The 115,343-nt window shown below is 70.9% G+C and carries 99 protein-coding genes and 1 tRNA gene (2 of these 100 running past the window's edge); 62 read left to right on the top strand and 38 right to left on the bottom strand.

The window, feature by feature from the left end; all coding sequences use genetic code 11:
* Both CGL27_RS14275 and CGL27_RS14270 read left to right on the top strand, forming a co-directional pair.
* On the top strand, positions 1–9 hold the end of the coding sequence (locus CGL27_RS14275) for an SDR family oxidoreductase (RefSeq protein ID WP_119987064.1). Its footprint begins 735 nt before the window's first position; the window shows 9 of its 744 coding nt (coding positions 736–744); the start codon falls outside the window, past its left edge; its stop codon occupies positions 7–9.
* A 278-nt stretch (positions 10–287) separates the two neighbouring features.
* Positions 288–1,118, top strand: coding sequence for an endo alpha-1,4 polygalactosaminidase (locus CGL27_RS14270; RefSeq protein ID WP_107439047.1), 831 nt, complete (start codon positions 288–290; stop codon positions 1,116–1,118).
* Between the two features lie 54 nt (positions 1,119–1,172).
* Here CGL27_RS14270 and CGL27_RS14265 read toward each other — a convergent pair whose 3' ends face one another.
* Both CGL27_RS14265 and CGL27_RS50020 read right to left on the bottom strand, forming a co-directional pair.
* On the bottom strand, positions 1,173–1,805 hold the full coding sequence (locus tag CGL27_RS14265; RefSeq protein WP_119987061.1) for a TIGR03085 family metal-binding protein: 633 nt from the start codon (positions 1,803–1,805) through the stop codon (positions 1,173–1,175).
* Between the two features lie 83 nt (positions 1,806–1,888).
* Positions 1,889–2,917, bottom strand: a complete 1,029-nt coding sequence (locus tag CGL27_RS50020; RefSeq protein ID WP_162952979.1) for a hypothetical protein — start codon at positions 2,915–2,917, stop codon at positions 1,889–1,891.
* A gap of 107 nt (positions 2,918–3,024) precedes the next feature.
* Between CGL27_RS50020 and hisI the strand changes: the two genes are divergently transcribed.
* The 18 genes from hisI to CGL27_RS14170 all read left to right on the top strand — a co-directional run bounded on the left by hisI (position 3,025) and on the right by CGL27_RS14170 (position 24,738).
* Positions 3,025–3,390 (top strand): phosphoribosyl-AMP cyclohydrolase, encoded by a 366-nt coding sequence (gene hisI, locus CGL27_RS14255; RefSeq protein ID WP_078640886.1) that lies wholly within the window; start codon positions 3,025–3,027, stop codon positions 3,388–3,390.
* Positions 3,391–3,495: 105 nt separating this feature from the next.
* Positions 3,496–4,986 carry an anthranilate synthase component I gene (locus tag CGL27_RS14250; protein ID WP_078640885.1) on the top strand — a complete coding sequence of 497 codons (1,491 nt, stop codon included), beginning with the start codon at positions 3,496–3,498 and terminating at the stop codon, positions 4,984–4,986.
* 67 nt (positions 4,987–5,053) lie between these two features.
* A complete protein-coding gene (locus CGL27_RS14245) occupies positions 5,054–5,749 on the top strand; it encodes a TIGR02234 family membrane protein (RefSeq protein WP_078640884.1) in 696 nt (231 codons plus the stop codon).
* 297 nt (positions 5,750–6,046) lie between these two features.
* Complete coding sequence (locus tag CGL27_RS14240) at positions 6,047–6,301, top strand: HGxxPAAW family protein (protein ID WP_119987055.1); 255 nt, start codon at positions 6,047–6,049, stop codon at positions 6,299–6,301.
* 117 nt (positions 6,302–6,418) lie between these two features.
* A complete protein-coding gene (locus CGL27_RS14235) occupies positions 6,419–6,829 on the top strand; it encodes a DUF2752 domain-containing protein (protein WP_119987052.1) in 411 nt (136 codons plus the stop codon).
* A 160-nt stretch (positions 6,830–6,989) separates the two neighbouring features.
* Positions 6,990–7,799, top strand: a complete 810-nt coding sequence (trpC, locus tag CGL27_RS14230) for an indole-3-glycerol phosphate synthase TrpC (protein ID WP_014059953.1) — start codon at positions 6,990–6,992, stop codon at positions 7,797–7,799.
* Positions 7,800–8,089: 290 nt separating this feature from the next.
* Positions 8,090–9,337, top strand: coding sequence for a tryptophan synthase subunit beta (trpB, locus tag CGL27_RS14225; RefSeq protein ID WP_119987049.1), 1,248 nt, complete (start codon positions 8,090–8,092; stop codon positions 9,335–9,337).
* Positions 9,337–10,155 (top strand): tryptophan synthase subunit alpha, encoded by an 819-nt coding sequence (gene trpA, locus CGL27_RS14220; protein WP_078640880.1) that lies wholly within the window; start codon positions 9,337–9,339, stop codon positions 10,153–10,155. The genes trpB and trpA overlap by 1 nt, the downstream gene beginning before the upstream one ends.
* A 103-nt stretch (positions 10,156–10,258) precedes the next feature.
* The gene (locus CGL27_RS14215; RefSeq protein ID WP_162952978.1) at positions 10,259–11,086 is read left to right on the top strand and encodes a thioredoxin domain-containing protein; all 828 of its coding nucleotides are present in this window, start codon (positions 10,259–10,261) and stop codon (positions 11,084–11,086) included.
* 70 nt (positions 11,087–11,156) lie between these two features.
* Complete coding sequence (gene lgt, locus CGL27_RS14210) at positions 11,157–12,155, top strand: prolipoprotein diacylglyceryl transferase (RefSeq protein ID WP_119987043.1); 999 nt, start codon at positions 11,157–11,159, stop codon at positions 12,153–12,155.
* Between the two features lie 187 nt (positions 12,156–12,342).
* The gene (locus CGL27_RS14205; RefSeq protein WP_078640878.1) at positions 12,343–13,074 is read left to right on the top strand and encodes a VIT1/CCC1 transporter family protein; all 732 of its coding nucleotides are present in this window, start codon (positions 12,343–12,345) and stop codon (positions 13,072–13,074) included.
* Positions 13,075–13,375: 301 nt separating this feature from the next.
* Positions 13,376–17,926: a glutamate synthase large subunit gene (gltB, locus tag CGL27_RS14200; protein ID WP_119987040.1), complete on the top strand. Its 4,551-nt coding sequence runs from the start codon at positions 13,376–13,378 to the stop codon at positions 17,924–17,926.
* Entirely contained in the window at positions 17,919–19,379 is a 1,461-nt protein-coding gene (locus tag CGL27_RS14195) for a glutamate synthase subunit beta (protein WP_119987037.1), read from the top strand. Before gltB ends, CGL27_RS14195 begins: the two co-directional genes overlap by 8 nt.
* Before the next feature lie 292 nt (positions 19,380–19,671).
* Positions 19,672–20,103, top strand: a complete 432-nt coding sequence (locus CGL27_RS14190; protein ID WP_014059945.1) for a GntR family transcriptional regulator — start codon at positions 19,672–19,674, stop codon at positions 20,101–20,103.
* On the top strand, positions 20,100–21,032 hold the full coding sequence (locus CGL27_RS14185) for an ABC transporter ATP-binding protein (protein ID WP_119987035.1): 933 nt from the start codon (positions 20,100–20,102) through the stop codon (positions 21,030–21,032). Before CGL27_RS14190 ends, CGL27_RS14185 begins: the two co-directional genes overlap by 4 nt.
* Positions 21,029–22,105, top strand: coding sequence for a translation initiation factor IF-2 (locus CGL27_RS14180; RefSeq protein ID WP_119987032.1), 1,077 nt, complete (start codon positions 21,029–21,031; stop codon positions 22,103–22,105). Before CGL27_RS14185 ends, CGL27_RS14180 begins: the two co-directional genes overlap by 4 nt.
* Positions 22,102–23,163, top strand: a complete 1,062-nt coding sequence (locus tag CGL27_RS14175) for a transporter (protein ID WP_119987029.1) — start codon at positions 22,102–22,104, stop codon at positions 23,161–23,163. The genes CGL27_RS14180 and CGL27_RS14175 overlap by 4 nt, the downstream gene beginning before the upstream one ends.
* Positions 23,164–23,256: 93 nt before the next feature.
* Positions 23,257–24,738 (top strand): glycosyltransferase family 39 protein, encoded by a 1,482-nt coding sequence (locus tag CGL27_RS14170; RefSeq protein ID WP_119987026.1) that lies wholly within the window; start codon positions 23,257–23,259, stop codon positions 24,736–24,738.
* A 24-nt stretch (positions 24,739–24,762) separates the two neighbouring features.
* Here CGL27_RS14170 and CGL27_RS14165 read toward each other — a convergent pair whose 3' ends face one another.
* Complete coding sequence (locus CGL27_RS14165) at positions 24,763–25,236, bottom strand: PPOX class F420-dependent oxidoreductase (RefSeq protein ID WP_078640871.1); 474 nt, start codon at positions 25,234–25,236, stop codon at positions 24,763–24,765.
* Between the two features lie 149 nt (positions 25,237–25,385).
* A complete protein-coding gene (locus tag CGL27_RS14160; RefSeq protein WP_119987023.1) occupies positions 25,386–26,273 on the bottom strand; it encodes a hypothetical protein in 888 nt (295 codons plus the stop codon).
* Between the two features lie 241 nt (positions 26,274–26,514).
* Between CGL27_RS14160 and CGL27_RS14155 the strand changes: the two genes are divergently transcribed.
* On the top strand, positions 26,515–27,312 hold the full coding sequence (locus CGL27_RS14155) for a serine protease (RefSeq protein ID WP_119987020.1): 798 nt from the start codon (positions 26,515–26,517) through the stop codon (positions 27,310–27,312).
* 89 nt (positions 27,313–27,401) lie between these two features.
* Here CGL27_RS14155 and CGL27_RS14150 read toward each other — a convergent pair whose 3' ends face one another.
* Positions 27,402–27,788 (bottom strand): VOC family protein, encoded by a 387-nt coding sequence (locus CGL27_RS14150; protein ID WP_078640868.1) that lies wholly within the window; start codon positions 27,786–27,788, stop codon positions 27,402–27,404.
* Positions 27,789–28,232: 444 nt separating this feature from the next.
* On the opposite strand from CGL27_RS14150, the gene CGL27_RS14145 reads away from it, so the two are divergent.
* Positions 28,233–28,574: a chorismate mutase gene (locus tag CGL27_RS14145; protein ID WP_078647343.1), complete on the top strand. Its 342-nt coding sequence runs from the start codon at positions 28,233–28,235 to the stop codon at positions 28,572–28,574.
* Positions 28,575–28,680: 106 nt separating this feature from the next.
* Complete coding sequence (gene pepN / locus CGL27_RS14140) at positions 28,681–31,257, top strand: aminopeptidase N (protein ID WP_119987017.1); 2,577 nt, start codon at positions 28,681–28,683, stop codon at positions 31,255–31,257.
* Positions 31,258–31,416: 159 nt separating this feature from the next.
* On the opposite strand, the gene CGL27_RS14135 is transcribed toward pepN, so the two are convergent.
* On the bottom strand, positions 31,417–32,037 hold the full coding sequence (locus CGL27_RS14135; RefSeq protein ID WP_107439045.1) for a dihydrofolate reductase family protein: 621 nt from the start codon (positions 32,035–32,037) through the stop codon (positions 31,417–31,419).
* 102 nt (positions 32,038–32,139) lie between these two features.
* On the opposite strand from CGL27_RS14135, the gene CGL27_RS14130 reads away from it, so the two are divergent.
* From CGL27_RS14130 to CGL27_RS14120, 3 genes are all read left to right on the top strand, one after another.
* A complete protein-coding gene (locus CGL27_RS14130) occupies positions 32,140–32,373 on the top strand; it encodes a hypothetical protein (protein ID WP_119987014.1) in 234 nt (77 codons plus the stop codon).
* A 165-nt stretch (positions 32,374–32,538) separates the two neighbouring features.
* Positions 32,539–33,951 carry an aminotransferase class V-fold PLP-dependent enzyme gene (locus CGL27_RS14125; protein WP_119987011.1) on the top strand — a complete coding sequence of 471 codons (1,413 nt, stop codon included), beginning with the start codon at positions 32,539–32,541 and terminating at the stop codon, positions 33,949–33,951.
* Entirely contained in the window at positions 33,948–35,516 is a 1,569-nt protein-coding gene (locus CGL27_RS14120) for a SidA/IucD/PvdA family monooxygenase (RefSeq protein ID WP_119987008.1), read from the top strand. The genes CGL27_RS14125 and CGL27_RS14120 overlap by 4 nt, the downstream gene beginning before the upstream one ends.
* A gap of 168 nt (positions 35,517–35,684) precedes the next feature.
* Here CGL27_RS14120 and CGL27_RS14115 read toward each other — a convergent pair whose 3' ends face one another.
* The gene (locus CGL27_RS14115) at positions 35,685–37,493 is read right to left on the bottom strand and encodes a 5'-nucleotidase C-terminal domain-containing protein (protein ID WP_119987005.1); all 1,809 of its coding nucleotides are present in this window, start codon (positions 37,491–37,493) and stop codon (positions 35,685–35,687) included.
* Between the two features lie 225 nt (positions 37,494–37,718).
* Between CGL27_RS14115 and CGL27_RS14110 the strand changes: the two genes are divergently transcribed.
* Together CGL27_RS14110 and pyk are read left to right on the top strand one after the other, a co-directional pair.
* A complete protein-coding gene (locus CGL27_RS14110) occupies positions 37,719–38,459 on the top strand; it encodes an SIMPL domain-containing protein (RefSeq protein WP_119987002.1) in 741 nt (246 codons plus the stop codon).
* Positions 38,460–38,616: 157 nt separating this feature from the next.
* A complete protein-coding gene (pyk, locus tag CGL27_RS14105) occupies positions 38,617–40,047 on the top strand; it encodes a pyruvate kinase (protein WP_078640861.1) in 1,431 nt (476 codons plus the stop codon).
* Positions 40,048–40,082: 35 nt separating this feature from the next.
* On the opposite strand, the gene CGL27_RS14100 is transcribed toward pyk, so the two are convergent.
* Both CGL27_RS14100 and CGL27_RS14095 read right to left on the bottom strand, forming a co-directional pair.
* A complete protein-coding gene (locus CGL27_RS14100) occupies positions 40,083–40,841 on the bottom strand; it encodes a transcriptional regulator (RefSeq protein ID WP_119986999.1) in 759 nt (252 codons plus the stop codon).
* 109 nt (positions 40,842–40,950) lie between these two features.
* A tRNA-Leu gene (locus CGL27_RS14095) sits at positions 40,951–41,025 on the bottom strand.
* 97 nt (positions 41,026–41,122) lie between these two features.
* On the opposite strand from CGL27_RS14095, the gene CGL27_RS14090 reads away from it, so the two are divergent.
* A complete protein-coding gene (locus CGL27_RS14090; RefSeq protein ID WP_119986996.1) occupies positions 41,123–41,758 on the top strand; it encodes a response regulator in 636 nt (211 codons plus the stop codon).
* Positions 41,759–41,831: 73 nt separating this feature from the next.
* Here CGL27_RS14090 and CGL27_RS14085 read toward each other — a convergent pair whose 3' ends face one another.
* The 8 genes from CGL27_RS14085 to CGL27_RS14050 all read right to left on the bottom strand — a co-directional run bounded on the left by CGL27_RS14085 (position 41,832) and on the right by CGL27_RS14050 (position 51,467).
* A complete protein-coding gene (locus CGL27_RS14085; RefSeq protein WP_119986994.1) occupies positions 41,832–42,548 on the bottom strand; it encodes an ABC transporter ATP-binding protein in 717 nt (238 codons plus the stop codon).
* Positions 42,545–43,462 carry an ABC transporter ATP-binding protein gene (locus CGL27_RS14080; protein ID WP_078640858.1) on the bottom strand — a complete coding sequence of 306 codons (918 nt, stop codon included), beginning with the start codon at positions 43,460–43,462 and terminating at the stop codon, positions 42,545–42,547. Before CGL27_RS14080 ends, CGL27_RS14085 begins: the two co-directional genes overlap by 4 nt.
* Positions 43,459–45,213: a branched-chain amino acid ABC transporter permease gene (locus CGL27_RS14075; RefSeq protein WP_119986991.1), complete on the bottom strand. Its 1,755-nt coding sequence runs from the start codon at positions 45,211–45,213 to the stop codon at positions 43,459–43,461. The genes CGL27_RS14080 and CGL27_RS14075 overlap by 4 nt, the downstream gene beginning before the upstream one ends.
* Positions 45,214–45,225: 12 nt before the next feature.
* On the bottom strand, positions 45,226–46,158 hold the full coding sequence (locus CGL27_RS14070; protein WP_014059924.1) for a branched-chain amino acid ABC transporter permease: 933 nt from the start codon (positions 46,156–46,158) through the stop codon (positions 45,226–45,228).
* Positions 46,159–46,263: 105 nt separating this feature from the next.
* On the bottom strand, positions 46,264–47,496 hold the full coding sequence (locus tag CGL27_RS14065; protein WP_078640856.1) for a branched-chain amino acid ABC transporter substrate-binding protein: 1,233 nt from the start codon (positions 47,494–47,496) through the stop codon (positions 46,264–46,266).
* Positions 47,497–47,960: 464 nt separating this feature from the next.
* Positions 47,961–48,416, bottom strand: a complete 456-nt coding sequence (locus CGL27_RS14060; RefSeq protein ID WP_162952977.1) for a hypothetical protein — start codon at positions 48,414–48,416, stop codon at positions 47,961–47,963.
* Between the two features lie 190 nt (positions 48,417–48,606).
* Positions 48,607–49,122 (bottom strand): hotdog fold thioesterase, encoded by a 516-nt coding sequence (locus tag CGL27_RS14055; protein WP_119986987.1) that lies wholly within the window; start codon positions 49,120–49,122, stop codon positions 48,607–48,609.
* A 62-nt stretch (positions 49,123–49,184) separates the two neighbouring features.
* Positions 49,185–51,467 carry an FdhF/YdeP family oxidoreductase gene (locus tag CGL27_RS14050; protein WP_119986985.1) on the bottom strand — a complete coding sequence of 761 codons (2,283 nt, stop codon included), beginning with the start codon at positions 51,465–51,467 and terminating at the stop codon, positions 49,185–49,187.
* Positions 51,468–51,701: 234 nt separating this feature from the next.
* Between CGL27_RS14050 and polA the strand changes: the two genes are divergently transcribed.
* The 7 genes from polA to CGL27_RS14015 all read left to right on the top strand — a co-directional run bounded on the left by polA (position 51,702) and on the right by CGL27_RS14015 (position 58,991).
* Positions 51,702–54,440 carry a DNA polymerase I gene (gene polA / locus CGL27_RS14045; protein ID WP_119986983.1) on the top strand — a complete coding sequence of 913 codons (2,739 nt, stop codon included), beginning with the start codon at positions 51,702–51,704 and terminating at the stop codon, positions 54,438–54,440.
* Positions 54,441–54,553: 113 nt separating this feature from the next.
* Entirely contained in the window at positions 54,554–56,314 is a 1,761-nt protein-coding gene (locus CGL27_RS14040; RefSeq protein WP_119986981.1) for a lytic murein transglycosylase, read from the top strand.
* 188 nt (positions 56,315–56,502) lie between these two features.
* The gene (locus CGL27_RS14035; RefSeq protein ID WP_014059917.1) at positions 56,503–56,637 is read left to right on the top strand and encodes an SPW_0924 family protein; all 135 of its coding nucleotides are present in this window, start codon (positions 56,503–56,505) and stop codon (positions 56,635–56,637) included.
* 16 nt (positions 56,638–56,653) lie between these two features.
* Positions 56,654–57,655, top strand: coding sequence for a DUF3068 domain-containing protein (locus tag CGL27_RS14030; RefSeq protein WP_078640850.1), 1,002 nt, complete (start codon positions 56,654–56,656; stop codon positions 57,653–57,655).
* Between the two features lie 2 nt (positions 57,656–57,657).
* The gene (locus CGL27_RS14025; protein WP_240450495.1) at positions 57,658–58,278 is read left to right on the top strand and encodes a hypothetical protein; all 621 of its coding nucleotides are present in this window, start codon (positions 57,658–57,660) and stop codon (positions 58,276–58,278) included.
* 120 nt (positions 58,279–58,398) lie between these two features.
* On the top strand, positions 58,399–58,617 hold the full coding sequence (locus CGL27_RS14020; protein WP_043240610.1) for a hypothetical protein: 219 nt from the start codon (positions 58,399–58,401) through the stop codon (positions 58,615–58,617).
* A gap of 23 nt (positions 58,618–58,640) precedes the next feature.
* Positions 58,641–58,991 (top strand): hypothetical protein, encoded by a 351-nt coding sequence (locus tag CGL27_RS14015; protein ID WP_237298834.1) that lies wholly within the window; start codon positions 58,641–58,643, stop codon positions 58,989–58,991.
* Positions 58,992–59,100: 109 nt separating this feature from the next.
* Here the strand turns inward: CGL27_RS14015 and hrpB are convergent, their stop codons facing one another.
* Complete coding sequence (gene hrpB / locus CGL27_RS14010) at positions 59,101–61,731, bottom strand: ATP-dependent helicase HrpB (RefSeq protein WP_240450494.1); 2,631 nt, start codon at positions 61,729–61,731, stop codon at positions 59,101–59,103.
* The gene (locus CGL27_RS14005; protein ID WP_119986976.1) at positions 61,716–62,588 is read right to left on the bottom strand and encodes a class I SAM-dependent methyltransferase; all 873 of its coding nucleotides are present in this window, start codon (positions 62,586–62,588) and stop codon (positions 61,716–61,718) included. The genes hrpB and CGL27_RS14005 overlap by 16 nt, the downstream gene beginning before the upstream one ends.
* Before the next feature lie 368 nt (positions 62,589–62,956).
* Here CGL27_RS14005 and rpsA point away from each other — a divergent pair, with 368 nt between their 5' ends.
* Positions 62,957–64,468, top strand: coding sequence for a 30S ribosomal protein S1 (gene rpsA / locus CGL27_RS13995; protein WP_078640844.1), 1,512 nt, complete (start codon positions 62,957–62,959; stop codon positions 64,466–64,468).
* Between the two features lie 61 nt (positions 64,469–64,529).
* Here rpsA and CGL27_RS13990 read toward each other — a convergent pair whose 3' ends face one another.
* Positions 64,530–65,009: a hypothetical protein gene (locus CGL27_RS13990; RefSeq protein WP_119986974.1), complete on the bottom strand. Its 480-nt coding sequence runs from the start codon at positions 65,007–65,009 to the stop codon at positions 64,530–64,532.
* Positions 65,010–65,296: 287 nt separating this feature from the next.
* On the opposite strand from CGL27_RS13990, the gene CGL27_RS13985 reads away from it, so the two are divergent.
* From CGL27_RS13985 to CGL27_RS13975, 3 genes are all read left to right on the top strand, one after another.
* Positions 65,297–66,241, top strand: coding sequence for a PAC2 family protein (locus tag CGL27_RS13985; protein WP_078640842.1), 945 nt, complete (start codon positions 65,297–65,299; stop codon positions 66,239–66,241).
* Positions 66,242–66,279: 38 nt separating this feature from the next.
* Positions 66,280–66,888, top strand: coding sequence for a dephospho-CoA kinase (coaE, locus tag CGL27_RS13980; protein ID WP_078640841.1), 609 nt, complete (start codon positions 66,280–66,282; stop codon positions 66,886–66,888).
* A 198-nt stretch (positions 66,889–67,086) separates the two neighbouring features.
* A complete protein-coding gene (locus tag CGL27_RS13975) occupies positions 67,087–67,455 on the top strand; it encodes a tetratricopeptide repeat protein (RefSeq protein ID WP_078640840.1) in 369 nt (122 codons plus the stop codon).
* 120 nt (positions 67,456–67,575) lie between these two features.
* On the opposite strand, the gene CGL27_RS13970 is transcribed toward CGL27_RS13975, so the two are convergent.
* Both CGL27_RS13970 and CGL27_RS13965 read right to left on the bottom strand, forming a co-directional pair.
* Positions 67,576–67,782, bottom strand: a complete 207-nt coding sequence (locus CGL27_RS13970) for a hypothetical protein (RefSeq protein ID WP_078640839.1) — start codon at positions 67,780–67,782, stop codon at positions 67,576–67,578.
* A 149-nt stretch (positions 67,783–67,931) separates the two neighbouring features.
* The gene (locus CGL27_RS13965) at positions 67,932–68,237 is read right to left on the bottom strand and encodes a DUF6343 family protein (protein ID WP_162952976.1); all 306 of its coding nucleotides are present in this window, start codon (positions 68,235–68,237) and stop codon (positions 67,932–67,934) included.
* Between the two features lie 155 nt (positions 68,238–68,392).
* Here CGL27_RS13965 and CGL27_RS13960 point away from each other — a divergent pair, with 155 nt between their 5' ends.
* Positions 68,393–69,601 carry an ADP-ribosylglycohydrolase family protein gene (locus CGL27_RS13960; protein WP_078640837.1) on the top strand — a complete coding sequence of 403 codons (1,209 nt, stop codon included), beginning with the start codon at positions 68,393–68,395 and terminating at the stop codon, positions 69,599–69,601.
* 67 nt (positions 69,602–69,668) lie between these two features.
* Here the strand turns inward: CGL27_RS13960 and CGL27_RS13955 are convergent, their stop codons facing one another.
* A complete protein-coding gene (locus CGL27_RS13955; protein WP_237298832.1) occupies positions 69,669–70,898 on the bottom strand; it encodes an FUSC family protein in 1,230 nt (409 codons plus the stop codon).
* Positions 70,899–70,962: 64 nt separating this feature from the next.
* Here CGL27_RS13955 and CGL27_RS13950 point away from each other — a divergent pair, with 64 nt between their 5' ends.
* On the top strand, positions 70,963–71,433 hold the full coding sequence (locus tag CGL27_RS13950) for a type II toxin-antitoxin system PemK/MazF family toxin (RefSeq protein ID WP_240450493.1): 471 nt from the start codon (positions 70,963–70,965) through the stop codon (positions 71,431–71,433).
* Positions 71,434–71,542: 109 nt separating this feature from the next.
* On the opposite strand, the gene CGL27_RS13945 is transcribed toward CGL27_RS13950, so the two are convergent.
* On the bottom strand, positions 71,543–72,085 hold the full coding sequence (locus tag CGL27_RS13945) for a DUF1697 domain-containing protein (RefSeq protein WP_119986970.1): 543 nt from the start codon (positions 72,083–72,085) through the stop codon (positions 71,543–71,545).
* Positions 72,086–72,163: 78 nt separating this feature from the next.
* On the opposite strand from CGL27_RS13945, the gene CGL27_RS13940 reads away from it, so the two are divergent.
* On the top strand, positions 72,164–72,811 hold the full coding sequence (locus CGL27_RS13940) for a uridine kinase (RefSeq protein WP_119986968.1): 648 nt from the start codon (positions 72,164–72,166) through the stop codon (positions 72,809–72,811).
* 57 nt (positions 72,812–72,868) lie between these two features.
* On the opposite strand, the gene CGL27_RS13935 is transcribed toward CGL27_RS13940, so the two are convergent.
* The 4 genes from CGL27_RS13935 to CGL27_RS13920 all read right to left on the bottom strand — a co-directional run bounded on the left by CGL27_RS13935 (position 72,869) and on the right by CGL27_RS13920 (position 76,162).
* Positions 72,869–73,531 (bottom strand): DUF4360 domain-containing protein, encoded by a 663-nt coding sequence (locus tag CGL27_RS13935; protein ID WP_078640833.1) that lies wholly within the window; start codon positions 73,529–73,531, stop codon positions 72,869–72,871.
* 30 nt (positions 73,532–73,561) lie between these two features.
* Positions 73,562–74,215, bottom strand: coding sequence for a DUF4360 domain-containing protein (locus tag CGL27_RS13930; protein WP_078640832.1), 654 nt, complete (start codon positions 74,213–74,215; stop codon positions 73,562–73,564).
* A 336-nt stretch (positions 74,216–74,551) separates the two neighbouring features.
* Positions 74,552–75,106, bottom strand: a complete 555-nt coding sequence (locus CGL27_RS13925; RefSeq protein WP_162953289.1) for a methylated-DNA--[protein]-cysteine S-methyltransferase — start codon at positions 75,104–75,106, stop codon at positions 74,552–74,554.
* Between the two features lie 171 nt (positions 75,107–75,277).
* Positions 75,278–76,162, bottom strand: coding sequence for a glycerophosphodiester phosphodiesterase family protein (locus tag CGL27_RS13920; protein WP_119986964.1), 885 nt, complete (start codon positions 76,160–76,162; stop codon positions 75,278–75,280).
* A 214-nt stretch (positions 76,163–76,376) separates the two neighbouring features.
* Between CGL27_RS13920 and uvrB the strand changes: the two genes are divergently transcribed.
* From uvrB to CGL27_RS13900, 4 genes are all read left to right on the top strand, one after another.
* Entirely contained in the window at positions 76,377–78,515 is a 2,139-nt protein-coding gene (uvrB, locus tag CGL27_RS13915) for an excinuclease ABC subunit UvrB (protein ID WP_078640829.1), read from the top strand.
* A gap of 195 nt (positions 78,516–78,710) precedes the next feature.
* Positions 78,711–79,289 (top strand): TerD family protein, encoded by a 579-nt coding sequence (locus CGL27_RS13910; RefSeq protein ID WP_078640828.1) that lies wholly within the window; start codon positions 78,711–78,713, stop codon positions 79,287–79,289.
* Between the two features lie 170 nt (positions 79,290–79,459).
* Entirely contained in the window at positions 79,460–81,469 is a 2,010-nt protein-coding gene (locus tag CGL27_RS13905) for a TerD family protein (protein WP_119986962.1), read from the top strand.
* Positions 81,470–81,691: 222 nt separating this feature from the next.
* Entirely contained in the window at positions 81,692–82,696 is a 1,005-nt protein-coding gene (locus CGL27_RS13900; RefSeq protein WP_119986960.1) for a TerC family protein, read from the top strand.
* 90 nt (positions 82,697–82,786) lie between these two features.
* Here CGL27_RS13900 and CGL27_RS13895 read toward each other — a convergent pair whose 3' ends face one another.
* The 3 genes from CGL27_RS13895 to CGL27_RS13885 form a co-directional block, all read right to left on the bottom strand.
* On the bottom strand, positions 82,787–84,097 hold the full coding sequence (locus tag CGL27_RS13895) for an MFS transporter (protein ID WP_119986958.1): 1,311 nt from the start codon (positions 84,095–84,097) through the stop codon (positions 82,787–82,789).
* 131 nt (positions 84,098–84,228) lie between these two features.
* Positions 84,229–84,885 (bottom strand): MBL fold metallo-hydrolase, encoded by a 657-nt coding sequence (locus CGL27_RS13890; RefSeq protein ID WP_119986957.1) that lies wholly within the window; start codon positions 84,883–84,885, stop codon positions 84,229–84,231.
* 4 nt (positions 84,886–84,889) lie between these two features.
* Positions 84,890–85,621 (bottom strand): maleylpyruvate isomerase family mycothiol-dependent enzyme, encoded by a 732-nt coding sequence (locus CGL27_RS13885; RefSeq protein ID WP_162952975.1) that lies wholly within the window; start codon positions 85,619–85,621, stop codon positions 84,890–84,892.
* Positions 85,622–85,851: 230 nt separating this feature from the next.
* Between CGL27_RS13885 and uvrA the strand changes: the two genes are divergently transcribed.
* Positions 85,852–88,884, top strand: coding sequence for an excinuclease ABC subunit UvrA (uvrA, locus tag CGL27_RS13880; RefSeq protein ID WP_119986953.1), 3,033 nt, complete (start codon positions 85,852–85,854; stop codon positions 88,882–88,884).
* Positions 88,885–88,960: 76 nt separating this feature from the next.
* Here the strand turns inward: uvrA and CGL27_RS13875 are convergent, their stop codons facing one another.
* Both CGL27_RS13875 and CGL27_RS13870 read right to left on the bottom strand, forming a co-directional pair.
* Positions 88,961–89,911: a carbohydrate kinase gene (locus CGL27_RS13875; protein ID WP_119986951.1), complete on the bottom strand. Its 951-nt coding sequence runs from the start codon at positions 89,909–89,911 to the stop codon at positions 88,961–88,963.
* On the bottom strand, positions 89,908–90,978 hold the full coding sequence (locus CGL27_RS13870) for a LacI family DNA-binding transcriptional regulator (RefSeq protein WP_119986950.1): 1,071 nt from the start codon (positions 90,976–90,978) through the stop codon (positions 89,908–89,910). The genes CGL27_RS13875 and CGL27_RS13870 overlap by 4 nt, the downstream gene beginning before the upstream one ends.
* A 262-nt stretch (positions 90,979–91,240) precedes the next feature.
* Between CGL27_RS13870 and CGL27_RS13865 the strand changes: the two genes are divergently transcribed.
* From CGL27_RS13865 to pgi, 13 genes are all read left to right on the top strand, one after another.
* Entirely contained in the window at positions 91,241–91,666 is a 426-nt protein-coding gene (locus CGL27_RS13865) for a Rieske (2Fe-2S) protein (protein ID WP_119986948.1), read from the top strand.
* Positions 91,667–91,816: 150 nt separating this feature from the next.
* The gene (uvrC, locus tag CGL27_RS13860; protein ID WP_119986946.1) at positions 91,817–93,898 is read left to right on the top strand and encodes an excinuclease ABC subunit UvrC; all 2,082 of its coding nucleotides are present in this window, start codon (positions 91,817–91,819) and stop codon (positions 93,896–93,898) included.
* On the top strand, positions 93,895–94,830 hold the full coding sequence (rapZ, locus tag CGL27_RS13855) for an RNase adapter RapZ (protein ID WP_078640819.1): 936 nt from the start codon (positions 93,895–93,897) through the stop codon (positions 94,828–94,830). The genes uvrC and rapZ overlap by 4 nt, the downstream gene beginning before the upstream one ends.
* The gene (gene yvcK / locus CGL27_RS13850; RefSeq protein ID WP_078640818.1) at positions 94,827–95,846 is read left to right on the top strand and encodes a uridine diphosphate-N-acetylglucosamine-binding protein YvcK; all 1,020 of its coding nucleotides are present in this window, start codon (positions 94,827–94,829) and stop codon (positions 95,844–95,846) included. Before rapZ ends, yvcK begins: the two co-directional genes overlap by 4 nt.
* Positions 95,837–96,826 carry a DNA-binding protein WhiA gene (gene whiA / locus CGL27_RS13845; RefSeq protein WP_059144929.1) on the top strand — a complete coding sequence of 330 codons (990 nt, stop codon included), beginning with the start codon at positions 95,837–95,839 and terminating at the stop codon, positions 96,824–96,826. Before yvcK ends, whiA begins: the two co-directional genes overlap by 10 nt.
* Before the next feature lie 230 nt (positions 96,827–97,056).
* Positions 97,057–100,026: a M14 family metallopeptidase gene (locus tag CGL27_RS13840; protein ID WP_119986944.1), complete on the top strand. Its 2,970-nt coding sequence runs from the start codon at positions 97,057–97,059 to the stop codon at positions 100,024–100,026.
* Positions 100,027–100,202: 176 nt separating this feature from the next.
* Positions 100,203–101,207: a type I glyceraldehyde-3-phosphate dehydrogenase gene (gene gap, locus CGL27_RS13835; RefSeq protein WP_059144928.1), complete on the top strand. Its 1,005-nt coding sequence runs from the start codon at positions 100,203–100,205 to the stop codon at positions 101,205–101,207.
* Positions 101,208–101,289: 82 nt separating this feature from the next.
* Positions 101,290–102,492 carry a phosphoglycerate kinase gene (locus tag CGL27_RS13830; RefSeq protein ID WP_078640816.1) on the top strand — a complete coding sequence of 401 codons (1,203 nt, stop codon included), beginning with the start codon at positions 101,290–101,292 and terminating at the stop codon, positions 102,490–102,492.
* Between the two features lie 5 nt (positions 102,493–102,497).
* Positions 102,498–103,274, top strand: coding sequence for a triose-phosphate isomerase (gene tpiA / locus CGL27_RS13825; protein WP_119986942.1), 777 nt, complete (start codon positions 102,498–102,500; stop codon positions 103,272–103,274).
* A gap of 113 nt (positions 103,275–103,387) precedes the next feature.
* Complete coding sequence (secG, locus tag CGL27_RS13820) at positions 103,388–103,615, top strand: preprotein translocase subunit SecG (RefSeq protein WP_046085731.1); 228 nt, start codon at positions 103,388–103,390, stop codon at positions 103,613–103,615.
* Positions 103,616–103,831: 216 nt separating this feature from the next.
* The gene (locus CGL27_RS13815; protein WP_009718803.1) at positions 103,832–104,167 is read left to right on the top strand and encodes an RNA polymerase-binding protein RbpA; all 336 of its coding nucleotides are present in this window, start codon (positions 103,832–103,834) and stop codon (positions 104,165–104,167) included.
* A gap of 152 nt (positions 104,168–104,319) precedes the next feature.
* Complete coding sequence (locus tag CGL27_RS13810) at positions 104,320–105,558, top strand: MFS transporter (RefSeq protein WP_119986941.1); 1,239 nt, start codon at positions 104,320–104,322, stop codon at positions 105,556–105,558.
* Between the two features lie 51 nt (positions 105,559–105,609).
* Positions 105,610–107,262: a glucose-6-phosphate isomerase gene (pgi, locus tag CGL27_RS13805; RefSeq protein WP_078647337.1), complete on the top strand. Its 1,653-nt coding sequence runs from the start codon at positions 105,610–105,612 to the stop codon at positions 107,260–107,262.
* A 104-nt stretch (positions 107,263–107,366) separates the two neighbouring features.
* On the opposite strand, the gene pgl is transcribed toward pgi, so the two are convergent.
* Genes pgl through tkt form a run of 5 tightly spaced genes read right to left on the bottom strand, consistent with a single transcriptional unit; the run spans position 107,367 to position 114,062 of the window.
* Entirely contained in the window at positions 107,367–108,149 is a 783-nt protein-coding gene (gene pgl, locus CGL27_RS13800) for a 6-phosphogluconolactonase (RefSeq protein ID WP_078640813.1), read from the bottom strand.
* Complete coding sequence (gene opcA, locus CGL27_RS13795) at positions 108,146–109,297, bottom strand: glucose-6-phosphate dehydrogenase assembly protein OpcA (RefSeq protein ID WP_078640812.1); 1,152 nt, start codon at positions 109,295–109,297, stop codon at positions 108,146–108,148. The genes pgl and opcA overlap by 4 nt, the downstream gene beginning before the upstream one ends.
* Positions 109,294–110,817, bottom strand: coding sequence for a glucose-6-phosphate dehydrogenase (zwf, locus tag CGL27_RS13790; RefSeq protein WP_119986939.1), 1,524 nt, complete (start codon positions 110,815–110,817; stop codon positions 109,294–109,296). Before zwf ends, opcA begins: the two co-directional genes overlap by 4 nt.
* A gap of 4 nt (positions 110,818–110,821) precedes the next feature.
* Positions 110,822–111,940 carry a transaldolase gene (gene tal, locus CGL27_RS13785; protein ID WP_119986937.1) on the bottom strand — a complete coding sequence of 373 codons (1,119 nt, stop codon included), beginning with the start codon at positions 111,938–111,940 and terminating at the stop codon, positions 110,822–110,824.
* 43 nt (positions 111,941–111,983) lie between these two features.
* Entirely contained in the window at positions 111,984–114,062 is a 2,079-nt protein-coding gene (gene tkt / locus CGL27_RS13780; protein WP_119986935.1) for a transketolase, read from the bottom strand.
* Positions 114,063–114,456: 394 nt separating this feature from the next.
* Here tkt and CGL27_RS13775 point away from each other — a divergent pair, with 394 nt between their 5' ends.
* Positions 114,457–115,343, top strand: partial view of a heme o synthase gene (locus CGL27_RS13775; protein WP_119986934.1) — the 5' portion only. The gene runs 64 nt beyond the window's last position; 887 of the gene's 951 nt are visible here — the first part of the coding sequence; the start codon lies at positions 114,457–114,459; its stop codon lies beyond the right edge, outside the window.

Genomic DNA, 115,343 nt, shown 5'->3' with positions numbered 1-115,343 from the left:
GCCCAGTAGGGGCCCGGGCGGGGGCGCGAACTGCCGCGCGGGAGGAGGGCGTCGTGGCGGTCGGGTGCGGGTCGGTCCGGCGGGTCGGTCCCGGGGGCTGCCGACTTGACGCCGTTGCCGGGGGCCGCTTTGATCACAACAGCCGCACGGGTGTACCGCCCCCGTGCCGCCCAAGAGGTACGCCCAGCCGGTAGGGGGTCCGGTTCCGGTCCCGAGCCCGGACTCAGTCGCCAGGACGGCGGATGCCATCCGAGGCGGGGCCGTTACCCGCGAGTGTTGGAGCTTTCATGCCAGCCAGCCATGCCGCCCGCCTTCGTCGCCGCTGGGTCCTCGCGTCGGTGGCGACGGCGGCGGCCGCCGCGGCCGCCGTCGTGGCCGTGTCCATGTCCTCGGGGGCCAGCGCGTCCGAAGTGGCGCTGCCGCCCGTCCATGGCGGCTTCGACTACCAGATCGGCGGGGAGTACACCCCGCCGAAGGGCGTCGACATCGTCAGCCGCGACCGCGCGGACTCCCCGGCAGACGGGCTGTACAACATCTGCTACGTCAACGCCTTCCAGGTTCAGCCGGGCGAGCGCGACCAGTGGCCCGACGACCTGCTGCTGCGGGACCGCGACGGCGATCTCGTCATCGACACCCAGTGGAAGGAACCGCTGCTCGACATCAGTACCGCCAAGAAGCGGGAGCGCGTGGCGGAGAAGGTCAACGGCTGGATCGACGGCTGCGCCGAGGACGGCTTCGACGCCGTCGAGCCCGACAACTACGACAGCTACGAGCGCTCCCAGAAGCTGCTGACCACCGCTCACGCCAAGGAGTTCATGGCCCTGCTGTCGGAGCACGCGCACGCCCAGGGGCTGGCCATCGCGCAGAAGAACACCGCGGAGCTGCTCTCCGACCGTAAGGCGGCCGGGCTGGACTTCGCGGTGGTCGAGGAGTGCGGCGAGTACGACGAGTGCGGTGAGTTCGCCAAGGCTTACGACGACCATGTCGTGGTGGTCGAGTACGGCGAGGAGGGCTTCGCCAAGGCGTGCGAGGGCTGGGGCGACCGGCTCAGCATCGTCCTGCGGGACGAGGACGTCTCGACCGACGACGGTGAGGACTACGTCCGCGAGACCTGTTAGGGAATCCCGGCGCGTCCCCGCTTGCCCGCATGGCGGCGGGGATGCGCCGCGGTCTCAGACGCCCAGCTTGGCCTCACGCGCCGCGGCCACGGCCTCCTTGTCGCCCTCCAGCTCGACCCGGGCGGCATCCTGGCGGCCGCTGAGGAAGAGCGCCAGCTCGCCCGGCTCACCGGTGACCGTGACGACCGGGACGCCGCGGTGGGCCACCGCCGTACGACCGTCCGGACGCCGCAGCACCAGGCCGACGGGGGAGCGGCGGCCGAAGATCCGGGCGCCGCGCTCGATACGGGACCACAGCGTGTCGGCGAAGACCGGGTCCAGCTCGCGCGGCGTCCACTCCGGGCGGGCGCGGCGCACATCCTCGGCGTGGACGTAGAACTCGAAGCCGTTGGCCGCCTCGTCCACCTGCTTCAGCGCGAACGGCGACATCCGCGGCGGACCGGTGCGGAAGAGCCGGAGCAGCTCCTCGTACGGCTTCGCCGCGAACTCCTCCTGCACCCGGGCCAGCCGCGCGGCCAGCGGCTTGACCAGCACCCCGGCGGCCGCGTCGGGGCGGCGCTCACGGACCACCAGATGGGCCGCCAGATCGCGGGTGTTCCAGCCCTCGCACAGCGTCGGGGCCCCGGGGCCCGCGCCGTCCAAGAGGTCGGCGAGGAGCAGGCGTTCGCGCTTCGCGTGAGTGGACATACGTCCACCCTACGACCGGGGCCCGCCCGCTGCCATGAGAAGCGCCGCCGCGCGCGCCCCGCGCGGGGGCGTCCTGCCCGGGCCTACCCCGGCAGGGGCTTGCTCAGCTTCTTGCCGTCGCGTGCGGCGCTCAGTGTGAGCGCGCAGGAGACCCGGTCCTCGCCCTGGATGGAGTAGGTGCCCAGCGCTGGATACAGCGCGTAGTAGTAATACATCCGGCCGTCGTTGGGGATGGTCTTGAGCCGCTTCTTGGCGTCCGTCCCGCACAGCGACAGTGCCTTGGTCTGAATCGCCTTCTCGGAGGAGAAGTCGCCGCTCAGCTTCTCGTTGGCGATCACCTCGCCGTCGTGCGGGCCGTGGCAGGACCGCTTCTCGACCTTGGTGACGCTGCTGTCCATCGCCGGGTGGTCGAAGCACTGGCCGGGGTCGAGCACCACATACGGCACCTTGTCACCGGGCTCGCCGGACTCCGACGCGTCCGGGGCCGCCGAATCCGAGGTGTCCGGATCCGCGTCGGGGGCATCGTTTCCGCCGCCCAGCGGCGCGCCCTGGCCGGGGTCCTCCGAGCCCGGCGGGGCGCCAGACGCCCCGCCGTCCGAGGGCGAGGAGAGGGGGCGGTCCGAGGCTGAGGCGGACGGGCCGGCGTCGGCCGACGTCTTCTTGTCTCCGTCGTCCTTCGTCCCGATGACGATCGCGCCGACGACCACCGCCACGGCCACCACCGCCGCGATGACGACCGCCGTGACCTTGGAACCGCCGGGGCCGGGCGGCGGGGGAGGCGGCGGCAGCGCGCCCGGAGGTATGGCCCCCGGCGGCAGCGCGCCCGGAGGCGGCCCGCCGGGCAGCAGGGCCGGTGGGGTCGGCGGGCCGAAACCGCCGCTCGGCTGCCCGGGCGGACCGGGCTGGGCGTACGGACCGGGCTGGGCCTGCGGCCCAGGACCGCCCGGCTGCGCGGGCCGGTCCGCCGGGGGCGGCGGCCCGAAGCCCTGCGGCTGCTGCTGAGGAGCCTGCGGGGGCTGAGACGGTGGTTGCTGCTGCGGCTGCGGCGGTGGACCGAACCCCCCGCCGTTTCCAGGCCGGTTGGGGTCATTCGACGGCGGCGGAAACGTCATGCCCGAAGCATGCCCCATTCCACCGACAACCCGACTATCGGGCCCGGCATACCGGCCCGACGGAGATCATTCGCGGAGACCCCCCTCCGGGCGTGCAGAATGGTCGCATGACCGGCTCCGACCGCCCCTCCGCCCTCGACCCGGCCCTCGCCGCCCGCCTCAAGCGCGGCGCCGACGGCCTGCTGCCCGCCATCGCCCAGCAATACGACACCGGTGAGGTGCTGATGCTCGGCTGGATGGACGACGAGGCGCTGCACCGCACCCTCACCACCGGCCGCTGCACCTACTGGAGCCGCAGCCGCCAGGAGTACTGGGTCAAGGGCGACACCTCCGGCCATATCCAGCTCGTCAAGTCCGTCGCCCTCGACTGCGACGCCGACACCATCCTCGTCAAGGTCGACCAGGTCGGCGCCGCCTGCCACACCGGCGACCGCACCTGCTTCGACGCCGACGACCTCCCGCTCGGCCGGTAGACCGGCCGGACGACTTCCCGCCCGGCCGGTAGACCGGCCGGTGGACCGGCCATCACCGCACCCGCCCGCCGGGCTCCCCAGCCCTTGACCCAGGACGTTGTCACGATGGATCTCGAGACCTTCCGCAAGCTGGCGGCCGACCGCCGCGTCATCCCCGTCAGCCGCAAGCTGCTCGCGGACGGCGACACCCCCGTGGGCCTCTACCGCAAACTGGCCGCCGAGCGCCCCGGCACCTTCCTCCTCGAATCCGCCGAGAACGGCCGCTCCTGGTCCCGCTACTCCTTCATCGGTGTCCGCAGCTCCGCCACCCTCACCGAACGCGACGGCCGCACCCACTGGCTGGGCACCCCGCCAGTCGGCGTCCCCACCGAGGGCGACCCCCTCCAGGCGCTGCGCGCCACCGTCGAGACCCTGCACACCCCCCGCGACCTCGGGGGCCTGGTCCAGCTGCCGCCGTTCACCGGCGGCATGGTCGGCTACCTCGGCTACGACATCGTCCGCCGCCTGGAGAAGGTCGGCGAGCACGGGCGGGACGATCTGCGCCTGCCCGAGCTGACCATGCTGCTCACCTCGGACCTCGCGGTGCTGGACCACTGGGACGGCACCGTGCTGCTGATCGCCAACGCGATCAACCACAACGACCTCGACACGGGCGTGGACGAGGCGTACGCGGACGCCGTGGCCCGGCTCGACGCGATGGCCGCCGACCTGGTCCGCCCCGTGCCGACCGACCCCGCCGCGCTGCCCGAGTCCGAGCTGCCCGAGTACACCGCGCTGTGGGGCGGCGAGGACTTCATGGCGGCCGTGGACGACATCAAGGAGCGCATCCGCGCGGGCGAGGCGTTCCAGGTCGTCCCCTCGCAGCGGTTCGAGACGCCGTGCTCGGCCAGTGCCCTCGACGTCTACCGGGTGCTGCGCGCCACCAACCCGAGCCCCTATATGTACCTCTTCCGGTTCGAGGGCTTCGACGTGGTGGGCTCCAGCCCGGAGGCCCTGGTCAAGGTCGAGGACGGCCGGGCGATGCTGCATCCCATCGCCGGCACCCGCCACCGGGGGGCCACCCCGCAGGAGGACGCGGCCCTCGGGGAGGAGCTGCTCGCCGACCCCAAGGAGCGGGCCGAGCATCTGATGCTCGTCGACCTCGGGCGCAATGACCTCGGGCGGGTCTGCGAGCCCGGCAGCGTGGAGGTCGTCGACTTCATGTCGATCGAGCGCTACAGCCATGTCATGCACATCGTCTCGACGGTCACCGGCAGCCTCGCCGAGGGCCGTACGGCCTTCGACGTGCTCACCGCCTGCTTCCCCGCGGGCACCCTCTCCGGCGCCCCCAAGCCGCGGGCGCTGCAGATCATCGAGGAGCTGGAGCCGAGCCGCCGCGGACTGTACGGCGGCTGTGTCGGCTATCTCGACTTCGCGGGCGACTCCGACACCGCGATCGCCATCCGCACCGCGCTGCTGCGCGAGGGCACGGCGTATGTCCAGGCGGGCGCGGGGATCGTCGCCGACTCCGATCCGACGGCCGAGGACGCGGAGTGCCGCAACAAGGCGGCGGCGGTGCTGCGGGCGGTGCATGCGGCGGGCCGGCTGGGGCGGTAGTTCCCGGTAGTTCCCATATCCCCCACCCGGGGACGGTCCCGTACCCGGGTGGGGGATAGTGGTAGGCGTGACTGCAGCAGCCGTACCCCAGCCCAGGGCCGAGAACGAGCCCTCCGCCCCCGCCGCGCGCGGCCGCCGAAGCAGCCTTGCCATCGCCCTGCTCGCCGGTGCGCTCGGCGCGGCCCTCGTCCTGCTGGCCACCAGCCGCAAGTGGGCCGAGGGCACCGCCTCCGTCGCCCAGGGCTCTCTCCCGCAGAGTGCCAACGGCGATGACATCACCGGGCTGCCCGGTGCGCTGGCGATCGTCGGCCTCGCCGCGCTGGTCGCGGTCTTCGCCGTGCGCCGCCTCGGCCGTGGCGCCGTCTCGGCGCTGCTCGCCCTCAGCGGCGCGGGCATCGTCGTCAGCTCGGCCCTCGGTGCGACCGACAAGGCGGCGCTGGAGGAGAAGGCGTCCAAGGTGAGCGGTCTGACCCACAGCCCCATCCACGATGTGGCGTACACGCCCTGGCCGTGGGTCGCCGCGGTCGGCGGTGTGCTGCTGCTGCTCGCGGGCGTGCTCGCCCTGGGCTACGGCCGCCACTGGCCGGCCATGTCCGGGCGGTACGAGCGCGCGGGCACCGAGGGCACCGCGGGCCGGGGCCGCCCCCGGCGCGGCGGCCCCGCCCCCGACCCGGACCGCCCCGAGGAGCTGTGGAAGGCCCTGGACCGGGGCGAGGACCCGACCCAGGCCCCGGCGCGGCAGGAGACCGAGCGGGGCGCCTAAGCGCTCCGCTGGAAGTGCCCTGAGATGCTGTTCGATCGTCTGCGGCACCGTGGTGGCTGATCGCGCCCACGCGACGGAGCCGTACATCGACACAGCCCCGCGCCCCTTCGCGGCACCTCCCAACCGCGGCCGACTTCCGTCGATCTGCTGAGAGCCGCCGGGGCTCGCGCCCCCGGCCCGTCTCGGACCGCAATGTCCACCCCCGCTCAAGGGCATTTCGCGCGTCGGGGACAATGGCCTGGGAGCGTTCGCCCCCGAGCGCCCGGACCAGGCGCAGTACAGCTACGAGGAGAATTCATGGCGGGTCACAACCACGGACACACCCCGGCCGCCTGGACCGGTGTCACCATCGCCTTCATCGGCTTCTGCGTCGCCGGCGCGTTCACCGTGGCGGCCAACCCGCTCGGCTTCTGGGTGGGCATGGTGATCATCGTCCTCGGCGGTGTCGTCGGCGCGGCGATGCGCGCGGCCGGGCTGGGCCTGCCCAAGGAGCAGCAGTCGCTCCCGCAGCCGCAGCCCACGGCGCAGGCGCAGGCACAGACCCAGCAGTGAGCCCGGGCGCGGCCCGGGGCCGCGCCCGCCTCCACCGCGCTCGGCACTGAGCCGTACGGAGGCCGGCGCACCGGCCCTGAGCTGCGCCTTCGTGGATCCCGGGGGAGACTTGGCGGTGTGAGCGAACCACCGCCGACCGCCCCGGCCCCCGTGGGGTGGCGTCTCGTGGCACCTTTCGGGGTGCTCGCGGGCGTTCTCGTCGCCTTCGGCTACGTCGGCGCCGTCGACCCCGGGGAGCCCGGTCACTACCCCGTCTGCCCGCTGCTGCGGCTCACCGGGCTGTACTGCCCCGGCTGCGGCGGGCTGCGCGGTGCCCACGCCCTGGCCCATGGCGATCTGGCGGCCGCGCTGCGTGACAACGCCCTCGCCGTCGGCTGTTACGCGCTCTTCGCCGTCTGCTGGGTGGTGTGGTGCGTGCGCGGACGCCTCCCGGCGGCGCGGCTGTGGCATGCGGGGGCGCTCGGCGCGGTGGCCCTGGTCTTCACAATCGTCCGGAATTTCCCGTTCGGGGGACTACTGGCGCCGTGACCGCTGTTGTGTATGTGCATGTGGGGGCCGTCCGCGTCAACCGGATGCGAGACCTCGGCGTCCCGGCAGCTACCATCGCAGTGCCAGGTGAGGCGGCTTGCCACCACACCCGGCGGATTCAAAGCCAGCTTCATCCCCGTCACGGAAGGGGGCCCGCTCGATGAGTGTGCTCGACGAGATCATCGACGGAGTCCGTGCCGACCTCACGGAGCGGCAGGCGCGCGTCACCCTCGACGAGCTCAAGGAGCGGGCGGCCAAGGCCCGGCCGGCGAAGGACGGCGTCGCGGCGCTCAAGGGCGACAGCGTCAACGTGATCTGCGAGGTCAAGCGGTCCAGCCCGTCCAAGGGCGCGCTCGCCGCGATCGCCGACCCCGCGGGGCTCGCCGCCGACTACGAGGCGGGCGGCGCGTCCGTCATCAGCGTGCTGACCGAGCAGCGCCGCTTCGGCGGTTCGCTGGCCGACCTGGAAGCCGTAAGGGCCAAGGTCGACATTCCGGTGCTCCGTAAGGACTTCATCGTCACCTCGTACCAGCTGTGGGAGGCGCGGGCGTACGGCGCCGACGTCATCCTGCTGATCGTCTCCGCGCTGGAGCAGGAGGCGCTGGTCTCGCTCATCGAGCGCGCCGTGTCCATCGGGCTGACGCCGCTGGTCGAGGTGCACGACGAGGAGGAGGTCGTCCGGGCGGTCGACGCCGGGGCCCGGGTGATCGGCGTCAACGCGCGCGACCTCAAGACCCTCCAGGTGGACCGCTCGACCTTCGCACGCGTCGCACCGGAGATCCCGGACCACATCGTCAAGATCGCGGAGTCGGGGGTGCGCGGTCCGCACGACCTGATCGCCTACGCGAACGACGGCGCGGACGCGGTGCTGGTCGGCGAGTCCCTGGTGACCGGGCGCGACCCCAAGGCCGCGGTGGCCGATCTGGTGGCGGCGGGCGCCCACCCGGCGCTGCGCCACGGCCGGGACTGACGGGACGGGACCGGCGGACCATGGAGACGTACGCGCGCCTGGCCCGGGGCTGTCGGCCCCGGGGCTGCCGCGCGCCCGCGAGGCGGGTGCGGGGGCGGCGCGTGCGCTACCACATCGGATGCGAGCCGGGGCAGATCAACGGGCGGCGATGGCGTCGGACGGCAACGCGCTGAGAGTGCGCTGCAGGCCGTAGCCGTGGGCCGTATCCGGTGCGTTCTGCCCGGTGGGCCATGGCATTCCCACCCATCACATCCGTTGCGGGGCGCTGCCCCGATCGAGGAGTACCACCCATGTCCTCTGACTTCTTCATCCCCGACCCCGAGGGTCGAGTGCCCAGCGCCGAGGGCTATTTCGGCGCCTTCGGCGGCAAGTTCATCCCCGAGGCGCTCGTCGCCGCCGTCGACGAGGTCGCGGCCGAGTACGAGAAGGCCAAGACGGACCCCGCCTTCGCGGCCGAGCTCGAGGATCTGCTGGTCAACTACACCGGCCGGCCCAGCGCGCTGACCGAGGTGCAGCGGTTCGCCGAGCACGCCGGGGGCGCCCGGGTCTTCCTCAAGCGGGAGGACCTCAACCACACCGGCTCCCACAAGATCAACAACGTGCTGGGGCAGGCCCTGCTCACCAAGCGCATGGGCAAGTCCCGCGTCATCGCCGAGACCGGCGCCGGTCAGCACGGCGTGGCCACGGCCACCGCGTGTGCGCTGTTCGGGCTCGAATGCACCATCTACATGGGCGAGGTCGACACCCGGCGGCAGGCGCTCAATGTGGCGCGGATGCGGATGCTGGGCGCCGAGGTCATCTCCGTGACGTCCGGCAGCCGCACCCTTAAGGACGCCATCAACGAGGCGTTCCGGGACTGGGTCGCCAATGTGGACCGCACCCACTACCTCTTCGGCACCGTGGCCGGCCCTCACCCCTTCCCGGCGCTGGTGCGCGACTTCCACCGGGTGATCGGCGTCGAGGCGCGGCGGCAGATCCTGGAGCGGACCGGGCGGCTGCCGGACGCGGTCGCGGCCTGCGTGGGCGGCGGATCCAACGCGATCGGGCTGTTCCACGCCTTCCTGCCGGACGAGAGCGTACGCATCGTCGGCTTCGAGCCCGCCGGACACGGTGTGGAGACCGGGGAGCACGCGGCCACGCTGAGCCAGGGCGAGCCCGGGATCCTGCACGGCTCCCGGTCGTTCGTCCTCCAGGACGAGGACGGCCAGATCACCGAGCCGTACTCGATCTCGGCCGGTCTCGACTACCCCGGCGTCGGGCCGGAGCACGCGTATCTGAAGGACATCGGCCGCGCCGAGTACCGGGCGGTCACCGACGACGAGGCGATGCGGGCGCTGCGGCTGCTCTCGGAGACCGAGGGCATCATCCCGGCGATCGAGAGCGCCCACGCGCTGGCGGGCGCGCTGGACCTCGGCCGTGAGCTGGGGAGCGACGGCCTGGTGCTGGTCAACCTCTCCGGGCGCGGCGACAAGGACATGGACACGGCGGCTCGGTACTTCGGGCTCTACGACCAGCAGAGCGACCAGGGAGCGAAGTGATGGCCGGGAATCTGGAGCTGCTGGGATCCGTCCTGGCGGGCGCCAAGGACGAGGGGCGCGCCGCGCTCGTCGGCTATCTGCCCGCCGGTTTCCCCTCCATCGACGGCGGGGTGGACGCGATGACCGCCATGATCGAGGGCGGCTGCGACATCGTCGAGGTCGGGCTGCCGCACAGCGATCCGGTGCTCGACGGACCGGTGATCCAGACCGCCGACGACATCGCGCTGCGCGGCGGGGTCAAGATCCGCGATGTGATCCGCACGGTGGGCGAGGTGCACGCCCGGACGGGCGCCCCGATCCTGTGCATGACGTACTGGAACCCGGTGGACCGGTACGGCGTCGAGCGGTTCGCCGCCGATCTCGCCGAGGCGGGCGGCGCGGGCTGCATCCTGCCCGATCTGCCGGTCCAGGAGTCGGAGATCTGGCGGAAGGCCGCCGAGCAGCACGGTCTGGCGACCGTGTTCGTGGTCGCGCCCAGCAGCCGTGATGAGCGGCTGGCGAAGATCACGGCGGCGGGCAGCGGTTTCGTCTACGCGGCGTCCCTGATGGGCGTCACCGGAACGAGGGAATCGGTGGGCCAGGAGGCGCGCGAGCTGGTGGAGCGCACCCGCGCCACCACCACGCTTCCGGTCTGCGTGGGGCTCGGCGTCTCCAACGCCACCCAGGCCACCGAGGTCGCGGCGTTCGCCGACGGGGTCATCGTGGGCTCGGCCTTCGTCAAGCGGCTGCTGGACGCCGAGGGTGACACCGAGGCCGGTCTCGCGGGGCTGCGCGAGCTCGCGGGTGAGCTGGCGGAAGGCGTGCGCGCCGCCCGTTAGACGTCTCGCCCGTTAGACGCCTCGCCCGTTGGAGGGTCGCTCGTTAGAGGGAAGAACGGGGCGGAGGAGCTCGGCGGTGCTCCTCCGCCTCGTTGGCGAGGGCGTGAGTCAGAGAAACCGTGAGGGAAAGCGCGGCGCCCGAGAGCGCCTGCGGGAACAGCGCGAGCGGGAGCGGTCGCGCGCGAAGCGGAAGCGGACGCTGGGCGTCCTGGGGGCCGTGGTGGCCGTCCTCGCCGGGGCCGTGGGGGTGGGCATGGTCGCGTCCAGGACCGAAGACGACTCGGGCAAGTCGGGCAGCTCCGTGGTGCCACCGCGCGGAGCGGTCGGCAAGGCGCGCCTGGTGATCCCCTCGGGGATGGCGGAGAAGACGGGGAAGGCCGGGCAGACGGACAAGGCCGGGAAGCCGGCCCCGGTGACCCTGTCGGTGTACGAGGACTTCCGCTGTCCCGGGTGCAAGCAGTTCGAGGATGTCTTCCGCAAGACCGTCCACGAGCTGCAGGACGCGGGCCGGATGAAGGTCGAGTACCACCTGGTGACGATCATCGACGGAAACCTCGGCGGCACCGGTTCGGTCCGCGCGGCGAACGCGGCGGCCTGCGCCCAGGACCAGGACGCCGGGAAGTTCCGGGCGTACCACGATGTGCTCTACCGCCATCAGCCCGCGGAGACCCGGGACAGCTATGCGAAGAACGCCCGGCTGATCAAGCTCGCGGACCAGGTTCCCGGGCTGGTCAGCCCCGCTTTCCGCGAGTGCGTCGAGGAGGGCCGGCACGACGCCTGGGTGCGTAAGTCCAACGATGTCTTCGCCCACTCCGGCTATGCGTCCACGCCGACGGTGCTGCTGGGCGGAAAGTCCGTGTACGGCGACCCCGACAAGCCGCTGAGCCCCAACAAGCTCAAGCGCATGGTCCTCGCCGCGGCCCGGGACTGATCCTTGTTACGCAGCCGTTGCCGGGTGGGTTGCCGCATCGCCCGCCCGGCACGGTAGCGTCGGTCCTGTCATGGACCTCCTCGCTTACATTCCCAGCCCGTCGTCCGGCGTCATCTATCTCGGCCCGGTCCCGCTGCGCGGCTATGCCTTCTGCATCATCATCGGCGTCTTCGTCGCGGTCTGGCTCGGCGGGCGGCGTTGGGTCGCCCGGGGCGGCCGCGTCGGCACCGTCGCCGACATCGCCGTCTGGGCGGTGCCCTTCGGCCTGGTCGGAGGCCGCCTCTACCACGTCATCACCGATTACGAGCTGTACTTCACCGACGGCCGTGACTGGGTGGACGCGTTCAAGATCTGGCAGGGCGGCCTCGGGATCTGGGGGGCCATCGCGCTGGGCGCGCTGGGTGCCTGGATCGGCTGCCGCCGCCGGGGCATCCCGCTCCCGGCCTACGCGGACGCCATCGCGCCCGGCATCGCCTTCGCCCAGGCGATCGGCCGCTGGGGAAACTGGTTCAACCAGGAGCTGTACGGCAAGGAGACCACCCTGCCGTGGGCGTTGAAGATCGACGGCGACGCCGACGCGGGCCGGGTGGCCGGCACGTACCACCCGACCTTCCTGTACGAGTCGCTGTGGTGCATCGGCGTGGCCCTGCTGGTGATCTGGGCGGACCGCCGCTTCAAGCTGGGGCATGGCCGTGCGTTTGCCCTCTACGTCGCGTCGTACACCGTGGGCCGCTTCTGGATCGAGTACCTCCGGGTGGACGACGCCCACCATGTGCTCGGGCTGCGGCTCAACAACTGGACGTCCGTCGTGGTCTTCCTGGCCGCGGTGGTCTATCTGGTGATCTCCGCGAAGAAGTCCCCCGGCCGCGAGGAGGTCGTCGAGCCCGCCGCGGTCGAGGACGGCGCGGATGTGAGCGCCGGACCGGCTCCGGCCACCGCCACCGAGGCGAGCGACGGCGCTCCGGCCGGGAGTGGTGGCGCCGACGAGACCGGCGGCGCGGCCGAGACCGGCGGCGCGGACGAAGCCGGTGCGGTGGCCGCCGAGGCGGAGCCCTCCAAGAAACCCTGACGCGAGCCGCGTCGCGTCCAACAGGCCGCCGGACCCCTCGGGATTCGGCGGCCTCTTTACGTTTCCGCAGGTCAGCGAGGTAAGTTCGGCCTTCCTTGCTGGCGGAGCGGGGTAATTCGTGCGTACCTTCGAACCGTTGGGGTGGGGCCGCATCGCCGCACCCTTCTCGAAGGGAGTACATCTTCATATGTCCGTCATCGATACCGCCGAGCCCCCGCACATCGCCCACCGCGACAACCACACCCACCGTGATGTGACCGGCGGCTGGCTGCGCCCCGCCGTCTTCGGAGCCATGGACGGACTGGTCTCCAACCTCGCGCTGATGACCGGTGTGGCCGGCGGCGCGGTGGACCGGCAGACCATCGTGATCACCGGTCTGGCGGGCCTCGCGGCCGGTGCCTTCTCCATGGCCGCCGGGGAGTACACCTCCGTCGCCTCGCAGCGCGAGCTGGTCGAGGCCGAGCTGGAGGTGGAGCGGCGCGAGCTGCGCAAGCATCCCGTGGACGAGCTGGAGGAGCTGGCGGCGCTCTATGTGTCGCGCGGTGTGGAGCCGGCGCTGGCCCGTGAGGTGGCCGAGCAGCTCTCCCGCGACCCCGAGCAGGCGCTGGAGATACACGCCCGCGAGGAGCTGGGCGTGGACCCGGACGATCTGCCCTCACCGCTGGTCGCGGCGGTGTCCTCGTTCGGCTCCTTCGCGCTGGGCGCGCTGCTGCCGGTGCTGCCGTATCTGCTGGGCGCCTCGGCGCTGTGGCCGGCCGTGGTGCTGGCGCTGATCGGGCTGTTCGGCTGTGGTGCGGCGGTGGCGCGGGTGACCGCCCGTTCCTGGTGGTACAGCGGGCTGCGGCAGCTCGCGCTGGGCGGCGCGGCGGCGGGTGTGACCTATGCCCTGGGCGCTTTGTTCGGGACGGCCGTAGGATGACAGGCATACGGCGAGCCGCATAACTACGCCGTTACTCCTCGGTTTCGATCCTTTTACAGGCGGGCATAAGCCGAAAGCGCTTGGGCAGAGTCGCCCGGTCCGCGCTATGGCGACGTTGGTCGCCCAGTCCACCACTGCCTGTATTGCCTGATATCGCCCCATCCTTGGGGTGTCCGCATGATGGAACGGAATATCCGCTTCCCGAGATTCGCCCCATCATGTAACCTGCACGAAATTCTCGCGGAGGGCCAACGTCGTCCCTCGGCACACGCAAAATGCCATGACGACGACGGGAGAGCCGATGCGTTCCGCATCCCACCCCGCCCGCCAGGGGATGTACGACCCGCGCAATGAGCACGACGCCTGTGGTGTCGGCTTCGTGGCGACCCTCACCGGCGAGGCCAGCCATGAGCTCGTGGAGCAGGCTCTCACCGTGCTGAGGAACCTCGAGCACCGCGGCGCCACCGGTTCCGAGCCCGACTCGGGCGATGGCGCGGGCATCCTCGTCCAGGTTCCGGACGCCTTCCTGCGGGCCAGTGTGACCGGCTTCGAGCTGCCCGAAGCCGGTGCCTACGCGGTGGGCATCGCATTCCTCCCGGAGGGCGAGACCGAGCGCGCGGCCGCCGCGGAGCACATCGAGCGGCTCGCCGCCGAGGAGGGCCTGACCGTCCTCGGCTGGCGCGAGGTGCCCGTCGCCCCCGAGCTGCTGGGCAACGGCGCCCGTTCCACCATGCCCTCCTTCCGTCAGCTCTTCGTCGCCGACGGCACCAGCACCGGCGTGGCCCTGGACCGCACCGCGTTCGTGCTGCGCAAGCGCGCCGAGCGCGAGGCGGGGGTCTACTTCCCCTCGCTGTCCGCCCGCACCCTGGTCTACAAGGGCATGCTGACCACAGGCCAGCTGGAGCCGTTCTTCCCGGACCTCTCCGACCGCCGCTTCGCCACCGCCGTCGCGCTGGTCCACTCCCGGTTCTCCACCAACACCTTCCCGAGCTGGCCGCTGGCCCACCCGTACCGCTTCGTCGCCCACAACGGTGAGATCAACACCGTCCAGGGCAACCGCAACTGGATGCGTGCCCGGGAGTCCCAGCTGGTCAGCGACCTGTTCGGGGAGAAGGGGCTGGAGCGGATCTTCCCCCTCTGCACCCCGGACGCCTCCGACTCGGCGACCTTCGACGAGGTCCTGGAGCTGCTCCACCTCGGCGGCCGCTCGCTGCCGCACTCGGTGCTGATGATGGTCCCCGAGGCGTGGGAGAACCACCCCTCCATGGACCCGGCCCGGCGCGCCTTCTACCAGTACCACTCCACGATGATGGAGCCATGGGACGGCCCGGCCTGTGTCACCTTCACCGACGGCGTCCAGGTCGGCGCCGTGCTGGACCGCAACGGTCTGCGGCCCGGGCGCTACTGGGTCACCGACGAGGGTCTGGTCGTGCTCTCCTCCGAGGTCGGCGTCCTGGACATCGACCCGGCCAAGGTGGTCCGCAAGGGCCGGCTGCAGCCGGGCCGGATGTTCCTGGTCGACACCGCCGAGCACCGCATCATCGAGGACGACGAGATCAAGGCCGAGCTGGCCGCCGAGCAGCCGTACGGCGAATGGCTCGAGGCCGGTCTGATCGACCTGGCCGACCTTCCCGAGCGTGAGCACATCGTGCACACCCACGCCTCGGTCACCCGCCGCCAGCAGACCTTCGGCTACACCGAGGAGGAGCTGCGCGTCCTGCTCGCGCCGATGGCCAAGGCCGGTGCCGAGCCGATCGGCTCGATGGGCACCGACTCGCCGATCGCCGCCCTCTCCGAACGGCCGCGGCTGCTGTTCGACTACTTCACCCAGCTCTTCGCGCAGGTCACCAACCCGCCGCTGGACGCGATCCGCGAGGAGCTGGTCACCTCGCTGATCTCCTCGCTGGGCCCGCAGGGCAATCTGCTGGACCCGACCGCGGCCGCCTGCCGCAGCGTCACCCTGCCCTTCCCGGTGATCGACAACGATGAGCTGGCCAAGCTCATCCACATCAACGCCGACGGGGACATGCCGGGCCTCAAGGCGGCGAATCTCTCGGGCCTGTACCGGGTCGGTGGCGGCGGTCAGGCGCTCGCCGCCCGGCTGGACGAGATCTGCGCCGAGGCCGACCGCGCCATCGAGGACGGCGCCCGGCTGATCGTGCTCTCCGACCGGCACTCGGACGCCGAGCACGCCCCGATCCCCTCCCTGCTGCTCACCTCCGCGGTCCACCACCACCTCATCGGCACCAAGCAGCGCACCCAGGTGGGGCTGCTGGTCGAGGCGGGCGACGTCCGCGAGGTGCACCATGTCGCGCTGCTGATCGGCTACGGCGCCGCGGCCGTCAACCCGTACCTGGCCATGGAGTCGGTCGAGGACCTGGTCCGGGCAGGGACGTTCCTGCCCGGCGTCGAGGCCGATACCGCGATCAAGAACCTCATCAAGGCGCTCGGCAAGGGCGTCCTGAAGGTCATGTCCAAGATGGGCATCTCGACCGTGGCCTCCTACCGGGGCGCGCAGGTCTTCGAGGCCGTCGGTCTGGACGAGTCCTTCGTGGACACCTACTTCCACGGCACCGCCACCAAGATCGGCGGCGCGGGCCTGGACGTCGTCGCCAAGGAGGTCGCCGCCCGCCACGCCAAGGCGTACCCCGCCTCCGGCGTCCCCTCCGCCCACCGCACGCTGGAGATCGGCGGCGAGTACCAGTGGCGCCGCGAGGGCGAGCCGCACCTCTTCGACCCCGAGACGATCTTCCGGCTGCAGCACTCCACCCGGTCGCGTCGCTATGACATCTTCAAGAAGTACACCGAGCGGGTGAACGAGCAGTCCGAGCGGCTGATGACGCTGCGCGGTCTGTTCTCCTTCAAGGGCGAGCGCCCCTCGATCCCGATCGACGAGGTCGAGTCCGTCAGCGAGATCGTCAAGCGGTTCTCCACCGGCGCCATGTCGTACGGCTCCATCTCCCAGGAGGCGCACGAGACCCTCGCCATCGCCATGAACCAGTTGGGGGCCAAGTCCAACACCGGTGAGGGCGGCGAGGACTCCGACCGGCTGCACGACCCCGCCCGGCGCTCGTCGATCAAGCAGGTGGCCTCCGGCCGCTTCGGTGTGACCAGCGAATACCTGGTCAACTCCGATGACATCCAGATCAAGATGGCGCAGGGCGCCAAGCCCGGCGAGGGCGGCCAGCTCCCCGGCCACAAGGTCTACCCCTGGGTCGCCAAGACCCGGCACTCCACCCCGGGCGTCGGCCTGATCTCCCCGCCGCCGCACCACGACATCTACTCGATCGAGGATCTCGCCCAGCTGATCCACGACCTGAAGAACGCCAACCCGCAGGCCCGGATCCACGTCAAGCTGGTCTCCGAGGTCGGCGTCGGCACGGTGGCCGCGGGCGTCTCCAAGGCCCACGCCGATGTGGTGCTGATCTCCGGCCACGACGGCGGCACCGGCGCCTCGCCGCTCACCTCGCTCAAGCACGCGGGCGGCCCCTGGGAGCTCGGGCTCGCCGAGACCCAGCAGACGCTGCTGCTCAACGGGTTGCGCGACCGCATCGTGGTGCAGACCGACGGCCAGCTGAAGACCGGCCGTGACGTGGTCATCGCCGCGCTGCTCGGTGCCGAGGAGTTCGGCTTCGCCACCGCGCCGCTGGTGGTCTCCGGCTGCGTCATGATGCGCGTCTGTCACCTGGACACCTGCCCGGTCGGCATCGCCACCCAGAACCCGGTGCTGCGCGAGCGCTACAGCGGCAAGGCCGAGTTCGTGGTGAACTTCTTCGAGTTCATCGCCGAGGAGGTCCGCGAGCTCCTCGCCGAGCTGGGCTTCCGCACCCTGGACGAGGCCATCGGCCACGCCGAGCTGCTGGACACCGCCCGCGCCGTACAGCACTGGAAGGCACAGGGCCTGGACCTCGCTCCGCTGCTGTACGTGCCCGAGCTGCCCGAGGGCGCCGTCCGCCACCAGGCGATCGCGCAGGACCACGGCCTGGCCAAGGCGCTCGACAACCAGCTGATCAAGCTGGCCGCCGACGCGCTGAACGCCGAGAGCGCCGAGGCCGCCCAGCCGGTCCGCGCCCAGGTCGCGATCCGCAACATCAACCGGACCGTCGGCACCATGCTCGGCCATGAGGTGACCCGGACGTTCGGTGGCGCGGGCCTGCCCGACGACACCATCGACATCACCTTCACCGGCTCGGCCGGCCAGTCCTTCGGCGCGTTCGTGCCCAGGGGCGTCACGCTACGGCTCGAAGGCGACGCCAACGACTACGTGGGCAAGGGCCTCTCCGGCGGCCGGATCGTCGTCCGCCCGGACCGGGGCGCGGACCACCTCGCCGAGTACTCCACCATCGCGGGCAACACCCTCGCGTACGGCGCGACCGGCGGTGAGATGTTCCTGCGCGGCCGGGTCGGCGAGCGGTTCTGCGTCCGCAACTCCGGCGCCACCGTCGTCTCCGAGGGCGTGGGCGACCACGGCTGTGAGTACATGACCGGCGGCCACGCGCTCGTCCTCGGGCCCACCGGCCGTAACTTCGCGGCCGGTATGTCCGGCGGCATCGCCTATGTGATCGACCTCGACCCGGACAACGTCAACGTCGATCTGCGGGGCGCCCTCGGGGAGCTGGACGACACCGACAAGCAGTGGCTGCACGACGCGGTGCGCCGCCACCACGAGGAGACCGGCTCCACCGTCGCGGGTGCGCTGCTCGACGGCTGGAAGACCGCCCTCACCCGCTTCAGCAAGATCATCCCCGCTACGTACCAGGCCGTGCTCGCCGCCAAGGACGCCGCCGAGCGAGCCGGGCTCTCCGAGTCCGAGACCACCGAGAAGATGATGGAGGCGGCGATCAATGGCTGACCCCAAGGGCTTCCTGACCACTGGCCGCGAGGTCGCCGAGACCCGCCCGGTGGACGAGCGCGTCAAGGACTGGAACGAGGTCTACGTCCCCGGTTCGCTGCTGCCGATCATCAGCAAGCAGGCCGGACGGTGCATGGACTGCGGCATCCCGTTCTGTCACAACGGCTGTCCGCTGGGAAACCTCATCCCCGAGTGGAACGACTACGCCTACCGGCAGGACTGGCGCGAGGCCAGCGAGCGGCTGCACGCGACCAACAACTTCCCGGAGTTCACCGGGCGGCTGTGCCCGGCCCCGTGCGAGTCGGCCTGTGTGCTCGGCATCAACCAGCCCGCGGTGACCATCAAGAACGTCGAGGTCACCATCATCGACAAGGCGTGGGACGCGGGCGATGTCACCCCGCAGCCGCCCGAGCGGCTCAGCGGCAAGACCGTCGCCGTCATCGGCTCGGGCCCCGCGGGCCTGGCCGCCGCCCAGCAGCTCACCCGGGCCGGCCACACGGTCGCCGTCTATGAGCGGGCCGACCGCATCGGCGGGCTGCTGCGCTACGGCATCCCCGAGTTCAAGATGGAGAAGCGGCACATCAACCGCCGTATCGAGCAGATGCGCGCGGAGGGCACCAAGTTCCGCACCGAGACGGAGATCGGCCGCGACATCGACGCCGCCAAGCTGCGCAAGCGGTACGACGCCGTGGTCATCGCCGCCGGCGCCACCACCTCGCGCGACCTGCCGGCCCCCGGCCGGGAGCTGAACGGCATCCACTTCGCGATGGAGTACCTGCCGCTCGCCAACAAGGTGCAGGAGGGCGACCTCACCACCGCCCCCATCACCGCCGAGGGCAAGCACGTCGTGGTCATCGGCGGTGGTGACACCGGCGCTGACTGCGTCGGCACCGCCCACCGGCAGGGCGCCGCCTCCGTCACCCAGCTGGAGATCATGCCCCGGCCCGGCGATGAGCGGAGCGCGGGCCAGCCGTGGCCGACCTTCCCCATGCTCTACAAGGTCACCTCCGCGCACGAGGAGGGCGGTGAGCGGATCTACTCCGTCTCCACCACCCGCTTCGAGGGCGACGAGGACGGCAACGTCCAGTGGCTGCACCTGATCGAGGTGGAGTTCAAGGACGGCAAGCTGGAGCAGAAGCCGGGCACCGAGCGGAAGATCCCGGCCCAGCTGGTCACCCTCGCCATGGGCTTCACCGGCACCGACCAGCAGAACGGCCTGGTCGAGCAGTTCGGCCTGGAGCTGGACGAGCGCGGCAACATCGCGCGCGACGCCGACTTCGCCACCAATGTGCCGGGTGTCTTCGTGGCCGGTGACGCGGGCCGCGGCCAGTCGCTGATCGTCTGGGCCATCGCCGAGGGCCGCTCCGCGGCGCGCGGGGTGGACCACTATCTGGCCGGGGCCAGCGAACTGCCCGCCCCGATCCGCCCCACCGACCGGGCCCTCATGGTCTGACCGGTCCGACCTCTGCCGGTCCTCCCGGCTTCGGTCTCCTGGGACTCCCGGGACTTCTGGGACTGGACTCCCGGATTCCTGGATCTCCGTCCGTACAACGGCGTACGGACCGGCCGCGCGGCGCCTTCCCCCTACCCGACCAGGGGGGAGGCGCCGCGTGGCGTTTGCGGTCGGCATGCGCTCATTGGTCGGCATGCGCTCACCGGCCGACGTTCGCTCAGCAGAGTTGACATTGTCTCGGGCGCGCTCCACCATCATTCCACTAACTGATTAGTGAAAGGGTGGTGGACGGATGGTCGAGTACCGCATCGACCGGCGCAGCGGCATCGCCACCTATCTGCAGATCGTCCAGCAGACCAAACAGGCGCTCCGCCTCGGACTGCTGCAGCCCGGGGACCGGCTGCCCACGGCCAGGGAGGTCGTCGCGGCCACCGCCATCAACCCCAACACCGTCCTGAAGGCATACCGCGAGCTGGAGCGCGAAGGGCTGGTCGAGCCCCGGCCGGGCCTGGGCACCTTCGTCCGCCGGTCGCTGGCCCGGCCCGGCGCCGCCGCGGACTCACCGCTGCGCGCGGAGCTCGCCGACTGGACCGACCGGGCCCGCGCCGCCGGGCTCGACCGTGAGGACGTGACGGCGCTGGTGGCCTCGGTCCTCGAAGAGCGTTTCGGCGAGACCGCCACCCTCAGCGAGAGTGGCCATGAGGAAGACGGTGAGAACGGGTGATCGACGAGATCGACGCGGCCGGCGCGCTGGAGGCGTCCGGGCTGGGCAAGAAGTACCGGCGTGGCTGGGCCCTGAGAGATGTCACCTTCCACCTGCCCGCCGGGCGGATCTGCGCGCTGGTGGGCCCCAACGGCTCCGGCAAGAGCACCCTGCTGTCCCTCGCCGCCGGCCTGCTGACTCCGACCACCGGCACGCTGCGGGTCTTCGGCCAGGCGCCCTCCGCGCCCGCCGCCCGCGAGCGCGTCGCCTTCGTCGCCCAGGACAAGCCGCTCTACCCGCGCTTCTCCGTCGCCGACACCCTGCGCCTGGGCCGCGAGCTCAACCCCCGCTGGGACCAGAAGGCCGCCGAACGGGTGGTGGCGGAAGCCGAGGTGCCGCTGTCCGCCCGCGTCGGCTCGCTCTCCGGCGGCCAGCGCACCTGTGTGGCGCTCGCCCTCGCCCTCGGCAAACGCGCCGATCTGCTCCTGCTGGACGAGCCGATGTCGGATCAGGACCCGCTGCGCCGCCACCGGATGATGGGCGTGCTGATGGCCGAGGCCGCCGAGCGCGGCACCGGCGTGGTCATCTCCACCCATGTGCTCGCCGAACTCGACGGAGTCTGCGACTACCTGCTGCTGATGGGCGGCGGCCGGATCCGCCTCGCGGGCGAGACGGACGAGATCCAGGCCGCTCACCGCCTCGTCACCGGTCCGAGCGCGACCGGCGGCGGAACACCGGCCGCGCTCGCCCGCCACACCGTGGTCGAGACCCGCACGACAGGCCGTCAGCTCACCGCGCTGATACGCCCGGAGGGCACCCCGAGCGGGGACGGCTGGATCGTCACCGAACCCTCCCTCGAAGAGGTCCTGCTCGGCTATCTGCGCGCACCCGACGCCCCGCCGCTGCTCGCGGACGACACGCGGACGCCCGGTACGGAGGTTGGGGCATGAACACGGTCGGCATACGGCTCCCGGCCCCCGGTGCCCGGCCCCGTACCCGAGGGCTGGTGTGGCTGGTGGCGCGGCAGCACCGGGCCGCCCTCTGGGCGGGCCTGGTCGTGGTCGCGGCGGTCGCCGCGTACATCGTGTGGCAGCGCGCCGAGATGGTCGGCTACATACGGACCCACGGCATCGAGGGCTGCGCGGACTGGAAGATGTTCTGCCACGGCAGGCGGATATCCCTCCACAGGGATACCGACCCGACGGCCGGCGCGTTCCGCCACCTCAACGACACCTACCGCACACCGCTGCTCAATACCGGACGGCTGCTCATCGCGCTGCCCGCGCTGATCGGCGTCTTCATCGGCGCGCCCCTGTTCGCCCGGGAACTGGAGATGGGCACCCACCAGTTGGTGTGGACGCAGTCGGTCAGCCGGACCCGCTGGCTCATCGCCAAACTCGCCCTTCCCCTGGCCGCCGTCACGGCCGGCACCGCGGTCCTCGCGGCCCTCTACACCTGGTGGTGGCGGGCGGCCCGGACCCAGTTCCAGGACATCGCCTGGGGCACCGCCGTGCCGTTCGACGCGACCGGTCCGGCGGCCGTCGCCCTCGCCCCGCTGGCCTTCTTCGTGGGCGCGGCGGCCGGGCTGCTGCTGCGGCGCACCGTGCCCGCCATGGCGGTCACCCTGGGGGCCACCGCCGGTGTCCAGTACGGGCTCGGCGCCCTGCGTCCCCACCTCATGACCCCGCGGACGATCGTCTCCGACGCGAGCGGCGACTTCGCGCACACCCCCATCGAGGTCTTCTTCACCTCCTGGCGCGGTATCGGCGACGGCTTTCTGGCCCGCAACGGGGCGAAAATCCCCTCGGACCGCTGCTCGTCCGCCATCGGTCAGGACGGCTGGGACCGCTGCCTCGCCCGGTCCGGCGCCACCGAGAGGCAGTACGAGGAGCTGCACCCGGCGAGCCACTACTGGCCCATGCAGTGGATGCAGGCCGGGATCTGCCTGGCCGCGGCCGTCGCGCTCGCCGCGTTCTGCGTGTGGTGGATCCGGCGGCGGCCCGCGGTGAAGGAGGCGGCGTGAAGACCGCAACCGCCCAACGCCCGGGCCCGCCGCACACCGGCTCCCCTCCCAGGCCGCGACACACCGGCTCCCCGCTGAGCCCGCGCGGTCCGCTCTGGCTGGCCTGGCGCCGCCAGCGGACCGTCCTGGTGACGGGCGGGGTGCTGATCCTCGTCCTCGCCGGATATCTCGTGTACCAGCGCACCGGCATGGCCGCCCTGATCCACGACCGGGGCGTCGCCGACTGCCGGATATGGCGCGAATGCAATGGGATGCCCCTGGGGCCCTCGGACGAGCTGTCCGAGGCGTTCGTCCGGCTGGAGAGCTACCGCGCGGCGCTGCTCGACACCGCACGGCTGCTGCTCGCGATCCCCGCGGTCATCGGGGCCTTCGTCGGCGCCCCGCTGATCGCGCGCGAATTCGAGAGCGGCACCGCCGCGCTCGTCTGGTCCCAGTCGGTCGGCAGGGTGCGCTGGCTCATCGCCACGCTCGCCCTCCCCGTCGTCGGCACCCTGGCGGCCACCACCCTGCTGGCCGCGTTGTTCACCTGGTGGTGGTGGCCGGTGCGCGGCACCTTCCCGGACGTCCACTGGGGCGACACCCTGCCCTTCGACGTGATGGGTCCGGCCTTCGTGTCGCTGTCCCTGCTGTCCCTCTTCCTCGGCACGGCCTTCGGCCTGCTGCTCCGGCGGACGCTGCCCGCCATGGCGTGCACCCTCGCCGTCACCGCCGGCGTCGTGTACGGCCTCCAGCAGCTGCGCCCGCATCTGATGCCACGGCTCACCGTGACAGCGGGCGTCCGCGTCCACGCGGAGGCGCCGTACGGCGGGTGGTACGTCGGCTCGGGGTATCTCGACCGGACCGGCGCCAGGGTCGACGGATCGGTCTGCGAGGGGCTCGGCGGGTGGCCGGCCATTTTCCGCTGCCTCGACCGCCGCCACCTGGCCGAAGAGTATGAGGACTACCACCCCATCGGCCACTTCTGGTCCATGCAGTGGATCCAGGCCGGGATCTGCCTGGCCGCGGCCGTCGCGCTCGCCGCGTTCTGCGTGTGGTGGATCGGGCGCAGACGGGCCTGACCGGCGCCCCCTTCCACGGCTCCGCACCTTTCCGCGGCTCCGCCCCGTCCCACGGCTCCCTACCCTTCCGCTCCGATCGGAGTCCCCTTCTCCATGGCCATCTCGCCCGCCCTCGACACCGCCCGGGGCGTCCCACGCGTCCACCCGGCGCCCCCGGTGCGCAGCCGCCCCGGCCCGGCCGTCGTCGCGCTCGCCCCGGCCGGGCTGACGCTGGCGCTCGGGCTGTGGGGGATCCGCCGGGAGAACAGCATGTGGCGGGACGAGTCGACGACGTACCAGGTCGCGCACCGTAGCCTCGGCGAGATCGGCCATCTCCTCGGCAACGCCGATGTGGCACACGGCCTCTACTACCTGCTGATGCACGCCGTCTTCGCCCTCTGGGACGGCGGACTGCTCGCCCTGCGGCTCCCCTCGGTGCTGGCGATGGCCGCCACCGCGGCCGGGGTGGGGCTGCTCGGCCACCGGCTCGCCGGACCCCGCGCCGGACTCGTCGCCGGGCTGGTCTTCCCGCTGGCCCCGGCGGTGCAGCGGTACGCACCGGAGGGGCGGTCGTACGCCCTGGTCAGCGCCGCCGTCGTCGCGGCCACGCATCTGCTGCTGAGCGCCGTGGCCAGGCCCCGCAAGCGCACCTGGGCCGGATACGCGGCCGTCGCCTCGCTGGCCTGTCTGCTGCACGAGTTCGCCATCCTGGCCGTCGCCGCGCACGGCGTCACGCTGTACCGGGCCCGGGTGGGCGCGCGGTCCGGCTGGGCGTGGGGGCAGGCGGCCTCCGTGGTGGCCGTGGTGCTGGCACCGCTGGTGATCGTCAGTCAGCAGCAGGCGGCGCTGGTCGGCTGGATCTCCGCACCGGGCCCGCCCGAGCTGCTCGGCTTCGGCGCGCTCGCCCTGACGGGCCTCGTCTGCGCCCGGGGACCGCTGCCCGCGCGGGGGTCCGTCCCGCTGCGCGACCTCGCCCTGGCGCTGCTGATCCTGCCACCGGCCGCGCTGATGGCGGTGTCGTATCTCCATCCGCTCTACGTCGACCGGTATGTGCTCTACGCCCATGTCGGTCTCGCGCTGCTGATCGGGGCCCGGCTGGACGCGCTGTCGCGTACCGTCGCCGCCCCTCGGGCGCTGGCCGGGGGACTGGCGGTGGTCGCCGTGGCGGCCCTGCTGCCGTACTCGCTCCAACTGAGGACCCCGGGGAGTCGGCTCGATAACACCCTCGCGGCCGCGCGCGCCGTACGGGAGCTGGGGCGGCCAGGTGACGGGGTGCTCTTCCTGCCCGCGCGGCGCCGGGAGCCGATCATGTCCAGCCCGGCGGACTTCCGGGGCCTGCGGGAGCTGGCGCTGGCCCGGCACGCGATCCCCTCGGGCACACTGCACGGCGTCGAACTGCCCGCACCGCGGATCCGGGCCCGGATGCTGACCGCCGGGCGGATCGTCACGGTGAACGACCCGCCCGGCCAGCCGCTGGACGACACCCCTCAGGAGCGGGTGAAACGGGAGGTGCTCGCGGAGCACTTCCACCGATGCGCCGTCAGGGACGTCACCGGGATGCGGATCGTGCTCTACGGGCGCGCGGGACGCTGCTGAGCGCTCAGGACTTACGGGGCGGGCCTACGCCTCGTTCTCGACCAGCCGGGCCGGGAAGCCGCCCGTGGCGACCGGGCCCCAGCGCTCGGGGGTGACCCGGATCAGCGACTTGCCCTGCTTGCGCATGGCCTCGCGGTACTCGTCCCAGTCCGGGTGCTCGCCCGCGATATTGCGGTAGTACTCGACCAGCGGCTCGACGGACTCCGGGGTGTCGACCACCTCGGCGGTGCCGTCGATCTGCACCCAGGGGCCGTTCCACTCGTCGGACAGCACGACGAGGCTCACGGCCGGTTCGCGCTTGACGTTGCGCACCTTGGCGCGCTCGGGGTAGGTGGACATGACGATACGGCCGGAGTCGTCGACTCCGCAGGTCAGCGGGGACGCCTGGGGCGAGCCGTCAGCCCGGCGGGTCATCAGCAGCGCACGGTGGCGCGGGCGTACGAACTCCAGCAGTTCGTCGAGGCCGACACGGGTGTTGGTGGCGATGGAGGGGCTCATGCAGGCGAGCGTACGACGTCGAGCGCACTCCAGCCCGCACGGCCACGGACCGGACCGGCGCCGCGTCGGATGTGGCGTGAGGTGCCGCTTCACCCGTCGCGTCACATGTCCCGTCACATGTCCCGTCAGGTGTCGTGTCAGGTGTCGTGTCAGGTGTCGCACTCCAGCACCGTGCGGCACAGCCCGCAGCGGGCCCGCACCCGGCCGCGCACCGCGACCCGGATGCGCTGACGGCAGGTCGGGCAGGGGAAGGAGACACTCAGCGGAGGGCCGCTGTCGAAGGCGTAGTCGCCTCCGGTAGGGGAGGGGTCACCGGACTGGGCCGACCGGCGGTCCTTGGCGTAGCGGCGGCGGCCGGTCCAGCCGGCGGCGGCGAGCGGCGGCCGGGCCTGGTCGTGGCGCGCCAGCTCCAGCCCCTTGGCGTACGCCTGGTACGCCTGCGGAGAGGTGAACCAGGGGGAGGGGTCCTCATCGAAGAGCAGCGCCCGCTTGGCCAGTACGTAGCCGAACTCCTCCGGGGTCAGATAGCCCAGTTTCTGGCTGGAAAGCGAGTCCTGGCGGAAGGCGTCGAGCAGCAACCAGCCCGTGCCGAGATAGGCGGCGGTGGTGTCGGTGAGGATTTCGTTGTCGCGTGTGCCGGGGAACGACAGGTCGAGGCGGTGCAGATACACATGCGTGACCTCATGGGCGAGGGCCGCGCCGATGTCCCGACGGTGCGTCTTGAAGCGGGAGTTGAGCTCGATGAAGTACTCCGGACCCGCGGCGAGCTCCACGTTCCCCGCATGCCGCATCTCCCGGAAGCTCACGATCATCCGGGCGTCGGGCAGCCGCAGATGCTGCACCATCACCCCGGCCACCCGCTGAACGCCCAGGTAGAGGTCGTCCTGGTCGGAGAAGGCCACATCGCCGGGGACCACGCTGAGCCCGAAGGTGTCCACCGTGTCGCGGGACAGGCGGCGATAGAGCGCGGTGATCGAGGCCCGGACGGTGTCCAGGTGGGGAAAGCCGTGTTCGATGTCGCTGCCCGGTGCCGCCACGCCGTCACCCCGTGCCCGTCGCCAGCCGTGCGCCCTGTCTCATCTCAACCTTACGGTCGTTCGGTGGGGCAGCGGGTAGGCCGCGCTGGCTGAAAACCGACCCTTGTCACCCCCTTCACCCGCTCCACATAATCACAGGGCGTTTTACCGGCTCATCCACAGGATTTCGGAGAGGTTTCCGGATTTTTTGCTTGGCATGAGCCTGACATGCGCGCCGAACCCCCCACGAAAGGACAGTCCGTTGCGGAAGACCCTGAAGCACCTCAAGAGAGCCTCGGCCGCCGGCGCGGTCGCCCTCGCCGCCTTCAGCCTTACCCCCGGCAGCGCCAACGCCGCGCCCACCGGCCCCGAGCCGAGCCCCTCCGTCGTCGGCGGCACCCGCGCCGCCCAGGGCGAATTCCCCTTCATGGTCCGGCTGTCCATGGGCTGTGGCGGCGCCCTCTACACCCAGGACATCGTGCTCACCGCCGCCCACTGTGTGGACGGCAGCGGCGCCGACACCTCCATTACGGCCACCGCGGGCGTCGTCGACCTCCAGAGCTCGAGCGCCGTCAAGGTCAAGTCCACCGAGGTGCTCCAGGCCCCCGGCTACAACGGCACCGGCAAGGACTGGGCGCTCATCAAGCTCGCCAAGCCGATCAACCAGCCCACCTTGAAGATCGCCGACACCACGGCGTACAACCAGGGCGACTTCACCGTCGCCGGCTGGGGCGCGGCCGTCGAGGGCGGCGGCCAGCAGCGCTACCTGCTCAAGGCCACCGTGCCGTTCGTCGACGACGCCACCTGCAACTCCGCGTACGACGAGCTCGTGCCCGGCGAGGAGATCTGCGCCGGCCGGATGGCTCAGGGCGGCGTGGACACCTGCCAGGGCGACTCCGGCGGCCCGATGTTCCGCAAGGACGACGGCGGCCAGTGGATCCAGGTCGGCATCGTGAGCTGGGGCGAGGGCTGCGCGCGGCCCGGCAAGCCCGGCGTCTACACCGAGGTGAGCACCTTCGCCAAGGACATCAAGGCGGCCGCGAGCGAGCTCGGCGGCTGACGCCTCCTCAGCCTCGCCTCCGCCAAGAGCTGACCGGGGTCCGGCCATCGGGCCGGCCCCGGTCGGCTCTGTCGGCTTTATGGGTGCCCTCAGCTCTGTCCGCTCTGTCCGTAGCAGATGCAGAACGGGTGCCCGGCCGGATCGTTGAAGACCCGGAACCCCGACCGCTCCCCGCCGCTGTCGTGCAAGAACGTCGCCCCCAGCTCGATCAGCTCCCGCTGCGCCCGCTCCGCGTCCTCGATCGTGTCCACGTCGAAGTCCAGATGGATCTGCTGCGGATACGCCGGGTCCGGCCAGCGCGGCGGCTGATGGTCCGGCGCCAGCTGGAAGGCCAGCCGCCGGCCGTCCTCGGCCGTCAGGTTCGCCCACTCGGGATCGCTGTCGTCCACCCGCCAGCCCAGGATCCGTCCGTAGAAGGCGGCCAGCGCGGCGGGGTCGGGACAGTCGATGACGGTGCACTGAAGCGTCGCGATCATGCCGCGGACCCTAGCCCGGAACGGCTCTGCCCGAAACGGCTCCGCCCGGAACCGCTCGGCCCCGAAACGGCTGCGCCCGGGGACGGCTGCGCCCGCCACCGCTCCGTCCGGTACGAGCCGCGGGAAAGTCGGTCCGGAAGTGGAACCTCCCCCCGCCCAGGCGACTCCTCCACGGTGGAGACACCGCCTCGGGAGCGGCCCTCCACCATGACCGCCCCGCCCCCTTCCGGCCCCCTTGAGGGCCGGTTCCGAAACCCCCCACAGGGGTCGGGGCGGTCCGGGGCCCGGGGCCGCGACCGGCCCTGGCACAGGATGCCGCGGGGGCTTGGGCCGCCTCCCGGCGGCGGCAGGCGGAGGCCGAAGCGCCCCCGAGCGCAGGCCACAGCGCCCCGGAGAGGAACCGAGCCCCGAGAAAAAGTAGGCTCGGGAGGCATGACGCACAGCATGAGCGACCACACCGCCGGGCAGCCGGCGACGCCGGGAGACCCCGAGGGGATCGACCCGTCCGTCCTCGACGAGCTGACCAGGTTGCGCGACAGCATCGACAACATCGACGCGGCCGTGGTCCATATGCTCGCCGAGCGCTTCAAATGCACCCAGCAGGTCGGCCATCTCAAGGCCGCCCACCGGCTCCCGCCGGCCGACCCGGCCCGTGAGGCGAGCCAGATCACCCGGCTGCGGCAGCTCGCCGAGAGCGCCAAGCTCGACCCCGGATTCGCCGAGAAGCTGCTCAACTTCATCATCGCCGAGGTCATCCGGCACCACGAGACCATCGCCCGCTCCTGACACCGGCCCGCGGGCGCACTCCGGTGGTGCGCCCGCACAGCCGTCCGCCCCGGTCGACCACTTCCCACCCGTGTGCGGCCCGCCGCACGTAGGGCAGCATGTCCCCATGTCCGTACTGACGCGCGAGGAAGCGCAGATCCGAGCCCGCCTCATCGAGGTCCACCGCTACACGATCGACCTGGACCTCACCCGCGGGGAGGAGCTCTTCGGCTCCATCACGACCATCCGCTTCAGCGCGCGCCAGGCGGGCGCGGACACCTTCGCCGAGCTCGCGCCGGCCGCGGTCCACCGTGCCGTACTGGACGGCCGCGAGCTCGACCTCACCGGCGACACCGCCGAGGCGCTCGCGGACGGTCGGCTTCCGCTCACCGGCCTCACCGAGGGCGAGCACGAGCTGCGCGTCGAGACGGACATGCGCTACTCCCACACCGGCGAGGGCATGCACCGCTTCACCGACCCCGCCGACGGCGAGACGTACCTCTACACCATGTGCTGCATGGCGGACGCCAACGACGTCTTCGCCGCGTTCGACCAGCCCGACCTCAAGGCCGTCTTCGACGTCCGCGTCACCGCCCCGCCCCAGTGGACCGTGCTCGGCAACGGCATCGCCACCCGCGTCGGCGCCCCCGAGGAGGGCCGCTGGCAGCTCGCGCCCACCCCGCCCATCAGCACCTATCTGATGGCCCTGGCCGCCGGCCCGTACCACTCGGTGCGCACCGAGCACGCCGGACTCCCCTTCGGGCTGCACGTCCGCCGCTCCCTCGCGCCCTACCTCGAGGCCGACGCCGACGAGCTCTTCGACATCACCCGACGCTGCTTCGACCGCTACCACGAGATCTTCGAGGAGCCGTACCCCTTCGACTCCTACGACCAGGCGTTCGTCCCCGAATTCAACTCCGGCGCCATGGAGAACCCGGGCCTGGTCACCTTCCGCGACGAATTCGTCTTCCGCTCCGCCGTCACCGACGCCGAGCGCCAGACCCGCGCCATGGTCATCGCCCATGAGATGGCCCATATGTGGTTCGGCGACCTCGTCACCATGAAGTGGTGGGACGACATCTGGCTGAACGAGTCCTTCGCCGAGTACATGGGCTACCAGATCCTCACCGAGACCACCCGCTACACCGACACCTGGGCCGACTTCGGCGTCCGCCGCAAGAACTGGGGCTACGACGCCGACCAGCGCCCCTCCACCCACCCGGTCGCCCCCGCGCCCGAGCTGGTCCCCGACACCGCCGCCGCCCGGCTCAACTTCGACGGCATCTCCTACGCCAAGGGCGCCTCCGCGCTGCGCCAGCTCGTCACCTGGCTCGGCGAGAAGACGTTCCTCGACGGCATCAACGACCACTTCACCCGGCACCGCTTCGGCAACGCCACCCTCGCCGACTTCATCGACTCCCTCGCCCGCTCCTCCGGCCGCGACGTCCACGCCTGGGCCGACCGCTGGCTGCGCACCACCGGTGTCGACACCCTCGCCCCCGTCGTCACCGCCAACGGCGACCGGTGGAGCGCCGAGATCCGTCACCAGGGCGGCGGCCCGGACGGCGACACTCTCACCCGCCGCCCGCACCGCATCGCCATCGGCCTCTACGACCACGCGCCCGCCGCCCCGCACCAACTGGTCCTGCGCGAACGCGTCGAGGCCGAACTCGACGGCGCCGAGCCCGCCCTCAGCCTCTCCTTCACCGGGCCCCGCCCCGATCTGCTGCTCCTCAACGACGGCGACCTCACCTACACCAAGATCCGGCTCGACCCCGGCTCCTGGAAGGCCGTCCACCGCGCCCTGTCCGGCCTCCCCGACGCCGTCAGCCGCGCCGTGGTCTGGAACGCCGCCCGCGACATGGTCCGCGACGGCGACCTCCCGCCCGCCGACTTCCTCGAGGCCGCCCGCGCCCATCTGCCGCACGAGACCGACATAGCGATCGTCCAGGGCGTCCTCGCCTTCGCCCGCACCCAGATCGCCGACCGCTACCTCCCCGCCGACCGCCGACCCGCCGCCCTGGCCACCATCCGCGCCACCTGCCGCGATCTGCTGCGCCGCACCGAGGACGGCACCGGCGCGGGGCTGCGGCTCGCCGCCGTGCGCACGTTCATCGGCAGCGCCACCGACCCCGCCGAGCTCACCGACTGGCTCGACGGCGACACCGTCCCCGGCGGCCCCGCCCTCGACCCCGAACTGCGCTGGCAGACCCTCGGCCGGCTCGCCGTCCTCGGCGCCGTCGGCCCCGCCCACATCGACGCCGAACTCGCCCGCGACTCCAGCGCCACCGGCCAGGAGGGCACCGCCCGCTGCCGGGCCGCCCTGCCCGACGCCACCGCCAAGGAGGCCGCGTGGCAGACCCTCTTCAACCCTGAAAGGGACGGCCAGGGGCCCGAGCTCTCCAACTACCTGGTCACCGCGACCCTCGCCGGCTTCTGGCAGCCCGAGCACCACGACGTCCTCGCCGACTACGTGCCGCGCTACTTCCCGGCCGCCGTCACGCTGGGCACCCGCCGCGGCCCCGCCATCGCCGACACCGTCGCCCGCTTCGGCTTCCCGAGCACCGTGGACGCCGAAACCCTGCGACGGGGCGAGGAATGCCTCGCGAACCCCGACGCCCTGCCCGCCCTGAGCCGCCGCCTCGCCGACCAGATCGACGACCTGCGCCGCGCCCTGCGGGTACGAGAGAAGCAGGGGGAGTAACCCCGACGGCGGGGACGGCGGGGCGCCCGGTCGCCCCGCCGCCCCTGCCGCGCGGTTCTCCGGCCGCGGATGAACCGCACGCCCGGCGGCCGGTTGCGAGCCATGGCCTCCACCGTGCGGTCCAAGCCGCCGCCCATCTGCACAACTTCGCTCTTCAGCTCAGGACAGCACGCGGTAGGTCACGTGCGTGACCAGACTCGCTGACCGCGACTTCACCTGCTCCAGCTTCAGCGGCGGGACGCCCTTGAACAGCCGCGTGCCGGCGCCGAGCGTGAGCGGCACAATGTGCAGCCGCAGCTCGTCGATCAGACCGGCGGCCAGGTACTGGTTGATGGTGGTCGCGCCGCCATGGATCGAGACATCGCCGTCGCCGGCCGCCGCGCGTGCCTGTGTCAGTGCCGACGCGATTCCGTCGGTGACGAAGTAGTACGTGGTGCCGCCGTCCATCGGCTGCGGCTCGCGCGCGTGGTGGGTGAGCACGAACACCGGTGCGTGGAACGGCGGATCGTCGCCCCACCAGCCGTTCCACCGTCGATCCCATTCGCCACGCACCGGGCCGAACATGTTGCGCCCCATGATGAACGCAGTGGCAGCGGTCATCTGGTCGACCTCGGCCCGGTTCTCGTCGGGAGTATCGAACATCCAGGCGTGCAGCTTGCCGCCCGAGCCGTCGCCGCCGTCGTCGCCGAACGGGCGTTCCTCGGTCTGATCGAGCCCCGCCGAGTACCCGTCGGCCGAGACGGTGATGTCGCAGATCACCCTGCCCATTCGTTTGATCATTGCTCGCTTCTCCTCGTAGCGACCTCCGTCGTCGCCCGCGCGGTGAGCCTGCTGTCGACAAACCACAGCCCTCTCTCGTCGGGCGGGGGCAGACTGACGGGCATGGATCGAGAAACCCTTGAGCGGACGTTGACAGTCGACGGGGAGAAGTTCGATGTCGCCGAGCGTCCCGACGAACCCGGAACCTACGACTTCACCTGGCTGACCGGGCCGAACCCCGGATACGGCTTCACCACCCGGGTCCATGGGGCCGACTCCCTCAGCACACAGCAACTGGAGGAGTCCGCACGGGAGTTCCTCGGCCAGGTGGACCCCGGCACCGGGTACATCGAGTAGCCGGGCGGGCGGATCAATCCGTGTGACCGGGCCGTACCACGTATGGGTGCACTTCCCGCGGACCCCGGACCGGAGCGCGGTTACGCGAAGTAGTTTGGGCAACCCTGACCGCCGCCCGACCGCCTCCACCTGCCCGACTCCCAGACACCCCCTAGGGGCACACCCATGCCCGTGCCCGCATCCGGAACCGCCCGCCTCCTCGCCGGGGGCCACGGCGGACCGGGCGCGCTCCGCCCAATGGTCGACACCGTCCTCAACGCCCTCGCCCACGGGGCCGCCGACCGCGGCGGGCCACTCCCGGCCGGGGGTCCGGCCGCGGTGGACCGGCGGATACGCGGTGCGGCCCGGCCGCTCATCCCCGACGAGGGGGAGGGGCCCCACCACGCGCTGCGCACCCTCGTCCGCGCCCTCACCCATGGCGCGGCCGACCCCGCGGACCCGCGCTGCACCGCCCATCTGCACTGCCCGCCGCTCGCCGTGGCCACCGCCGCCGACCTCGCGGTGTCCGCGCTCAACCCCTCCCTCGACTCCTGGGACCAGGCCCCCGCCGCCTGCGCACTGGAGGCGCTGACCTGCCGCGCCCTGGCCGAACTCGTCCACCCCCACGGCCCCGCCCCCGACGCGCTCGTCACCACGGGCGGCACCGAGTCCAACCAGCTCGCGCTGCTCCTCGCCCGCGAGGCCGCGGGCGGCGTCGGCAGACCCCTGCGGATCATCTGCGGCGGCAACGCCCACCACAGCATCCACCGCGCCGCCTGGTTCCTCGGACTGCCCGCGCCCCACACCCTCCCCACCCCCACCGGCGTCCTCGACCCGGCCGCGCTCCACACCGCCCTCGACCGGCTGCCCGACGCCGACGCCCCCACCCTCGTCGTCGCCACCGCCGGCACCACCGACACCGGAGCCATCGACCCGCTCCCCGACATCGCCGACGTCTGCGACCACCACACCGCCACCCTCCACATCGACGCCGCCTACGGCGCACCCCTCCTCTTCAGCGACACCCTCCACAAACAGCTCCATGGGCTCGACCGCGCCCCTACCGTCGCCCTCGACCTGCACAAACTCGGCTGGCAGCCGGTCGCCGCGGGCCTCCTCGCCGTCCCCGACAGCGCCGCCCTCGCCCCCCTGGCCCACCGCGCCGAGTACCTCAACGCCGACGACGACACCGAAGCGGGGATGCCCGACCTGCTCGGCCGCTCCTTCCGCACCACCCGGCGCCCCGACATCTTCAAGATCGCCGTCACCCTGCGGGCACTCGGCCGACGCGGCCTCGGCGACCTCGTCGACCACGTCTGCACGGCCGCCCAGCACCTCGCCGACCTCATCGAGGCCCACCCCGGGCTCGAGCTCTACGCCCGCCCCACCATCAGCACCGTCCTCTTCCGCCCCACCGGGGCACCGCCCGCCGCCGTCGCCGCGCTGCGCCGCCGCCTCCTCCACCACGGCACGGCCGTCCTCGGCCGCGCCGCCACCCCCGAGGGGCTGTGGCTCAAGGCCACCCTTCTCAACCCGCACACCCAGCCCGACGATCTGCGCGGGCTGCTCGAACTCGTGGAAGGCCACACCACCCCATGAGCACCGGACAACCCCCCACCCCCGCCTGCGATCCCGCCCCCGCCGCCGATCCCGTCCCCGCCGCCGGGTCCGCCCCCGGCGTCGACCGGCCCCTGGACCTGGCCGGTATCGGCATCGGCCCGTTCAACCTCTCCCTCGCCGCCCTCGCCCACGGCGTCCCCGCCCTGCGCACCGCCTGCTACGAACAGCGGCCCGCCTTCCACTGGCACCCCGGCCTGCTCATCGACGGCGCCACCATCCAAGTCCCCTTCCTCGCGGACCTGGTCACCCTCGCCGACCCCGGCAGCCCCTGGACCTTCCTCCAGTACCTCAAGGCCCATGAGCGGCTCTTCCCCTTCTACGTCGCCGAGCGCTTCCACATCGAGCGCGCCGAATACGACGCCTACTGCCGCTGGGTCAGCCAACAGCTCCCCGGACTCCACTTCGACCACCGCGTCGACGCCGTCCGCTGGGACCACGAATACGAGCTGTTCGAAATCGACTTCACCCGCCTCGGCGGCCCGGCCGACGACGCCCACGCGCCCCACCCCACCGGGGCCGACGAGGACAGCCGGGGCCTCGGCCGCGCCTACGCCCGCAACATCGTCCTCGGCGTCGGCACCGAACCGTACGTCCCCGAACCCCTGCGCCCCCTCGCCGACGCCCCCAACGTCCCCGTCCTCCACTCCTGCGACTACCTCGAACACCGCGAACGGCTCCTGTCCACCGGCCACATCACCGTCGTCGGCTCCGGCCAGTCCGGTGCCGAGGTCTTCCTCGACCTGCTGCGCCACCGGCCGCTGGGCGCCGAAGGACTCCACTGGCTCGCCCGTACCCCGTCCTTCGCGCCCATGGAGTACGGCAAACTCGGCCTGGAGCAGTTCAGCCCCGACTACACGCGCTACTTCCACGCCCTCCCCGAAGCCGTACGCGACCAGCTCCTCCCCGGCCAGTGGCAGCTCTACAAGGGCATCGCCCACGAGACCATCACCGCCATCCACCACGAGCTCTACCGCCGAGCCCAGCACGGCGGCGGCTGGCCCGGCGTCGCCCTCACCCCTGGCGTCACCGTCCGCACCGCGGGCCGTATCGCCGCCGCCCGCCTCGAACTCCACCTGGAACACACCGAGCAGGGCACCCGCACCCGCCACACCACCGAGGCCGTCGTCCTCGCCACCGGCTACCGCGAGCGCCGCGTCGACACCCTGCTCGCCGCCCTCGACCCCTACATCCGCCGGGACGCCTCCGAGCGCCCCCGCATCGACGCCGACCACCGACTCGTCCTCGACCCCATGATCAAGGGCTCGGTGTACGTCCAGAACGCCGAGCGCCACACCCATGGCGTCGGCACCCCCGACCTCGGCCTCGCCGCCTGGCGCTCCGCAGTCATCCTCAACTCGCTGGCCGCCACACCCGTCTACCCGCTCCCGTCGCGTACCGCGTTCACCACCTTCGGCCTCCAGCCCAGCGGACCCGGCGCCGTCGCCCCGCCCCGGCCCGCGCCGCCGTCGGCCCCGGTCGCGCGCGGCAGCGGCCGGATGCCTCTCCCCGACCAGCGCAACGGACTCGCCCGTACCCGGACGTGACCTCACCCCGGCACCCGGCCCCCGGCTCCAGATGATCACTCTGTCCAGCCGGCCGCCGCGCTTGTCTCCGGCCTCGACTGACCCTGACGCGACGGCCCCCGGACGGCGCCTCCCGGACGGCGATCTCAGATGGCGATCTCAGATGGCGATGTCTCGGACGGCGGTCGCTCAGCCGGCGTCCGGGAAGACCGCGGCGCCGTCCCGGGTCAGCTTCCAGTCCACCGACGCGAACCGCGACACATCGATCGTCTTCTCCGCCTGCACCCAGGCGATGATCGTGTTCCGGATCTCCTCCGAATTGGCCCACACCTGCTTCGCCGAGGCCACATGCGGGAAATTGCCGCCCCCGCTCGCCCGGTAGTTGTTCACCGCCAGCACGAACTGCGCCTTCTCATCGATCGGCTTGCCGTCGAAGCTCAGATCCGCGATCCGCGAGCCCGGCGCCTTCGCGATGTCGATCTCGTACGTAAGGCCGCCGACCGCGTCGTAGTTGTAGTCGGGCGTGTTGTCGGCGTTCGTCAGCTTCGACGGGTCCACATCCCCGCCCGGCGCGGTCCGCACGTAGTACCGCGCCGAGAACTCCAGGTACTCCTTGACCTGGGCGCCGGTCAGCACCCGCGCCTCCAGCGTGTTCTCGAACGGATACAACCCCGCCACCTGCCGGATCGTGACCTCCCCGGCCGGGATCGACGCCGTACGGGAGAAGCACGACGCCTGCGAGAGCACCGGCAGCGCCGCGTACTCCGTCCCGGCCAGCGCCGCCTTCACCGTCTCCGACTGCACATGGTTGATGAAGTCGAGGATCGGCACGTCCTTGTACGCAGCCTCGGTCGCCGCCATCGCCGCCGTCGAGGTGCCGATGACCTGGTTGACGTACCCGACGACCTTCTTGTGCTCATCGCCGAGCAGCCGCACGATCCGCGGCTCCTCCTCGGCCGCGTTGGAGTTCAGCACCTTCGCCGACACCGACGCCACCTGCCACCGGCCCCGCTCCCACTCCAGCTCGAAGTCGAAGAGAGTCAGCCGCTGACCCCACTTGAGCGGCTCCGACAACACGACCTCGTGCCCGGTCTCCTTGTTGACCACCCGTGACTCCGGGATCTCCACATGCGCGTGGCCCACCAGGATCGCGTCGATCCCCGCCACCTTCTCGGCCACCAGCGCCGCCGCGTTCTCCACATACGGCACCTGGTCGCCGTAGCTGGAGGTGCCGCTGGTCCCCGAATGCGCCGAGACGATCACCACGTCAGCGCCCATCGACCGCAGCCGCGGCACCCACTTCGCCGCCTGCTCCTCCAGGCCCGGGAAGGTCATCTTCCCCTGCACATTGACCTTGTCCCAGATCGCGATGCCCGGATTGGTCAGCCCCAGCACCGCCACCTTCACATCCCGCCCGCACGGGGTGCGCAGCCGCGTCATCCAGTACGGCGCGAAGGCGGGCCGCAGCGTCTTCGCGTCCAGCGCGTTCGCCCCCAACAACGGGAAGTCGCACTGCTCCTCGAACTTCCGCAGCACCGGGATGCCGTAGTTGAACTCATGGTTGCCCAGCGCCGCCGCGTCATAGCCGATCGCGTTCATCGCCTGCGCCATGGGATGCACCGGGCCGTCCGCCCCGGTGATCGGGTCCACCCTGGCGTAGTAGTACGACAGTTGGGTGCCCTGGATGGTGTCGCCCGCGTCGATCAGCAGCGTATTGCGGCGCCCCTTCTCCTTACGGACCTGGTCCACCAGCGTGGAGATCTTCGCCAGACCCACATCGTTGTGCGCCGTGTCGTCGAACTCGGCGTCGGTGAAGTAGTCCCAGTTGAAGACGTTGCCGTGCAGATCGGTCGTGCCCATCACGGTGAAGGCGTACCGCCGCCGGGGGCGCCCGTGACCCCGCGCCTCGGCCGGGACGGCGGCCGCGGCCGAGGCAAGGGCGGCCCCCGCACTGGTCGCCGCGGTGCGACCCAGGAACTTCCGACGGTTGAGCGGCATGGCTGATCTCCTCTGAGATACCTGCGAAATGAGCACAACGCGCGTAGATTCTGGCCCAGCCGCACCGCTCCGCACCACCCCCGGCAGATTGCGATCAGGTTGCCCCCGGCGCTTCTTGAGGGGTGGGCAGACCAGAATTCAACGGCCGGGTCGTCCCACCCCGCCGAGGCCCCGGGCGTCGTACGCTCCGGACACCACCCCGCGCACACCCGACCAGGAGCCGCCATGGACCAGCCGGCCCACCCCAGCCAGCCACCGCAGCCCGCCGCCCCCGCGCCCGCCGCCCACGTGCCCTACGGCACCCCCGACACCCCGCGCGTCGCCGTCCGCGGCGAGGCGACACTGGAGGTCGACCCCGAGATCGCCCGGCTCACCATCACCGTCAGCGCCCGCGGCGCCGACCGGCGCGCCGCGCTCGATGACCTCACCCGCCGCAACAACCAGGTCCTCGCGCTGGTGAAGCCCTACGGCGAAGCGGTCGAGAAGCTGGAGACCGGCGCCTTCTCGGTCACCCCCGAGATCAACCCCAAGAGCCGCCATGAGCGCGTACGGGCCTACCACGGGCGGGTGCACCTCACCGCGACCCTCACCGACTTCACCGCCCTCGGCGAGCTCACCACCCGCCTCGCCGACCTCGACCTCACCCGCGTCGACGGCCCCTGGTGGGGGCTGCGCCCCGACTCGCCCGCCTACGGCCGGGCCCGGCAGCAGGCGGTGCGGGAGGCGGTGCAGCGGGCCCGCGAGTACGCCGGAGCGCTCGGCTCCCGGCTGGTCGCGCTCACCGAGCTCGCCGACCTCGAGGCGGAGCAGGGCCCGCTGCAGCCCGTGGCCGCCACGCGCGGCCGGTCCGCCTTCGGCGGCCCCGCCGACCGGGACGCCGTCGCCGCGCTCGACCTCGAACCGCAGCGCCAGACCGTGTACGCGCATGTCAACGCGCGCTTCACGATCACCCCTCCCGAGCTCTGAGAGCCCTCCTTCCGAGTCTTGAAACCAACCTCCGAAGCGCTCATCGGAGCACCCCGCTGCACGTTTCATTAGTTGTCAATAGCCCGCCATCCAAAGGCCATGGAGGAGTGTGAAGTTCCGGGCTCTTTACTCGCCGGTAAGTCATAGGCTCGGCACTATGCGCCGAGCAAAAATCGTCTGTACTTTGGGACCCGCCACCGACTCGTACGAGCAGATCAAGGCACTCATCGAAGCCGGAATGGATGTGGCCCGCTTCAACCTCAGCCACGGCACCTATGCCGAGCACGAGGAGCGTTATCGGCGAGTGCGCAAAGCCTCGCTGGAAACCGGCCGCAGCGTCGGCATCCTCGCCGACCTTCAAGGTCCGAAGATTCGGCTCGGCCGCTTCCGTGAAGGACCCGTACTCCTTGAACGCGGAGACGAGTTCATCATCACCGTCGAACCCATCGAGGGCGACCGGTTCCGCTGCGGCACCACCTACGAGGGGCTGGCCGGCGACGTCAGCAAGGGCGAGCGGATCCTCGTCGACGACGGCCGGGTCACCCTCGAGGTCGTCGACATCGACGGCCCCCGGGTGCACACCATCGCCATCGAGGGCGGCATGATCTCCGACCACAAGGGGCTCAACCTCCCCGGCGTGGCCGTCTCCGTCCCTGCGCTGTCCAAGAAGGACATCGAGGACCTGCGCTGGGCACTGCGCATCGGCGCCGACGTCATCGCCCTCTCCTTCGTCCGCAACGGCAACGATGTCGTGGACGTCCACCGGGTGATGGACGAGGAGGACCGCCGGCTCCCCGTCATCGCCAAGATCGAGAAGCCGCAGGCGGTCGAGAACCTCGAAGGGATCGTCGACGCCTTCGACGGCATCATGGTCGCCCGCGGCGACCTCGGCGTGGAGATGCCGCTCGAGCAGGTGCCGATGGTCCAGAAGCGCGCGATCAAACTGGCCAAGCGGAACGCCAAGCCGGTGATCGTCGCGACCCAGATGCTCGACTCGATGATCGAGAACTCCCGCCCCACCCGCGCGGAGGCGTCCGACGTCGCCAACGCGATCATCGACGGCACGGACGCGGTGATGCTCTCCGGCGAGACCAGCGTCGGCAAGTACCCGATCGTCACGGTCAAGACGATGGGCCGCATCGTCGAGGCCGCCGAGGAGGACATCCTCGCCAAGGGCCTCCCCCCGCTCACCGAGCGCAACAAGCCCCGCACCCAGGGCGGCGCGGTGGCCCGCGCGGCGGCCGAGATGGGCGACTTCCTCGGCGCGAAGTTCCTCGTCGCCTTCACCCAGTCCGGCGACACCGTCCGCCGCCTCTCCCGCTACCGCTCCCCGATCCCCCTCCTGGCCTTCACCCCGGACCCGGGCACCCGCTCCCAGCTCAACCTGACCTGGGGCGTCGAGACCTTCCTCGGCCCGATGGTCAACTCCACGGACGAGATGGTGGCCCAGGTCGACGAGGAACTGCTGCGCCTCGGCCGCTGCCGCAAGGGCGACCTCGTCATCATCACCGCCGGCTCCCCGCCCGGCGTCTCCGGCTCCACCAACCTCGTGCGCGTCCACCACATCGGCGCGGACGACCTGAGGTAGCCGAACCTCGCTCCCTCGGGGCCGAAGTACTGGGCTCAGTACTTCGGCCCGACGTGCGTATCCATGAGGGCGACGGAGGCACGGCGGGCGACGGAGATGTTGTAGGCGTTCGGTTGCTTCCATTCGACTCCGAGCCGGTCGAGCGTGTCGGTGTAGAGCTTCCGGATGTCGTCGGACTTGTTGGTGAAGAAGTACCGGGGATACTCATAGCGCTTGCGCTCACCCGCGATGATCTTCGTCGTCCAGTTGGTCATCCGGCAGCCGTCGGAGTGCACGAGCCCGCGCACGAACTCCCAGAGGTGGGCGTCAACGGTCTCCCGCTGCCAGGGTTCCAGGGCGATCGGCCGCTCATGCTTCTTGCCCGCGCCGTGCTGGGGGAACAGACACGGCCAGTGCTTGCTGTAGCCGGTCACCATGACGCACCCTTGCCGTTGCACGCGGCAGACGCTGTTGTCGGGGCGCACGGCGCGGATCGCGTCCGCGCAGGCGTCAATCAAGCCCGGCCAGGTGTCCGTGCAGGCGATACGTAAGAAGTACCCGCCTTTCCGGAGCGGGCTGATGCAGCCGTCGCCGAGGTAAAGGCCGAGCAGATACGCATAGGCAGCAGGGTTTTCCGGCGGCTGAGGCTCGCGCTTGCATCTCGGACAGTCGGTCGTATGGGCGACAGGCTTCAGCCGGACCTGCCATGCGCGGATCGCGGATCGGGAAATCTCAGTCTGCTTGCTTACGGAGTTCAGGCTGCGCCCTTGGCGAACGAGAGCAAGAGCGTGCTCACGCGTTTCGAGGTCGTACACCCATGCGATTCTGGCCGCAGTCCGGCCGCCACATGTTCCTTCGAAGAGTTGTTCATCTCATCGAGTGAAGAAGAACGATTCTCGAGTGACCTTGGAATCAAAGGAAAAGTGCCCCGGGTCGGACTCGAACCGACACTGTATGGGTTTTGAATCCATTGCCTGCTGCCAATTGGGCTACCGGGGCTTGCAGTTTCGAAGGTCATCAACGACCCGCTGCGCGTCCACCCTACCGTAGCTAGGTAGGCTCGTGGTGCCCACCTGCCAGGAAAACGAGGAGCACAGTGAGCACCGCTGACGCCCCCGACGCGCAGTCGCACGTCCCACCGCTGACAACCCGCGTCGTCATCGCCGAGGACGAGGCCCTCATCCGCCTCGACCTGAAGGAGATGCTCGAGGAGGAGGGGTACTCCGTCGTCGGCGAGGCGGGCGATGGTGAGACGGCTGTCGCGCTTGCCCAGGAGCACCGCCCCGACCTTGTCATCCTCGATGTCAAGATGCCGGTTCTCGACGGCATCTCCGCCGCCGAGCGGATCGCGGCCGACCGTATCGCCCCCGTCCTGATGCTGACCGCCTTCTCCCAGCGCGAGCTGGTCGAGCGGGCCCGGGATGCCGGGGCGATGGCGTATCTCGTGAAGCCGTTCAGCAAGAGCGATGTGGTCCCGGCCATCGAGATGGCCGTCTCCCGCTTCACCGAGCTGAAGACCCTGGAGCATGAGGTCGCCGACCTCTCCCAGCGGCTGGAGACCCGCAAGCTGGTCGACCGGGCCAAGAGCATTCTGCAGACGCAGTACGGACTGACCGAGCCCGCCGCCTTCCGCTGGATCCAGAAGACCTCGATGGACCGCAGGCTGTCGATGCAGCAGGTGGCCGAGGCCGTTATCGAGGACGCGGCGGAGAAGAAGGCCAAGGAGCAGTAGGGAACGAGTGGAAGGGGCCCGTACCGCCGCGTCGGCGGTACGGGCCCCTACCGTTTCTGCCAGTCCTCAGTCCTCAGTCCTCGCCGAGGTACGCCTTCCGCACCGACTCGTCGTGCAGCAGCGCATCCCCCGTCCCCGACAGCACGATCTTGCCGATCTCCATCACATGGCCCTGATCGGCCAGCGACAGAGCTGCCTGGGCGTTCTGTTCGACCAGCAGGATCGTCGTGCCCTGGGACTTGAGCTCGGCGATGGTGTGCATGATCTTCTGCATCATGATCGGCGAGAGGCCCATCGAGGGCTCGTCGAGCATCAGCAGCTTGGGGCGGGACATCAGGGCACGCCCCATCGCGAGCATCTGCTGCTCACCGCCGGAGAGGGTGCCGGCCGCCTGGGAGCGGCGTTCGCCGAGGATGGGGAAGAGGTCGTACGCGTGGCGGATGTCGGCGGCTATGCCGTCCGCGTCCTTCCGGAGAAACGCTCCGAGCTGGAGGTTCTCGGCGATCGACAGCCGCGGGAAGATATGCCGTCCCTCGGGCGAGTGGGCCAGCCCCAGGGCGACGATCTTGTGCGCGGGGACGCCCTTCAGCGGTTGGCCGTCGAAGCGGATCTCCCCGCCGAGGGGTTCGAGCAGGCCGGACAGGGTGCGCAGCGTGGTGGTCTTGCCCGCGCCGTTGGTACCGATGAGGGTGACGACCTGGCCGGCCTCGACGCTGAACGAGATGCCCTTGACGGCCTCGATCTTGCCGTAGGCGACGCGCAGGTCCTCGACCTCGAGCAGTGCGGTCACTGTCCGTCCTCCGTACGTGCTGTGGTGCCCCGCTGGGTCTCGTCCTGCGGGGCGCCGGTCGTGGCGCCGGTTGCGGCTCCGGCCTCCGCGGCCTCGACCTCGGCGGCCTCCTCGGCGCCGGGGGCGCCTTCGAAGGGGGTGCCGAGGTAGGCGGCGATGACGCGCTCGTCGCTCTGGACGACCTCCGAGCTGCCCTCGACGAGCTTCTGGCCCTGGACGAGGACGGCGACCCGGTCGCAGAGGTTGAAGATGAAGCGCATGTCGTGCTCGATGACGAGTACGGCGGTGCCCAGGTCCCGGATGGCGAAGACCAGTTCCTCGGTGGCGCGGGTCTCCTGGGGGTTCATTCCGGCGGTGGGCTCGTCGAGGAGCAGCAGTCCGGGGTCGCTGGCGAGGGCGCGGGCGATCTCCAGCTTGCGTTGTTCGCCGTAGGGGAGGTTGCGGGAGAGGTGGTCGGCCTTGTCGGCGAGGCCGGTGAATTCCAGGAGTTCCATGGCGCGGGCCTTGGAGGCGGCTTCGGCGCGTTTGAAGCCGGGGCCGCGCAGGAGGGCCGACCACAGGCCCTCTTTGGTGCGGGTGTGGCGGCCGACGAGGACGTTCTCGAGGACCGTCATGTTGGCGAAGAGCCGGATGTTCTGGAAGGTGCGGGCGATGCCTGCCTGGGTGACGAGGTGGGGCTTGGGCGGCAGGACAGTGCCCCGGTAGGCGACGCTGCCCTCGGTGGGGATGTAGAGGCCGGTGAGGCAGTTGAAGAAGGTGGTCTTGCCTGCGCCGTTGGGGCCGATGAGCCCGACGATCTCGCCGGGGTGGACGTCGAGGTCGACGGACTGTACGGCCGTGAGTCCGCCGAAGCGCATGGTGACGCCGGTGGCGGTGAGCACGGGGGAGGTCGTGGTGGTGGTCATCTGTGTCATGCCTCCGCCTTGGTGACGCCGACGGCACCGTCCTTGAGTCCGGTCGCGCCGGGGACGTCGAGCTGGCCGGTCTCGTGGTACTCGAGCTGCTGCCGCCGGTTGGGGACGATCCCTTCGGGGCGGAAGCGCATCAGCAGGATGAGCGCGATACCGAAGGCGAGGAGCTGGTAGTCCTGGAGGAATTCCAGCTTCTTGGGGATCAGGTAGAGCAGGGTGGCGCCGAGCAGCGGGCCGCCGATGGTGCCCATGCCGCCGAGGATGACGGCGGCGACCAGGAAGGTGGAGTTGGGCGGGACGGGGCCGGCGAAGACGTACTGCTCGGGGACGACGGTGGACTGGAAGTGGGCCCATACGGCGCCGGCGACTCCGGCGAGGGTGGCGCCGAGCGCGAAGGCGACCAGCTTGACCCGGAATCCGTTGATGCCCATGGCGGTGGCGGCGGTCTCGTCCTCGCGGATGGCGACCCAGGCGCGGCCGATGCGGGAGTTGCCCGCGCGGCTGAAGATCAGTACGACGACGATGGTGACCAGCAGCATCAGCAGGTAGTAGTTGCCGTTGGAGTCGAGGCTGAGCCCGGCGATGTTGTGGTCGTCGTTGAAGTTGAACCCGAAGATCTCCAGCGGCGGGATGTTGGGGATGCCGTCGGGGCCGTTGGTGACGGAGGGTCCTGAGGTGCCGTCGAGGTTCAGCATGGCGAGACGGAAGATCTCTCCGAAGCCGAGGGTGACGATGGCGAGGTAGTCGCCGCGCAGCCGCAGGGTGGGGGCGCCGATGATGACGCCGAAGATCAGCGAGACCACGCCACCGGTGATGACGGCGGCCCAGAAGGGGAACTTGACGTCGAGGGTCGAGGCGGTGGATCCGGAGACCAGGGCGGCGGTGTAGGCGCCGACGCCGAGGAAGGCGACGTATCCGAGGTCCAGGAGGCCGGCGAGGCCGACGACGATGTTCAGGCCGAGGGCGACGGTCGCGAAGATCGCGATGTTGACGCCGAGTTCGGTGAAGCTGGACTTGTCCTGGAAGAAGGGGAAGACGATCGCGGTGATCAGTGCCGCGACCAGGGTGGTGGAGCGGTAGGCGCTGGTGAGCTCGCTGATCCGGTTGACGAGCCCGGCCTTGACGAGGGCGACGGCGGCGAACGCGACGGCGATGAGGTAGCCGATGAACGGCTCGGGGTGGTCGGCGTCGGTCTGGATGCCGTAGTTGACCACGTAGAGGCCGAGGGCGAAGACGCCCGCGATGATCAGGATCTCGGCCCAGGAGGGCAGCTTCTTGGGGCGGCACAGGGGGCGGGTGTCGTCCGGGAGCAGGAAGGTGGTGGCCACGGGGGCGGCGGTCACCACCGCGGCGATCCAGCCGCCGGGTTCGAGGTTGACCAGGCCGTCCAGGTCCACGGCGATGGCGATGACGGTGAACCAGGTGATGGCGAAGGTGCCGAGGGCCAGCATCCGCAGGGCCCCGGTGGAGCCGCTGGGGGTGAGCCAGCGCAGGCCCTTCAGGTCGAGGGCGGCCAGCGCGAAGACGGCGGTGGCGATGCCGAGGACGAGGGTGAGGAGCTGCAGTCCGCCCGGGTAGCCGTAGACGGTCAGGTCGCCGGGGAATTCGGCGGTCCAGGTCCAGGCGAGGAAGGTGGAGACGACGGCGGCGGCGCCGCCGGCCGCGGTGAGGGCGCGGAGCAGGGTGGTGCGCGGCGCGGTGGCGCCGGGCTCGGCCTCGTTCACGGGGGTGGGCTGGGTCTTGTCGGTGGTCATCGGTTCACTCCCTCACGCCCGGTCCGCGACGCGTTCGCCGAGCAGGCCCTGTGGCCTGACCAGCAGGACGACGATGAGCAGGGTGAAGGCCCATACGTCTTTCCAGGCGCCGCCGCCGAGTTGATCCATCCCGGGGATGTCCTGGATGTACTTGATGGCCAGGGCCTCGACGATGCCGAGGACGACGCCGCCGAGCATGGCGCCGTAGATGTTGCCGATGCCGCCGAGCACGGCGGCGGTGAACGCCTTGAGGCCGGCGATGAAGCCCATCTCGAAGTTGATCTGGCCGTACTTGAGCCCGTGGGAGAGGGCGGCGACGGCGGCGAACGCACCGCCGATGGCGAAGGCCATCACGATGATGCGGTCGGTGTTGATGCCCATGAGCTTGGCGGTGTCGGGGTCCTGTGCGGTGGCCTGCATGGCGCGGCCGGCGCGGCTCTTGGAGACGAACAGCCCGAGGGCGAGCATGCACACCGGGGCGGCTATGAGGAGGAAGGCGTCGCCGCGCTGGATGTGGAGATCGCTGAAGATCTCGAACGAGGAGCCTTCGAACTGCGGGAAGCTGCGGGGCTTCTTGGCGTCGGGGTAGAAGGCCCAGACGGCCTGCTGCAGTGCGATGGACAGGCCGATCGCGGTGATCAGGGGGGCGAGCCGGGGGCCGCCGCGCAGGGGCCGGTAGGCGAAGCGTTCCGCCGCGGTGGCGATGGCGACCGAGGCGATGACGCCGCCGATCAGCATGAGGGGCAGGGCGAGGGAGAGCGCGGTGCCGCTGGGCAGCCAGATGTAGATGGTGAGGGCCCCGAAGCCCCCGATCATGAAGATCTCGCCGTGGGCGAAGTTGATGAGCTGGACGATGCCGTAGACCATGGTGTACCCGATGGCGATCAAGCCGTAGAGGGCGCCAAGGGTCAGGCCGTTGACCAGCGTTTGCGGCAGTTCGTGCACCGCAGGGCCTCCGATGAGCGTGTCGGATATGACGCCGCGCGAGGGCGATGGTGTACGCCCTCGCGCGGATTCGTTTCGTGGGTGTGCGGGGATAGCCGCCGGGGGTCAGTCCTTGAAGGTCTCGCTCTTCACGGACTTCCAGGCGCCCTTGGTGACCTTGTAGACGGTCAGCTGCTTGTTGGTGGTGTCGCCGTACTGGTCGAAGGAGACCTTGCCGGTGACGCCGTCGAAGGAGACCTTGCCGAGTGCCTCGGTGACCTTGGCGCGGGCGTCGTCCGGGAGCTTGCCGTCGTTGTCCTCGACGACGGCCTTGACGGCCTGGATGATGGCCCAGCCGGCGTCGTAGGAGTAGCCGCCGTAGGCCGCGTACGGGTCCTTGTAGTGCTGGTCCCCGTAGTTCTTCACGAAGGTCTTGGCGGAGTCGAGCTGCTCGACCGGGTAGCCGACGGAGGTGGCGAGGTCGCCGTCGTTGTTGGTGCCCGAGGCCTTGATGAAGGCGGGGTCGTAGATGCCGTCGCCGCCCATGATCGGGACCTGCGCGCCGGCCTGCTTGACCTGGTCGGACAGCAGACCGCCCTCGGGGTACTGACCGCCGAAGTAGACGGAGTCGGCGCCGGTGGACTTGACCTTGCTGGAGATGCCGGAGAAGTCGGTCTCCTTGACGGTCAGGTGGTCCCGGCCGACGACCTTGCCGCCGAGGCGCTTGAACTCCTCGGCGAAGATGGTGGCGAGGCCGTTGCCGTACGCCTGCTTGTCGTCGATGACGAAGACCTTCCGCTTCTTCGCGTCCTTGTAGTAGTACTGCGCGGCGAAGCGGCCCTGGATGATGTCGGTGGTCGCGGTGCGGAAGTAGGTCTTGAACGGGCGCGACTTCTTGCCCGAGGCCCAGTCGTCACCCTGGCTGAGGGCCGGGTTGGTGTTGGCGGGGGAGACCTGGGCGAGGTCGGCCCGGTCGAAGACGCCCTGCATGGACTGGGCGACGCCCGAGTTCAGCGGCCCGACCGCGCCGAGGATGTCCTCGTCGTCGACCATCGAGGTCGCGTTCGCCTTGCCGGAGGAGGGCACGGCCTGGTCGTCGAAGGACTTGACCTTGAAGGTGACCCCGTCGACCTCGTTGTTCTTGTTGGCCACCTTCGCCGCGAGGTCGACGGAGTTCTTGATGCCCTGGCCGAGGGCGGACAGCGAGCCGGTGAGCGGGGCGTCGACACCGATGACCACGGTGGTCTTGCTGTCCTTGCCGCCACTGTCGTCTTTGTCGTCGCGCGACCCGCAGGCGCTGAGGGTGAGGGCGCCCGCGGTGATCGCGGTCGTGATGATGAGCAAGGAACGGTGTCGCACGAGGAATCCTTTCGCTGGCCCGGCACCCCGGGTTCATGGGGTGCCGTGTCCTCGCCGGATGAACCTGGAATGGCCGTGCGGGTGCGGCGTACACCCCACGGGGCCGTGACTGGCTGTGACTCTAAGCGCGGGGCGCGATCGGGGGCAGAGGTCTAGACGATGATGTGACTGTCTTGTTATGACGCGCGTCACCCAGGATGTCCGTGTAGCGGAACGTAAGGGACGAATGGGGCGAATCTGATCCAACCATTAGGTCCGGATCCTGAGAAGCTGCAGTTCCGCTAAGGAGTGCGGGGGACTGGTGGACGATGCGCGAACCGCTGTGTGCGGATGAGTGGAGAAAGATCGAGTTCAGGGGCGTCTCGGGTGGCGAAAATGTGATCTCATATTGCGTCAGTGTTACGGAGTGTTACGGCTGTCGGCGTCGGTCCGGTGCGGTGGCGGAGCTGCCGGACGGGTGCCGCTCAGGTCGGCGGGCGCCAGTTCTCGGAGCTGTGGGTGGCGCCGTTCGCGGCCGCGCAGCGGCGCTCGGTCAGGCGCTTGATCAGCGCTTTGGCGGCCGGGGTGCCATGCCGTCGCCGCTCGGCGCGCGCGGCGTGGACGATGTCGTCGTAGATCTCGTACTGCTGGTTGGAGAGCCCCTTCTGCTCCCAGTCGAGCCCGGCCCAGCGGCTGCCCGCGAGGTCCTGTTCGGCCCAGTAGGAGATGAGGTCGGCGCACAGCCGTACGGGCGAAGGCGCCCTTGGCGTGGGGCTGTTGGGGCCGGGGCCGGATGCGGACGGGGCGCTGTCACCCGAGCCGCGAGAGCCGTCGGAGCTGCCGGAACCGGATCCGCCGCATCCGGTCAGTGTCACGGCGAGTACGAGAGCGCAGCCACAGGCGGTGGCGGGCCAGGAACCCGCCCGGGTTGTTGCCCCCATGGGGAGCCACGCTAGACCCGGCCTCGCGGGGGAACAACGGCGACGACGCGGGCCGTTGCGGCGAGGGCCGGATCGGCCGGGGCCGGAAGCGGGGCACTGGATGCCGCCCGGGGCAGGAGGCGGGGCGCCGGACGCCGCCCGGGGGCGTCCGGTCCACCGGACGTTACGCCGGCGTTCGGCCCGCCGGGCGTCACGCTTCGCCGCGCTCCTTGGCCTCGGTGACCTCGGCGACCGTCTTGGCCTGACCGGCCTCGTCGACCTCGCGCAGCAGGCAGGTGAGGCGGGCGGTGCACACTCGCCGGTCCTGCTCATCGCTGATGACGATCTCGTAGGTGGCGGTGGAGCGGCCCCGGTGGACGGGGGTGGCGACGCCGGTGACCAGGCCGGAGCGCACTCCCCGGTGGTGGGTGCAGTTGAGGTCGACGCCGACCGCGATCCGCCCGCTGCCGCCGTGGAGCATCGAGCCGACCGAACCGAGAGTTTCGGCCAGCACGGCGGAGGCGCCGCCGTGCAGCAGTCCGTACGGCTGGGTGTTGCCCTCCACAGGCATGGTGGCCACGACGCGGTCCGCGGAGGCTTCCAGGATCTGCACGCCCATGCGGGTGCCCAGGTGCCCGGCGGAGAACAGTGCGGGAAGATCCACGCCGAGCGCCGCGTACTCGTCGATTACCTCCTGCGGGAACTTCACGCTGGTCTGCTCGCCCATCGGACCGGCTCCGTTCGGTTGCTTGTGGTGGCCACCTTCTTACCAGGTGACTGAGCAAACGCTTAGGCCGGGGGTGTCTGTTCCAGGCGGACCACCACGGACTTGCTCGCCGGGGTGTTGCTGGTGTCGGCGGTGGCGTCCAGCGGGACCAGGACGTTGGTCTCCGGGTAGTACGAGGCGGCGCAGCCGCGCGCGGTCGGGTAGTGGATCACGCGGAAGCCGGTGGCGCGCCGCTCGGTGCCGTCCGTCCACTCGCTGACCAGGTCGGCATAGCTCCCGTCGGCCAGCCCGAGCTCCTGGGCGTCCTCGGGGTGCACCAGCACCACCCGGCGGCCGTTCTTGATGCCGCGGTAGCGGTCGTCCAGGCCGTAGATGGTGGTGTTGTACTGGTCATGGGAGCGGAGGGTCTGCAGCAGCAGCCGGCCCTCGGGCGCCGTGGGGTACTCGACGGGGGCCGCGGTGAAGTTGGCCTTACCGGTGGTGGTGGGGAAGCTGCGGCTGTCGCGCGGGGCGTGCGGCAGGGCGAAGCCGGAGGGGTCGCTCACCCGGGTGTTGAAGTCCTCGAAGCCGGGGATGACGGCGGCGATACGGTCGCGGATCCGCGCGTAGTCCTTCTCGAACTCCTCCCAGGGGGTGTGGCTTTCGGGGCCGAGCACCCGGCGGGCCAGCCGGCAGACGATGGCCGGTTCGGAGAGCAGATGGGAGCTCGCGGGCTCCAGGCGCCCGCGGGAGGCGTGCACCATGCCCATGGAGTCCTCGACGGTGACGAACTGCGGGCCGCTGCCCTGCAGATCGGCCTCGGTGCGGCCGAGGGTGGGCAGTATCAGCGCCCGCGCCCCGGTGACCACATGGGAGCGGTTGAGCTTGGTGGAGACATGGACGGTCAGCCGCGCGGCGCGCATCGCGCCCTCGGTGACCTCGGTGTCGGGCGAGGCCGCCACGAAGTTGCCGCCCATGGCGAAGAAGACCTTCGCCTGGCCGTCGCGCAGGGCGCGGATGGCCCGCACGACGTCGAAGCCGTGCTCACGGGGCGGGGCGAAGCCGAACTCGCGCTCCAGGGCGTCGAGGAAGGCCGGGGCGGGGCGCTCGAAGATGCCCATGGTGCGGTCGCCCTGCACATTGCTGTGGCCGCGCACCGGGCAGACCCCGGCGCCGGGGCGGCCGACGTTGCCGCGCAGCAGCAGGAAGTTGACGACCTCCCGGATGGTGGGCACCGAGTGCTTGTGCTGGGTCAGGCCCATCGCCCAGCACACGATGGTGCGCTTGGAGTCGAGGACCATGCGCAGCGCGCTGTCGATGTCGGCGCGGTCGAGGCCGGTGGCGCGCAGCGTCTCGTCCCAGTCGGCGTCGCGGGCGGCCTTGGCGAACTCCTCGAAGCCGTGCGTGTGCTCGCCGATGAACTGCTCGTCGGTGGCTCCCTCGGTCTCCAGGATGAGCTTGTTGAGGAGGCGGAAGAGGGCCTGGTCGCCGCCGAGCCGGATCTGCAGGAAGAGATCGGTGAGCGCGGTGCCGACGCCGGAGAGGCCGCGTGCGTTCTGCGGGTTCTTGAACCGCTCCAGCCCGGCCTCGGGCAGCGGGTTGATGGAGATGATCTTCGCGCCGTTGGCCTTGGCCTTCTCCAGGGCGGAGAGCATGCGCGGGTGGTTGGTGCCCGGGTTCTGCCCGGCCACGATGATCAGGTCGGCCTGGTAGAGGTCCTCGAGCAGCACGCTGCCCTTACCGACGCCGAGGGTTTCGGTGAGCGCCGAGCCGGAGGACTCATGGCACATGTTGGAGCAGTCGGGGAGGTTGTTGGTGCCGAATTCGCGCGCGAAGAGCTGGTAGAGGAAGGCCGCCTCGTTGCTGGTGCGGCCCGAGGTGTAGAAGACCGCCTCGTCGGGGGAGTCGAGCGCGGTCAGCTCGTCGCCGATGATGTCGAAGGCCCGGTCCCAGGACACCGGCTCGTACCGCTCGGCGCCCTCGTCCAGATACATGGGCTGGGTGAGCCGGCCCTGCTGGCCGAGCCAGTAGCCGCTGCGGGTGGCGAGATCGGCCACCGGGTGGGCGGCGAAGAAGTCGGGGGTGACCCGGCGAAGGGTGGCCTCCTCGGCGACGGCCTTCGCCCCGTTCTCGCAGAACTCGGCCGCGTGGCGCTTGTCCGGCTCGGGCCAGGCGCAGCCGGGGCAGTCGAAGCCCTTCTTCTGGTTGACGCGCAGGAGCGTGAGCGCGGTGCGGCGCACCCCCATCTGCTGCTGGGCGATGCGCAGCGAATGCCCCACCGCCGGCAGCCCGGCCGCGGCATGTTGCGGGGGTGTGACCTCGGGTGCGTCCTGGATCGGATCGCCTGCGGGCGGCTTGGCTGCCATCGTCGCTCCCCTTGGGCTCGAGCGTTGCGGGACCTGTGCGTGGACCTGTGGGGTCAAATCCTGTCACGGGCCTACGACAGCCGTGGCGGCGGCCCGGTCCGGCTGTGCGGGGGCACGATCTTGCGCGCGGCCAGGGCCGATCTTGTGCCCGGGCCGATCCGGGTGGCCGGGGGCGGGCCGGTCCGGTGGCCGGGGCGGGAGGCATTGTCGGTGGGCCGTGGCAGGATCGGGGGCGTGGCAGAGAAAGCATCGAAGAAGACCGCAGCGCCCGCTCCCGACCGCACGGGGGAGGACCGCCCCCGCCTGCTCCTGCTGGACGGGCATTCCCTGGCATATCGGGCGTTCTTCGCGCTGCCGGCGGAGAACTTCAGCACGACCACCGGCCAGACCACCAACGCGGTCTACGGTTTCACCTCGATGCTGGCGAACACGCTCCGTGATGAGCAGCCCACGCACCTCGCCGTGGCGTTCGACGTCTCGCGCAAGACCTGGCGCTCCGAGCAGTTCACGGAGTACAAGGCGAACCGCTCCAAATCCCCGGACGAGTTCAAGGGCCAGGTCGAGCTGATCGGCGAGCTGCTGGACGCCATGAACATCACGCGCTTCGCGGTGGACGGCTTCGAGGCCGACGACGTGATCGCCACCCTCGCCACCCAGGCCGAGGAGCAGGGCTTCGACGTGCTGATCGTCACCGGCGACCGGGATTCGTTCCAGCTGGTCACCGACCATGTCACGGTGCTCTACCCCACCAAGGGTGTCTCCGAGCTGACCCGGTTCACCCCCGGGAAGGTGCACGAGAAGTACGGCCTCACCCCGGCGCAGTACCCCGACTTCGCGGCCCTGCGCGGCGACCCGTCGGACAACCTCCCCGGCATTCCGGGCGTCGGCGAGAAGACCGCGGCGAAGTGGATCAATCAGTTCGGCTCCTTCAAGGAGCTGGTGGAGCGGGTCGACGAGGTCAAGGGGAAGGTCGGCGAGAAGCTCCGCGACCACCTGGAGTCCGTCAAGCTCAACCGCCAGCTGACCGAGCTGGTGAGGGATGTGGAGCTGGCCGCCGGCCCCGAGGGGCTGGGGCGCACTCCGTACGACCGGGAGGCGCTCTCGGTGATCCTGGACGCGCTGGAGTTCCGCCACCAGAACTTCCGCGACCGGATCATGGCCGTCGACCCGGGCGCGGCGGCGGACGAGCCCGCGGCCGCGGAGCCGGGTATCGGGGTCGACGGAGTGGAACTCGGCGCGGGTGAGCTCGCCCCCTGGCTGGAGAGCCACCGCGACGCCCCGCTGGGCCTGGCCGCCGTCGACACCTGGGCGCTGGGCAGCGGCAGCGTCAGCGAGATCGCGCTGGCCACTGGTTCCGGCCCCGCCGCGTTCTTCGACCCCTCGCAGCTGGACGAGGCCGACGAGCGGGCGTTCGCCGAATGGATCGCGGACCCGGACCGCCCCAAGGTGCTGCACAACGCCAAGGGGATCATGCGGGTCTTCGCCGAGCACGGCTGGTCCGTCGCGGGCGTCACCATGGACACCGCGCTGGCGGCCTATCTGGTCAAGCCCGGCCGCCGCTCCTTCGAGCTGGACGCCCTGTCGGTGGAGTACCTGGGCCGTGAGCTGTCCCCGGCGGTCGCCGCGGACAGCGGCCAGTTGGCCTTCGGCGCCGATGACGAGGCCGAGCGGGACGCCTTGATGATCAAGGCGCGGACGATCCTGGACCTGGGCGAGGCGTTCGGCGGCCGGCTGAAGGACGTGGGCGCGGCCGGGCTGCTGCACGACATGGAGCTGCCCGTCTCCGAGCTGCTGGCCCGGATGGAGCGGTCGGGCATCGCCGCCGACCGCGGCTGGCTGGAGCGCATGGAGCAGCAGTTCGCGGCCGCCGTGCAGCACGCCGTGCAGGAGGCGCACGCCGCGGTGGGCCATGAGTTCAACCTCGGCTCGCCCAAGCAGCTCCAGGAGGTGCTCTTCGGCGAGCTGGGCCTGCCCAAGACCAAGAAGACCAAGACCGGGTACACCACGGACGCCGACGCGCTGGCCTGGCTGGCCGCGCAGACCGACCACGAACTCCCGGTGATCATGCTGCGCCACCGCGAGCAGGCGCGGCTGCGCTCCACCGTCGAGGGCCTGATCAAGACCATCGCCCCCGGCGGCCGCATCCACACCACCTTCAACCAGACCGTGGCGGCCACCGGCCGGCTCTCCTCCACCGACCCCAATCTGCAGAACATCCCGGTGCGCACGGACGAGGGCCGGGCGATCCGGCGCGGCTTCGTCGTCGGCGACGGCTTCGAGTCGCTGATGACCGCCGACTACAGCCAGATCGAGCTGCGCGTCATGGCCCATCTCTCCGAGGACGAGGGCCTGATCGAGGCGTTCACCTCCGGTGAGGACCTGCACACCACGGTCGCCTCCCAGGTCTTCTCCGTCGACAAGTCGGCGGTCGACCCGGAGATGCGCCGCAAGATCAAGGCCATGTCGTACGGGCTGGCGTACGGCCTTTCGGCGTTCGGTCTCTCCCAGCAGCTGGGCATCACCCCCGATGAGGCCCGCAAGCTGATGGAGACCTTCTTCGAGCGGTTCGGCGGGGTGCGCGACTATCTGCAGCGGGTCGTCGAGGAGGCGCGCGCCACCGGCTATACGGAGACCATGCTCGGCCGCCGCCGCTATCTCCCGGACCTCACCAGCGACAACCGCCAGCGCCGCGAGATGGCCGAGCGGATGGCGCTCAACGCCCCGATCCAGGGCACCGCCGCCGATATCGTGAAGATCGCGATGCTCAAGGTGGACGCGGCGTTGACGGGGGAGAAACTCTCGTCGCGGATGCTGTTGCAGGTCCACGACGAAATCGTGCTGGAGATCGCGCCCGGTGAGCGGGAGCGGGTCGAGGAGCTGGTCCGCCGGGAGATGACGGGCGCCTTCAGTCTGAGCGCTCCGCTGGGCGTATCGGTAGGATCCGGGTCGGACTGGGAATCGGCGGCTCACTGAGGGTTCCACTGATGTGGCGTTTGCACCGGTAGCTGCGGGCCATAAGTTGTCGTAGTGTCACCAGAGTTGACGCGCTGGGGGAGCGCACTGTGTTCGACGGGAGGGACACACGGATGGCACCGCTTATCGGCCGACGACTGCGCAAGGGGGCCGCCACGACGGCGGTGGCGGCGGCCGCGATGGCCGCCCTCACCGCGTCCCAGGCACCCGGGTTCGCCCACTCCGACCAGGGCGACCGGAACCGGGAGCAGCGGGCGGGGGAGGCACCGGCGCCCGACGACACCCCCATTGACGGTGGTTCGTCGTACCACACCGATCTGCCGCCGCTGGTCACCCCCGACAAGCCGGGCTCCTCGATCGATCTGCCCGGGCTCCCCGGGGGTGGCAGCACCAAGGCCGAGGCGGGCATACCGGCGAGCGTGCTGGACGCCTACAAGAAGGCCGAAGCGGCCCTGAAGGAGTCCAACCCCGGCTGCAATCTGCCCTGGCAGTTGCTCGCCGCGATCGGCAAGGTCGAGTCCGGCCAGGCCCGCGGCGGCAATGTGGAGGCCGACGGCACCACCGTCTCGCCCATCCTCGGCCCGGTCCTCAACGGCGACGGCTTCGCCCTGATCAAGGACACCGACGGCGGTGCCTACGACGGCGACAGTACGCATGACCGCGCGGTCGGCCCCATGCAGTTCATCCCGTCCACCTGGGCCAACTGGGGACGGGACGGCAATGGTGACGGCGAGAAGGACCCCAACAACGTCTACGACGCAGCCCTCGCCGCGGGCAACTACCTCTGTGCGAACGGCCGCGATCTGTCCGTCAAGGCCGATCTGGACCGCGCGATCCTCGGCTACAACCACTCGCAGGAGTATCTGAACACCGTCCTGTCGTGGTTCGAGTACTACAAGCGCGGCACCCACGAGGTCCCCGACGGCACCGGCGTGCTGCCCTCGGGGGACGGCTCCGGCGGCTCGGGCTCGGGCGACAAGGGCAAGGACTCGGGCAAGGGCGGCGGAAACGGCAAGGACACCGGGAAGGGCCCGGAGAACGCCCACACCCTGCCCAAGCCCGACGACGAGCCCGACACCTCCACCCCGACCCCTCCGGGGGGCGAGCACGGCGGGACCCCCGGCACCGGGACCCCGACCCCCAAGCCCCCGACCACTCCGCCGTCCACCCCGAGCGGCACCAGCAAGCTCACCACGGTCGGCGCGAAGGAGCTGTCCGCCACCGCGGGCACCGGATTCGCCCAGTCGCCGCGCGTCAAGGCCGTGGACGCCGCGGGCAAGCCGGTGGCCGGTGCGCGCGTGAGGTACGAGATCCTCGGCGAGACCGACGCGCGCTTCCTCGGCCTCGTCAAGTCCGCCACCATGCTGACCGGTAACGATGGCACCGCCACCGCGCCGAAGCTGCTCGCGGGCGAGAAGACCGGCACCTTCACCGTGCGCGCCACCGCCGTGGGGCGGGAGGCCGCCCCGGTCGAGTTCACCGCGACCGTCAAGGCCCGTCCGGTACCGCAGGCCGATGCGCTGGCCCGCCTCGGCGACAAGGAGCTCACGGCCCAGACCAGCGCCTCCTTCGCCGACGCGCTCACCGTCACGGCCACCAGCAAGGGCAAGGCCACGGCGGACGTACCGGTGACCGCCACCATGATCACCTCGGCGAAGGACCCCGAGCTCAACGACAAGGGGCCCTACTTCCTGGACGACAAGGGCAAGCCCGTGCGCACCCTGACCGCCCTGAAGACCAACACCCGCGGGCAGCTCACCCTGCCGAAGATCCTCACCGATGACCACGCGGGCACCTTCCTGCTCCGCCTCACCGCCGAGGGCGGCGCCGTCCTGGACATCGAGCTGACGGTCACCCAGGCCCCCGTCTCGTAAGCCGCCCGGCAACCGAACACCGCCGCGGATCACGCGGTTCCTCGCGCCGCCCCTGAGCCCCCACCGGGCCGGGGGCGGCGCGACGCTTTTCCGCCTTCGTGTTCTCATCTGCGGCCCCCGTTGCTACGGTGCCCCATCCCTGACGAACCGTCAGGCAGCGCCTCGTACCGAACCACGAGGAGGCCCGTATGCGCGCCCTCGCCGCCGCCGCGATCGGACTCGCCGCCGCCCTCGCCATCGTCCTCACGATGACGGCCATCGGCGCCCCCAGCGGTGAGACCTCCCCGAAACCCCTGCTCACCACCGTCCCCAAGCACCCCTGAGGGAGGGACATCCGCCATGCGCCGCAGAGCAAGCCTGGTGCTGCTGGCCTTCGCCGTCTTCTTCGCCGCACTCGCGCCGCTGCTGCGCTGGTACGCCTATCCCCGGCTGGCCAAGATCCCGCCCAGCGAGTACCAGACGGCGGTCCTGGAGGCCAGCCCGGCCACTCTGCTCGACTACGGCACCATGCAGCCCCGCAAGGTCTCCAAGGTCAGCATCGTGCAGACCCTGCGCGGCAATGTGCCCGCCGCCGAGAAGACCGGGAAGGCGACCGGGCGCGATGTCGTCGTCTGGGACGCCCTGTCCTATGTGGCCGGGCCCGACGGCAAGATGGTCTCCAAGATCCCCGAGCGCTATGTCTTCGACGCCCACTCCCAGGACCCGGTGCACGCGGGCGGGGAACATGTCGACGGGGACGCGGTGCGCCGCGACGGCATCGAGTTCAAATGGCCGTTCCTCACCGAGAAGCGCGACTACCGCTACTTCGACGCCCAGACCCGCACCTCCGCCCCCATCCACTACAAGGGCACCCAGACCTTCCGCGGTCTGAAGGTCTACTACTTCGAACAGACCATCCCCTGGACCAAGGTGGCGCTGCCCAAGACCATGCCGGTCGAGGGCGTCACCCCCGAGACCGTCCGCAAGGCCGGCACCTCCCGCTGGTACAGCACCAAGCGGATGTTCTGGGTCGAGCCCACCACCGGCGCCCCGGTCAACGGGCAGGAGATCCACAAGGAGGAGCTGCGCGGCGGCACGCTGCTGGGCGACCGCGACCGGGTGACCGTCTTCTCCGGCCATGTGAAGATGCGCGAGGACTACATCCGGCACACGGTCGACATGGTGAAGTCCCAGCGCCGGCTCGTCCTGCTGCTCACGGCCTATCTGCCGTGGGGCTTCCTGATCCTCGGCATGGCCCTGCTCGCGCTCGCCCTGCTGCTGGAGGCCCGCGGGCGCGCGGCGCGCCCGCCGTCGGCCCCGGCGGCGCCGACCCCGTTGTCAGTGGCGGGCCGTAGCGTATGACCATGCCAGTGAACAGCTGCGTCCCGGGGCCCGAACTCGTCGGCCATATCGTCGAATTGGCGCGCCTGGAATGGACTCCGGGTGCCACGGCGGCCGCCGCCGAGCGCTTCGGCTGGGTGCCCGACGGCTCCCATTCGTCCTCGCACGCCACCAACACCGGGCACTATGTCCGCCCGGAGTGGTTCGGCGGGCCCGATGACGCGGACACCGAATGCCTGATCCCGTTCTGCTACTACTACGAGCCGGACGACTTCGACGCGGAGTTGCAGGCCGACGGGCTCAGCGGCAATATCGACTGGCTCGCCGAGTACCACTCCGAGGACCCCGCATGGGTCTTCCACCGCGACGCCGACCGCTCCGTCTTCGACGGCCGGTGGCGCGCCGCCGTGGACGCCTTCGGCGAGCGCCTGGGCGAGCCGGAGACCGTCGTGCGGGACGAGAAGGGCGACCACCCGTGGAACTACGCCGCTTGGCGCTGCGGCGGCAATGCGGTGGTGGTCGGCCAGTGCGTCGACAACGGCTCGTATATGACCTTCGAGCAGGCGCTCATATGGGTCGGACCGCACCCCGTGGACGAACCGTTCCCGACGGGCGAGCAGTTCGCCCTGAGGCTGGAGTGCTGAGCGGCGCGGCCGTCGCGTCAATCGCCGTGTCAAGCCCCGCGTCAACCTGCGTCCCCGCGATTCGCTCGTGGTGGCCAAGCCGGTAGTGATCAGGGCGGAGGCGTGGCTAGCATGCCGCCCATGCCTGGCATCACGATTGAGTTCACCGAGCAGGAGCTGGCCGAGCTGCGTGCCGAGGCGAGGGAGAAGGGCGTCGCGATCAAGCGCCTGGCGCACGACATACTGACCGAGGACGTGGTCCGGCGGCGTCAGAAGCAGCGTTTCGTCGAGGGTGCCGTGAAGTTCGCCCTGGAGTACAAGCCCGAGTTCGAGCGGGAGTTCCCGCACGGCATGCGGTGATTCTGTATGTCGACGCCGGTTGGGTGCTGAACGTCCAGGTCGAGGTCTCCCCGGTGAACACCCCGGTCCGGGACTGGGGTGCGCTGCACTGCATGACCGAACGCCACCGCTATGAGCGGTTCTCGGGCGAGCCCTATTACGAGGAGGCCGCCGCCCGCGCCGCGACCTTTCTGCACACCTCGCTGATCCTCGAGCCGTTCTCCGACTACAACGCCACGATCGGCGCGGCCTGCGCGCGGATGTACATGGAGGAGTCGGGAGAGCCGATCACGCCTCCGCCGGGCGGCATGGTCAAACTCGTCCGCGAGATACGGGAGATCAGCGGATTCCGGCTCGGCGAGACCGCCCGCAGGCTGCGCGACTGGGCCGACTGACGCCCGACGTGGCCCGCCGATGCCCGGTGCGGCCCCCATCGGTTGTGGGTTGAGCGGTGGCGTTGGGCGGGCTCGGCGGTTGTGGGCTCAGCGGCTGGCGTTGGGCGGCTCAGCGGCGGGAGCTGGTCCGCCGGGTCGGCTCGGCCGTCGCCGGATCCTCCGGCCACGGATGTTTGGGATACCGGCCGCGCAGCTCGGCCCGCACCGAGCGGTAGCCGTCCTTCCAGAACGACGCCAGATCGGCGGTGACCGCGGCCGGACGCCCCGCCGGGGACAGCAGATGCACCAGCAGCGGCACCCGTCCGCCCGCGATCCGGGGCGCCTCCTGCCAGCCGAACAGCTCCTGCAGCTTCACCGCCAGCACGGGCCGGTCCGCGGCGTAGTCCACCCGCACCCGCGAGCCGCTCGGCACCTCGATCCGCTCCGGCGCCAGCTCCTCGAACCGCGCGGCCTCGCCCGTGGCCCACGGCATCAGCCGGGCCAGCGCCTGTCCCGCGTCCACCCGCCCCAGATCGGCCCGCCCGCGGGCCCGCGCCAGCTCCGTCCCGAGCCAGTCGTCCGTGCGGTCCAGCAGCGCCGCGTCGGAGACATCCGGCCAGGCCCCGCCCAGCTCCTGATGGAGAAACGCCATCCGCTGCCGGACCGCCGTGGCCTGCGCCGACCAGCGCAGCAGCCCCGTCCCCTCGCGGCGCAGCCCCTCCAGCAGCGCCTGCCGCACCAGCTCCGGATCGGGCTTGGCCAGCGGCCGGGACACCAGCTCGATCGCGCCGAGCCGGGCCACCCGGCGCGCCACGACGTCCCCGTCGGCCCAGCGCACCTCCGCACCCTCCGAGGCCAGCGCCGCTGCTGCCGCCCGGGCGGTGTCCTCGTCGGTCACGGCCGCGAGCCGCACCCGTGCCGACGCGGAGGTCACCGGCCGGTCCGCGACGGCCACCGCGAGCCACGGCGAACCGCCCAGCCGCGAGCCGTCGCCCAGCTCCGCGCCCGTCCCGGCGGCCATGAGGTACGCCCGCTCGCCGCGCCGCCGGGCCACCCGCTCCGGGAACGCCAGCGCGGCCAGCAGCCCCGCCACGGCGTCATCGCCGCGCGCCGCCCGCTGTGCGCCACGCGCGCCGTCGGGCCGCGCGTCGCCCGTGCCGGTCAGGGCCTGTTCGAGCCGCCGGGCCTCCTGGCGCCAGCGGGCGGCGTAGGGGTCGCCGCCGTGGCGGGCGGTGCGCCAGGCGGCCGCGAGGTCGTCGCCGTACTCCCTCGGGGGCTCCTCGCTCAACAGGGCCACCACCTCGGCCGCCCGGCGTGCGCCGACCTCCTTCGCGCCGTCGATGAGCGCCCGCGCGAGGCGGGGGTGGAGGCCGAGGCGGGCCATCCGGGTGCCGCGCTCGGTGGCCCGTCCGGCGGCGTCCACGGCGCCGATCGCGGTCAGCGTCTCGCGGGCGGCCGTCATCGCCCCGGTGGGCGGCGGATCGAGCAGGGCCAGCCCCGAGGCGTCCGGATCGCCCCAGCACGCCGTCTGCAGCGCGAAGGCCGTAAGGTCCGCGCCGGCGATCTCCGGGGACGGGAAACGCGGCAGCCGGGCGTCCTCCGCCTCCGGCCAGCAGCGGTAGACCACCCCGGGCGCCTCACGCCCCGCACGGCCCGCGCGCTGCCGGGCGGCCGCCCGTGACGCCCTTACGGTCGTCAGCGCGCTCAGCCCGCGTGCGTGGTCCATCCGGGGCTCACGCGCCAGCCCGCAGTCCACGACGATCCTCACGCCCGGCACGGTCAGGCTCGACTCGGCGACCGAGGTGGCCAGCACCACCCGCCGCCGTCCGCCGTCCGAGCCCGCCAGCACCGCCTCCTGTACGGCGGCCGGCGCCCGCCCGTGCACCTGCAGGACCTCCGCCCCGGCGAGCCCGCCCAGCTTCCCGGCCACCCGGGAGATCTCGCCCACGCCCGGCAGGAAGCACAGCACATCACCCTCCCGCTCGCGCAGTGCCCGCCGCACCACGGCCGCGACATGGTCCAGCAGGGCGGGGTCCACCCGCATCCCGTGCGGCGGCCGTACGGGGCGCTCGGGCGGCGCCCACACCACCTCCACCGGATGGGACACGCCCGGTGCCGAGACGACCGGCGCGGGCCCCTCAGGACCGTCCCCGCCGTCCGTCCCGCTCTCCCCGCCGTCGCCGAGCAGCCGCGCCCAGCCCTCCGCGTCCGTGGTCGCCGAGGCGGCGATCAGCCGGAGGTCGGGGCGCAGGGCGGCCCGGACGTCCAGCAGGAAGGCGGCGGCCGTGTCCGCGTCCAGATGGCGCTCATGGCATTCGTCGAGAACGACCACATCGACGCCGGTCAGCTCCTGATCGCGTTGCAGCCGTTGCAGCAGCACGCCGGTGGTGACCACCTCGACCACGGTCCCGCGGCCGGCCTGCCGCTCCCCGCGCACGGTGAAGCCGACCTTCCCGCCCGGCCGCTCGCCCAGCAGCCATGCCATCCGCCGCGCCGCGGCCCGTGCCGCGATCCGCCGCGGCTCGGCGACCAGCACTCGCCGCACCGGTCCGCCGCCCACCAGTCCGGCGAGCACCAGTGGCACCAGCGTCGTCTTACCGGTCCCCGGAGGCGCGCACAGCACGGCGACCCCGCGGTCGTCGAGCGCGCGCAGCAGCGCGGGCACGGCCTCGCGCACGGGAAGGCGGTCGAGGGCCTCGGCGCGCGGGTCCCCAGGAGTGGTCAACGCCTCTGCTCCGATTCCGCTCAGTCCCGCTCGCATACGAAGATCGCCGTGCCCGGGATGAGGTTCCCCCGCAGGGGGGACCAGCCGCCCCACTCCTGGTGGTTCCACGCGGGCCACTCCGGCTCGATCAGGTCGACCAGCCGGAAGCCCCCGGCCACCACGTCCCGCACCCGGTCGCCCAGCGTCCGGTGGTGCTCCACGTAGACGGCCCGGCCCGACTCGTCCTGCTCCACATAGGGCGTGCGGTCGAAGTAGGAGCCGGCGACGGACAGCCCCTCGGGCCCCGGTTCGTCGGGGAACGCCCAGCGGATCGGGTGCGTCGCCGAGAAGACCCACCGTCCGCCCGGCCGCAGCACCCGGCGCACCTCGCGCATCACCCGCACCGGCTCGGCCACGAACGGCACCGCCCCGTACGCCGAGCACGCCAGGTCGAACGAGCCGTCCCGGAAGGGCAGGGCCGTGGCGTCCGCCTGCACCAGCGCGACCCCGGCCCCGTCGCCCGTCCCGTCGCCGCCCCCGGCGGCGGCCTCCGCGTCGATCCGCCGCGCGTGCCGTAGCTGCCGGTGGGAGAGGTCCAGCGCCACCGGCCGCGCCCCCTGGGCGGCCAGCCAGCGAGCGCACTGTGCGGCGCCCGCGCCCACCTCCAGCACATCGCGCCCTTTGAGCGCCTCCACCGGGCCCAGCAGCCCGGCCTCCGCCTCGTCCAGCCCCTCCGGGCCCCATATGAACCGGTCGTCGCCCAGGAAGGCGCCGTGTTCCTCCTGGTACTCGTCCGCGTTGCGGTCCCACCACCCCCGGCTGGCCCGGCTGCTCTCCGCCTCGTCCGCGATCCGGCGGGTGGCCGTCGGATCGGCCGCCTCCGCAGGGGTGCTGGGCTCGTGTTCTTGGACCATCGCGCGCGTCGTCGTACTCTCTGTATCGACCTGTGGCTGCGGGGCGCGGTGAAGACCGCGTCGCAGTACGGACCATGCAATTTGCCGGGTTCGGGGACTTAATCCCCACGTGTGCTCTTCGTGCATTGACCATGCCCGGCTGCCCCCGTATGCTACAAGTTGCGCTGCGGGCATGTGCGCCTCGGACCGAGCAGGCCGCACTCGCATCTGTTGTATGTCCCCTCGGTTGTCGAGGTGCATGGGCTTTTCGATCGTTCGAAATCGGAAAGATCCGGTGCCTCCAAGGCTGTCCGGCTTCGGCAGTGCGATAAGGGCCCCCGGCGTAGCAGTACCTACGACTCAATGTCCGTACCGGAGCCCTTTCCCACATGACGAGCAGCACCGAGGCAACCCGCACCACTCCGCAGGTGGCGGTAAACGACATCGGTTCCGAGGAAGCCTTCCTCGCCGCGATCGACGAGACGATCAAGTACTTCAACGACGGCGACATCGTCGACGGCGTCATCGTGAAGGTCGACCGGGACGAGGTCCTGCTCGACATTGGTTACAAGACCGAAGGCGTCATCCCTTCCCGCGAGCTTTCGATCAAGCACGACGTCGACCCCAATGAGGTCGTGGCCGTCGGCGACGAGATCGAGGCCCTGGTTCTCCAGAAGGAGGACAAGGAAGGCCGCCTGATCCTCTCGAAGAAGCGCGCCCAGTACGAGCGCGCCTGGGGCACCATCGAGAAGATCAAGGAAGAGGACGGGATCGTCACCGGTACCGTCATCGAGGTCGTCAAGGGTGGTCTCATCCTCGACATCGGCCTCCGTGGCTTCCTCCCCGCCTCCTTGGTGGAGATGCGCCGCGTCCGCGACCTTCAGCCCTACGTGGGCAAGGAGCTCGAGGCCAAGATCATCGAGCTGGACAAGAACCGCAACAACGTGGTCCTGTCCCGCCGTGCCTGGCTGGAGCAGACCCAGAGCGAGGTCCGCCAGACCTTCCTCACCACCCTCCAGAAGGGTCAGGTGCGCTCCGGCGTCGTCTCCTCCATCGTCAACTTCGGTGCGTTCGTGGACCTCGGCGGCGTCGACGGTCTCGTCCACGTCTCGGAGCTGTCCTGGAAGCACATCGACCACCCCTCCGAGGTTGTCGAGGTCGGCCAGGAGGTCACGGTCGAGGTCCTGGACGTCGACATGGACCGCGAGCGCGTCTCCCTGTCGCTCAAGGCGACCCAGGAAGACCCGTGGCAGCAGTTCGCCCGGACCCACCAGATCGGCCAGGTCGTCCCGGGTAAGGTCACCAAGCTCGTTCCGTTCGGTGCGTTCGTCCGCGTGGACGAGGGCATCGAGGGCCTGGTCCACATCTCCGAGCTGGCCGAGCGCCACGTGGAGATCCCGGAGCAGGTCGTCCAGGTCAACGACGAGATCTTCGTCAAGGTCATCGACATCGACCTCGAGCGCCGCCGCATCAGCCTCTCGCTGAAGCAGGCCAACGAGGCCTTCGGTGCCGACCCGTCCGTGGTCGAGTTCGACCCGACCCTGTACGGCATGGCCGCGTCCTACGACGACCAGGGGAACTACATCTACCCCGAGGGCTTCGACCCCGAGACCAACGACTGGCTCGAGGGCTTCGAGACCCAGCGGGAGGCGTGGGAGACCCAGTACGCCGAGGCGCAGCAGCGCTTCGAGCAGCACCAGGCGCAGGTCATCAAGTCCCGCGAGGCCGACGAGCAGGCCGCTGCCGAGGCGGGCAGCGGCGCCGCTCCGGCGCCCGGCGGGCAGGCGTCCGGTGGCGGCGGCGGTTCGTACTCCTCGGAGTCGGCCGACAACTCCGGCGCCCTGGCTTCGGACGAGGCGCTGGCCGCGCTTCGCGAGAAGCTGGCCGGCGGCCAGAGCTGATCACCGGCCGCTAGTCGGCACCAGCTGAATGGGTAAGGCCCGCTCCCCTGGGGAGCGGGCCTTACGCATGCCCGGGTCGCCGCACGCTGACCGAAACGGAGTCCACGGTCACGCTCCGGGCGGCGTCGATCCTGATGCCCTCCCGGCCGCCGCGGACCGTGATCCCCCTGACGGTCCAGTACGAGGCGCCGTTCAGCCGCAGCCCATAGCCGCCGCTCGCGGTGAGGACCGCCTTCGGCGAGCCGGTGAGGGTGATCCGCGAGCCGGAGGTGCCGGAGGCGGTGATCTCGAAGCTGCCCCGATACCTGCCGTCGGCGAGCCGGATCGTATCGCCGGGCCGGGCCCCGGCGAGGGCCTCCCTGAGCCCGTCCGCGTCGTTCACGGAGATCGGGGCGGTGGTGGCGGCGGGGGCCTCCCGCGCGGTCGTGCCGGCCGCGATCAGCCCGCCGGCCGCGATCAGCCCGCCGGCGGCGACCAGCCCGGCGGCGGAGGCGGTGACGAAGGTGCGTAATCGGGTGGGAGTGCGGCCGGGGGAGTGCATAGGAGGCTGCCTTCCTGTGCCGTGGCCAGAGGTGAACACGCTGGGTTCTGGTCAGTGAACGCCGGATGACATGATGAACCGCTGACGGCTGGCGAAGATAGGCGTGCCGCATATGCGCGTCAACCCCGCGAAATGCGCCGACGTCGAGTTCGGGCCGCTCCCGTTAGCCCAAATGGGCTCCTTCGCAACGCGGTTCACGGCCGCCGGGCCATCGCGGCTCCCGCTCGGGGAATGCCCCCGCCCTCGTTCGGTGTTCTTCGGAGCGGACACAAGGAGGAGCGGTCACAGTGCAAGATCCGCAGGAGTTGTACGCATGGGAACCGAGCGGGCTGGCGGAGGTCGACGCGATAGCCTCGCGGGACTCGGCCGGGCTGGTGCTGCTGTACCACTTCGACGGCTATATCGACGCCGGAGAGACGGGGGACCAGATCGTCGAGCGGCTGCTCGACGGCCTGCCACGCAAGGTCGTCGCGCGCTTCGACCATGACCGGCTGGTCGACTACCGGGCCCGGCGCCCCCTGCTCACCTTCCAGCGCGACCGCTGGACCGCGTACGAGACCCCGAAGCTCGAGCTGTATCTGGTGCGCGACGCGACCGCGTCCCCGTTCCTGCTGCTCGCCGGGCCGGAGCCGGACGTGGAGTGGGAGCGGTTCGCGGCGGCCGTACGCCAGATGGTGGAGCGGCTGAACGTACGGCTCGCGGTGAACTTCCACGGCATCCCGATGGGCGTGCCGCACACCCGGCCGGTCGGCATCACCCCGCATGGAAACCGCATCGATCTGACACCGGGTCATCGCGGCTTCTTCGACGAGGCCCAAGTGCCCGGCAGCGCCGAATCCCTGATCGAGTACCGGCTCGCCGAGGCGGGCCGCGATGTGCTCGGCGTCGCCGCGCATGTGCCGCACTATCTGGCCCGGTCGGCCTATCCGGACGCGGCGCTCACCGCGCTGGAGGCCATCACCGCGGCCACCGGGCTGGTCCTGCCGGGGCCCACGCACGCCCTGCGCAACGACGCCCTCAAGACGCAGGAGGAGATCGAGCGGCAGATCTCGGAGGGGGACGAGGAGCTGGTCGCGCTCGTACGGGGCCTTGAGCACCAGTACGACGCGGTGGCCGGGGCCGAGAGCCGCGGCAATCTGGTCGCGGAGGCGACCGAGCTGCCCTCGGCGGACGAACTGGCCGCGGAGTTCGAGCGGTTCCTGGCCGAGCGGGAGGGCGAGGGTGGAGCCTGAGCGAGGGCCCGGCCGGTGCGCCGTATAGCGTGGGCCCCATGCTGAAGCTGGGGCTCACGGGCGGAATCGGCGCGGGCAAGAGCGAGGTCTCACGGATCCTGACCTCATTGGGAGCCGTGCTGATCGACTCGGATCGGATCGCTCGCGAGGTGGTCGAGCCGGGGACTCCTGGACTGGCCGCCGTCGTGACCGAGTTCGGCCCCGAGGTGCTGACCGCCGACGGCCATCTCGACCGGCCCAAACTCGGCGGGATCGTCTTCAACGACCCGGAGCGGCTGAGCGCGCTGAACGCGATCATCCACCCCCTGGTCCGGGACCGCTCCGCCGAGCTGCAGGCGGCGGTCGCCCCCGATGCCGTCGTGGTCCATGACGTCCCGCTCCTGGCCGAGAACAAGCTGGCCCCGCTCTACGACCTGGTCATGGTCGTGGACGCCACGCCCGAGACCCAGCTCGACCGGCTGGTACGGCTGCGCGGCATGGCCGAGGACGAGGCGCGGGCCCGGATGGCGGCACAGGCCACCCGCGCCGACCGGCTGGCGATCGCCGATGTCGTGATCGACAACAATGGCCCGATCGAGGCGCTGGAGCCGCAGATCACCAAGGTCTGGGCGGATCTGGTGGCGCGGGCGGCCGGCGCGGAGGGCTGAGCGAGGGGCGTGGCGCGGAGTGTGCGGGGCTGAGCCGGGGCGCGGCGCGGAGCGTGCGCGCGCCCGTGGCGGGGAATGCGGCGTGCGGGGTGATTGTTGTGGTCCTCGTAGCGAACGATCATCCGTGACAGTTCATCCCATCCCCTCACCCGATCCACCGCCTCATCACCGAGCACGTACCCGGGGAAGGAAACGGCTGTGCCCGAGCCCACGCCCGAGACCCACGTCATCGACTACCGCGCCGCCGAGCAACTGCTCGCCGCCCGAGATCCACGGGGCGCCGTGAAGCTGCTCGACTCCGTCATCAGCTCCCACCCCGAGAACACGGCGGCCCGGCTGCTGCGGGCGCGCGCGTTCTTCCTCGCGGCGCAGCTGCGCTCGGCGGAGCTGGAGTTCCAGCTCGTCATCGAGCGCGAGCCGGACAACGCGTTCGCCCACTTCGCCCTGGCCCGCACTCTGGAGCGGGCCAACCGCTCGGCCGAAGCCACCCGCCACTTCCGGCTGGCCGCGGCGCTCGATCCGCGCCCGGACTTCGTCGAGGCGGCCCGGTTCGGCGAGCGGGGCTGAAGGGCCGGGCAGGCGGGGCGCGGGCTGGGCCGCGGCGCTTGCCGGGCCCGGACTCCGCCCCATCCGCCTATCCGTACGCGGCGGCCCATACCGGGCCGCTGTGCGGCGGCCCGGCCCCGGTCAGCGCCAGAGGGCGAACCCGCCGAGGACCACCGCGCCCAGCAGCACCACCCCGCCGAGCCCCAGCGCCACTCCGCGCTGCCGGACGAGGTCGTACGGGTCGGCCTCCCGTCCCGGCCGCGCCTCCCGCCGCCCGTACGGCTCTCCGGTTCCGGAGAGCATCAGCCCCAGCGCACAGAGCGCGATGCCGATCGCCAGCACCCCCATGACGGCCCCCTGTCGCGGCAGGTACTCAGCAGGTACTCGGCAGTATCTCCCGGAATGCGGGGCTCCCGGCCGTCGATATCCCGTCACCCCCGGAGCGCCGTGCCCGCCTTACGGCGTCCACGTCCTGCGGCCGCCACCCCGTGCACGCCTTACGGTGTCCGGCGCCGCCCGCGGCTCTGCCCGCGCTCGCCGATCGGCGCGTACGGCGGCACATCCGGGCCGGGCTGATAGTGCGGCCCCTGCCGGATGTGCCGGATGACCAGGACCAGATCGATCAGGGTGACGACGGCGAGCGCCCCACACGCGGCCGCCCATCCCGGCCGGCCCACGACCGCGAAGGCCACCGCGCCGCCGAGCGTCCAGAGCAGCCCCCACGTGGCCAGCCCAAGCCGCATCCGCAGCGGGCTGCGCGCGTGTACCGGTTCGTCACCCGTTCGGATCAACCGCGTCGGCATGGGCATCGTATCTCCCGTTTTCGGCAGCCTTCTTCTATTTTCCTCCACTTTGTGACTTCTCGAATCTACCGCCGAGGGGCGCCCCCCGATACCTGAGATCATGTCGGGAGCATCCGCACGGGGCGGCATGGGACCAGGACGATGAGGAGCTGTCAGTGATCCGCCAGTCATGGGACGAATCGGCCGCCAAGCGGGCCCGTATCCGCGGCTGCCTGCTGGGCGGCGCGATCGGGGACGCTCTCGGCAATCCGATCGAGTTCCTCTCCCTGCGGTCGATCCGTGAGACCTATGGCGGCACGGGCATCACCACCCTCGTCCCGGACGGCAGCGGAGTCGTGGGCCGGGTCACCGATGACACCCAGATGACGCTCTTCACGGCGGAGGGCCTGATACGGGCCCACGCCAGATCCTCGTCCAAGGGCATCGGAGGATCCGAGACCGCCGTCGTCCGCCATGCCTATCTGCGCTGGCTGGACACCCAGAACCACCCCGGGCCGCCGCCCGCCGAGGGCACCGGCGACCTGGTCCGCACCGGCTGGCTGCGCACCCAGCCCTGGCTGTACGCCCGCCGCGCCCCCGGCAACGCCTGCCTCTCCGGCCTCACCAAGGAGCATGTCCCCGCCCCGCGGGCGCCCCTGGACGGCACCCCCGGCCCGGTGAACCCCGGCTCCAAGGGCTGCGGCACCGTGATGCGCTCGGCGCCGTTCGGCCTCACCGGGCTCGACCCCCGCGACTGCTTCGAACTCGCCGCCCGCTGCGCCACGATTACCCATGGCCATCCGACGGGCTCCTACGCGGCCGGTGCCCTGGCCGCCATGATCGCGTGCCTGCTCGACGGCGAGTCCCTCGAAGGCGCGACCCTGCGCGCCCTGGAACTCCTCGCCCGCTACCCCCGCCACGAGGAGACCACCGCCGCCCTCCGTAAGGCGGTCGACCTGGCGGCCGAGGGCGATCCGACCGCCGAGAAGGCCGAATCGCTCGGCGGCGGCTGGGTCGCCGAGGAGGCGCTGGCCATCGCGGTCTACAGCGCCCTGGCCCGTACCCCCGCCCAGCAGATCCTCTACGGCCCCGGCGGCAAGATCAGCTACGATCCGGCGCCCCCGCGCACCCCCGTCCAGGCGGCCCTTCTGCTCTCCGTCAACCACTCCGGCGACAGCGACTCGACGGGTTCGATCTGCGGCAACCTCCTCGGCGCCCACTTCGGCGACCTCCGCCTTCCCCCGTCCTGGCTGGCCCGGACCGAGGGCCGTGGCACGATCGCCGAGCTCGCCGACGACTTCGCCTCCGAGTTCCACCGCTCCGTGGAGCTGTACGAGCCTTACGACGACGTGGTCTTCCCCCGCGACCGCTACCCGCTCGGCTGACCGCGCCCGGCGGCGCTCAGCTGACCATGCCCGGGAGGCGGGGTGAGCGGCGGCCCCCGGATCCCGCTCAGACAGCCGTGGAGCCGTCCTTACGGTCGCGCCGGATCCAGCGCTGGATCTTGTGGAGGAAGCGAAAGCGCTCGCGCTTCTCGCGGGTGCTGCGGTCGAGCTCTTCCATGAGGCGTTTGGAACGCTGCTCCATGTCGAGTTCGTCGAGGATGCGGTCGATCTCCGCGAGCAGGGCACCGTGGAGCTGCCACTGGCGAGGGTGCTCCTGGACGCGGCGCAGCAGGAGATCGGCGCCGCGGTCGCGGCTGGCGTGGGCCTTCACAAGCTCGCTGGAGAGCCGGGATTCGGCTTCTTCGGCGTTCGCGCTGACCTGCGTGGTGACCAGGACGGCGAAGCTCTCGACGGCGGCGGCGAGATGGACGAAGAGGTCCTTGAGGGCCTCCGCCACCTCCGGGGGGAAGAGGGGCTCCTCCGTCCGCGCCTTGGCGAGGTCGGTCAGGGTCCGGGACATGACACGCAGGATGACGGTGCAGATCTCCAGCGTGTCCAGGCCGGTGCGGAGCACCACGCGGTAGAGGAGGCCCTCCTTGACGCGGGGGTTGAGCCGCACGCTGTCCTCCGCCTGGCGGAGTGCGGCGTCGACCTGGGCGATGTCGTGGTCGAGCCGCCGGGCCTCGTAGAGACGGGCGGCGGCGCGGTCGACGGCCATCTGACTGCCGAGCTCCTGGCCAATGTGCAGCATGAGCTGACGCATCCGGCGGGCCAGGTCCTCGATCGACTTGCCGGCCGTCTCGACCCACACCGGAGGGGCGAGGAAGAAGTTGAAGGCCATCCCGACACCGGCTCCGATGAGGGTCTCCAGCACCCGGTCCCAGGCGTAGGTGGTCACCTGCGTCACGCCGAGGACCAGCATGGCGCTGATCGCCACCTCCTGGACCCAGTCGCCCACCCGGGTGAGATAGCCGGCGGTCTGGGCGGCGAGGATGATCAGGCACAGACTCCACCAGGTCAGCCCCACCAGCACGCTGAAGGCGATGGCGATCAGGACGCCCACGATCACGGCCTCGACCCTGCGCAGGCTCCGGGTGAGGGTCGCGTAGAGGGTGACCTGGACGACCAGGAGGGCGGTCAGCGGGGCGGTGAGCGGGGCGGGTTCCTTGCTGAGCTCGAGGGCGACGACGTACGCGATGGTCGCGGCCGCCGTGGAACGCACTGTCTGGACGACGACCGGATCGTGGCGCCGTTTGACGAACTCTGCCACCGGGTCGGGAACATCAGGCACGTACATGCCCCTTCCACGCGGAGGGGGCCGCCATGTCATCGGCCGCCGCGTACGGGTTAACGTGTCGCGCGTGATCAGGCCATTCAACGGAACGCAGGGGACGGAGGACGGCGCGGCGCTTCCCGGAAGCACCGGTACCGCCGCCACCGTCGAGGCTCATCCGCGCCAGGTCGGGCGGGTACGGACGGAGTACGCACCCGATCCGGACGGGGACCCGGACCCCGGGGAGATCGTCTGGACATGGGTGCCGTACGAGGAGAACGACGGCCGCGGCAAGGACCGGCCGGTGCTGGTGGTCGCGCGGGAGCGGGGCGGGACGCTGCTCGCCGTGCAGCTGTCGAGCAAGCGGCATGACGCCGACCGCGAGTGGGTGCCGATCGGCTCCGGGCCCTGGGACCGGGCCGGGCGGGACTCCTGGGTCGATGTGGACCGGGTGCTGCGGGTGCACCCGGACGGGATGCGGCGCGAGGCGTGCGCACTCGACCGGCCGCGCTTCGACCTAGTCGTGATGCGGCTGCGGCAGCGGTACGGCTGGAGCTGAGAAAGTCTCACGCCGGGGAACGCGCCTCAGGGTCACGCTGGGGAACGCGCCTCAGGGTGGGGAATGCGCCTCGGCGGTTGCGGGACGTGCCTCTCGCCGAGGAGACGTCTCAGGCGTCGGCCAGCGCCAGCAGCTTGGTGACCGTGTTCCAGTTGCGGGCGGTGGCCGGCACGCCGAGCCGGGCGTTGGTGACCTTCGCCGCCAGCTTGGAGCGGCCGACCCCGTCCGGGCAGCGCAGGAAGATCTCGCGGCCGATGAGGCGGAACTCGTCCGGGGCGTAGGTGGCCGGATCCACCGCGTCCAGCGTGGCCGTGTCCGTGGGCACGTCCGCCAGGAAGACCACATGCAGGGTCTTGGGCTCGGCCGCGGCCTCCGGATAGGGGTTGGCCTCGATCGTCGCGGCCAGCTCATCGCGCGTACGGACCATGACGGGCACGGGAAAGCCGAGGTCGGCGGCGAAGCCGTCCTCGAGGGTTCGGGCCGTCCGCTCGGGCGGGGTGCCGGGGTCGGCGAAGACGATATTGCCGGTCTGGAGGTGGACGGTGACGTCCTCGAAACCCAGCTCGGCCATCAGCTCACGCTGCCGGGCCATGGGGAACTTCCTGTTCCCGCCCACATTGATGCCGCGGAGCAGCGCTATCTGAAATGCCATGGCCGGAGGGTACCTCTCCCTGAGCCGGGGAGCCGGGCCCCGCGGCCCATGCCGTGGGGCCCACGGCATGATGGGGGCGTGCGGCTCGAAGCGATCACCTGGGAACGGCTGACCGATGTGACCGCCGACCGCATCGCCGGGCTGACGGCGGCGGACGGCGGCCCCTGGCTGAGGGTGGCCGTCGACGGGGCTCCGGCGGCGCCCACCGCCGAGCTGGCGCGGGATCTGTCGGAGGCGCTGCGGATCCGGGGGCGTCCGGTGCTGGTGGTCGGGTCGGCGGGGTTCTGGCGGCCCGCCTCGCTGCGCTATGAGTACGGGAAGCGGGACCCCGACGCGTACTACGACCGCTGGCTGGACACCGGCGCCCTGTGGCGCGAGGTCTTCGATCCGCTGGACCCGGGGGCGGGCGGCACCGGGCGGGTGCTGCCCGACCTGTGGGATCCGGTGACCGACCGGGCCACACGCAGCCCGTACGCCGAACTTCCGCGGGGCGGGGTGCTGCTGCTGCACGGCGCTCTGCTGCTGGGGCACTGGTTCCCGTTCGATCTGTCGGTGCATCTGCGGCTGTCCCCGGCCGCCCTCGCCCGCCGCACGGAGGAGGACGACCGCTGGACGCTGCCGGCCTTCGCGCGCTACGAGGACGAGGTGGTGCCCGGTGAGGCGGCGGATGTGGTGGTGCGGATGGACGATCCCCGGCATCCGGCCTGGCACCGCCCCGAGCCGTAACCGGGTACGACTCGGGGCGGTGCGCAGGACGTCATGTCCGGGGTGGTGCGCGGAAGGTCACTTCTTGGCCGACGGGCATTCCTTCCAGGCGAAGTGATAGGTGGTGCTCACATCGCCGTCGGTCGAGTCCATCGCGATGAAGCTGGTCGTTTCCTTGGTGTTGGACGTTCCGGCGTTGGCCCGCAACTCGGTGTTGATGTTGAAGTTGCGGAGTTCACCGCAGGGCGACCACACCACGGTCGCGATATCGGCCGTGTCGGTGACCTGCCAGTTGTCGTCGTAGGAACCGGCGAACTCATGCGTGTTGGACGAGGTCTGCGACTGCCCCTGGAAGTAGTACGAGGCTTTCTGGGTGGCGGACGCGCCCTTTTCCAGATGGGCGAAACCACGGTAGTCGACACTGGCGATGGCGTAGGAGAAGCCCTGTGGCACATGCGTGACCAGACTCAGCTGACAGTTCTTTCTGAAGTCCGTCGGCTTGGATCCCACGCCCACCTGGGCGAGATACTCGCTGTAGGTCACGGTGAAGGCCGTGTTATCGGGGGAGACGGCGATCGCCGCGGTGCCCGCCGGGCAGCCCGATCCATTCACGGTCGCGACAGTGATCACGATCTTGTCGGGTGGCACGGTGTCGAACGGGGGTTGCGCATATGCCTGGGAAGTGAGCGTCGAGGCGAATAACGCCGCGACCACGCCGCCTGCGTACAGAACACCGGGCATGATTCTCCATTCGATGGTGGTTTTACCGTGCTACTGGACGGCGGAGGGGCATTCCTTCCAGGCGAGGTGGTAAATGGTGCTGACGCCGCCGTCCGTCGAGTCCATGGCCATGAAGCTGGTGCTGCCCGTGGAAGAGGTACCGGCGCTGACCCGCAGCTCGGTGTTGACGTTGAAGTTGCGGTCCTGGCCGCAGGGGGCCCACACCAGGGCGCTGTAGTCGGTGCTGTCGGTGGTCTGCCAGTTGTCGTTGTACGGGCCGCTGAATTCATGGGTCCGTGACGCGGTGTCCGCCGAGCCCTGGAAGTAGTAACTCGCCTTCTCGGTGCCCTTGGCGCCCTTTTCGAGGTAGCCATAACCCCGGTAGTCGACCTGGGCGATGGCGTACGTGAAGCCCTGCGGCACATGCACGCCGAGGCTGAGCTGGCAGTTCTTGCGGATGTCGGTCGGATCCGCGTCGGGGCCCACCTGGGCGAGATAGTCGCTGTAGGTCACGGTGAAGGCCGAGTTGTCGGCGGCGGCGGCCACGGCGGCGGTGCCCTTGGGGCAGCCCGAGCCGTTCACCGTCTTGACGCTTATCTGGATCTTTTCCGGCGGTCCATCAGGAGCCGAGGAAACACCTTGAGTGGAAAGGGCCGAGGCGAATAGCGCCGCGACCGCGCCGCCCGCGAGCAGAACACCGGACATGGCTCTCCAATTCGATCACTTGTGGGGACGTAGTTGAGCGATGAATTTCCAAGGAGCGGGAAGAACAGGGCGTGCGGGGGTAGGGCAGGGGGAACCGCAGGAGCGGGTGGAGCGGAAGATCGGTGGAACGGGGAAGAGCGCAAGAGCAGAAGAGCGGGGAAGAGCGTTATCGCGCGGTACGGTTCGTACGGCCGAACGCAATGAGAGCCCCATGCCCGGCGGGTGACGGAAAGCCAGGGCGATGGGCGCTCTTAAGATAGGGGTGATAGGCAAGCGCCACAAGACGGCCGAGGAATTCCGGAACAAGATATTTCCGTCCCGGCCGGGAAGAACGATTCAGAAGAGCGGTTGCGGAAGAACGCCTTCCAGTGCCAGCAGGGAGCGCTTGGTCTCCAGCCCGCCGCCGAAGCCGCCGATGCCGCCGTCGCTCTCGACCACCCGGTGGCAGGGGACCACGACCGGCAGTGGATTGCTGCCCATGGCCATGCCGACGGCGCGGGCCGCGCCCGGCTCGCCCACCCGGTCGGCGAGGTCCTGATAGCCGACGACCGTGCCGTAGGGGACATGGGCGGCCAGCTCGCGCAGCACCCGGCGGTTGAAGCCGGTGGTCAGGGACCAGTCCAGGGAGAGGGTGAACGCCTTGGTGTCCTCGGCGAAATAGCTCTCCACCTGCCGGATCGCCTCGGCGAGATGCTCGGCGCAGCGAGGCGCCGCCGGGGTGGCCGCGGTGCCGGTGGCCACGGTGCCGGAGCCCGCGGACGGCATCGGCGTGGGCTCGGCGCCGAGGCGGCGCGTAAGCCTGGCGACGGCCTCGGCCGCCGTCTTCTCCTCCGCGTGGAAGACCACCTGGACCAGCCCCTCGTCCGTGGCCGCGAGCAGCAGCGGGCCGATGGGCGTGGCCGGGACCGCCCAGGCCCAGGCGCGGGCGTCCCGCCGCTCCGGCCCCTCGTGCGGGTCCCGCCGTGTCTGCCGCTCCGCGATCGTCACGCCCTCAGCGTAGAACCCGCCACCGACAGCGCCCCGCCGGTCGGCCGGCGGGGCGACTCGTCCGGGAGCCGTGGGTTACGAGGCGTCGTCGAGGGCGTCCCGGATCACATCGGGCTTGTTGGTGATGATGCCGTTCACGCCCATGCCCGCGGCCGAGACCGCCGACGGGCCGTCGTTGACGGTCCAGGTGTAGACCTCCAGCGGCTTGCCGTGCGCCCCGTCCACCGCCCGCACCGCGGCCACGTAACCGGCGTCGATGGTCTTGTAGCTGGGGTTGATCTGGTCGGAGAACTCGGCGTACTCCGGCAGGTCGGCGACGGCCGGGGTGCCCAGGAAGCCGGTCTTGAGGTCCGGCCGCAGCCGGTGGACCGACCGCACGGAGTCGGCGCTGAAGCTCTGGATGATCAGCCGGCGCTTGTGCCGGTGGTCCAGCCAGCCCTCTCTGCGCAGCTCCCGCAGCGTCTGGCGTTCGATCCCCGGATAGAGCTCAGGCGCCTTGAGCTCCAGCAGGAGCTTTTGGTGGTTGTCCGAAACCCGGTCCATGTACTCCTCCAGGGTCGGCACCGTCTCGCCCTGGAACTCGGCGCCGAACCAGCTTCCGGCGTCCAGCTTCTCGATCTCGTCGAGGGTGAAGTCGGAGATGTTCCAGGGCGCCCGGTCCGGGAAGACCTGCTCGACGTCGGTGGTCCGGTTCAGCGTGGTGTCGTGCATCACGATCAGCTCGCCGTCCCTGGTGCGCTGGACGTCGTTCTCCACCCAGTCGATGCCCAGGTCGTCGGCGGCGTCGACGGCGGCCAGGGTGTTCTCGGGGGCGTACGCGGAGGCGCCGCGATGGGCCACGGTGACCGTGTGGTGGTGCGTCTGGCCGGTGGCCTGGGCCGTCGCCGAGGCCGTGGGAAGGAAGAGCGCGGACATCCCGATGAGCGCGCCGGTTAACGCGGCGGCCGGGCGGATCTGCATACGGACTCCTCGCGTCGTCTGACTCTCGTCTGACTCATGGACGGGCAGAGGGTCCCAGATGCGCGGTAGCGGAGGATAGGTATCGGATGGACGTAAAATTCATGCCACAGGCGACATCAGGCGCATGATCATCTAAATTCGGCCAGAGGGTCTGCGGCGGGCGGCGCGCGGGAACGCCCCGCCGTTGTCAGTGGCGAGTCGTACGGTTGGTCTCATGCGGCCCGTAACTCAGCTCGAACGCAAGGTGGCGCCCTTCGAGGTCGTCAGCCCCTATCAGCCCAGCGGTGACCAGCCCACCGCCATCGCCGACCTCGAACGGCGTGTGCGCGGGGGTGAGAAGGATGTCGTGCTGCTCGGTGCGACCGGCACCGGTAAGTCCGCGACCACCGCGTGGATGATCGAGAAACTGCAGCGGCCCACGCTGGTCATGGCTCCGAACAAGACGCTCGCCGCCCAGCTGGCCAATGAGTTCCGCGAGCTGCTGCCGAACAACGCGGTCGAGTACTTCGTCTCGTACTACGACTACTACCAGCCCGAGGCGTACGTCCCGCAGTCGGACACCTATATCGAGAAGGACTCCTCGATCAACGAGGAGGTGGAGCGGCTGCGCCACTCGGCCACGAATTCGCTGCTCACCCGGCGTGACGTGATCGTGGTGGCATCCGTCTCCTGCATCTACGGCCTCGGTACGCCGCAGGAGTACGTGGACCGCATGGTGCCGCTCAAGGTCGGCGAGGAGATCGACCGCGATCAGCTGCTGCGTCGCTTTGTCGATATCCAGTACGCCCGTAATGACATGGCCTTCACCCGGGGCACCTTCCGGGTCCGCGGCGACACCATCGAGATCTTCCCGGTCTACGAGGAGCTCGCGGTCCGCATCGAGATGTTCGGCGACGAGATCGAGGCGCTCTCCACGCTCCACCCGCTCACCGGCGAGGTGATCAGCGAGGACCGGGAGCTCTATGTCTTCCCGGCCAGCCACTATGTGGCCGGGCCCGAGCGCATGGAGAAGGCCATCGCCGGGATCGAGGCCGAGCTCACGGAGACCCTGGCCCGGATGGAGAAGCAGGGCAAGCTGCTGGAGGCCCAGCGGCTGCGGATGCGCACCACCTACGACATCGAGATGATGCGCCAGATCGGCACCTGCTCGGGCATCGAGAACTACTCGCTGCACATCGACGGCCGTGAGTCCGGCTCCCCGCCGCACACCCTGCTGGACTACTTCCCGGAGGACTTCCTCCTGGTCATCGACGAGTCGCATGTCACGGTGCCGCAGATCGGCGCGATGTACGAGGGCGACGCCTCCCGTAAGCGGACCCTGATCGAGCACGGCTTCCGGCTGCCCTCCGCGCTCGACAACCGCCCGCTGAAGTGGGAGGAGTTCTTGAAGCGCGTCGGCCAGACGGTCTATCTCTCCGCGACCCCGGGCCCGTTCGAGCTCTCCCGGGGCGATGGCTTCGTGGAGCAGATCATCCGCCCGACCGGTCTGATCGACCCCGAGGTCGTCGTCAAGCCGACCGAAGGCCAGATCGACGATCTCATCCACGAGATCCGCACCCGCACCGAGAAGGACGAGCGCGTCCTGGTCACCACCCTCACCAAGAAGATGGCCGAGGACCTGACCGACTACATGCTCGAGCTGGGCATCCAGGTGCGCTATCTGCACAGCGATGTGGACACCCTGCGCCGCGTCGAGCTGCTGCGCGAGCTGCGCGCCGGTGAGTTCGACGTGCTGGTGGGCATCAACCTGCTGCGGGAGGGCCTCGACCTTCCGGAGGTCTCCCTGGTCGCCATCCTCGACGCCGACAAGGAGGGCTTCCTGCGCTCGGGCACCTCGCTGATCCAGACCATCGGCCGTGCCGCTCGTAACGTGTCGGGCCAGGTGCATATGTACGCCGACAAGGTCACCCCGGCGATGGCGAAGGCCATCGACGAGACCAACCGCCGCCGCGACAAGCAGATCGCGTACAACAAGGCGAACAAGATCGATCCGCAGCCGCTGCGCAAGAAGATCAACGACATCGTGGCCCAGATCGCCCGCGAGGACGTCGACACCGAGCAGCTGCTCGGCACCGGCTACCGCAAGGTGAAGGACGGCAAGGACGCGAAGACCCCCGTGCCGGCGGCCGGCGGCAAGACGGCCAAGGGCGGCAAGGCCGCCAAGGGCAAGGCCAAGGAAGAAGTGCTGACCGACCGGCCCGCGGCCGAGCTCGCGGAGCAGATCGAGGAGATGACCGACCGCATGCGGGCCGCGGCGGCGGAGCTCCAGTTCGAGGTGGCGGCGCGACTGCGCGACGAGGTGTCGGAGTTGAAGAAGGAGCTGCGGCAGATGAGGGAGGCGGGAGTCTCCTGACGGCCGGGCGCCCCGGGCCTTCGTCGGGGCGCCCGCAGCTTCGCTGTGTTGCAAGACCGACACAAAAGCCCGCTCGTCCGGCCGGAGCCCTGGCGGCAGTGCATAGGGTTTTCGGAGGGCCGTGCATACGGCGCGGCCACGGCCGCACACCCGCGGCGGCCACGGGGAATCGAGAGACGAGAGTAGGGACAGCGCGTGACGGTCAACATGTCCAAGGGACAGGCCATCAGCCTGCAGAAGGCCGACGGGGGCGCCCTGACCGCGGTGCGGATGGGGCTGGGCTGGCAGGCGGCGCCCCGCCGCGGACTGTTCGGCTCCCGTACGAGGGAGATCGACCTCGATGCGTCGGCCGTCCTCTTCGCCGACAAGCAGCCGACCGATGTCGTCTTCTTCCGCCACCTGGTCAGCGATGACGGCTCGGTCCGCCACACCGGTGACAATCTCGTGGGCGGGGCCGGGCAGGGCGGCGACGACGAGGCGATCCTGGTCGATCTGCAGCGGGTGCCCGTCCACATCGACCAGATCGTCTTCACGGTGAACTCCTTCACCGGCCAGACCTTCGCCGAGGTGCAGAACGCGTTCTGCCGGCTGGTGGACGAGACCAACGGGCAGGAGCTCGCCCGCTACACCCTCACCGGTGGCGGGCAGTACACCGCCCAGATCATGGCCACGGTCCAGCGCGCGGGCAGCGCCTGGCAGATGAAGGCGGTCGGCGAGCCGGCCAACGGGCGTACCTTCCAGGACCTGATGCCGCACATCGTGCCGCATCTGTAAAAGGGCCCGTCACCGCCGCTCGGACGAACGGCGGACAAGTTGATCAGCGGATCCGCCCCGGAGGCGAACCGCCCGGATGAGCGCGTCGGCCCGGTGGAGCACAGCTCGCCGGGCCGACGCGCTCACCGCACACCTATGCCATCAGCGGAATACAACGAGGGGACGCAGCCATGACGGCCGAGCTGGTCCGAGGGCAGAACCACCCCCTGCCCCAGACCCGTTTGGAGATCCGGATCTCTGCGGGCAATCCGATCGTGGCCGGGGCGACACTCGGCGATGAGCGGGGCACGGTGCACGGCGCGGAATGGGTCGCGCATCCCGCCTCGCCCCAGCTCGCCGGGATAGAGGTGCCCAAACAGGCGGCGGCCGACCACCGGCTCGCCGTCGACCTCGACGCGATGCCCGGCCATATCCACCGGGTCACCGTGCTGCTCGCGCTGCCGGCCGGCGTCGGCGGCCCGGCCCGGTTCGGCGTCATGGCCGCGCCGTTCGTCGCCGTCACCGGCCTCGACGGCACCGAGATCGCCGGCTACACCATCACCGATCTGGACTCGGAGTCCGCGGTGGCCGCCCTGGAGCTCTACCGCAGGCAGGGCGCCTGGAAGGTGCGCGCCGTCGGCCAGGGGTACGCGGGCGGGCTGGCCGCCATGCTGCACGACCAGGGGCTGGCGGAGGCCACCGACCTCGCGGCGCGGATCAACGAGGCGGTGGCGCGGGGCATGGCCCGCTCGGTCGCCCAGCCCCCGCCCCGCCCCGAGGGCGACGGCCGGGTGCGCACGGCCGCCGCGGGTGGCGGAGCCGACCCGGCCCCCGCGGGCGGCGGTGGCGATTCGGTGCCTGCGGGCGGCGGCGCCGACCCGGCCCCCGCCCAGCCACAGACCCCTTCGCAGCAGCCTCCGGGCGCGCCCGCCCCCGGAGGGCCGGTCAACTACGAGCACCCGGGCCGCCGTACGGCCGCGCCGCCGACGCCCGCGCCCGCCGCGCCGCCCGCCGCGCCGCCCGCCGCACCCGGACAGCCCGCCCAGCCGGTCGCGGGCGACGCCTCCGGCTGGACCATGGACGAGCGGCTCTACAACCAGGTCTGGGGGATGTTCGAGGACCTGGCCCGGACGGCCGCGGCCTACCGCAGTGCCGTGGACTTCGCCGAGTCCCGGATGGAGCAGGAGCTGGACCGGGTGCTCTCCGACCCGCGCACCCGGGTCGGCCCGGCCGCCGACTCCGCCCGCGCCGAGGCGCGCGCCAAGCACGCCGACCTCGTCGAGCAGGCCCGCGCGGCCCTCGACCGCGATCTGGCACAGCTCACCGCCGAGGCCGAGGTGGTGGAGCCCGCGCTGCCGCCCGCCTACGCCCGCTGGGACAGCCCGGTGTGGCAGGCGTACCAGGTGCCGATGGAGGTCCCGATGGCCCTGCGCGTGGGCGATCTGCACCTCCCGGAGCGCACCGGTCTGCGCATCCCCATGCTGGTGCGGCTGCCGCTGGAGCGGGGGCTGTGGATCGATGCCGGGCGTTCGGGCGGGTTCGACGACGGGCCGGCCGACTCCGGTGAGCTGCGCAGGCTGGCCGCGGACGCGGCGGTCGCCATCGCCGCGCGGCTGCTGGCCGTCTATCCGGCGGGGGAGATCGCGGTGCATGTGATCGACCCGGCGGGTTCGGCCGCGGGCTCGTTCGCCCCGCTGGTGGGGTCGGGTGCGCTGGCCGAGCCGCCGGCGGCCGGAGCCCAGGGGGTCTCCTCGGTGCTGGCCGCCCTGACCCGGCGCGTCGACCTGGTGCAGATGGCGGTCCGCAGTGGCGCCACGGACGCGCTGCCGCCCGATCTGGACACCGCAGAGCAGCTGCTGATCGTCCACGACTTCCCGCACGGTTTCGACGACCGGGCCGTCACCCAGCTGCGCTATCTGGCGGACGAGGGGCCAGCGGTGGGCGTGCATCTGATGATGGTCGCCGACCGCGAGGACGCGCGGGCCTACGGTCCGGTGCTGGACCCGCTGTGGCGGTCGCTGCTGCGGCTCACCCCGGTCGCCGACGACCACCTCGCCGACCCCTGGGTGGGCCATGCGTGGACGTACGAGCCGTCGATGGTGCCGCCGGGCAGCCGGGTGCTGGACCAGGTCCTGGGGGAGGCAGGCCGGGCCGCGAAGGCTCTGAAGGCTGCCAGGGCCCGCCCGTCATATGGCAACTGACCTGGCCTTTTGCCCATCTCTTTACTCTTCCATGGGGATTCCTGTACCCTCGTATACGCGGAGGGGAGTACTCCTTTAGCGGTGTTCCCGTCACCACGGATTCCGTCCGGCCCCAGGAGGCCGGACGGAATCCCGGGGCGCCGGTCCGTGGCGCGGTCCATGGGCGGAAGAGACCTCCGGCAGCGACGACGCTGAGATTGCCGTACGAATGCCGGAGGAACTGTGGACGTTTCCGTGACCATGTGGGGGCTGACGATCGTCGGCCTCTGCGCCCTCATCGCCGCCGACTTCTTCATAGGCGGCCGCAAACCGCATGAGGTCTCCATCAAGGAGGCCGGGATCTGGACGGCCGTCTGGGTCGCTCTCGCCGTGCTCTTCGGGCTCGGGCTGCTGGTCTTCGCGGGCGGCCAGCCCTCCGGTGAGTTCTTCGCGGGCTTCATCACCGAGAAGTCGCTGAGCGTCGACAACCTCTTCGTCTTCGTTCTGATCATGGCGAAGTTCTCCGTGCCGACGATCTACCAGCAGCGTGTGCTCATGGTGGGCGTGCTCATCGCCCTCGTGCTGCGCGCGGTCTTCATCGCCGCCGGCGCCGCGATCGTCTCGACCTTCTCGTGGGTCTTCTTCATCTTCGGTGCCTTCCTCATCTGGACCGCCTGGAAGCTCGTCCAGGAGGCGCGGGCCGATGAGGAGGAAGAGGAGTTCGAGGAGAACCGGCTGCTCAAGGCGGTCGAGAAGCGGGTCCCGTCCACCGACCAGTACCACGGCACCAAGCTGTTCATCATGGAGAACGGCAAGCGGCTGATGACCCCGATGCTGATCGTCATGCTGGCGATCGGCACCACGGACGTCCTGTTCGCGCTGGACTCGATACCCGCGATCTTCGGTCTCACCCAGGACCCGTACATCGTCTTCACCGCCAACGCCTTCGCGCTGATGGGCCTGCGCCAGCTGTACTTCCTGATCGGCGGCCTGCTCAAGAAGCTGGTCCACCTCTCGTACGGGCTGTCGATCATCCTCGGCTTCATCGGCGTCAAGCTGGTGCTGCACGCGCTGCACGAGGCCGGGGTGCATGTCCCGGAGATCAGCATCCCCGTCTCGCTCGGCGTCATCTGCGCGGTGCTCGCCGTCACGACGGTCACCAGTCTCTACGCCTCGAAGAAACTGGCCCTGGCGGAGGCGGGGAACGGGGAGGACCGGGACCGGGACAAGGACAGCGTCGACGTCTGACGGTGTCTTCCGCGGCGTCACCGCCCTGACACGCCCGACGGCGTCAGAAGGCGTGCGGCGACTGTCCGCGTCCCGGATCCGGGAGACGGCTCACACAGCCGCCTCCCCGGCCTCCAGAGGCCGTACGGCCGATCGTCCACCATCCGGACGGTCGGCCGTCGGCCGTGTCTCCGGCAGCAGGACGAAGCAGCCCAGGCTCAGCAGCGCGGCGGCGGTCAGATACGCGGCGACGCCCCAGGGCGGCCCGTTCCCGTGGGACAGCGCCGTCGCGACGATCGGTGTGAGCGCCCCGCCCAGGACGCCCGCGAGGTTGTAGCCGAGCGCCGCTCCCGTGCAGCGCACCCGCGCCTCGAACAGCTCGGGCAGATAGGCCGCAGTCACCGCGAACATGGTGATGAAGGCGAGCAGCGCGCCCAGGATGCCGAGGAACATCAGCGGCGGCTCACCGGTGCGCAACAGCGCGACCAGCGGAAACATCCACGCCATGGTGGCCACGCAGCCCACCAGGCACAGCGGCCGCCGCCCGAAGCGGTCGCCGAGATGGGCCGCCAGAGGCGTCAGGGCGCCCATGACCGCCACGGCCGCCATGATGCAGCCCAGCAGCGTGGTGCGCGCGACACCGAGCCGCTCCGTGCCGTACGCCAGGGACCAGGTCGTGACCGCGTAGAAGACGGCATAGCCCACCGCGAGCCCGCCCGCGGTCAGCAGGACCAGCCGCCAGTGGCCGCGCACCACCTCGGCCAGCGGCGCGGCGGCCCGGTCGCCCTGCTCGGCCAGCTCCTGGAACCGCGGGGACTCGGTCAGCTGGGCCCGCAGCAGCAGCCCGGCGCCCGCCAGCAGCCCCGCGCCCCAGAACGGCACCCGCCACCCCCAGGACCGGAACTCGGCATCGCTCAGCGTGGCCGACAGTGCCAGCATCGTGCCGTTGGCCAGCAGAAAGCCGACGGCCGGGCCGACCTGCGGAAAGCCCGACCACAGCCCGCGCCGCTCCGCGGGCGCGTGCTCGGCGGTCAGCAGCACCGCGCCGCCCCATTCGCCGCCGAGCCCCAGCCCCTGCAGAAAGCGCAGCACGAGCAGCAGGACGGGGGCGGCGATGCCGATCGAGTCGTAGGTCGGGACGAAGCCCACGGCGACGGTCGCGACGCCGGTGAGCAGCAGGGAGGCGATGAGCACCGGCCGGCGCCCGTGGCGGTCGCCGATGGGCCCGAAGAGCATCGAGCCCAGGGGCCGGGAGACGAAGCCGACGGCGAAGGTGCCGAAGGCGGCGAGGGTGCCTGCCAGCGGCGAGAAGGTGGGGAAGAACAGCGGGCCGAGGACGAGCGCGGCGGCCGTGCCGTAGACGAAGAAGTCGTAGAACTCGATCGCGGTGCCGGCCAGGGACGCGGCGGCGAGGCGGGCCATGGACGGAGAGCGGTCATGGTGCATGACGCGACAACCGCCATGGCCCGCCAGGGGTCACGGGGCGTACGGAGGTGCGCGGCGCTCTCGGGCCGTGAGCGCGCCGCTGCGAGCCGCGCGCGCCACCGGCGCCGCTACCAGCCGCGCTCGCGCCACTCCCCGAGGTGCGGGCGCTCGGCGCCGAGCGTGGTGTCGTCGCCGTGGCCGGGGTAGACCCAGGTCTCGTCCGGAAGCCGGTCGAAGAGCTTGGTCTCGACGTCGTTGATCAGGCTCTCGAACGCCTTGGAGTCCTTCCATGTGTTGCCGACGCCGCCCGGGAACAGGCAGTCGCCGGTGAACACATGCGGATGGCCGTGCGGGTCGTTGTAGACCAGGGCGATGCTGCCGGGCGTGTGGCCGACCAGGTGGCGCGCGGTCAGCTCGACCCGGCCGACCCGCACCGTGTCGCCGTCCGCGACCGGCACATCGGTCGGCACCGGGATGCCCTCGGCGTCGTACCGGCCCGCGTAGGTGCGGGCGCCGGTGGCGTCCACCACCTCGCGCAGCGCGCTCCAGTGGTCCTGGTGGCGGTGGGTGGTGACGACGGAGGCGATGCCGCTCTCGCCGATCAGGGAGAGCAGGGTGTGCGGCTCGGCGGCGGCGTCGATCAGGAGCTGCTCGTCGGTGGCCCGGCAGCGCAGCAGGTACGCGTTGTTGTTCATGGGGCCGACCGCGACCTTCGAGATCATCAGATCGGGCAGTTCGTGCACGTCCGCCGGTCCACCGACCGTCACTACTCCGCTGTAGGTCATGGCCTCAGCCTAGTGCGGGGAGAACGGGCAAGGGGCCGTTCGGGCAGGAGAGGCCGGAGCCGTCCGTACGGCCGGTGAGCCAGCCCAGCAGGGCGGCGGGGGAGCCGGCGACGGTGACCGGGGACTCCCCGGGGGCGGCGGGGCGGCCGGTGTGCCGGACGTCCCCGTCACCGGGCCCGGTGGCCAGCCGCAGCGGGGGAATATCCGGGCGCCCGGCGAACCTTGTACCGATGAGCACGGTGAGCTGGCTCTCGACGAAGGTGGCGGGCAGATCCGCCACGGTGTAGCCGATACCGAGATCGACATGATGCAGCTCGACCTCGGCGAGGCGGCGCAGTGGCAGTCCGCCCGCCGGCTCCCGGACCCCGCCGCGCAGGGTCACCTCGTACGGCAGGCGCTCCGGGGGCAGTGCGGTGGCCGCCGCGTCGAAGCGGGTGGCGCTGGTGCGCAGGTCGTCCAGATGGACGGCGAGCGGCCGGGCGGCGTCGCGCCGGATCTCGGCGTCGCGTGTCTGGGCGTCGGCGTACATCGGGGTCTCCTGGCCGGTCCGGGCCCAGGTGACCAGGTTCACCAGGGCGTCCGCGTTGCGGGCCAGGTGGGCCAGGACATGGCCGCGGGTCCAGCCGGGGAGCTGCGAGGGGTTCACGAGGGACGCGTCGTCGAGGGCGGCGACGGCGGTCAGCAGCCGATCCGTCGCCTCCTGCACGGCGAGGGCGTCCCTGACGTAGTCGGTCATGACCCGACCGTAGTCCGCACCACACGATCGGGTGAAGTCGGCTCCCGCCGCCCGCAAATCGAATGTGCGTGCTATAGGCTCGGTGTGCTGCATCCTTAAGACATCGTCGTCGTGCCCCCATACCCTGGGTTGGGGGTTTCGCTCCGCTCCGCCTCTGCTCCGTCCGGCAGGGCCGCCCCGGCGAGCGGGCTCGGCGCACCCCGTCTCTCTCAAGAAAGGTGCCGACCGGCGTGGCCGACCGTCTCATCGTTCGTGGCGCTCGCGAGCACAACCTCAAGAACGTCTCACTCGACCTTCCTCGCGACTCGCTCATCGTCTTCACCGGGCTGTCCGGGTCGGGCAAGTCGTCCCTCGCGTTCGACACGATCTTCGCCGAGGGGCAGCGCCGCTACGTCGAGTCGCTCTCCTCCTACGCCCGACAGTTCCTGGGGCAGATGGACAAGCCCGATGTGGATTTCATCGAGGGCCTGTCCCCCGCGGTGTCGATCGACCAGAAGTCGACCTCGCGGAATCCGCGCTCGACCGTCGGCACCATCACCGAGGTCTATGACTACCTCCGGCTGCTGTTCGCCCGCATCGGCAAGCCGCACTGCCCCGAGTGCGGCCGTCCGATCGCCCGCCAGTCGCCGCAGGCGATCGTGGACCGGGTGCTGGAGCTCCCCGAGGGCAGCCGCTTCCAGGTGCTCTCCCCGCTGGTGCGCGAGCGCAAGGGGGAGTTCGTCGACCTCTTCTCCGATCTCCAGACCAAGGGCTACAGCCGCGCCCGGGTGGACGGCACCACGATCCAGCTCTCCGACCCGCCGAAGCTGAAGAAGCAGGAGAAGCACACCATCGAGGTGGTCATCGACCGCCTGACCGTCAAGGACAGCGCCAAGCGCCGGCTGACCGACTCGGTGGAGACCGCGCTCGGCCTCTCCGGCGGCATGGTGATCCTCGACTTCGTCGACCTCGACGAGGACGACCCGCAGCGGGAGCGGATGTTCTCCGAGCATCTGTACTGCCCGTACGACGACCTGTCCTTCGAGGAGCTGGAGCCGCGCACCTTCTCCTTCAACTCGCCCTTCGGTGCCTGCCCGGACTGCACCGGCATCGGCACCCGGATGGAGGTCGACCCCGAGCTGATCATCCCGGACGAGGAGAAGTCGCTCGACGAGGGCGCCATCCACCCCTGGTCCCACGGCCACACCAAGGACTACTTCGGGCGGCTGGTCGGCGCGCTCGCCGACGCGCTCGGCTTCCGTACGGACATCCCCTGGGCCGGGCTGCCGCAGCGTGCCAAGAAGGCGCTGCTCAACGGCCACCGGACCCAGATCGAGGTCCGCTACCGCAATCGCTACGGCCGCCAGCGGGCGTACACCACGGCCTTCGAGGGCGCGGTGCCCTTTGTGAAGCGGCGCCACTCGGAGGCGGAGAGCGACGCCAGCCGGGAGCGGTTCGAGGGCTATATGCGCGAGGTGCCCTGCCCCACCTGTGAGGGCACCCGTCTCAAGCCGATCGTTCTCGCGGTCACCGTGCAGGACAAGTCCATCGCGGATGTCTCGGCGATGTCGATCAGCGAATGCGCCGAGTTCCTGCGCGCCATGGAGCTGAGCCCGCGCGAGAAGACCATCGCCGAGCGCGTCCTCAAGGAGGTCAACGAGCGGCTGAGGTTCCTGGTCGATGTCGGCCTGGACTACCTCTCGCTCAACCGCGCCGCGGGCACCCTCTCCGGCGGCGAGGCCCAGCGCATCCGGCTGGCCACCCAGATCGGCTCCGGTCTGGTCGGTGTGCTGTACGTGCTGGACGAGCCGTCCATCGGCCTGCACCAGCGCGACAACCACCGGCTGATCGAGACGCTGGTGCGGCTGCGCGACCTCGGCAACACCCTGATCGTCGTGGAGCACGACGAGGACACCATCAAGACCTCGGACTGGGTGGTGGACATCGGCCCGGGCGCGGGTGAGCACGGCGGCAAGGTGGTGCACAGCGGGCCGCTGAGCGAGCTGCTGGTCAACGAGGACTCGGTGACCGGGCACTATCTGTCCGGCAAGAAGGCCATCCCGCTGCCGTCGGCGCGCCGGGCCGTGGACCCCAAGCGGCATCTGACGGTCCACGGCGCCCGGGAGAACAACCTCCAGGACATCGATGTGTCCTTCCCGCTGGGGGTGCTCACCGCCGTCACCGGTGTCTCCGGATCGGGTAAGTCCACGCTGGTCAACGACATCCTCTACACCCATCTGGCCCGCGAGCTGAACGGTGCGCGGGCGGTTCCGGGGCGGCACACCCGGGTCGCCGGCGACGATCTCGTCGACAAGGTGGTCCATGTCGACCAGTCGCCCATCGGCCGCACCCCGCGGTCCAACCCGGCGACGTACACCGGCGTCTTCGATCATGTGCGCAAGCTGTTCGCGGAGACGATGGAGGCCAAGGTCCGCGGGTACCAGCCCGGGCGGTTCTCCTTCAACGTCAAGGGCGGCCGCTGCGAGAACTGCTCCGGTGACGGCACCATCAAGATCGAGATGAACTTCCTGCCGGATGTGTATGTGCCGTGCGAGGTCTGCCACGGCGCGCGCTACAACCGGGAGACCCTGGAGGTGCACTACAAGGGCAAGTCCATCGCCGAGGTGCTGGACATGCCCATCGAGGAGGCCCTGGACTTCTTCGAGGCGGTGCCCACCATCGCCCGCCATCTGCGCACGCTCAACGAGGTCGGGCTGGGCTATGTCCGGCTCGGGCAGCCCGCGCCGACCCTGTCCGGCGGTGAGGCCCAGCGCGTCAAGCTGGCGAGCGAGCTGCAGAAGCGGTCCACCGGCCGCACGGTGTACGTCCTGGACGAGCCGACCACCGGTCTGCACTTCGAGGACATCAGCAAGCTGATCAGCGTGCTCTCCGGTCTGGTCGACAAGGGCAACACCGTGATCGTCATCGAGCACAACCTCGATGTGATCAAGACGGCCGACTGGGTCGTGGACATGGGCCCCGAGGGCGGCAGCGGCGGCGGTCTGGTGATCGCCGAGGGCACCCCGGAGGAAGTGGCCTCCGTCCCGGCCAGCCACACCGGGAAGTTCCTGCGCGACATGCTGGGCGACTGGGTGAGCGACGCGACGGTGCCCGCCGCGCGCAACGGCGGAGCGGCCGCCAAGAAGGCGCCCGCCAAGAAGGCCGCGACCAAGAGCACGGCGGCCAAGAAGACCGTGGCGAAGAAGACCGTGGCGAAGAAGACCGTGGCCAAGAAGGCGGCGGCCAAGACCACAGTCGCCTCCAAGCGGACGGCCGCGAAGTAGCCCCGGCCCCCGCGCTTGCCATACGCCACGCCGCGCCCGGATCGACCGGGCGCGGCGTTCGCGTGCGCGGGGTGGGTCAGACCAGCTCGGAGGCGTAGGGCGGCTCCGCGCCCGCTCGGGAGCAGGTGATCGCGGCGGCGCGGGCGGCGAAGCCCAGCACATCGAGCCAGGCCGCCTCCTCCAGCTTGGCCAGCGCGGGCGCCGACAGCGCCTGGTGCCCCGCCAGCCGGTGCAGCAGGGCGGCGTTCACGGTGTCGCCCGCCCCGATGGTGTCCACGATGTCCACCCGCTCGCCCGGCACCGAGAGCACGGAGCCGTCCTGGCGCCGTACGCTCAGCCCCTCCCCGCCATGGGTGAGCACCACGGCCGCCGGGCCCGCCGCCAGCCACTGGCCCACGGCCGTCTCCACAGCGTCCGCATCCTCCGAGTCGGCCAGCCACCGCGCGTCCTCTATGGACAGCTTCAGCAGGCCGACATGAGGCAGCCAGCCCTGGAAACGGGCCCGGTAGGCGTCTGCGTCGGGGATCAGGCCGGTGCGGATATTGGGGTCCAGCGTGGTGAAGACGCCACGCGCGGCCTCGCGCCGCAGCAGTTCCTCATACGCGCTCGCGCCCGGCTCCAGCACCAGCGAGCAGGTGCCCAGCGACAGCGCGCGCACCCCCTCGGGAAGGGACGGCGGCAGGGTGAAGAGGCGGTCCGCGGTGCCTTGCACATAGAAGCCGTATCCGGCCGAGCCATCGGCCCCGATGGAGGCGACGGCGAGGGTCGTGGGCTCCTGGCCGCGCTGCACCAGCGCGGTGCCCACGCCGTCCTTCCGCAACCCCTCCAGCAGCGCCTCCCCGAAGCCGTCCGTGGAGACCCGAGAGCAGAACGCGGTGGGCGAGCCGAGCCGCCCCAGCGCCAGCGCGGTGTTGTACGGGCCGCCGCCGCGTGCCGGGCGCAGCGCGGGCAGCCGGTCGCCCGCCGCGGCGCTCGACGTGCGCTCGGGCACGAGGTCGATCAGGGCTTCTCCGGCGACGACGATCACGAGACGGGGTCCTTTCCGGGGAGTCCGGGGGTTCCGGGGAGCGGTCGGTCGAGCGGTCGGTCGGGGGCTTCGGCCACACAGCCGCAGGAGGTGCGGTGGACGAAGGCGCAGGGCAGCCGGACGGTGCGCGGCGGCAGCCCCGGGTTCTCCAGCCGGTCGAGCAGCAGCCGGACGGCGGTGGCGCCGACCTCCCGGCTGGGCTGGGAGATCGCGGTGAGCCCGGGGGAGAAGACATCCGCCCAGGAGAAGTCGTCGAAGCAGACGAGCGCGAGATCGTCCGGCACGCTCAGGCCCGCCGTCCGCAGGGCGCGCAGCGCGCCGATGGTCATCGCGTTGTTCGCGGTGATGATCGCGGTGGGCGGCTCGGGGGAGGCCAGCAGCCGGTGGACGGCGTCCTGCGCGCCCCGTGCCTCGGAGTGGCCCTCGGCCAGCAGCCCGGGGCGGAACGGCAGCCCCTGCCGCGCCAGCCCGGCACGGTAGCCCGCGATCCGCTCGGTGGTGGTGCTCAGCCCCGGCAGTCCCGCGACCAGTCCGATGCGGGTGTGGCCGAGGCCGGCGAGGTGGTGGACCAGCTGTTCGACGGGGCGGGTGTTCTCGGCACACACCTGGTCATGGGCGTCGCCGACCAGCCGGTCGAGGAAGACGGCGGGGATCTTACGGCGGGCCAGATACTCGAGCAGCCCGGCGGGCTCGGCCGACGGGGCGACGATCACGCCGTCCACCCGCCGCTCATGGAGCAGCCGGACGACCTTGCGCTCATGTTCGGGATCGTCATGCGGATCGGCGATCAGCAGCCCGTACCCCTGCTCCAGGGCGCTGGACTCGACGCCCTGGAGGATCTCGGTGAAGTACGGATTGCTGATCGCCGAGACGGCCAGCCCGATCGAGCGGGTGCGCGCGGTCACCAGGGAGCGCGCCAGCGTATTGGGGATGTACCCGAGGTCGTCGATGGCGTCCAGCACGGCCTTACGGGTGTCCGGACGGACCGGCCGGGTCTCGTTGAGCACATGCGAGACGGTGGCCACGGACACCCCGGCACGCCGGGCGACGTCGACCATGGTTGCCATCCGCTGCGGTCCTCCGCGTCGAGGGTCGTCGGGTTGTCGGGGTCACCGGACCCATAGGGGTCACCGGACCCATGGGGGTCACCGGATTCATGAGGCCACCGGATTCATGAGGCCACCGGGCCCCGGGGGCACGTAACGTATCGCATCCACGGTCGGACGTAAACGTTTGCGTAAGCGCTTACGCCGTCCCTGGGAGGCGGTGGCGAGCGGAGGGATCTGTGCCGGTATGGTCGGAGGGCCCCTCACACCCCCCAGGAGCCGTATGTCCAGCCAGCCCGCCTCCCGCCGAACCCTGCTGTGCTGCGCCGCGCTGGCCGGAGCCGCCGGGCTCGGGGCGGCGGCCTGTTCCCCGGACGGTTCGGACCAGAAGGCGTCCTCGACGCCCACCGCCCCCGTCGAGCTCGGCTCGGCCGGTGTCGTCCCGGTCGGCGGCGCCAAGATCTACCGTGAGCAGCGGGTGGTGGTCGCCCAGTCCGCCAAGGGCGAGTTCACGGCGTTCAGCGCGGTGTGCACCCACGCCGGGTGCGTCGTCGACAGCGTCGAGGACGGCAAGATCAATTGCCCCTGCCACGGCAGCCAGTTCGACGCCCGCACCGGCAAGGTCCTCCAGGGACCCGCGGAGAAGCCGCTGCCGTCGATCCCGGTCACCGCGGAAGGCGGACGGCTCGTGGCGGGCCCCGACGTCTGAGCGGACGCCCGGTGCCCGAGCGGGCCCTGACGCCTGAGCGGGCGCCCGGCGCGCGCCCGAGCGGGCGCGGAATCCCCCAATCCACTGGACCTCGGCCGACCCCGTCCCGAGGGCCCGGATGTGTCACTCCCCGCAAGTAGGGTGGTGACCATGGCCGACCCGAGCAGCTACCGCCCCAAGCCGGGACAGATCCCCGAGTCGCCGGGGGTCTACAAGTTCCGTGATGAGCACGGCCGGGTGATCTACGTAGGAAAGGCGAAGAGCCTGCGCCCGCGGCTCTCGTCGTACTTCCAGGACCTGGCGAACCTCCACCCGCGCACCCGCACCATGGTCACCACGGCCGCCGCCGTGGAGTGGACCGTGGTCTCCACCGAGGTCGAGGCCCTGCAGCTCGAGTACTCCTGGATCAAGGAGTACGACCCCCGGTTCAACGTCAAGTACCGCGACGACAAGAGCTACCCCTCCCTCGCCGTGACCCTGAACGAGGAGTTCCCCCGGGTCCAGGTGATGCGCGGCGCCAAGAAGAAGGGCGTGCGCTACTTCGGCCCTTACGGCCACGCCTGGGCCATCCGCGAGACCGTCGACCTGATGCTGCGCGTGTTCCCCGTCCGGACCTGCTCCGCCGGGGTGTTCAAGCGCTCCGCCCAGATCGGCCGCCCCTGTCTGCTCGGCTATATCGGCAAATGCTCGGCCCCCTGCGTCGGCCGTGTCACCGCCGAGGAGCACCGCGAACTCGCCGAGGAATTCTGCGACTTCATGGCCGGCCGCACCGGCACCTATCTGCGCCGCCTGGAGCAGCAGATGCACGAGGCCGCCGAGGACATGGAGTACGAGAAGGCGGCCCGGCTCCGCGACGACATAGGGGCGCTCAAGCGCGCCATGGAGAAGAACGCGGTGGTTCTCGCCGACGCCACCGACGCCGATCTGATGGCGGTCGCCGAGGACGAGCTGGAGGCCGCCGTCCAGATCTTCCATGTGCGAGGCGGCCGGGTGCGCGGTCAGCGCGGCTGGGTCACCGACAAGGTCGAGGCCGTCGACACCGCCGGGCTGGTCGAGCACGCCCTGCAGCAGTTGTACGGGGAGGAGCGCGGCGACGCGGTCCCCAAGGAGGTCCTGGTGCCCGCCGTGCCGGACCCGGCCGAGCCGGTCACCCAGTGGCTCACCGGGCGCCGGGGCTCCCTGGTCGATCTGCGCATCCCGCAGCGCGGCGACAAGAAGGACCTGATGCAGACCGTCCAGCGCAACGCCCAGCAGGCGCTCGCGCTGCACAAGACCAAGCGCGCCTCCGACCTCACCACGCGCTCCCGGGCGCTGGAGGAGATCGCCGAGGCCCTGGGGCTGGACTCCGCCCCGCTGCGCGTCGAGTGCTTCGACATCTCCCATCTGCAGGGAGATGACGTGGTGGCCTCCATGGTGGTCTTCGAGGACGGGCTCCCCCGTAAGAGTGAGTACCGCCGCTTCCAGATCAAGAGCTTCGCCGGGCAGGACGATGTCCGCTCCATGCATGAGGTCGTCAGCCGCCGCTTCCGCCGCTATCTCCTGGAGAAGCAGAAGACGGGGGAGTGGGAGGAGCAGGCCAGCGAGGCCGCAGAGGACACAGAGACCATCGGCACCACCGCACCCCCCGGGCAGGCCCTCGACGGCCCCGCCGAGGGGCCCTCCGGCCCGATCGACGAGGAGGGCAGGCCGAAGCGGTTCGCCTACCCGCCCCAGCTCGTCGTGGTCGACGGTGGAAAGCCGCAGGTGGCCGCCGCCCAACGGGCCCTGGACGAGCTCGGCGTCGACGATGTCGCCGTCTGCGGCCTCGCCAAGCGGCTCGAGGAGGTGTGGCTGCCGGACGAGGAGGACCCGGTGGTGCTGCCGCGCAGCAGCGAGGGGCTCTACCTCCTCCAGCGGGTCCGCGACGAGGCCCACCGCTTCGCCATCACCTACCAGCGCAGCAAGCGCGCCAAGTCGATGAAGGCCGGGCCGCTGGACACCGTTCCGGGCCTCGGTGACAGCCGTAAGCAGGCCCTGCTGAAGCATTTCGGCTCGGTCAAGCGGCTGCGCGCCGCCACGGTCGAGCAGATCTGCGAGGTGCCGGGCGTCGGCCGTAAGACGGCCGAGACGGTCGCCGCGGCGCTCGCCGGGTCCGCCCCGGCCGCGCCCGCCGTGAACACCGCCACAGGAGAGATCATTGAGGACGAGGCCGCCGGTGCGGCGTCCTCATCGAACGGGGGGACCAGACCATGACCGAGCACGAGAACCATGGAGACGGAGCGCAGGTGAATACGGGCATGTCGGGCGAGCCCGCCGAGGCGGCGGCCATCCCCGAGCTGGTGATCATCTCTGGAATGTCGGGCGCGGGCCGCAGCACCGCCGCCAAGTGTCTGGAGGACCTCGGCTGGTTCGTCGTGGACAACCTGCCGCCCGCGCTGATCCCCACCATGGTCGACCTGGGCGCCCGCTCCCAGGGCAATGTGGCGCGGATCGCCGTGGTGGTGGACGTCCGCGGCCGCCGCTTCTTCGACAACCTCCGCGAGTCCCTCGCCGACCTCGCCGCCAAGAACGTCAAGCGGCGCGTGCTGTTCCTGGAGGCGTCCGACGAGGCCCTGGTGCGCCGCTTCGAATCCGTGCGCCGCCCGCATCCCCTCCAGGGCGACGGCCGGATCGTGGACGGCATCGCCGCCGAGCGCGATCTGCTGCGCGAGCTGCGCGGGGACGCCGACCTGGTGATCGACACCTCCAGCCTCAACGTGCATGAACTGCGCGCCAAGATGGACCCCCAGTTCGCGGGCGAGGAGGAGCCCGAGCTGCGGGCCACCGTGATGTCGTTCGGCTACAAGTACGGGCTGCCGGTCGACGCCGATCTGGTGGTGGACTGCCGCTTCCTGCCCAATCCGCACTGGGTCCCCGAGCTGCGCCCCTTCACCGGGCTCAACGAGGAGGTCTCCAGCTATGTCTTCAACCAGCCCGGCGCCAAGGAGTTCCTCGACCGCTACGCGGAGCTGCTCCAGCTCATCGCCGCGGGCTACCGCCGCGAGGGCAAGCGCTATGTGACCATCGCCATCGGCTGCACCGGCGGCAAGCACCGCAGTGTGGCGATGTCCGAGCGGCTCGCCCCGCGGCTGGCCGCCGAGGGAGTGGAGACCGTCATCGTCCACCGGGACATGGGGCGCGAGTGACCATTCGTACCAAGCGGCTGCGACGGCTGGTCGGAGCACGGACCAGCCGGAGCGCGCAGCCCAAGGTCGTCGCACTCGGCGGCGGTATGGGCCTGTCCGCGTCGCTCGCCGCACTGCGCCGGATCACCGGCGACCTCACCGCCGTCGTCACCGTGGCCGACGACGGGGGCTCCAGCGGGCGGCTCCGCGACGAGCTGGGCGTGCTGCCGCCCGGCGATCTGCGCAAGGCCCTGGCCGCGCTGTGCGGCGACGACGACTGGGGCCAGACCTGGGCGCGGGTCATCCAGCATCGCTTCATCAGCGAGGGCGAGCTGCACGGCCACGCGGTCGGCAATGTGCTGATCGTCGCCCTGTGGGAGCAGCTCGGCGACCATGTGAAGGCGCTCGACCTGGTCGGCAAGCTGCTGGGCGCCCATGGCCGGGTGCTGCCCATGTCGGCCGTCCCGCTGGAGCTCCAGGCGTACGTCCGGGGCCATGACCCGGCGCGCCCGGACGAGGTCTCCACCGTCGCCGGGCAGGCCACCGTGGCGCTGACCCGCGGCGAGGTGCAGTCGGTTCATCTGGTGCCGCACGACCCTCCGGCCGTCCCCGAGGCCGTCGAGGCGGTCATGGACGCCGACTGGGTGGTGCTGGGGCCCGGCTCCTGGTTCTCCTCCGTGATCCCACATCTGCTGGTCCCCGATCTGCTCCAGGCGCTCACCGAGACCAAGGCCCGGCGGGTGCTGTCCCTGAACCTCGCCCCTCAGCCCGGAGAAACCGATGGCTTCTCTCCGCAGCGTCATTTGGAGGTTTTGGCCCGACACGCCCCTAAACTCGCCTTCGACGTGGTGCTGGCCGATGAGGCCGCCGTCCCCGACCAGAGCAGTCTGTGCGACGCGGCCAAGCGGCTGGGCGGCACGGTCGAGCTGGCGCCGGTGGCCGCGACCGACGGTGCCCCGAAGCACGACCCGGAGCTTCTGGCGGCCGCGTACGACCGTATTTTTCGGATGCATGGAAGGATCGGCCCATGGCGATGACGGCAGCGGTGAAGGACGAAATCTCCCGGCTCCCCGTCACCCGGACCTGCTGCCGGAAAGCAGAGGTCTCGGCGATCCTGCGGTTCGCGGGCGGGCTGCACCTGGTCAGCGGGCGCATCGTGATCGAGGCGGAGCTGGACACCGGGATCGCGGCCCGCAGGGTGCGCAAGGACATCCTGGAGATCTTCGGCCACTCCTCGGATCTGGTGGTGATGGCCCCCGGTGGGCTGCGCCGCGGCAGCAGGTACGTGGTGCGGGTGGTGGCGGGCGGTGACCAGCTGGCGCGGCAGACCGGCCTGGTCGACGGCCGCGGCCGGCCGATCCGCGGGCTGCCGCCGCAGGTCGTCTCCGGCGCCACCTGCGACGCCGAGGCCGCCTGGCGCGGGGCCTTCCTCGCCCATGGCTCGCTCACCGAGCCCGGCCGCTCGTCCTCTCTGGAGGTGACCTGCCCCGGCCCGGAGGCCGCGCTCGCACTGGTCGGCGCCGCCCGCCGGCTGCAGATCGCCGCCAAGGCGCGCGAGGTGCGCGGGGTGGACCGGGTGGTCGTCCGGGACGGTGACGCCATCGGCGCGCTGTTGACGCGGCTGGGGGCGCATGAGTCGGTCCTCGCCTGGGAGGAGCGGCGGATGCGACGCGAGGTGCGGGCGACCGCCAACCGCCTCGCCAACTTCGACGACGCCAATCTGCGCCGCTCGGCCCGCGCCGCCGTCGCCGCCGGGGCCCGGGTGCAGCGCGCCCTGGAGATCCTGGCCGACGAGGTGCCCGAGCACCTCGCCGCGGCCGGTCGGCTGCGCATGGAGCACAAGCAGGCGTCCCTGGAGGAGCTGGGTGCCCTCGCCGACCCGCCGCTGACCAAGGACGCCGTCGCGGGCCGCATCCGCCGGCTGCTGGCCATGGCCGACAAGCGCGCCCAGGACCTGGGCATCCCCGGCACCGAGTCCAGCCTGACCGAGGAGATGGCCGAGGGCATGGTCGGCTGACCGCCCCGAGAGCGGCTGCCCCGAGAACGGCCGCCCGAGAACGGCCGCCCGAGAGCGGCACCGAAGCCGCACCCCGCGCCCCCGGATCACACGAGCGATCCGGGGGTGTTTGCGTCCCCGGGGTTGTGTACGGACCGGTTCCGCGCGCCGCTGTTGACATGACCATGTGTCCTGACAAGTCTGGTGCGCCTGCGCACCCGCGGGTCTTCACGCGACAGCCAGGGGGGCTGATGAAGCTCAGACGCACGGTGAGATCGAGCGGCGCGGCGGTGGCACTCGCCGCGTTGCTCCTGGGGGGACTGGCCGCGACACCCGCGGCCCCCGCACAACCGCCGGCGAACCCCGCCGGCGACGGGTTGTCCGTATGGACCGCCCAGGTCACCAAGGGTCAGATTCCGCTGCTGCTGCTGCGGGCCGGGGCGGACGGCACCGAACTGGGGCGGCAGGTGCCCGAGAAGGGCACCGGCCCGGTCGAGCTCTACCTCACCGGGAAGCAGGCCGCCGCGCTGCGCGGCAAGGGCGTGCGGCTCACCGAGAAGAAGATCTCCGCACCGACCCGCAATCGCCTGAGGGCCGCGGGCGACGGCGTCTTCCGCCCCTACAGCGGCGAGGGCGGGCTCCAGCAGGAGATCGTCGAGACCGGCCGGGCCCACCCCGGCCTCACCAAGGTCGTCAGCATCGGCAAGACCGGCCGCGGCAAGGACATCCTCGCCCTCAAGCTGAGCAAGGGCGCCGGGAAGACCCGCGACGGCAGCAAGCCGTCGGTGCTGTACATGTCCAATCAGCACGCCCGTGAGTGGATCACCCCGGAGATGACCCGCCGGCTGATGCACCACTACCTCGACAACTACGGCAAGGACGACCGCGTCACCAAGATCGTGGACCGTACCGAACTGTGGTTCGTCCTGTCCGCCAACCCGGACGGCTACGACTACACGCATCAGAGCCCGGACAACCGCCAGTGGCGCAAGAACTTGCGCGACAACAACGGCGACGGCAAGATCACCGCAGGCGACGGCGTCGACCTCAACCGCAACTTCGGCTACAAGTGGGGCTACGACAACGAGGGTTCGTCCGCCGACCCGGCCGACGAGACCTACCGGGGACCCGCCGCAGGCTCCGAGCCGGAGACCAAGGCGCTGGACGCCTTCGAGAAGCGCATCGGCTTCACGTACGGCATCAACTACCACTCGGCCGCCGAACTGCTGCTCTACGGCGTCGGCTGGCAGGTCGCCACCCCGACCCCGGACGACGTCCTCTACAAGTCCCTGGCCGGCACCCCGGAGCACTCCGCGATCCCCGGGTACCACCCGCAGGTCTCCTCCGAGCTGTACACCACCAACGGCGAGGCCGACGGCCACGCCGCGAACGTCAACGGGATGATGATGTTCACCCCGGAGATGTCGACGTGTCAGACCGCCTCCGGCGTCGACCCGGACGACGCCTGGCAGCCGCGTGACTGCGCGTCCGTCTTCACCTTTCCCGACGACGAGAAGCTGATCGCGCAGGAGTTCACCAAGAACATCCCCTTCGCGCTCTCCGTCGCCGAGACCGCCGAGCACCCGGACCGGCCGTCCTCGTCCGTCGGCCTGACCGCGCCCGACTTCACCCCGGACACCTTCACCACGTCCTACGCCCGCGGCGGCGACCAGGACGTCGCCGTCACCGTCCGTAAAAGTGTTCGCGACAAGCGGCTCAACTACCGCGTGGACGGCGGCCGCACCCGCACCGCCTCGCTGAAGGCGTGGAAGGGCGGCGAGACCTACGGCGGCGAGGACAACGTCCTCTTCGACCAGTACCGCGCCGCCGTCAAGGGCGCGGACCCCGGGCAGCGGGTCAAGGTCTGGTTCACCGGCCGTACGAAGAGCGGCAAGCGGACCGTCGGCGAGCCGTTCGCCTACACCGTGGCCAAGCGGCCCCGCGCCGACACGCTGGTGATCGCCGAGGAGGGCGGCACCTCCCCGGCCCGGCACACCGCCGCGTACACCCGGGCGCTGGCCGACAACGGCCGTAAGGCCGCTGTCTGGGACGTGGCCACCCAGGGGGCGCCGTCCGCGCTCGGGGTGCTGAGCCACTTCAGGACCGTGCTCTGGTACACCGGCGCCGAACGGCCCGGCGGCCCGACCCTGCTCGCGGTGCGCGACTTCCTCAACGAGGGCGGCAAACTGATCACCACCGGTGAGCGGGCGGGCGGCAGCTCCGAGGTGGGTCCGGCCGACACCGACGACTTCAGCCAGTACTACCTGGGCGCCGACAGCCGGCTCACCCTGAAGTCGCCCACCGCCTTCCAGGGCGCCGGCGCGCTCGCGGGCACCGGCGTGAACCTCGGCGACGCCCCCGGCAATCCCCTGGACGCCGCGGGCGCCTACACGGTCACCTCCGATGTGCTGCCGCCGAAGGACTTCCCCCAGTTCCGCGGCGCGGGCGCGGGGGCGTACCCGGGCACGCGCACCCCGTACCAGCCCTATGAGGGCGACTGGATGGCGGCCGCGGGCCACCATGACAACTCCTGGATGCGGCTGTCCCGCACGGTCGACCTGACCGGTGTGGCCGCCGCCGACAAACCGGCCCTGGCCTTCCGGCTCAGCTACGACACCGAGCCCGGCTACGACCATGTGGTCATCGAGGCGCACACCGCGGGCCAGGACGACTGGACCACCCTCCCCGACGCGAACGGCGGTTCCTCCACCGAGGTGCCCACCGAGTGCGAGGCGGGCTTCCTGCTCAATCTGCACCCGTTCCTGAAGCACTACCTGACCCCCGGCGACGACGGCTGCGGCGCACAGGGCAGCACCGGGGCCTGGAACAGCCTGACGGGCTCCTCCGAGGGGTGGCGGCCGGTCTCCGTGGACCTGAGCGGCTACGCGGGCAAGAAGGTCGAGCTGGCCGTCTCGTACGTCACCGACCCGGGCACCGGCGGCCGGGGCGCCTTCGTGGACGGCACCGAGTTCACCGTCGGCGGCACCGCCAAGGACTCCGAGGGCTTCGAGACCGCGCTCGGCCCCTGGTCGGTCTCGGGGGCGCCGGAGGGCAGCCCGGCGAACTCGGGGGACTGGTCCCGTTCCCGGGAGCTCTTCCACACCGTCGCGGGCGTCACCACCCGGGACACCGTGCTGCTGGGCTTCGGCCTGGAGCATGTCCCGGACGCCGCCCAGAGGGCCCGGCTGGTGGCCGACGCGCTGCGTGCGCTGCGTCGTTGACAGCGCGTGACAAATCGTGACTGAATCGGCGGCCCGTACCACTTTCCGGTGGTCATGGGCCGCCGATTGCCAATGTCACGTACGTCCCGTGATAGCGGTAGGGTCGGAGGCGGTCGGGGACATCCCATACACGTTCGCCGGCGTCCAGACCGGCATACCAACGAGGAGATCGGTTCGTGACGATCCGCGTAGGCATCAACGGCTTTGGCCGCATCGGTCGCAACTACTTCCGCGCGCTCCTTGAGCAGGGCGCGGACATCGAGATCGTCGGTGTCAACGACCTGACCGATAACGCCACCCTGGTGCACCTGCTGAAGTACGACACCATCCTCGGCCGGCTGAAGCACGAGGTCAGCCACACCGAGGACACCATCACGGTGGGCAACCAGACCTTCAAGACGATGGCCGAGCGCGACCCGGCGGCCCTTCCGTGGGGCGAACTCGGCGCCGACATCGTGGTGGAGTCCACCGGCATCTTCACCAAGCGCGAGGACGCCGCCAAGCACCTCGCCGCCGGCGCCAAGAAGGTCCTGATCTCCGCGCCCGCCAAGGACGAGGACATCACGATCGTGATGGGCGTCAACAACGACAAGTACGACCCGGCGAACCAGCACGTCATCTCCAACGCCTCCTGCACCACCAACTGTGTGGCGCCGATGGCCAAGGTCCTCGACGAGAACTTCGGCATCGTCAAGGGCATGATGACGACGGTCCACGCGTACACCAACGACCAGCGCATCCTGGACTTCCCGCACAAGGACCTGCGTCGCGCCCGCGCGGCGGCGGAGAACATCATTCCGACCTCCACCGGTGCCGCCAAGGCCACCGCGCTGGTCCTGCCGCAGCTCAAGGGCAAGCTGGACGGCATCGCGATGCGCGTCCCGGTCCCGACCGGCTCGGTCACCGACCTCGTCCTGGAGCTCGACCGCGAGGTCACCAAGGACGAGATCAACACGGCCTTCCAGAAGGCCGCCGAGGGTCAGCTCAAGGGCATCCTGGAGTACACCGAGGACCCGATCGTCTCCTCGGACATCGTCAACTGGCCCGCGTCCTGCACCTTCGACTCCTCTCTGACCATGGTCCAGGGCAAGCAGGTCAAGGTCGTCGGCTGGTACGACAACGAGTGGGGCTACTCCAACCGCCTCGTGGACCTGACCGTCTTCGTCGGCGAGCGGCTCTGACCGCTGTCCCGATGAGCTAGGAATGGGGCCCGCTACGACGGCGTCGTAGCGGGCCCCGATCCATGATCAAGGAGTCATCCCTGTGAAGACGATTGACGATCTTCAGGTCGCCGGGCAGCGGGTCTTCGTCCGCGTCGATCTGAACGTCCCGCTCGACGGCGAGACGATCACCGACGACGGCCGGATCCGCGCCGCCGTCCCGACGATCAACAAGCTCCTGGACCGGGGTGCCAGGGTGATCGTCGCCTCGCACCTGGGCCGCCCCAAGGGCGCCCCGGACCCGCAGTACTCGCTCGCCCCCGTCGCCCGGCGGCTCGGTGAACTCCTCGGCAAGCAGGTCGCCTTCGCGACCGACACCGTGGACGAGAGCGCTCAGGCCACTGTGGCGGCGCTCGGCGACGGCGAGGTCGCGCTGCTGGAGAACCTGCGCTTCAACGCCGGCGAGACCAGTAAGGACGACGCCGAGCGCGGCGCCTTCGCCGACCGGCTCGCCACCCTCGCCGACCTCTACGTGGGCGACGGCTTCGGCGCGGTCCACCGTAAGCACGCCTCCGTGTACGACCTCCCGGCCCGGCTGCCGCATGCCGCGGGCGAGCTGATCGCCGCCGAGCTCTCGGTCCTGAAGAAGCTCACCGAGGACGTCAAGCGGCCCTACGCGGTCGTCCTCGGCGGCGCCAAGGTCTCCGACAAGCTCGGCGTCATCGACCACCTGCTGGAGAAGGCCGACCGCATCCTGATCGGCGGCGGCATGGCCTATACCTTCCTCAAGGCCCAGGGCCATGAGGTCGGCGGCTCGCTGCTGCAGGAGGACCAGGTCCCGGCGGTCCAGGACTATCTGCGCCGGGCCAAGGAGCGCGGGGTGGAGTTCGTGCTCCCGGTCGATGTCACGGCCGCGTCCGAATTCCCGGACCTGAAGACCAAGGCCCCCGCGAACCCGCAGGTCATCGCCGCGGACGCGATCCCGGCCGATCTTCAGGGGCTGGATATCGGCCCGGAGACCCGCAAGCTGTACGCCTCGAAGCTGGCCGACGCGGCCACCGTCTTCTGGAACGGCCCGATGGGCGTCTTCGAGCACCCCGACTTCGCCGAGGGCACCCGGGCCGTGGCCCAGGCGCTCCTGGACAGCCCGGCCTTCACCGTGGTCGGCGGCGGCGACTCCGCCGCGGCCGTACGGATCCTGGGCTTCGACGAGAACGCTTTCGGCCACATCTCGACCGGCGGTGGAGCGAGCCTCGAATACCTCGAGGGCAAGACGCTCCCCGGCCTCGCCGCACTGGAGGACTGAACACTGTGAGTGACCGTACGCCGCTGATGGCGGGCAACTGGAAGATGAACCTCAACCACCTCGAGGCCATCGCCCATGTCCAGAAGCTCGCCTTCGCGCTCGCCGACAAGGACTACGAGGCCGTGGAGGTCGCGGTGCTGCCGCCCTTCACCGATCTGCGGTCGGTGCAGACCCTGGTCGATGGCGACAAGTTGAAGATCAAGTACGGCGCCCAGGACATCTCCGCGCAGGACTCCGGCGCCTACACCGGCGAGATCTCCGGCCCGATGCTGTCCAAGCTCAAGTGCACCTTCGCCGTCGTCGGGCACTCGGAGCGGCGCCAGTACCACTGCGAGTCCGACGAGCTGTGCAACGCCAAGGTCAAGGCGGCCTTCCGCCATGACCTCACCCCGATCCTGTGCGTCGGGGAGGGCCTCGAGGTCCGTAAGGCGGGCAACCAGGTCGCCCACACCCTCGCGCAGGTGGACGGCGGTCTCAAGGACATCCCCGCCGAGCAGGCCGAGACCATCGTGATCGCCTACGAGCCGGTCTGGGCGATCGGCACCGGCGAGGTCGCGACCCCCGAGGACGCCCAGGAGGTCTGCGGGGCCATCCGCGGCCGGCTCGCCGAGCTCTACGGCCAGGAGGTCGCCGACAAGGTCCGGATCCAGTACGGCGGCTCGGTGAAGTCCGGGAACGTCGCCGCGATCATGGCCCAGCCGGATGTGGACGGCGCCCTGATCGGCGGGGCCGCGCTGGACGCGGACGAATTCGTCAAGATCGTTCGTTTCCGCGACCAGTGAGTAGGCCCTAGCGCGCGCGTCGTCGTACCCTGTCGGGGGTCGAGGCGGTGGGAATCGCACCGTCCGGCCCCCGACGTCCGTACAAGCCCGAGAAGGTTGGTCCAGCTGTGATCATGGGGTTTTCGATCGCCCTCATCGTCTTCAGCCTGCTGCTGATGATGTTGGTGCTCATGCACAAGGGGAAGGGCGGCGGCCTGTCCGACATGTTCGGTGGCGGCATGCAGTCCTCGGTGGGCGGCTCCTCGGTCGCCGAGCGCAACCTGGACCGCATCACCGTGGTGGTCGGGCTGCTGTGGTTCGTCTGCATCGTCGTGCTCGGGCTGCTGATGAAGCTCGACTGAGGCTCCGGCGGGGCCCGCTGAGGGTCCGGCCGACGCCCGATAACTGACGTACCGTCGTCAGCGGGGCCCATATGCGGCCTATGATGGCATGGCGTCCTCGGGGACGGGTGTAACTCCTCTCACTGGACGCGCGTTGGGCCTTACGTAGACTGGGGCGCCGGGCGGCGAAGCTGCCAATCGAGGCTTCGCGGCACCATCACGCAGGGAGTTACGACCGTGGCAAGTGGCAACGCGATCCGTGGAAGCCGGGTCGGAGCGGGGCCGATGGGAGAGGCCGAGCGAGGCGAATCGGCGCCGCGCCTGCGCATCTCCTTCTGGTGCTCGAACGGGCATGAGACCGTGCCGAGCTTCGCCAGCGATGCGCAGATCCCTGACACGTGGGACTGCCCCCGCTGCGGCTTCCCGGCCGGCAAGGACCGGGACAACCCGCCGGACCCGCCGCGCACCGAGCCGTACAAGACGCATCTGGCGTACGTACGGGAGCGGCGCAGCGACGCCGACGGCGAGGCGATTCTCGCCGAGGCACTCGCCAAGCTCCGGGGCGAGATCTAGACACAGAACGTGGTACGACGGCCCGGCCGGGCACCTCCCTGTGAGGGGTGCGCGGCCGGGCCGTTGTCAGTGGTGCGGGCTACGGTCGTGGGGTGCTGAATCTCCGGGGGGAGCCGTCCCACCGGGCGGGGCGGATGCATGGGGGGACTGTCATGGCCGCGGTGGACGCCGGTGAGCTGGGCGCCGGAAAACCGGTGGCGCCCGCGTGGCGCGGGGGGTTCGGGCGGCTGTGGGCGGCCGCGGTCGTCTCCCGGTTCGGGGACGCCCTGCGGGGTGCGGCACTGCCGCTGCTGGCCGTCTCGCTGACCGATTCGCCGGTGCTGGTCTCGCTCGTGACCGCCTGCGGCTTTCTGCCCTGGCTGCTGTTCGGGCTGATCGGCGGGGCGATCGCCGACCGGGTGGACCAGCGGCGGGCGATGTGGGCGGTGGACGGCGCGCGGGCCGTCCTGATGGCGGGATTCGCCGTCGCGGTCTGGCTGGACCAGGCCACCATCGGGCTGCTGCTCGCCCTCGCCTTCGCCCTGACCACGCTGCAGACCCTGTTCGACAACGCCGCTACGGCGCTGCTGCCCTCGGTGGTCGGGCAGGAGGCGCTGGGCAGGGCCAACGCCCGGCTGATGACCGGGCAGGAGGTCATGGGCCGGTTCGTGGGCGCCCCGCTGGTGCCGGTGCTGCTGGGCCTCGGCGCCGCGATGCCGTTCGCGGCGGACGCGGTCACCTATCTCGCCGCCGCCGTGCTGGTCGCCTCGCTGGGGGTGACGCCCCCTCAGCGGACTCCGCGCCCGCCGGGTGGATCGCTGCGGCGCGATATCGCCGAGGGCCTGGCCGTGCTGTGGCGGGACCGGACGCTGCGGGCGCTGTGCGCCTCCACCACGCTGTGCAATATCGGCATCGGCGCGCTCATCGCCACCCTGGTGCTGCACATCACCGGCTGGCTGGACGCCGGGAACACCGGCTATGCGGCCGTCATCACCGTGTACGGCATCGGGAGTGTGATCGGGGGGCTGGTGGCCGCCCGGCTCACCGAGAAGCTGGGCCGCGCCCCTGCCCTCGTGGTGTGCGGCACCGCGCAGATCGGCGCCCTGGTCGTCCTCGGGGCGATACGGAGCCTGCCGGTCGCGGTCGCCGCCATGGGCCTCTTCGGCTTCGCGGGGATCGTCTGGAACGTGACCGAGGTGACGATGATGCAGCAGCGCAGCCCCGACGGGGCACTGGGGCGGGTGAGTTCAGCCTTCCGCACCCTGTCGATCGCGGGCGCCCCGCTCGGCGCGCTGCTGGGCGGGGTGATGGCCGAGGCGTGGGGGCTCAACACCCCCGCGCTGGGGGCCGCTGCGCTCTTCGTCTGCGGGGTGGCGGCCCTCGTTCCGGGAATGCGGTCCGTCATCAATTAGGTTGGTGGCCACGGGGGCCAGGCACCGACGAGAAGTGGGCTGATGTCCGAGATGACCATGGAAGGCCGCACCAGGCTGGACCAGCTGCCGGAGTGGCATGCGCTGGCCGCACACCGCAAGGATCTGGGCGATGCGCATCTGCGCGACCTGTTCGAGGGCGACCCGGAGCGCGGGCGCCGCCTCACCCTTCAGGTCGGCGATCTCCACGTCGACTACTCCAAGCACCTGGTGACCGACGAGACCCTGCGGCTGCTGCGCGAGCTGGCGCGGGCCACCAAGGTGGCCGAGCTGCGGGACGCCATGTTCCGCGGCCAGCGGATCAACACCACCGAGGACCGCGCGGTGCTGCATATCGCGCTGCGCGCACCACACTCCGCGGAGATCAAGCTCGGCGGTGAGGACGTTGTCGGCGAAGTGCACGCCGTGCTCGCCAAGATGGCCGTCTTCGCCGATCGCGTCAGGTCCGGGGACTGGACCGGTCACACCGGCAAGCGGATCAAGAATGTCGTCAACATCGGTATCGGCGGCTCCGATCTGGGCCCGAAGATGGCGTACGAGGCGCTGCGCGCCTATTCCGACCGCTCGATGACATTCCGGTTCGTCTCCAATGTGGACGGCGCGGATATGCATGAGGCGGTGCGCGATCTGGACCCGGCCGAGACGCTGTTCATCGTCGCCTCCAAGACCTTCACCACTGTCGAGACCATTACCAACGCCCTCTCCGCCCGCGACTGGCTGCTGACCGGGCTGCGGGCCGGTGAGGAGGCCGTGGCCAAGCACTTCGTGGCGGTGTCGACCAATGCCGAGAAGGTCGCCGAGTTCGGCATCGACACGGACAACATGTTCGGGTTCTGGGACTGGGTCGGCGGGCGCTATTCCTATGACTCGGCCATCGGCCTTTCCCTGATGGTCGCCATCGGCCCGGACTGCTTCCGCGAGATGCTGGCCGGCTTCCATCTGGTCGACGAGCACTTCGCCACCGCCCCGCCGGAGGAGAACGTCCCCCTGCTGATGGGCCTGTTGGGCATCTGGTACGACAATTTCCATGACGCCCAGGCGCATGCCGTCCTGCCGTACAGCCACTATCTGTCGAAGTTCACCGATTATCTGCAGCAGCTGGACATGGAGTCCAACGGCAAGTCCGTGGACCGGGACGGCAATCGCGTCGGCTGGCAGACCGGCCCGATCGTCTGGGGCACCCCCGGCACCAATGGCCAGCACGCCTACTACCAACTGCTCCACCAGGGCACCAAGCTGGTCCCCGCCGATTTGATCGGCTTCGCCCGGCCGGTGAAGGACATGCCGCCCGGGCTGGAGTCCCACCATGACCTGCTGATGGCCAACCTCTTCGCCCAGGGCCAGGCGCTGGCCTTCGGCAAGACCTCCGAGGAGGTCGCCGCCGAGGGGGTGGCCGAGGAGCTGGTGCCGCACAAGACCTTCGCGGGCAACCGCCCCACCACCACGATCCTCGCCTCCGAGCTGACCCCGTCGGTGCTGGGCCAGCTGGTCGCCCTCTATGAGCACAAGGTCTTCGTCCAGGGCGCCGTCTGGAACATCGACTCCTTCGACCAGTGGGGAGTGGAGCTGGGCAAGGTGCTCGCCAAGCGCGTCGAGCCCGCCCTGACCGAGGGCGCCGAGGTGCCGGGTCTTGACACCTCCACCGAGCAGCTGGTCGCCACCTACCGCTCGCTGCGCGGCCGCTGAGGCCCCGAGGCACGCAAGAGCACGGAACAGCGGGGAACAGCGGGGAAAACGCGACGATCCCCCGGGCGCCCGAGGCGCGCGGGGGATCGTCTGCGATACGAGGGTTACGGCGACGCCGGGGGATACAGCTCCCGCGGCAGACCCGCCGCCGCGGCCCGGTCCAGCAGCCACAGCGTGCGGCGGCGGCCGTACGCACCCGCCGCCGGAGCCTGCAGCTCCCCGGCACCCGACAGAGCTATCGTGACCGCCCTCGCCTTGTCCTCACCGGCCGCCAGCAGCCACACCTCCTGTGCCGCGCGAATCGCGGGCAGGGTCAGCGAGGTCCGTACGGGCGGCGGTTTGGGCGCGCCGCGCACCCCGACCACCATCCGCTCGGTCTCCCGGACGGCGGGCAGCTCGGGGAAGAGCGAGGCCACATGGGTGTCCGGGCCGACGCCCAGCAGCAGCACGTCGAACGACGGCACCGCGCCGTGGTTCTCCGGCCGCGCGGCCCGGGCCAGCTCGGCGGCGTACGCCTCGGCCGCGGCGTCCACGTCGCCACCGTTCGCCCCGTCGGACGCGGGCATCGCGTGCACCCGCGCCGGGTCCAGCTCCACCGCGTCCAGCAGCGCCTCGCGGGCCTGGGTGACATTGCGGTCGGCGTGGCCCTCCGGCAGGAATCGCTCATCGCCCCACCACAGATCCAGCCGCGACCAGTCGACCGCGTCGCGCGCAGGGGAGGCGCCCAGCGCGGCCAGCAGGCCGTTGCCGTTGCGCCCGCCGGTCAGGACGACCGAGGCGGAGCCACGGGCGGCCTGGGCGTCCACGATCTTCGTGATCAGCCGGGCCGCCGCGGCCTGGGCCATCAGCTCCTTGTCGCGGTGGACGACCACCTGTGGTGCGGTCACTTGTCCGCCTTCCCGTCCGCCTTCCGCTCCTGGGCCTTCGCCGGGGGGTGAGGCTTGGGAGCCGGCGGCTGTGCCGGTGCCTGCGGCGGGTTCTTCGGCGAACCGGGCGCATGCTCCGGCGGCGACTCCGGGTCCCGGGTCGGCAGCGGCGGCCGGTCCGGCTCCGGTGCCACGTGAGTCGCCGGGGCGGCCTTGGCGTCCCGCTCCAGCGTGCCCACGCCGCCCTTGCCCAGCTTGTTCACGCCGAACTTCACCGACGACGCGTAGATCTCGTCGGGGTCCAGCCGGCGCAGCTCCTCGGCGATCAGCTCCGAGACCTCACGCCGCTGCAGCGCCACATGCCGGTCGGGCTGGCCCGGCATCGCCAGCTCGGCCAGCGAGCCGTTCGCCCGGTCCAGGCAGATCACGCCGTCGGCCGTCTCCAGCCGCACCGCGGTGAGCCCGGGGCCCTCCGAGACCTGCCGGTTCACCGGCACCCCCAGCCGCTCGGCGAGCCACAGCGCGAGCAGCTCGCTGCTCGGGTTGTACGCCTCGCCCTCGACGATCGCGGAGGTGATCGGGGAGTGCCGCTGGTCCAGGGCGGCGGCCAGGACGCTGCGCCACGGGGTGATCCGGGTCCAGGCCAGATCGGTGTCGCCCGGGGTGTAGGTCGCGGCCCGCAGCCCCAGGGCCGCGACCGGGTCCTCGGTGGCCTGGGCGTCGGTGATCCGGCGCTGGGCGAGTTGGCCGAGCAGGTCCTCGCTGGGGTGCTCGGGGGCGTCCTCCGGCCACCACACCACCACCGGGGCGTCCGGCAGCAGCAGGGGCAGGACCACCGAGTAGGCGTGGTTGGCGAGTTCGCCGTGCAGCCGCAGCAGCACCGTCTCGCCGGTACCGGTCTCGCCGCCGACCCGCACCTCGGCGTCCATCCGGGCGATCTTGCGGTCGCGCGGCGACCGGCCCGGCCGCTTGATGACGACCAGGATGCGCGAGGGGTGTTCCTTGGACGCGTCGCTCGCCGCCCGCAGCGCGTCGTAGTGATTGCCCTCGTCGGTGACGATGACGAGGGTCAGCACCATGCCCACGGCCGGCGTGCCGGTGGACCGGCGCGCCTGGATCAGAGCGGAGTTGATCCGGCTGGACGTGGTGTCCGTGAGATCGATGTTCATGGCCGCCGCCAGCTCCGTCCGTCTCGTGCGAGCATCTCGTCCGCGGCTTTCGGCCCCCAGGTCCCGGACGTGTACTGCTCGGGCCTGCCGTGCTTCTCCCAGTACTCCTCGATCGGGTCGAGGATCCGCCAGGACTGCTCGACCTCCTCATGGCGGGGGAAGAGATTCGCCTCGCCCAGCAGGACGTCGAGCAGCAGCCGCTCGTACGCCTCGGGGCTGGACTCGGTGAAGGACTCGCCGTACTGGAAGTCCATCGTCACGTCCCGGATCTCCATGGAGGTGCCGGGCACCTTGGAGCCGAACCGGATGGTGACGCCCTCGTCCGGCTGCACCCGGATGACCAGGGCGTTCTGCCCGAGCTCCTGGGTGTCGGTGGCGTCGAAGGGGGAGTGCGGGGCGCGCTGGAAGACCACCGCGATCTCGGTGACCCGCCGCCCCAGCCGCTTGCCGGCGCGCAGATAGAAGGGGACACCCGCCCAGCGGCGGTTGTCGATCTCCAGCTTGATCGCGGCGTAGGTGTCGGTCTTCGAGTGGGGGTCGATGCCCTCCTCCTCGAGATAGCCGTGCACCTCCTGGCCGCCCTGCCAGCCGGGGGCGTACTGCCCGCGCACCGTGTGCTTGCCCAGCTCCTTGGGCAGCTTGACCGCCCGGAGCGCCTTCAGCTTCTCGGTGACCAGGGAGGACGCCCCGAAGGATGCGGGCTCTTCCATGGCGGTCAGCGCGAGGAGCTGCAGCAGGTGGTTCTGGATGACGTCACGGGCCGCGCCGATGCCGTCGTAGTAGCCCGCGCGCCCGCCGATGCCGATGTCCTCGGCCATGGTGATCTGCACATGGTCGACGTAAGACCGGTTCCAGATCGGCTCGAACATCGTGTTGGCGAACCGCAGCGCCATGATGTTCTGGACCGTCTCCTTGCCCAGGTAGTGGTCGATCCGGAAGACATCGCTGGGCCGGAAGACCTCGTGGACGACCTGGTTGAGCTCCTGGGCGCTCTTCAGGTCGTGGCCGAAGGGCTTCTCGATGACCGCGCGCCGCCAGGAGTCGCCCTGCCCCTGCGACAGCCCGTGCTTCTTGAGCTGCTGGACGACGGTGGGGAAGAACTTCGGCGGGACCGACAGATAGAAGGCGAAGTTCCCGCCGGTGCCGCGCGCCTTGTCGAGCTCCTCTATGGTCGCCCGCAGGGTCGTGAACGCCTCGTCGTCGGAGAACGCGCCGGGTACGAAGCGGAACCCCTCGGCGAGCTGCTGCCAGACCTCCTCGCGGAACGGGGTCCGCGCGTACTCCTTGACCGCGTCGTGCACGACCTGGGAGAAGTCCTCGTCCTCCCAGTCGCGGCGGGCGAAGCCGACCAGCGAGAAGCCCGGCGGCAGCAGCCCGCGGTTGGCCAGGTCGTAGATGGCGGGCATGAGCTTCTTACGGGACAGATCGCCCGTGACGCCGAAGATCACGAGGCCGGACGGCCCCGCGATGCGCGGGAGCCGTCGGTCTCGTGGGTCACGCAGCGGATTGCTGCTGGTCACGGTTTCACGCCTCCGAGGGTGCGAGGCGCTTGAGCTCCGCCTCGGTGGACTTCAGCAGGTCGTTCCAGGCGGACTCGAACTTCTCGACGCCCTCGTCCTCCAGGACCTGGACGACGTCGTCGTAGGAGATCCCGATCCCGGCCAGCGCGTCGATGTCGGCCTTGGCCTGCTCGTAGGTGCCGCGCACGGTGTCACCGGTGATCTCGCCGTGGTCGGCGACCGCCTCCAAGGTGGCCTCCGGCATGGTGTTGACGGTGCCGGGGGCGACCAGGTCCGTGACGTACATGGTGTCCTTGTACGCCGGGTCCTTGACGCCGGTCGAGGCCCACAGCGGACGCTGCTTGTTGGCGTTCGACCGGTCCAGGGCGGCCCAGCGGTCGGAGCTGAAGACCTCCTCGTACGCCTGGTACGCGAGGCGGGCGTTGGCGATGGCGGCCTTGCCGCGCAGCGCCTTGGCCTCATCGGTGCCGAGCTTGTCGATGCGCTTGTCGATCTCGGTGTCCACGCGGGAGACGAAGAAGGACGCCACCGAGTGGATCTTCTGCAGGTCCAGGCCCGCGGCCTTGGCCTTCTCCAGACCGGCCAGGAAGGCGTCCATGACCGCGCGGTACCGCTCCAGGGAGAAGATCAGCGTGACATTGACGCTGATGCCCAGGCCGATCACCTCGGTGATCGCGGGCAGCCCCGCCTCGGTCGCCGGGATCTTGATGAAGGTGTTGGGCCGGTCCACCAGCCAGGCGAGCTGCTTGGCCTCGGCGATGGTGGCGGCCGTGTTGTGGGCCAGGCGCGGGTCGACCTCGATGGAGACCCGGCCGTCCTGGCCGCCCGTCGCGTCGTAGACCGGCCGGAGGATGTCGGCCGCGTCGCGGACGTCCGCCGTGGTGATCATGCGGACGGCTTCCTCGACGGTGAGCTTGCGGACCGCGAGGTCGGCCACCTGCTGCTGGTAGCCCTCACCGCCGGAGATCGCCTTCTGGAAGATCGACGGGTTGGTGGTGACGCCTACGACGTGCTGCTGGTCGATCAGCTCGGCCAGGTTGCCGGAGGTGATCCTCTTACGGGAGAGGTCGTCGAGCCAGATCGCGACGCCTTCGTCGGCCAGCCGCTTGAGTGCGTCTGTCATGGGGTGTGTTCTCCTACTCGTCGCTACTAAGTCGTCTGCGGGGTCAGCGCCCGGCGGCGTCGAGAGACTCGCGGGCGGCGGTCACCACGGCCTCGGCGGTGAGGCCGAACTCCCGGAAGAGCACCTTGTAGTCGGCGGAGGCGCCGAAGTGCTCCAGCGAGACGATGCGGCCGGCCTCGCCGACGTAGCGGTGCCAGGTCAGGCCGATACCCGCCTCGACGGCCACGCGGGCCTTGACGGACGGCGGCAGCACGGTCTCCCGGTACCCCCTGTCCTGCTCCTCGAACCACTCGACCGAGGGCATTGACACGACGCGGGTCGGAACCCCGGCGGCCTGGAGCTGCTCACGCGCCTCCACGGCGAGCTGCACCTCGGAACCGGTGCCGATGAGGATGACCTGCGGCTGGCCGCCCTCGGCCTCGAAGAGGACGTAACCGCCCTTGGCGGCGTCCTCACTGGCCTCGTAGGTCGGCACGTTCTGCCGGGTCAGCGCGAGGCCGTGCGGAGCCGGGTTCGCGGTGTGGCGGCGGGTGATCTCGCGCCAGGCGATGGCCGTCTCGTTGGCGTCGGCCGGGCGGACGACGTTCAGGCCCGGGATGGCGCGCAGCACCGAGAGGTGCTCCACCGGCTGGTGGGTCGGGCCGTCCTCGCCGAGGCCGATGGAGTCGTGCGTCCACACATAGGTGACCGGCAGCTTCATCAGCGCGGCGAGCCGGACGGCCGGGCGCATGTAGTCGGAGAAGACCAGGAAGGTGCCGCCGTAGACACGGGTGTTGCCGTGCAGCGCGATGCCGTTCATGGTCGAGCCCATGGCGTGCTCGCGGATGCCGAAGTGCACGGTGCGGCCGTACGGGTCGGCTTCCGGCAGCGGGTTGCCCTTCGGGAGGAAGGACGAGGACGCGTCGATCGTGGTGTTGTTCGAGCCCGCGAGGTCGGCGGAGCCGCCCCACAGCTCGGGGAGCACCCCGCCGAGCGCCTTGAGCACCTGGCCGGACGCCTTACGGGTGGCGACGTCCTTGCCCGGCTCGAAGACCGGCAGCGCGGACTCCCAGCCCTCGGGCAGCTCGCCCGCGGTGATCCGGTCGAACAGGGCGGCCCGCTCGGGGTTGGCGTTCCGCCACTCCTGGACCTTCTTGTCCCAGGCGGCGTGCGCCTCGCGGCCGCGGTCGACCAGGGCGCGGGTGTGGTTGATGACGTCGGTCTCGACCGCGAAGTGCTGCTCGGGGTCGAAGCCGAGGACGCGCTTGGTGGCGGCGACCTCGTCGGCGCCGAGCGCCGAGCCGTGCGACGCCTCGGTGTTCTGCGCGTTCGGCGCGGGCCAGGCGATGATCGTACGGGCCGCGATGATCGAGGGGCGCTCGGTCTCGGCCTGCGCCGCCTTGAGCGCCGCGTACAGCGCGTGGATGTCGAAGTCGCCGCTCTCGGCCTGCTCGATGCGCTGGACGTGCCAGCCGTACGCCTCGTAGCGCTTCAGCACGTCCTCGGAGAGCGCGGTCGCGGTGTCGCCCTCGATCGAGATGTGGTTGTCGTCGTACAGGGCGACGATGTTGCCCAGCTTCTGGTGGCCGGCCAGCGAGGACGCCTCGGCGGAGATGCCCTCCTCCAGGTCGCCGTCGGAGACGATCGCCCAGATGGTGTGGTCGAACGGAGAGGCGCCCTCGGGCGCCTCCGGGTCGAACAGGCCACGCTCGTAGCGGGCGGCCATCGCCATGCCCACCGCGTTGGCGATGCCCTGGCCCAGGGGGCCGGTGGTGGTCTCGACACCGGTGGTGTGGCCGTACTCCGGGTGGCCCGGGGTCTTGCTGCCCCAGGTGCGGAACGACCGCAGATCCTCGAGCTCCAGCCCGAAGCCCGCCAGGTACAACTGGACGTAGAGGGTCAGGCTGGTGTGCCCCGGAGACAGCACGAAGCGGTCGCGGCCCGTCCAGTCCGCGTCGGAGGGGTCGTGCCGCATCAGCTTCTGGAAGAGCAGGTACGCGGCGGGCGCGAGGCTCATGGCCGTGCCAGGGTGGCCGTTACCGACCTTCTGTACGGAGTCCATGGCCAGGACCCGGGCCGTGTCGACGGCCTGCCGGTCCAGATCGGTCCACTCGAGGTCTGTGGTAGTCGGCTTGGTGCTCACCCTGAGTCAGGGCTCCTCTCCACAATGTCGAAATCCGGTGACCGTATGTGCACCGGCGATGTCGAGCCTACCCCTGGAACAACGGTCATCTTTTCGAGTTCCACTCAACGGGATAAGGAACGAATTCCGAGGTTGCCGCATTCCCTCCGGGGCCCGTCCGGACGGCGTCCCGGACCCTACGGAAGGCGCCGTTCCGGGCCTGGCCCGGCCCGTCGTCCGCCGGGCGTGGCCGCTTTACGGGCGCCTCGCGGGCGCCTCGCGGTGCCCCTTCAACACGGGGGACCCCGGCGGCGGGCGGCGTATCCGCTACGTCTAGAGTGGCGTGGTACGCGCAAGTCTTTACCGGCTCTTCATGTCCGGTGCTTGCTGGTTCTTGCTTCCACCAGGGGTGTGCGTGACGGCCGTCGAATCCCGTCCTGCGGGGGTGCTCGAGACGAGCGAAACGAGCTCCGGTCACCGGCCGTTCGGGGCCCGTGTCATGGCGTTCGTGGCGCTGACGAAGCCGCGCGTCATCGAACTGCTGCTGATGACGACCGTGCCGGTCATGTTCCTGGCCGCCCAGGGCGTGCCGGATCTGTGGCTGGTGGTCGCGACCTGTGTCGGCGGCTATCTGTCGGCCGGTGGCGCGGCCGCCTTCAACATGTATTACGACCGGGACATCGACGCGCTGATGGAGCGCACGGCGCAGCGCCCGCTCGTGACCGGCATGGTCTCGCCGCGCGAATGCCTCGTCTTCGCCTTCGCGCTCGCGGCGGGGTCGACGGCCTGGTTCTGGGCGCTGGTCAACCCGCTGTCCGCGATGCTGTCGCTCGGTGCGCTGGTCTTCTACGTCGTCGTCTACACGATGTTGCTCAAACGGCGTACCTCGCAGAACATCGTCTGGGGTGGCATCGCCGGCTGCATGCCCGTGCTCATCGGCTGGTCGTCGGTGACCAACGAGGTCTCCTGGGCCGCCGTCATCCTCTTCCTCGTGATCTTCTTCTGGACGCCGCCGCACTACTGGCCGCTGTCGATGAAGGTCAAGGAGGACTACGAGCGGGCCAGCGTGCCGATGCTGCCGGTGATCGCGGGCAACAAGGTGGTCGCGCGCCAGATCGTCCTCTACAGCTGGGCCATGGTCGGCGTCTCCCTGCTGCTGTGGCCGCTGGGCTACACCGGCTGGTTCTACCCGGTGGTCGCGGCGGTGCTGGGCGGGTTCTGGCTCAAGGAGGCGCACGCCCTCCAGGGGCGCGCCAAGGCCGGGGTCATGGGCGCGAAGCTCAAGGAGATGCGGCTCTTCCA

This window comes from Streptomyces sp. 11-1-2, assembly GCF_003595545.1.
GTDB classification, from domain to species: Bacteria; Actinomycetota; Actinomycetes; order Streptomycetales; family Streptomycetaceae; genus Streptomyces; species Streptomyces hygroscopicus_B.
Note: the sequence above shows the minus strand (reverse complement) of the source record. Positions and strands in the feature narration are given on the sequence as shown.

What these genes read in the sequence shown, in the direction of transcription:
- hisI (WP_078640886.1), top strand. Translation starts at nt 3,025, where the DNA reads ATGACCGGCTCCGACCGCCCCTCCGCCCTCGACCCGGCCCTCGCCGCC.
- CGL27_RS14030 (WP_078640850.1), top strand. Translation starts at nt 56,654, where the DNA reads ATGCGCCGCAGAGCAAGCCTGGTGCTGCTGGCCTTCGCCGTCTTCTTC.
- CGL27_RS14145 (WP_078647343.1), top strand. Translation starts at nt 28,233, where the DNA reads ATGAGCGACCACACCGCCGGGCAGCCGGCGACGCCGGGAGACCCCGAG.
- whiA (WP_059144929.1), top strand. Translation starts at nt 95,837, where the DNA reads ATGGCGATGACGGCAGCGGTGAAGGACGAAATCTCCCGGCTCCCCGTC.
- CGL27_RS14265 (WP_119987061.1), bottom strand. Translation starts at nt 1,805, where the DNA reads ATGTCCACTCACGCGAAGCGCGAACGCCTGCTCCTCGCCGACCTCTTG.
- rpsA (WP_078640844.1), top strand. Translation starts at nt 62,957, where the DNA reads ATGACGAGCAGCACCGAGGCAACCCGCACCACTCCGCAGGTGGCGGTA.
- CGL27_RS50020 (WP_162952979.1), bottom strand. Translation starts at nt 2,917, where the DNA reads ATGACGTTTCCGCCGCCGTCGAATGACCCCAACCGGCCTGGAAACGGC.
- CGL27_RS14075 (WP_119986991.1), bottom strand. Translation starts at nt 45,213, where the DNA reads ATGACCACCGACAAGACCCAGCCCACCCCCGTGAACGAGGCCGAGCCC.
- CGL27_RS14180 (WP_119987032.1), top strand. Translation starts at nt 21,029, where the DNA reads ATGAACACGGTCGGCATACGGCTCCCGGCCCCCGGTGCCCGGCCCCGT.
- CGL27_RS14165 (WP_078640871.1), bottom strand. Translation starts at nt 25,236, where the DNA reads ATGAGCCCCTCCATCGCCACCAACACCCGTGTCGGCCTCGACGAACTG.
- hrpB (WP_240450494.1), bottom strand. Translation starts at nt 61,731, where the DNA reads ATGCGAGCGGGACTGAGCGGAATCGGAGCAGAGGCGTTGACCACTCCT.
- trpA (WP_078640880.1), top strand. Translation starts at nt 9,337, where the DNA reads ATGGCCGGGAATCTGGAGCTGCTGGGATCCGTCCTGGCGGGCGCCAAG.
- CGL27_RS14250 (WP_078640885.1), top strand. Translation starts at nt 3,496, where the DNA reads ATGGATCTCGAGACCTTCCGCAAGCTGGCGGCCGACCGCCGCGTCATC.
- rapZ (WP_078640819.1), top strand. Translation starts at nt 93,895, where the DNA reads ATGACCGAGCACGAGAACCATGGAGACGGAGCGCAGGTGAATACGGGC.
- CGL27_RS14270 (WP_107439047.1), top strand. Translation starts at nt 288, where the DNA reads ATGCCAGCCAGCCATGCCGCCCGCCTTCGTCGCCGCTGGGTCCTCGCG.
- gltB (WP_119987040.1), top strand. Translation starts at nt 13,376, where the DNA reads ATGCGTTCCGCATCCCACCCCGCCCGCCAGGGGATGTACGACCCGCGC.
- CGL27_RS13885 (WP_162952975.1), bottom strand. Translation starts at nt 85,621, where the DNA reads ATGACCGACTACGTCAGGGACGCCCTCGCCGTGCAGGAGGCGACGGAT.
- CGL27_RS14135 (WP_107439045.1), bottom strand. Translation starts at nt 32,037, where the DNA reads ATGATCAAACGAATGGGCAGGGTGATCTGCGACATCACCGTCTCGGCC.
- CGL27_RS14190 (WP_014059945.1), top strand. Translation starts at nt 19,672, where the DNA reads ATGGTCGAGTACCGCATCGACCGGCGCAGCGGCATCGCCACCTATCTG.
- CGL27_RS13870 (WP_119986950.1), bottom strand. Translation starts at nt 90,978, where the DNA reads ATGGCAACCATGGTCGACGTCGCCCGGCGTGCCGGGGTGTCCGTGGCC.
- CGL27_RS13945 (WP_119986970.1), bottom strand. Translation starts at nt 72,085, where the DNA reads ATGGCATTTCAGATAGCGCTGCTCCGCGGCATCAATGTGGGCGGGAAC.
- tal (WP_119986937.1), bottom strand. Translation starts at nt 111,940, where the DNA reads ATGACAGACGCACTCAAGCGGCTGGCCGACGAAGGCGTCGCGATCTGG.
- CGL27_RS13865 (WP_119986948.1), top strand. Translation starts at nt 91,241, where the DNA reads ATGTCCAGCCAGCCCGCCTCCCGCCGAACCCTGCTGTGCTGCGCCGCG.
- CGL27_RS14120 (WP_119987008.1), top strand. Translation starts at nt 33,948, where the DNA reads ATGAGCACCGGACAACCCCCCACCCCCGCCTGCGATCCCGCCCCCGCC.
- CGL27_RS14240 (WP_119987055.1), top strand. Translation starts at nt 6,047, where the DNA reads ATGGCGGGTCACAACCACGGACACACCCCGGCCGCCTGGACCGGTGTC.
- pgi (WP_078647337.1), top strand. Translation starts at nt 105,610, where the DNA reads ATGACCATGGAAGGCCGCACCAGGCTGGACCAGCTGCCGGAGTGGCAT.
- CGL27_RS14060 (WP_162952977.1), bottom strand. Translation starts at nt 48,416, where the DNA reads ATGGGGGCAACAACCCGGGCGGGTTCCTGGCCCGCCACCGCCTGTGGC.
- coaE (WP_078640841.1), top strand. Translation starts at nt 66,280, where the DNA reads ATGCTGAAGCTGGGGCTCACGGGCGGAATCGGCGCGGGCAAGAGCGAG.
- CGL27_RS14050 (WP_119986985.1), bottom strand. Translation starts at nt 51,467, where the DNA reads ATGGCAGCCAAGCCGCCCGCAGGCGATCCGATCCAGGACGCACCCGAG.
- CGL27_RS14125 (WP_119987011.1), top strand. Translation starts at nt 32,539, where the DNA reads ATGCCCGTGCCCGCATCCGGAACCGCCCGCCTCCTCGCCGGGGGCCAC.
- CGL27_RS14130 (WP_119987014.1), top strand. Translation starts at nt 32,140, where the DNA reads ATGGATCGAGAAACCCTTGAGCGGACGTTGACAGTCGACGGGGAGAAG.
- CGL27_RS14055 (WP_119986987.1), bottom strand. Translation starts at nt 49,122, where the DNA reads ATGGGCGAGCAGACCAGCGTGAAGTTCCCGCAGGAGGTAATCGACGAG.
- CGL27_RS14025 (WP_240450495.1), top strand. Translation starts at nt 57,658, where the DNA reads ATGCCAGTGAACAGCTGCGTCCCGGGGCCCGAACTCGTCGGCCATATC.
- CGL27_RS14110 (WP_119987002.1), top strand. Translation starts at nt 37,719, where the DNA reads ATGGACCAGCCGGCCCACCCCAGCCAGCCACCGCAGCCCGCCGCCCCC.
- CGL27_RS14080 (WP_078640858.1), bottom strand. Translation starts at nt 43,462, where the DNA reads ATGACACAGATGACCACCACCACGACCTCCCCCGTGCTCACCGCCACC.
- CGL27_RS13920 (WP_119986964.1), bottom strand. Translation starts at nt 76,162, where the DNA reads ATGCAGATCCGCCCGGCCGCCGCGTTAACCGGCGCGCTCATCGGGATG.
- lgt (WP_119987043.1), top strand. Translation starts at nt 11,157, where the DNA reads ATGGACCTCCTCGCTTACATTCCCAGCCCGTCGTCCGGCGTCATCTAT.
- uvrC (WP_119986946.1), top strand. Translation starts at nt 91,817, where the DNA reads ATGGCCGACCCGAGCAGCTACCGCCCCAAGCCGGGACAGATCCCCGAG.
- uvrB (WP_078640829.1), top strand. Translation starts at nt 76,377, where the DNA reads ATGCGGCCCGTAACTCAGCTCGAACGCAAGGTGGCGCCCTTCGAGGTC.
- CGL27_RS13935 (WP_078640833.1), bottom strand. Translation starts at nt 73,531, where the DNA reads ATGCCCGGTGTTCTGTACGCAGGCGGCGTGGTCGCGGCGTTATTCGCC.
- CGL27_RS14020 (WP_043240610.1), top strand. Translation starts at nt 58,399, where the DNA reads ATGCCTGGCATCACGATTGAGTTCACCGAGCAGGAGCTGGCCGAGCTG.
- CGL27_RS13965 (WP_162952976.1), bottom strand. Translation starts at nt 68,237, where the DNA reads ATGCCGACGCGGTTGATCCGAACGGGTGACGAACCGGTACACGCGCGC.
- CGL27_RS13955 (WP_237298832.1), bottom strand. Translation starts at nt 70,898, where the DNA reads ATGTACGTGCCTGATGTTCCCGACCCGGTGGCAGAGTTCGTCAAACGG.
- CGL27_RS13840 (WP_119986944.1), top strand. Translation starts at nt 97,057, where the DNA reads ATGAAGCTCAGACGCACGGTGAGATCGAGCGGCGCGGCGGTGGCACTC.
- pyk (WP_078640861.1), top strand. Translation starts at nt 38,617, where the DNA reads ATGCGCCGAGCAAAAATCGTCTGTACTTTGGGACCCGCCACCGACTCG.
- CGL27_RS13810 (WP_119986941.1), top strand. Translation starts at nt 104,320, where the DNA reads ATGGCCGCGGTGGACGCCGGTGAGCTGGGCGCCGGAAAACCGGTGGCG.
- CGL27_RS14170 (WP_119987026.1), top strand. Translation starts at nt 23,257, where the DNA reads ATGGCCATCTCGCCCGCCCTCGACACCGCCCGGGGCGTCCCACGCGTC.
- CGL27_RS13990 (WP_119986974.1), bottom strand. Translation starts at nt 65,009, where the DNA reads ATGCACTCCCCCGGCCGCACTCCCACCCGATTACGCACCTTCGTCACC.
- pepN (WP_119987017.1), top strand. Translation starts at nt 28,681, where the DNA reads ATGTCCGTACTGACGCGCGAGGAAGCGCAGATCCGAGCCCGCCTCATC.
- CGL27_RS14040 (WP_119986981.1), top strand. Translation starts at nt 54,554, where the DNA reads ATGGCACCGCTTATCGGCCGACGACTGCGCAAGGGGGCCGCCACGACG.
- trpC (WP_014059953.1), top strand. Translation starts at nt 6,990, where the DNA reads ATGAGTGTGCTCGACGAGATCATCGACGGAGTCCGTGCCGACCTCACG.
- CGL27_RS13970 (WP_078640839.1), bottom strand. Translation starts at nt 67,782, where the DNA reads ATGGGGGTGCTGGCGATCGGCATCGCGCTCTGTGCGCTGGGGCTGATG.
- CGL27_RS14035 (WP_014059917.1), top strand. Translation starts at nt 56,503, where the DNA reads ATGCGCGCCCTCGCCGCCGCCGCGATCGGACTCGCCGCCGCCCTCGCC.
- CGL27_RS14195 (WP_119987037.1), top strand. Translation starts at nt 17,919, where the DNA reads ATGGCTGACCCCAAGGGCTTCCTGACCACTGGCCGCGAGGTCGCCGAG.
- CGL27_RS13890 (WP_119986957.1), bottom strand. Translation starts at nt 84,885, where the DNA reads ATGACCTACAGCGGAGTAGTGACGGTCGGTGGACCGGCGGACGTGCAC.
- trpB (WP_119987049.1), top strand. Translation starts at nt 8,090, where the DNA reads ATGTCCTCTGACTTCTTCATCCCCGACCCCGAGGGTCGAGTGCCCAGC.
- CGL27_RS13895 (WP_119986958.1), bottom strand. Translation starts at nt 84,097, where the DNA reads ATGGCCCGCCTCGCCGCCGCGTCCCTGGCCGGCACCGCGATCGAGTTC.
- secG (WP_046085731.1), top strand. Translation starts at nt 103,388, where the DNA reads ATGGGGTTTTCGATCGCCCTCATCGTCTTCAGCCTGCTGCTGATGATG.
- CGL27_RS13930 (WP_078640832.1), bottom strand. Translation starts at nt 74,215, where the DNA reads ATGTCCGGTGTTCTGCTCGCGGGCGGCGCGGTCGCGGCGCTATTCGCC.
- CGL27_RS14205 (WP_078640878.1), top strand. Translation starts at nt 12,343, where the DNA reads ATGTCCGTCATCGATACCGCCGAGCCCCCGCACATCGCCCACCGCGAC.
- opcA (WP_078640812.1), bottom strand. Translation starts at nt 109,297, where the DNA reads ATGAACATCGATCTCACGGACACCACGTCCAGCCGGATCAACTCCGCT.
- CGL27_RS14115 (WP_119987005.1), bottom strand. Translation starts at nt 37,493, where the DNA reads ATGCCGCTCAACCGTCGGAAGTTCCTGGGTCGCACCGCGGCGACCAGT.
- CGL27_RS14150 (WP_078640868.1), bottom strand. Translation starts at nt 27,788, where the DNA reads ATGATCGCGACGCTTCAGTGCACCGTCATCGACTGTCCCGACCCCGCC.
- CGL27_RS14005 (WP_119986976.1), bottom strand. Translation starts at nt 62,588, where the DNA reads ATGGTCCAAGAACACGAGCCCAGCACCCCTGCGGAGGCGGCCGATCCG.
- CGL27_RS13905 (WP_119986962.1), top strand. Translation starts at nt 79,460, where the DNA reads ATGACGGCCGAGCTGGTCCGAGGGCAGAACCACCCCCTGCCCCAGACC.